Origin of the sequence: Cellulosimicrobium sp. Marseille-Q4280 (assembly GCF_943181405.1) — a bacterium.
Lineage (GTDB): Bacteria > Actinomycetota > Actinomycetes > Actinomycetales > Cellulomonadaceae > Cellulosimicrobium.
The window spans coordinates 57672-173014 of record NZ_CALPBY010000008.1; the positions used below are offsets into that span (position 1 = coordinate 57672).

Below are 115343 nucleotides of genomic sequence, written 5' to 3' on the forward strand. Positions count from 1 at the left end.
GAGGCGGCGTGGGCGTTCGAGCGGAACGGCACCTACTACCTGGCGTACGCCGGGAACAACGCCGGCCCGACCTCGCAGTGCACCCCGGCGAACTACCACGCGTGCATCGCGTACGGCACCGCGTCGTCGCCGCAGGGCCCGTGGACGTACCGCGGGACGATCCTCGCGCCCGTCTCCTCGACGACGAGCCACCCCGGCATCGTCGAGCTCGACGGCGAGTGGTGGATCGCGTACCACACGGCCGACGCCGAGGGCGGGAACCACTTCCGGCGCTCGGTCGCGATCGACCGCGTCGAGTGGGACGACACGCAGACGCCGCCGCGCATGAAGCAGGTCGTGACGACGCCGGCGACGACGCAGGACACGACGCCGCGCGCGAACGTCGCGCAGGAGGCGACGGTCACGGTCTCCAACGAGCCCGTGCCGACGCAGTACTGGAAGAAGGCGCTCAACGACGAGATCGTCCGCCCCAACCCGCTGCCGCCGGACATGTGGGGCACGTGGACGGGCAACAACCCGCCGCAGCAGTGGGTGCAGTACACGTGGGACCAGCCGATGCGTCTGGCCGGCTCGCAGATCGAGTTCTGGAACGACCAGCCCCAGGGCACCGGCGTCGGCGTCGCGGCTCCCGCGTCCTGGCGGATCCAGTACTGGGACGCGTCCGGCGGCGGCTCGTGGGTCGACGTCGCGAACCCGAGCGGGTACGGCACCGCGACGGCCGGCTTCCAGGACACGACGTTCGACCCGGTCACCACGACCCAGGTCCGCGCGGTCTTCGACGCCTCCACCAACGGCAGCACGTACTCGGCCGTCGCGGTCGAGGAGTGGAAGGTCCTCGCGGAGCAGCCCGACGCCGTCGCGCCGCCGGCGATGACCGTCGAGGTCGGCGAGACCGAGCTCCCCGCCGCCGTCCCGGTCAGCTTCCCGGGCGGCGAGACGCTGCAGGTCCCGGCGTTCTGGGACGCGGTCACGCCCGACGACATCGCGGCGCCCGGCACGTTCGCCGTCGAGGGGTCCGTGCTCGGGTACGCGGGCGGTCGCGTGAGCGCCGAGGTCACCGTGATCCCGGCGGAGGCCGCCGAGGGTGACGAGACGGCCCCGGAGGTGGCGCTCACCGCGCTCGGGTCCGCGGGGTCGGACGGCTGGTTCCGGTCCGACGTGCGCGTGCGTGCCGACGGCTCGGACGACTCGGGTGGTCGCGTGGTGCTGTCCACGCAGGTGGACGACGGCGCGCCCGTCGTCACGGAACCGACCCGCGCGACCGAGGTCACGGTCACGGGCGACGGCGAGCACCGCGTCGTCGCGACCGCGACGGACCGCGCGGGCAACGTGTCCGCCCAGGAGTCGCTCGACGTCCGGATCGACCGCGTGGCGCCCGTGAGCACGGGCACGCTCGACGCCGAGACCCGGACCGTGACGGTCACGGCGACGGACGCGACGTCGGGCGTCGTGCGGGTCGAGTACGCGATCGGCACGGGACCATGGACCGCCTACGAGGGGCCGGTGGCCGCGCCCGACACGAGCCAGCACCGCGTGTCGTTCCGCGCGGTCGACGCGGCGGGCAACGTCGAGACGCCGAAGAGCGTGACGGTGCCGGCGGACATCTCGGGGCCGCTCACGGGCAACGTGGCGCCCATCGCGACGGTGACCGCGTCGTACACGGCGGGCTGGAACAGCGTCGGCGCGCTCAACGACGGCGCCGACCCGGCGAACCCGAGCCAGGCGCAGATCTGGGGCACCTGGTCCGGCAACCGCCCGGCGAGCCTGTGGACCCGCTACGACTGGTCCCGCCCGATCCGGCTCACCGGGGCCGAGCTGAAGTTCTGGCGCGACTCCGCCCCGGGCAGCGGCGACGGCGTCAACGCGCCGGACTCGTGGGGCCTCGAGTACTGGGACGAGACCGCGCAGGCCTGGGCGCCGGTCACGAACCCGTCGGCGTACGGGACGAGCACGACGGCGTTCAACACCGTCACGTTCGACCCGGTCACGACGTCGCGCCTGCGTGCGACGTTCCAGGCGAACGGCAACGGCACGACGTACTCGGCGGTCGCGGTCACGGAGTGGCGCGCGTTCGCGGACGACCCGGGTACGGGCGGCCCCGACCCCGAGGTGCCTGTCACCGTCTCGGCCGAGGCGCGCTGCCTCGCGGGGAAGGCGTACGTCGCGGTCCGCGCGACGAACGACCACGACGGCCCCGTCGACGTGGTCCTGGAGACGCCGTACGGGACGCGGTCGTTCGACGACGTCGCGCCGGGCAAGAACGCCTACCAGTCGTTCGCGGTGCGGGCGACGCAGGTCGGCGCGGGATCCGTGACCGTCCGCGCGACGGGCACCGTCGACGGCGAGACGGTGACGACGGAGGAGGTGGCCCAGGTCGCGGCGACCGACTGCGCCTGACCGGCGGCGGGCGGGGCGCGCTCGACGCGCCCCGCCCGCCGGGGTGCGCGCCCGCGCCGCCGGTCCGGTCCGCGACTTTCCGACACCCGGGGACGCCGCGCGGGACAGGGGCTCGCGGCGTCCTACGCTGACCCCACGAGTCCCCGGGAGTCGAGGGCGGACGCAGGAAGAGGGTGAGGGTGGTGGGTCAGCCGACGAGCAGCCGACCGGCCGGTGGTCCGCGGGCGCAGGGCGGAGCTGCACGGCCCGGCGCTGCTCCTGGTGCAGTGCCCGGTTCCGCACCCGGCTCAGCGCCCGGCCCCGCTGTCGGCCCGCCCCGCCGCCCGTCCGACGCCGTCGGGGCCTCCGACCGCCGGCACCGCAGGTCGACCTCTCGGCAGGTCTACCGCCGGCGGCGGCTCGTCGTCCTGGTCGGTCTCCTGCTCCTCGTGGCGCTCCTGGTCGCGCTCCTCGCGTTCGTGTGGCCCGGCTTCGCGCGCTCGGACGCTACCGCTGAGCCGGCTCCGACGGTGACCGTGACGGAGGCGTCCCCGACGCCCACGCTCGAGCCCGTCGAGCGCACGTCGACCACGGCCTTCGCCCAGGCGCTCCCCGCCACGGTGCTCGGCCTCGCGCTGCGCAGCGACGCGGCCACCGACGCGTGGACGCCGGCGGGAGCGCTCGAGGCCTACGAGCTCGTCTACGCCGACGCCGAGGGGGAGGGGGCGACCACCGTGACGGTCGTCGCGGGCCAGTGGGCCACCGACGCGGAGGCGGAGGTCGCGGCGACGGACCTCGAGGGCGACGCGACCCCGACCGTCGAGGGTGACGTCACCGTGGAGGACGCGGTCGTCGGGCACTACGCCGTGGTCCCCGGAGCCGACGGCGCCGCGACCGTCACGTGGCGCAACGGGACCGCCGTCCTCCAGGCCACCGGGCCCGCCGACCTCGTCCAGGACGTGTACGAGGCCTACTCGATGTGACGACCAGGGCGGCGAGCCCTGATCGCCCTGACGTATAGCGCCGCAGGGACAGGAACGATGCACGATCGTGCGACGCCTGGTAAGAACGAGGCGGTGCCGGAGGTGGGAATGCGCGACGACGAGATCCACGACGCGTGGGCGCATGCGCACGATGGCACGCGGCCCAAGGAGTATGTCGGCATCATCTGGATCCACGACGCCCCGGGCGTGCGCATTCGGGTGACCGCGCACGATGCCAAGGAGGCCGGAGCCATGGTGGTCCGAGAGTACGGCGAGGGGCACGTGTACACGATCTGGAACGAGGACGACAGGAACCGACCGCGATAGGCGCTCCCCACGCGGCCTGAAGGCGCGACAACGAGCCTCGCGGCGTGCAGGCCGCTCCGACGTCGAGGCTTCACCATGACCCGACCGTGAGCCGGCGGCTATGCGATGCGATCTGCGAGGCGACGACGCGGGGCTGCGTCTCAGTGCCGAGGGGTGATCGTCTCCGGCGCAACGTGCGCAAGAATGCCCTCACCGACCACGGGAGCTGACCGCACATGACCGAACTGCCTTCGCCGCCCCGCCTCGCCGTCCTCGGGACGGGCGTCATGGGCGAGACCGTCCTGTCCGGAGCGCTCGCGGGCGGGTGGGAGCCCGCCGACGTCGTCGCGACGGTCCGCCGGCCCGAGCGTGGCGCGGAGCTCGCCGCGCAGCACGGCGTGGAGGTCACGCAGGACAACGTCGCCGCGGTGCGTGGCGCCGGTGTCGTGGTCGTCGCGGTGAAGCCGAAGGACGTCGCCGGTCTCCTCGCCCAGGTGCGCGACGACGTCCCGACGGGCGCGGTCGTGGTGAGCGTCGTCGTCGGGCTCCCGACGTCGTTCTACGAGGAGCGGCTGCCCGCGGGGACCGCCGTCGTGCGGGTCATGCCGAACACGCCGTCGGTCGTCGGCGCGGGGGTCAGCGCGGTGAGCGGCGGGAGCGCCGCGACGGACGACGACGTCGCGCTCGTCGAGCGGCTCCTCGCCTCGACCGGTCTCGTGGTGCGCGTCGCGGAGAAGGACCAGGACGCTGTCGGTGCGCTCTCGGGGTCGGGACCCGCCTACGTGTTCTACGTCGTCGACGCGCTCGCCGAGGCGGGCGTGCTGCTCGGCCTGACGCGCGCGACCGCGCTCGAGCTGGCGACCGCGACCGTGCACGGCGCGGCGACCATGCTGCGCGAGACGGGCGAGCACCCCGCGATCCTGCGCGAGCGCGTGTCGTCGCCCGGCGGGACGACCGTCGCGGCGCTGCGGCAGCTCGACGCCGGGGGAGTGCGCGCCGCGTTCCTCGACGCGCTGGAGGCCGCGCGCGACCGCTCGGCCGAGCTCGCGGCGAGCCTCGCCGGGGAGGCCGCGAAGTGACCGACACCGGGCCCTCCCCGCGCACGCGCCCGCCGGCGATGGCCGACGTCGCGCGCCTCGCGGGCGTGTCACACCAGACGGTCTCGCGCGTCCTCAACGAGCACCCCAGCGTGCGGCCCGAGACGCGGGACCGCGTGCTCGACGCGATCGCGACGCTCGGCTACCGGCGCAACAGCGCGGCGCGCGCGCTCGTGACGATGCGCTCGGGCACGGTCGGCGTGGTGACGACGGGATCGGCGCTGTACGGGCCGACGTCGACCCTCATCGCGGTCGAGGAGGCCGCGCGCGAGCAGGGGTACTTCGTGAGCGTCGCGACGATCCGCCGCTACGACGCCGACACGATGCACCGCGTGCTCGAGCACTTCATGGACCAGGGCGTCGAGGGCATCGTCGTCATCGCACCGCAGTCGGACGTCGCGGACGCGGTCGACTCGTTCCGCGCGCCGGTGCCCGTGATCATGATCGCGGCGCGCGACCACCCGGGCGTCGAGGACGAGGCCCCGAGCGGCGAGAGCGGGACCCCCGCGGCACAGGACGCGCGGCGTCGTCCCGGTGCCGCGGGCCTCGTCCTGCCCATCGCGGTCGACCAGCGGCTCGGGGCCCGCCTCGCGACGGAGCACCTGCTGGGCCTCGGCCACGCGACCGTCGTGCACCTGTCCGGACCGCTCGACTGGTTCGACGCGCGCGAGCGCGAGACCGGGTGGCGGCGTGCCCTCGAGGACCGCGGCGCGCCGGTCACCGAGCCGATCCGTGGCGACTGGTCCTCGGACCGCGGGTACGCCGTCGGGCGCGAGCTCGCGGCCGACCTGCGCGCGGGCAGGGGGCCGACGGCGGTCTTCGCCGGCAACGACCAGCTCGCGCTCGGCCTGCTGCGCGCGTTCTGGGAGTCGGGCGTGCGCGTGCCGCGGGACGTGTCGGTCGTGGGGTTCGACGACGTCGCGGGCGCCGGGCACTTCATCCCGCCCCTGACGACGGTGCGCCAGCCGTTCGCGGCGCTGGGGCGCCGCTGCATGGCGCTCATGCTCGACGCGTTCGCGGGCGCGCAGGTGCGCCCCGTCTCCATCCCGCCCGAGCTGGTCGTGCGCGAGAGCACCACGAGCCCTCGCGGCTGAGGAGCCGGTCGCCCCGTTTCGGCGAGGAGGTTGGCCTCTCGCCGTGTGAGCGCTAACATTCACGACAACATGCACGACGACCGAGGCGCGCCGCAGCGACGAGGAGCAGCAGCAATGAGGCAGCAGGACGACGTCAGCGACCTTCGGGCCGCGGTCATCGCGGGGGAGACCGCGCTCGGCATCGAGCTCGGCTCGACGCGGATCAAGGCGTGCCTCGTGGCCGCCGACGGCACGCCGCTCGCGAGCGGGAGCCACGCGTGGGAGAACCAGCTCGAGGGGCGCACGTGGACGTACTCGCTCGACGCCGTCGAGGCGGGGATGCGCGAGTGCTACGCGCAGCTCGTCGCCGACGTCGAGGAGCGGTACGGCGTGCGGCCCACGACGTTCGGGGCGCTCGGGGTCTCGGCGATGATGCACGGCTACCTCGCGTTCGACGCGGACGACGCGCTCCTCGTCCCGTTCCGCACGTGGCGCAACACCTCGACGGGGACCGCGGCCGCGGAGCTCTCCGAGCTGTTCGGGTACAACATCCCGCTGCGCTGGTCTGTCGCGCACTGGTACCAGGCGGTCCTCGACGACGAGCCGCACGTGCCCGACGTCGCGTCCCTCACGACGCTCGCGGGCTACGTGCACCGGCGCCTGACCGGCCGGCACGTGCTCGGCGTCGGCGACGCGTCGGGCATGTTCCCCGTCGACCCGGAGACGCGCGGCTACGACCGCCGCCTGCTCGACCTGTTCGACGCGCGCCTCGCGACCCGCCGCGAGGCGCCGAAGCTCGAGGAGCTGCTCCCCGAGGTGCTCGTCGCCGGCCAGGAGGCCGGGCGCCTCACCGCCGACGGCGCCGCGTGGCTCGACCCGACCGGTGCGCTCCAGCCCGGGGTGCCGTTCTGCCCGCCCGAGGGCGACGCCGGGACCGGCATGGTGGCGACGAACGCCGTCGTGCCGCGCACCGGCAACGTCAGCGCGGGCACGAGCATCTTCGCGATGGTCGTGCTCGAACGACCGCTCGCGAGCGTGCACCACGAGCTCGACCTCGTGACGACCCCGACCGGTGACCTCGTCGCGATGGTCCACTGCAACAACGGCGCGAGCGAGCTCAGCGCGTGGGCAGGGCTCTTCGGCGAGGTGGCGGCGGCGCTCGGGACGCCCGCCGCGGCCGACGACGTGTTCGGCGCGACCCTGCGCGCGGCGCTCGACGGGGACGCCGACGGCGGCGGGCTGCTCGCCTACAACTACCTCTCGGGCGAGCCGATCACGGGGCTCGACGAGGGGCGTCCGCTGTTCGTGCGCACGCCCGACAGTCGCCTCACGCTCGCGAACTTCATGCGGACCCAGGTCTACTCCGCGTTCGGCACGCTCGCGCTCGGCATGCGTGTGCTCGCCGGCGAGGGTGTCGGCATCGACGCGATGTTCGCCCACGGCGGGATCTTCCGGACCGAGGGCGTCGCGCAGCGGCTGCTCGCGGCGGCGATCGACGCACCGGTCACCGTGGGCCGTACCGCCGGGGAAGGCGGAGCGTGGGGCATCGCCGTGCTCGCCGCGTTCCTCCTCGCGCGGGGCGAGGACGCGACGACCGGAGCGGCCGACGTGTCCGCACCGGCCGGCACGGGCCACGCGGGCGGGCTCGAGCTCGGCGCCTACCTGCGCGAGCGCGTGTTCGCGTCCGCCGAGCTGTCGACCGTCGACCCCGACCCTGCGGACGTCGCCGGGTTCGCCACCTACCTCGAGCGCTACGACGCCGGCCTCGCCGCCGAGCGTGCCGCCGTGGCGGCGCTCCAGCCCCGACGACAGGAGAACTCATGAGCACCGCACCCGAGACCGCCACCGCCGGGGCCACCGCCGCACCCGCCGTCGTCCCCGACGCCCTGCGCGCCGCCGTCGACGCGGCGAAGGAGCGCGTCGCCGCGCTGCACGCGGAGCTGCCGCGGTGGGAGCTCGTGGTCTGGACCGCGGGCAACGTCTCCGAACGCGTCCGTGGCGAGGCCGCCGACGGGAGCGACGACCTCCTCGTCATCAAGCCGTCCGGCGTCGCGTACGACGACATCACGCCTGAGGCGATGGTCGTGTGCGACCTCGACGCGACGCTCGTCGAGGGCGACCGGGCACCGTCGTCGGACACGGCGGCCCACGCGTACGTCTACCGCCACATGCCCGAGGTGGGCGGCGTCGTGCACACGCACTCGACGTACGCGACGGCCTGGGCCGCGCGCGGCGAGGCCGTGCCGTGCGTGCTGACGATGATGGCCGACGAGTTCGGCGGCGACATCCCCGTCGGTCCGTTCGCGCTCATCGGCGACGACTCCATCGGCCGCGGCATCGTCGAGACGCTGCAGGGCTCGCGCAGCCCGGCGGTGCTCATGCGCAACCACGGGCCGTTCACGATCGGCAAGGACGCGCGCGCCGCCGTCAAGGCGGCCGTCATGTGCGAGGAGGTCGCGCGCACGGTGCACGTCAGCCGCCAGCTCGGCGAGCCGACGCGCATCGCGCAGTCCGACGTCGACTCGCTCTACGCGCGCTACCAGAACGTCTACGGGCAGCAGCCCTCGCCCGGCCAGCACTGACGACACGCAGCCACTGACGACACGCAGCACCCGGCAGCACCAGCAGCAGGGTGGGGGACCGCACCGGTGCGGACCCCGCCCACGACACGAAAGATGTGGACCGACATGAGCAAGCCCTACGCGGACCGCGAGATCTGGTTCCTCACCGGGAGCCAGGACCTGTACGGCGAGGAGACGCTGCGGCAGGTCGCCGAGCAGTCGCAGGAGGTCGCGCGCGCCCTCGACGCGTCGTCCGACGTGCCCGCGAACGTCGTCTGGAAGCCCGTCCTCAAGGACGCCGTCTCGATCCGTCGCGCGATGCTCGACGCGAACGCCGACGACCGCGTGCTCGGCGTCGTGACCTGGATGCACACGTTCAGCCCGGCCAAGATGTGGATCGGCGGGCTCGACCAGCTCCGCAAGCCGCTCCTGCACCTGCACACGCAGGCGAACGTCGAGCTGCCGTGGGACACGATCGACTTCGACTTCATGAACCTCAACCAGGCCGCGCACGGCGACCGCGAGTACGCGTACATCGCGACGCGCCTCGGGGTCGCGCGCACGACGGTGGTCGGGCACGTGTCGAACCCGGCCGTGAACGCGCGCGTCGGGGCCTGGGTCCGCGGCGCCGCGGGCTGGGCCGCGACGCACGAGCTGCGCCTGGCCCGGTTCGGCGACAACATGCGCAACGTCGCGGTGACCGAGGGTGACAAGACCGAGGCCGAGCTGCGCTTCGGTGTGAGCGTGAACACGTGGGGGGTCAACGACCTCGTCGCGGCGGTGGACGCCGTCTCGGAGGCCGACGTCGACGCGCTGGTCGCCGAGTACGAGACCCTCTACGACGTCGTCCCCGAGCTGCGCAAGGACGGCGACCGTCACGAGTCGCTGCGCTACGCCGCGCGCCAGGAGATCGCGCTCGAGACCTTCCTCGAGTCGGTCGGGGCGAAGGCCTTCACGACGAACTTCGAGGACCTGGGCGACCTGCGTCAGCTCCCCGGCATCGCGGTGCAGCGCCTCATGTCCAAGGGCTACGGCTTCGGCGCCGAGGGCGACTGGAAGACGGCCGTGCTCGTGCGCGCCGCGAAGGTCATGGGCGAGGGGCTGCCCGGCGGCGCGTCGCTCATGGAGGACTACACGTACGACCTCACGCCCGGCAGCGAGCGGATCCTCGGCGCGCACATGCTCGAGATCTGCCCGTCGCTGACCACGTCGAAGCCGCGCGTCGAGATCCACCCGCTGGGCATCGGTGGCAAGGAGGACCCGGTCCGCATGGTGTTCGACGCGGACCCGGGCGTCGGCGTCGTCGTGTCGCTCGCCGACATGCGCGACCGGTTCCGCCTCACGGCCAACGTCGTGGACGTCGTCGCCCCGACGGCGCCGCTGCCGCACCTGCCCGTCGCGCGCGCCGTGTGGGAGCCGCGCCCCGACTTCGCGACGTCGGCCGAGGCGTGGCTGACCGCGGGCGGTGCCCACCACACCGTGATGTCGACGGCCGCCGGCATCGACGCGTTCGAGATCTTCGCCGACATCGCGGGCACCGAGCTGCTCGTCATCGACGAGGGCACGACGCGCCGCGGCTTCCGCGACCAGGTGCGCTGGAACCAGGTCTACTACCGCCTCGCCCAGGGTCTGTGACCCAGGTCGACGCACCGCCCGCGAGCGCGGGCGAGCGGGAGCCGGACCGGGCCGCGCAGGCCCGGTTCGGCTACCTCCTCGTGCACTTCGTCGAGGACCCGTACGGGCACGAGGAGAAGATCCACTACTCGCTGAGCCGCGGCGACGACCCGACGGCGTGGGACCGGCTGGGGGCCGTCGTCGAGTCCCGGCTCGGGACCACCGGGCTGCGCGACCCGCACGTCGTGCGCTCGCCCGGCGGCGACGAGTTCTTCCTCGTCGCGACGGACCTGCGCGTGTTCGGGGGTGACGACGCGGGCTGGGACGCGTGGCAGCGGCACGGCAGCAGGTCCCTCGTCGTCGCGCGCTCGACGGACCTCGTGCAGTGGTCCGAGCCGCGGCTCGTCGAGGTGGCCCCGCCCGAGGCGGGCATGGCGTGGGCGCCCGAGGCGTTCTGGGACGCGCGCAGCGGGCACTACGTCGTGCACTGGTCGTCGACGCTCTACGACCCGGCGGACACGCAGCACGCGGGCGAGTCGTACAGCCGGATCCTCTGCGCGACGACGACGGACTTCGTGACGTTCTCACCGGCGCGCGTGCTGCTCGACACGGGTCGCACGACGATCGACACGACGATGATCGAGCACGACGGCCGCGTGTTCCGCTTCCACAAGGACAACAGCCCGGGCGGTCGCGAGCTCTACATGGACGTGGTGCCGCACGCGCTGTCCGACGACGCGGTCGTGCTCGCGGAGCGCATCGGCGCCGACCGCTTCGGCCAAGTCGAGGGCCCGCTCGTGTTCCGCGCCAACGACGCCGAGCGCTGGTACCTCTTCGTCGACCAGTACGGCGAGGCCGGTCAGGGCTACAGGCCCTTCGTCACCCACGACCTGGCCTCGGGTCGCTGGGCCCCCGTCGACGGCTCGTTCGACCTGCCCGACCGCACCAAGCACGGCGTCGTGCTCCCGCTGTACGGCGACGAGTGGCACCGCCTCGCGGAGGCGTTCCCCGCCTGACCCCGACCCCCGAGGGCCGGGGTTCTTCGTGGCCCATCTTTACAACGATGTAGAAGGGATCGACATGCATCGCACGTCCACCGCACCGACACGAGGGCGCGGGCTCCGCGCACTGCTCGCCGCCGCGTCCGCGCTCGCCGTCGGACTCACAGCGGCGCTCCTCGCGGGGCCGGCCGCTGCCGACGCCGGGCCCGCCGTCGAGCTGCCCACTGGTGGCCTGTCCGTCACGGGCGAGACGTCCCCGATCCACGACCCCGCGCTCGTCGTCGCCGACGACGGCACGTGGTACGTGTACTCGACCGGCCTCGTGAACCGCGAGAAGGGCGGCACCATCCAGGTCTGGTCGTCCGGCGACGACGGCGTCACGTGGGAGTCCGAGGGCACGGTCTGGGACGAGATCCCGGCCTGGATCGACGAGCACTTCGCCGACGGCGCGCTCCCCGACAACCTCTGGGCGCCCGAGGTCTACGAGCACGACGGCACGTACTACCTCTACTACTCGGCGTCGCGCTTCGGCACGAACACGTCCCTCACGGCGCTCGCCACCAACACGACGCTCGACCCCGACGACCCGGACTACGAGTGGGTCGACCAGGGCCTCGTCATCGAGTCGCCTCAGGACATCGCGGGCGCCAAGACGTTCAACGCGATCGACGCGGGGATCGTCGAGGACGCCGACGGCACGCCGTACATGGCGATCGGCTCCCACTGGTACGGGATCTTCCTCGTCGAGATCGCGTGGCCCAGCGGCAAGCCCGTCGCCGGCGCGGTCGCCGACGCCGTGCACCTCGTCGACCGGTTCGCCCCAGGCAACCGCGTCGAGGCGCCGTTCATCACCGAGCACGACGGCTGGTACTACCTGCTCGTGTCGTTCGACGCATGCTGCCAGGGCGCCGACAGCACCTACCACGTGGCCGTCGGGCGCTCGCGCTCCGTCACCGGCCCGTACCTCGACGCCGAGGGCCGCGACATGGTCGGCGGCGGCGGGACGACGCTGCTCGACACGCACGGCGCCGTCGTCGGCCCCGGCGGGCAGTCGGTGTTCGACGACGTGCTCGCGTTCCACTACTACGACGCGTCGAACGCGCAGTTCCCCTACCTCCCCACGCTCGGCCTGCAGCGGCTCGCGTGGGTGGACGGTTGGCCGGTCGTGGACGCCACGGTCGAGGTCCCGGCCGTGCTCTCCGGGCCGCAGGACGCGGACGTCGCCCTGGGCGACGCCGCGACGTTCGCGGTCGACGTGTCCGGCACGCCGACCCCCGTCGTCACGTGGGAGACGTCGCGCGACGGTGGCTCGACCTGGGAGCAGGCCGCGCCGGGGCGCCGCGCGGTGGACGGCTCGGCGTCGCTCGAGCTGCCCGCGGTCGGGGCCGACGACGACGGCCTGCTCGCGCGCGCAATCGTGCAGAACGCGCACGGGAGCGTCGTGAGCCCGACGGCGTCGCTCGCCGTGACGGAGGCCGTGGCCCTCGGCGACGTCGTCGCGCAGCCGCGGTGCCTCGGCGGGTCGGCCTACCTCGCGGTGCGCGCCACCTCGGCCAGCACGGAGCCGGTGACGATCGCGCTGTCCACGCCGTACGGCTCGCGCACGGTGGTGGGCGTCGCCCCTGGGCGCTCCGCCTACCAGGCGTTCGCCGTGCGCTCGTCCGAGGTCGCGGAGGGCAGCGTCACCGTGACGGCGACGGCGGGGGAGCGAGCGGTCTCGCGCACGGTCGAGCACGCGGCACTGACCTGCCCCTGACGCCCCGCGCGTCCGCGTCACCTGATGTGCCGAACCCCGGGTTGCGCCCCCATCAGACCGTCGATGGGGGCGTAACCCGGGGTTCGGCGTCGCGCTCGCCGGTGTGCAGGTGGCGATGCCCGACGGCGCGGGTCAGGCCGTGCGGACCGTCCCGGCCAGCGCGGTCCACGACTCGGGCGCGAGCAGGACCGTCGTCGTGCGGGAGCCGCTCCGACCCGTCGAGCTGCTCGCGACGTCGACCGCGAGGTCCACCGCCGACCAGCACGCGTCGACGACCTTGCGCGCGTGCGCGGGGCCCTCCACGGCGGCCTCGTGGTCGGCGACCATGCGCCAGCCCTCGGTGAGCTCGACGCCCAGGCCGAGGTGCTCGACGTCGACCTCGACCGGCTCGGCCGACCGGTTGGTGAGGAACAGCGCGAGCGCGCCGGTCTCCGGGTCGTGCGTCGCCGCCGCGGTGACCAGGGGTACCTCGCCGTGGCGCTTCGTCGTCGTGGTGGGGGAGGCCACGCGCACGTCGAGCGCCTCACCCTGCGCGAGGCGCGCCGTCGTGGCGAACGGGTGGAACGTCGGCTGGCGCCACGCCTCGCCGCCCGGCTCGGTCATGATCGGCGCGATGACGTTGACGAGCTGCGCGAGCGCCGCGACGGGCACGCGGTCCGCGTGGTTGAGCAGCGTGACGAGCAGGTCGCCCACGACGACGGCGTCGAGCGCCGAGTAGACGTCCTCGATGATGCGCGGCGCGTCGCGCTGGACCGGCAGGTTCGTCTCGCCCGGGAAGCGGGACTCGAGGTACCAGACGTTCCACTCGTCGAAGCTGATGGTGATCTTCTTGTCCGAGCGGCGGCGCGCGCCCACGGCGTCGGCGGACGCGACGACCCGGTCGATGAAGCGGTCCATCGCCGTGCCTGAGCCGAGGAACGACGCGCGGTCGCCGTCGAGCTCCTCGTAGTAGGCGTGCATCGAGACGTGGTCGACGACGTCGTACGTGTACGACAGGACCGTCTGCTCCCACTCGCCGAACGTGTCCATCTGCATCGACGACGACCCGCACACGACGAGCGAGATCGACGGGTCGACGAGCTTCATCGCCTTGCCGGCCTCGGCGGCGAGCTTGCCGTACTCGTGCGCGTCCTTGTGGCCGATCTGCCAGGGGCCGTCCATCTCGTTCCCCAGGCACCACAGGTGCACGCCGTAGGGCTCGGTGCGGCCGTGGGCGATGCGCAGGTCGGCCCAGCGGGTCCCGGCCTCGCCGTTGCAGTACTCGACGAGCGCCGCCGCGGCCTCGACGCCGCGCGTGCCGAGGTTGACGGCCATCATCGGCTCGAAGCCCTCGCGCTCGGCCCACTGCAGGAACTCGTCGGTGCCGACGAGGTTCGGCTCGACCGTCCGCCACGCGAGATCGAGGAACGGCTTGCGGTCCGAGACCGGGCCGACGCCGTCCTCCCAGCGGTAGTTCGAGACGAAGTTCCCGCCGGGGTAGCGCAGCATCGTCACGCCGAGCTCGCGCGTGAGGTCGGCGACGTCGCGGCGGAAGCCGTGCTCGTCGGCGGTGGCGTGGCCGGGCTCGTAGATGCCGGTGTAGACGGCGCGGCCGAGGTGCTCCACGAAGGAGCCGAACAGGCGGCGGTCGATCGGGCCGACCCGGAAGTCGGGGTGCAGCGCCACGCGGGCGCGGGGGTGCGTCATCGGGATCCTCGCTCGTGGTGGTCCGGCGGTGCGTCATGAGAGCCGGGGTGTCCGTCGCGCTGGCCCGGACCGATGGTCGAGCTGGTCCGGCAGGGCGACACTCTCACTTTACAACGATGTAGAGTGTGCGTCGACGACGCTTCCAGCACGTCACCGTGCGAGCACACCCCGCCAGGGGTCACGCGTGGCACAGTTGACCCATCCCGGCCCGTGGGGGCGCGGAATCCCGAAGGAGTGAGCAGCTTGCCGGTGACGATGCACGACGTGGCGGCCCGCGCCGGTGTCTCGGTCAAGACGGTGTCGAACGTCGTCAACGCCTACCCGCACGTGCGGCCCGAGACGCGTCGGCGGGTCGAGGAGGCGATCGAGCACCTCGGCTACCGGATGAACGTCTCGGCGCGCAACCTGCGCACGCGGCGCACCGGGATGATCACGCTCGCGGTGCCCGAGCTGTCGCTGCCGTACTTCGCAGAGCTCGCCGACTCGGTCATCCGGGCCGCGGAGTCCCACGGGTACACGGTGCTCATCGAGCAGACGAACGCGACCCGCGAGCGCGAGGCGCAGGTGCTCTCCGGGCGCTACCAGGACATGACCGACGGCGTGATCTTCTCGCCGCTCGCCCTCGGACCGTCCGACCTGCCGCTGTTCGACGTCACGTTCCCCCTCGTGGTGCTCGGAGAGCGCGTCTTCGGCGCACCGGCGGACCACGTGACGATGAACAACGTCGCCGCCGCGCGCGCCGCGACCACGCACCTCGTCGCGCTCGGCCGGCGCCGCATCGCCGTCGTCGGTGCGCACGCGGGCGAGGCGGTCGGCTCGGCGGCCCTGCGTCTCGAGGGCTACCAGCAGGCGCTCGCGGTCGCGGGCATCGCGTTCGACCCCCGACTCGTCGGCGAGGCCGGCCTCTGGCACCGCGCGACCGGCGCCGAGACGATGGGCCGGCTCCTCGACTCGGGCGTCGAGATCGACGCCGTCTTCGCGCTCAACGACGCCATGGCCCTCGGCGCGCTGCACGCGCTCCACGCACGTCGCGTCGACGTCCCGGGCGACGTCGCGCTCATCGGCTTCGACGACGTCGACGACGTGCGCTACTCGGTGCCCACCATCTCGTCGGTCTCCCCGGGGCGGGAGCAGATCGCGGCCCGCGCCGTCGAGCTCCTCGTCGCCCGCATCGACGCACGGGGCGCGGGCGAGCCGGCGCCGTTCCGCCGCGTCGTGCCCGACTCCTCGATCGTCGGCCGCGAGTCGACCGGCGACGTGCCCACCGGCGGCGGCGAGAAGGTCGTCGCCGTCCAGGAGGGTCGCGTCGAGACCGTCGAACCCGTCCGCGAGCAGATCGCCGGCTGACGGTCGTCGCCGATCGGCGGACCGAGGTCACCCTGGGTGGAGGGGCAGAGGGGGGGGCGCCGCGTCTACCATCCGCGGCCCTCGTCCCTCGGGCCGCTCCCGCCAGGCCCACCACGACGCGGCGCCCCCTCCGCCCCTCCCGGCGTCGCCTCGCCCTGGCCTTCGATCGCCACGGCGACACGACAGGCCGACGGCTGAGGGAGCCGGCGTCGTCCGGCGACCACGTCGGCCCGGACGGCTGAGCGGTGGGGGCGGGGTCGGATGCGAAGGGCGTCAAGGCCGCGCTCCGAGAACCCACCGCCGAGAATCTGTGGTGACGGCGCGGCCAGCCCGAGCACCGACGCCGCGCCCACCGCGGACCCAGCCAGCCCGAGCACCGACGCCGCGCCCACCGCGGACCCAGCCAGCCCGAGCACCGAGGCCGCCCGCACCACGAACCCAACCCAGCCCGTGACGACCGGCCCGACGACTACCGCGCGGCGGTGTCGAGCCGGTCGAGGCGCCCGTCGGCGAGCAGACCCGTCGCGAGCACGGGGACGCTGAGGCCCAGCAGCGGGCCGAGCACGGGCAGGTAGATCAGCACCACCGCGACGACGGCGCACGTGACGAGCATCGCGACGGCCACGAGCGGCCCGATCGCGGGGGACAGGACGAGGAAGCGCCACGTGGGGGCCCACGGTTCGTCGTAGCGGCGGGTCACGGCGGGAAGGTAGGCCGTCACGACGAGGACCCAGAGCGCGACGACGACGCCGCCCGTGCGCAGCGCCGCGGCGGCGGGGCCGTCCATGACGCGCAGCACCTGGGCGTCGAGCAGGAGGACCAGCGCCGCGGCGACGACCGGGAGGCCGAGCAGCACCGTCCGGCGCCACGCGCCCGTCCAGGCACCCCAGAAGTCGCGCCACAGGTGGTCGGACGGGTCGCCGTCGACCAGGCGTGCGAGGAGCAGCCCGCCCGCGTGCAGGGCCGGCGCGAACCCGGCGACGACGAGCCCTGCCACGGTCCCGGCGAGCATCAGGAGGTTGATCGCGACGAGCTGCGTGACGAACCGCAGCACGGTCATGACGCGCCCGGCCCAGCCGGGTACCTCGTCGCCGGACGGGCGACGCTCGTCGAGCGGCCGCCGGCTTCTCGTGTCGTCGGGGTCCGCGGTGCGGGGCCGGGCCGAGTCGGTCATGCGTCGATGGTCCCAGGGCCGGGGGCGTCGGTGCGCGTTCCCGCGACCACGCGCCCGTCGGACCCGATCGCGACGACCGACGGTGCCGGACGCCCGCGCACGGCGTCCCACGACGGGAAGACGACCGCGGAGATCGGGGTGCCGGTCGCCGTCGTCCAGGTGAAGCGGCCCTGGCCGAGCGCGCGTGCCGAGCCGGGGGCGACGTCGAGGCGACCGGACCGGGCGTCCTGCACGTCGTCCGGGCGGTCCGCCAGGTGGAGGAGCTCCCACGTGCCGTCCAGGACGTCGACGCTCGCGGGCCAGCGCGCGGCGTCGTCGTTCTCGCGGTCGGGACCGGCCCAGGGCTGCGGTGCGACGAGCGGCCAGCCGTCGTGCGTCCACACGAGGCGGCGCACCTCGACGCGGTGCTGCGTCGGGTCCTCGGCCTCGCGCACGTGGTGCACGAGGAGCTGGCGGCCCGGTTCGGTGAGGACCGACGCGTGTCCCGGGGCGAGGAGGCCGGGGCCGCCGGGGAAGCGGTGACCGGCGAGCACCGCGGTGCCGACCTCGTCGGGCGGGGACTCGAGGTCGCGCAGGTCGTGGCCCGTGCGGTCGAGGTAGGGGCCGGTGACGGAGTCGGCCACCGCGACGCGCAGGTGGTACGTGGAGAAGAGCGAACCGTAGCTCACGAGCATCGCCCAGCCGCCGCCGGGACGCGGGAGGACGAACGCGCCCTCGATCGCCCCGTCGACCGAGCGGGGTCGGCGCGCGAGGAGCGTGCCCGGGGCGTCGTGCAGCGTGCCGGGCGCGGGCTCGTCGGCGACGAAGCCCGTCTCGGGGTCGAGCCGGAGCGCGTGGATCCCGGCGAAGAACGACCCGTACACGAGCCACTGGCTCCCCTCCGCCTCCGTCACGACGTTCGCGTCGATCGCGTTCGGGTGCTCGAGCCCCTCGGGTGCGGGGACGTGCTCGCTCGCGACGACGACGCCCCAGTCGGCCCACGGGCCGCGGGGGTGCGGCGCCGTCGCGAGACCGATGGCGGACCGGCGGGAGCCGAAGCTCGACGCCGAGTAGTACATGCGCCACTCGTCGTCGGCGCGCACGACCTCGGGCGCCCACAGGCCGGTCGCCCCGGACCACGCCGCCGCCGGCCCCGGGACGCCGGGCAGCGCCCAGCCGTGGAACTCCCACGTGACGAGGTCGGTCGAGCGGCGGACCTGGACGCCTCCCCGCACGGGCCCCTCGGCGGACGCGTCGGTCGAGAACAGCCAGTAGGTGCCGTCGTCGTCGACGACGGCCGTCGGGTCGTGCGCGTGGCGCGCGCCCCACGCGGACGTGTCGGGCGCGTCCGGCGCGTCCGGCGCGGCCGGCACGGTGGCCCGGGGGGTGTCGGGTGCGCCGAGGGAAGGCGCACCCGACACCGGGCCCGACGTGGTCGGGGCGGGCACGCTCAGCCCTTCGACCCGGTGAGGGCGACGGACTCGATGATCTGACGCTGGAAGACCAGGAAGACCACGAGGATCGGCAGGAGCGCGACGAACGACGCACCCATGATCAGCGGGTAGTCGCGCTGCGTGGCGAACTCGACGTTGAGGTTGGCGATGACCACCTGGATGGTCTGCTTCTCCGGGGAGTTCAGGTACAGGATCGGCGCGAGGTAGTCGTTCCAGACCGTCATGAACCAGAGGATGAACTGGGCGGCGATCGCCGGCCGGATCATCGGCATGATCATGACGCGGAAGACCTGGAAGTACGACGCGCCGTCGAGCTTCGCCGCCTCGACGAGGGAGTCGGGGACGGACTGCAGGTACTGGCGCAGGAAGAAGATCATCACGATGTTGCCGAAGAGCAGCGGCACGATGAGCGGCAGCAGGGTGTCGACCCAGTGCAGCCGCGAGAACATGACGAACTGCGGGATCATGACGGTCGGGAACGGGATCATGATGCCGGTGAGCAGCGCGATGAAGATCGCGTTCTTGCCCGGCAGCCGCATCTTCGCGAGCGCGAACGCCGCGAGCGCCGACGTGAACGACCCGACGACCGTGGCCGTGACGGACACGATGATGCTGTTCTTGAAGCCCGAGAGGATCGGCGCGTCCGACCACATCCGGACGTACGTGTCCCACTGCGGCTCCGACGGCCACCACACGGGCGGCAGCGCGAAGACCTCGGCCTTGGTCTTGATCGACGTGGTGAACATCCACAGCAGCGGCGCGATCATCACGACGGCGAAGATGCCCAGCACGACGAGCAGGACGATGTTGGTGACGCGGTAGCGCGTGGTGCCACCGGCGAGGGGGGTGCTCATGGTCGTGTCTCCTGCCCTCAGTCGATGCTGAAGCTGTTGCGCCGGTTGAGGCGGAACTGGATGAGCGTGATGACGAGGATGATCAGCCCGAGGACCACGGCCATCGCCGTCGCGTAGCCCATCTGCTGGTACTTGAAGGCCTTGCGCACGATGTACCAGACCACCGTCGCGGAGCTGAACTCCGGGCCGCCGTTCGGGGTCATGATGTTGACCTCGGTGAAGAGCTGGGCGCCGCCGATGACGTTCGTGACGACGATGAAGAACGTGACGGGGCGGACCATCGGCAGCGTGATGGAGCGGAACTTCTGGAAACCGTTCGCGCCGTCGAGCGCCGCGGCCTCGTAGAGCGACGCGGGCACCGACTGGATCGCCGCCAGGTACAGCAGCATCGAGTACCCGAGGCCCTTCCAGACGGCCATGATGATGATCGCCGGCTTCACGGTCGCGGTGTTCTGGAGCCAGTCCGGCCCGTCGATCCCGAACCACGACAGGACCTGGTTGATCAGGCCGAAGTCGCCGTTGTAGGCGAACTGCCACACGATCGCGATCGCGGCGAGCGACGAGATCACGGGCACGTAGTAGACGGTGCGGAAGAACGTGCGCCCGGGGAGCCTGCGGTTCAGCGCGATGGCGAGCGCCAGCGCGAGGACGATCCCGATCGGGATGCCGATCATGTAGAAGAACGTGTTGAACAGGCTCTTGTGGAAGTACTCGTCGGTGAGGAGCGTCGAGTAGTTCTCGAGCCCGACGAAGCGCATCGGCCCGAGACCGTTCCAGCTCGTGAAGGACGCGTAGATCGCGAACCCGAGCGGGTACAGCGTGAAGGCCAGGAAGCCGAGCACGGGCGCGGCGATGAACGCCAGGGCCCAGCGGTGCTCCGTGCGGTGCAGGTGCCGGCGCTGCTTCGCGCTGCGCAGAGCCGGGGACGGCGGGATCACGCCGGGCGGGCTCGTGGCGTCGTCGGTGACGTCCGCGATCTGCGTCATCGGGGGTTCCTCTCGGTGCTGGTGCGGGTGCCGTCGAGCACGGTCGTCGGGGAGTCTGCCCGACGACCGTGCCGGACGGGTCAGCTCCCGGCCGCGGCCTGCTCGGCGTTGGCGTTCGACTCGTCGAGCAGCGTCTGCATCTTCGGCTGCGTCTCGGCGAGGTAGTCGGCGGCCGTCGTCTTGCCGTCGAGGACGGGCTGGATGTTGACCCACAGCTCGTCGTACCACTCCGCGCCGTACGTGAAGGCGGCGGGCATCGCGCGACCGTAGTCCTCCACGATGTCGAGGAACTCCTGGCGGTTCGCCGGCTCGGCGTCGGGCGCGGCGGCCCACTCCTGCGCCATGTCCTTCAGGTTGGGCACCTGGATGTTCGCGTCGACGAGCGTCTGCTGCGCGTCGGGGTCGGTCGACAGGTAGGTCGCGAGCTTCACGGCGTTCTCGGCGTCCGACGTCGTCGCGGACACGCCGATGCCGAGCGACCCGATCCACGTGGCGCTCTCCTCGCCGCCCAGCGACGGCCAGGGGATGAGGTCGTAGTCGAACTCGAGGTCGTTGTAGACGCTGACGTCCCACGGCCCGACGGGGAAGAAGCCGATCTCGCCGGCCATCCAGCGCTGGTACGTGTCGAGCGTCGCGGCGTCGGACGCGGACGGCGTGACGCCCTCGACGTTGGTGAGGTCGGCGAACGCCTGGAGCGCCTCGGCGAACTCCGGCGTGTCGACCGTGACCTCGGTGCGGTCCTCGTTCGTCCAGTCGCCGCCGTTGCTCCACACCATCGACTGCAGGTTCCACTGCACGTTGAGGCCGGTGCCCCACTGGTCGACCGCGCCGTCGCCGTCGGTGTCCGTCGTCAGCTGCTTGCTGATCGCGACGAACTCGTCCCACGTCAGGGGGACGTCCTTGTCGGGCAGCGGGATGCCCGCGGCCTCGAGCATCGTCTTGTTGTACCCGAAGGCGAACGGGCCGACGTCCTTGGGCAGGCCGTAGAGGCGGCCGTCGGGCGTGCCCTGGAGCGTGCCGTCGAAGCGGTAGGAGTCGACGCCGTACTCCCAGATGTTGTCGAGGTCGACGCCCTGCTCCTCGACCTGGTCGGTGATGTCCATGAGCACGCCGGAGCCCACGTAGGACTGGAGGGTCGCCTGCTCGACGTAGAAGACGTCGGGCACGTTGTTGCCCGACACGGCCGCCTGCAGCTTCGTCGCGTACTGGTCGGCGTCGGTGACGATCATCTTCACCTCGACGCCGGTCTCCTCGGTGAACTTCGCGATCGCGGCCTCGTACGCCGCCTTCTCGTCCGGGCCGCCGCGGAACATGAACGTGAGCCCGTCGTCCCCGCCGGAGCCGCTGCTGCACGCCGCCGTGCTCGCGACGATGATCCCGGCCATGACGCCGGCCATGAGTCGTGACTTCCTCATCACGGTTCCTCTCGGTCCTGTGGTCGCAGGGGGCGACTGTCGGTGAGGCGGAACGTTCCGCCACGGACGTCGTCGTCGACCTCTCGTTTACATCGATGAAAAATCTCGATGGGGAGCACGGTTGCACACTGCCCGCCGCACGGTCAAGCGCGGGTCGTCACGGATTTGCAACGATGTAGAACCCGCTCGCCGCTCGGCGCGCACGGGCTTGACAAACCCCGGTCCCGACCTGCACCATCTCGATCTACATCGTTGTAGAAGTCGCCTCGGTCATCGTCGAGAGGTGACCGTCCGCCCGAGAGGGGCCCGCACGCATGCACCGCACCGCGTCCTTGACGCCCCCCATGGGGTGGAACTCCTGGGACAGCTTCGGCACCACCGTGACCGAGGCCGAGGTCCTGGACAACGCACGCTTCCTCGCCGAGCACATGGCGGGCGCCGGCTGGTCGACCGTCGTCGTCGACATCCAGTGGTACGAACCGACGGCGCGCGCGGGCGGCTACAACACCGCCGCACCGGTCCTGCTCGACGAGCTCGGCGTCCAGCGCCCGGTCCCCGCGCGGTTCCCCTCGGCCGCCGACGGCGCCGGCTTCGCGCCGCTCGCCCGCCAGGTCCACGACCTCGGTCTGCGGTTCGGGGTCCACCTCATGCGCGGCATCCCGCGGCGCGCGGTCGAGGCCGACCTCCCCGTCCCGGGCACCCCGTACCGCACCGGCGAGATCGCCGACCGCTCGAGCACGTGCTCGTGGAACGGCGACAACTACGGCCTCGACCTCGCCCATCCGGGTGCGCGGGCCTGGCTCGACGCCCAGGTGGGCCGCGTCGTCGGGTGGGGCGTGGACTTCCTCAAGGTCGACGACATGCTCGCGCCGTACCACGCGGGCGCCGTCGAGGCCCTCGCCGCCGCCGTCGCGCGCGCCGAGGACCGGCACGACCGTGAGGTCGTCCTGTCGCTCTCGCCCGGGACCTCGCTGTCCCTCGCGCACCTCGACCACCTCCGCCGGCACGCCGACATGTGGCGCGTGAGCGACGACCTCTGGGACCGCTGGGACGACGTCGAGGCGCAGCTCGCGCGCCTGGCGCGCTGGGCCCCGCACCAGCGGCCCGGCGCGTGGGCCGACGCCGACATGCTCCCGCTCGGGCGGATCGGCGTGCGCGCCGAGCGCGGGGAGCCGCGCGACAGCCTCCTCACCGAGGCCGAGCGGCGCACGATGCTCTCGCTCTGGTGCCTCGCGCGCTCGCCGCTGTTCGTCGGCGGGCACCTGCCCGCGTCCGACGCCGCGACGATCGCCGACCTCACCCGGGCCGACGTGCTCGACGTCCTGAACCGGTCCACGGGCGGGCGCGAGCTGCTGCGCGAGGACGACACGGTCGTGTGGGGCGCCGCCGGCGACCGCACGCTCGACGGCGTCCGCTGGGCCGGGATCTTCTCGACCGCCGGGGCGCCGCGCCGTGTCGTCGTCCCGGCCGCGTCCGCGGGGCTCGCCGTGACCGCCGACGGCGCGTCCCCGGTCCTCGTGGACGTCTGGACCGGCGAGCGCGTCCCGCTCGTGCCCCCGAGCGCCGCGACCGGCGGCGACCACCTCGTCGACGTGGAGGTGCCCGCCCACGGCGTGCGCCTCCTGCGTCTCGACCCCTGACCCAGCACCCGACCACGGCGGGCCGTCACGACGGGCCGTCACGACCGACACCCGCGACCGACCGTCGCGACCGCACCGTCCCGGAGGACCCCATGCACGCCGCCACCGTCACGCTCGACCCGGCCTTCGTCGTCGGGCCCGTCCGCCCCCGGACCTTCGGCTCGTTCGTCGAGCACCTCGGCCGCTGCGTCTACACGGGCATCCACGACCCGGGCCACCCGACCGCCGACGCGGACGGGTTCCGCGGCGACGTCCTCGACCTCACGCGCGAGCTCGGCGTGACGACCGTGCGCTACCCGGGCGGCAACTTCGTGTCGGGCTACCGGTGGGAGGACGGCATCGGTCCGGTCGACGCCCGCCCGACGCGTCTCGACCTCGCGTGGCACTCGAGCGACCCGAACACCGTCGGCGTCGACGAGTTCATGCGGTGGGCCGCGAAGGCCGGCGTCGAGCCGATGATGGCCGTCAACCTCGGTACGCGCGGCGTGCAGGAGGCGCTCGACCTGCTCGAGTACTGCAACGTCCCGGGCGGCTCCTTCTGGTCGGACCGACGCCGCGCGAACGGGGTCGAGGAGCCCTACCGCATCCGCATGTGGTGCCTCGGCAACGAGATGGACGGCCCGTGGCAGATCGGGCACAAGACGCCGCAGGAGTACGGCCGGCTCGCGGCCGAGACCGCACGCGCGATGCGCATGATGGACCCGGGGGTGGAGCTCGTGGTCTGCGGCTCGTCGAGCTCCGACATGCCGACGTTCGGCGAGTGGGAGCGGGTCGTGCTCACGGAGGCGTACGAGCACGTCGACCACGTCTCGGCGCACGCCTACTACTGGGAGGAGGACGGCGACCTCGCGTCGTTCCTCGCCTCGGCCGTGGACATGGACCACTTCGTGGAGTCCGTCGCCGCCACCGCCGACCAGGTGCGCGCCGCAGGCAAGCACACCAAGCGGATCACCATCTCGTTCGACGAGTGGAACGTCTGGTACCAGAAGCGCGCCGAGTCGCGGCCGCCGTCGGGCGACGACTGGCCCGTCGCACCCGTCCTGCTCGAGGACCGCTACAACGTCGCGGACGCGGTCGTCGTGGGCAACCTGCTCGTCTCGCTGCTGCGCAACACCGACCGGGTGCACGCGGCGTCGCTCGCCCAGCTCGTCAACGTCATCGCGCCGATCATGACCGAGCCGGGCGGCCGGTCCTGGCGCCAGACGACGTTCCACCCGTTCGCCCTCACCGCGCGCCACGCGGCCGGCGACGTGCTGCGCGTCGCGGTGCAGTCGCCCGCGGAGGAGACGGCCCGCTTCGGCGACGTCCCCGTGCTCGACGCCGTCGCGACGCACGACCCCGGGACCGGCGACGTCGTGCTGTTCGCGGTGAACCGCTCGACGACCCGCGCGGTCGACCTCGACGTCGACCTGCGCGGCTTCCCGGGCCTGCGCCTCGTCGAGGCGCTCACGCTCTCCAACCCGGACCACACGTGGCAGGCGACCGCCGACGACGCGACGAGCGTCGTCCCGGTCGTGAACACGTCGGCCAAGGTCGCGGACGACCGCGCCCGCGCCGAGCTCCCCGCCGTCTCGTGGTCCGTGCTGCGGCTGGCGCGCGCGTGAGCGGAGCCCGGGTGGCGCGGCGGCGCGCGCGACCGGCCGTCGTCGTGCCGGCGGTCGTCGTCGCCGTCGTGCTCGTGGTCGGCGCCGTGCTCGCCGTCGTGCGCCCGTGGGAGCCCGTGACGGGGACGGCGATCCCGGCGACGGGTGACGTGCGGGTGCACGACCCGGCGCTGGTCGCCGGCGCGGACGGCGAGCCCTGGTTCGTCTACTCGACGGGCGACGTGCGCGTGGGCTTCGGCTCCCCGCAGGTCCGCCGGTCCGACGACGCGGGGCGGACCTGGCAGGACGCGGGGACCGCGTGGGACGCGAGCGGCGACCCGCAGTGGGTGCGGGACGAGATCGACGGCGTCGAGAACTACTGGGCGCCGGAGGTCGTCGAGCACGACGGGACCTGGTACCTCTACTACTCGGCGTCGACGTTCGGGTCGAACAACTCGGCGATCGGCGTCGCGACCGGGTCGACGATCGACCCGGCGGACCCGGGCTACGGGTGGACGGACCAGGGCGTCGTCGTGCGGTCGCGGCCGGGCGAGGACGACTTCAACGCGATCGACCCGACGGTCGTCGAGGACGCGGACGGCGAGCCGTGGCTGTTCTTCGGCTCGTTCTGGGGCGGCATCCAGGCCGTGCCGATCGAGTGGCCGAGCGGCAAGCCCGCCGAGGGCGCGGAGCCGGTGACGGTCGCGTCGCGGTCGGGCGTGCCGGACAACGCGATCGAGGCGCCGGCGCTGCTCGAGCGGGACGGCTGGTACTACCTCTTCGTGTCGTGGGACTCGTGCTGCCGCGGGACGGACTCGACGTACCGGATCGCCGTCGGGCGCTCGCGCGACGTCTCCGGACCGTTCCTCGACGCCGAGGGGCAGGACATGGCCCTCGGAGGCGGGACCGAGCTCCTCGCGTCGGACGGCTGGGCGATCGGCCCGGGTGGGCAGTCGCTGTCTGCCGGAGGAGGGGCGGACGTGCTCGCGTTCCACTACTACGACGAGCGCGAGGGCGGTGACTTCCGGCTCGCCCTGCACGAGCTCGGCTGGACCGACGACGGCTGGCCCCGGGCGGCGCCGATCGGGTGAATTCGGGGCGCGTGACGGCACGTCAGGCGTGCCGCGGCACGGTCGTGATCCAACCGTGACCGGAATGACTTTCCCCGGAGAGCGTGTGAGCGCTAACATCTCAGCCCAGGGGGGTGTTAGCGTTCACATTCGAGTCTGGCGAGCAGGGTGCTGGTTCGTCGGCGGGTCGCGTGGGCCGGAGAGTCGTCGGGTGGCCCGAAAGGGTTACCGAACGGTGATCCGACAGGCGGCCTCAGGGGCTTGCGGTGGGCTGGTGACACCGCTAGACATGGACACATCTGAACACGTACGAACAAGAGTCAACAGCCCGATGAAGGGCTGGCACGACAGAACGGGACCTCGGCACGGCGCCGGGGGCCGCATCTCAAGGAGGAGAGCATGTTCAGCACGACGAAGGCGCGCACGCGCCTGACCGGAGTCCTCGCCGGCGCGGCGGTCCTCGCCCTCGCGGCGTGCAGCAGCGGCAGCGACACGGGCGACGACGGCACCGCGGACAGCGGGGGCGGCAGCGGCGACACGATCTCCGTCGGCTTCTCGCAGGTCGGCGCCGAGTCCGGCTGGCGCGCGGCGAACACCAAGTCCATCCAGGACACCCTCACCGCGGAGAACGGGTTCGACCTGAAGTTCTCCGACGCGCAGCAGAAGCAGGAGAACCAGATCCAGGCGATCCGGTCCTACATCGCGCAGGGCGTCGACGTCATCGCGTTCTCCCCGGTCGTCGAGTCCGGCTGGGACTCGGTGCTCGAGGAGGCCAAGCAGGCCGGCATCCCCGTGGTCCTCACCGACCGCGCCGTGGACTCCGAGGACGAGACGCTCTACGAGTCGTTCATCGGGTCGGACTTCGTCCTCGAGGGCGAGATGGCCGGCGAGTGGGTCTCCGAGAACCTCGCCACCGAGCCGATCAACGTCGTCGAGCTCCAGGGCACGACGGGTGCCGCACCGGCGATCGACCGCAAGACCGGCTTCGAGGACGCCACGGCCGACAACCCCAACGTGACGATCATCGACTCCCAGACCGGCAACTTCACGCGTGCCGAGGGCAAGACGGTCATGGAGGGCTTCCTCCAGGCGCACGACGACATCGACCTCGTCTACGCGCACAACGACGACATGGGTCTCGGCGCCATCGAGGCCATCGAGGCCGCCGGCCTCGTGCCGGGCGAGGACATCAAGATCGTGACGATCGACGCGGTCAAGGACGGCATGCAGGCCCTCGCCGACGGCAAGATCAACTTCATCGTCGAGTGCAACCCGCTGCTCGGCCCGGACCTCGCCGACATCATCAAGAAGGTCGTCGCCGGCGAGGAGGTCGAGAAGCGCATCGTGGTCGAGGACCAGTCCTTCACGCAGGAGCAGGCGATCGAGGCCCTGCCGACCCGCGAGTACTGATCCCGGCGGAGCGCGCGAGCCCTGCGGGGTTCCCGCCCCGGGGAGAGCGCGGTAGCGTTCCCCCACCCCGAGGACCGGCTGCGCGCCGGGAGCCCACCGAGGCCCCGGCGCGCGGCCGCCCAACCAGGCCCGGCCGGTCGACGTCGACCGGCCGCCGTCGACCGCACGGAAGGTCAGCGATGACAACCCCCAGCCCGGACGGTCCGCCCGTCGTCGAGATGACCGGGATCTCCATCGAGTTCCCCGGCGTCAAGGCGCTCGACGGCGTGGACCTCACCCTGCGCCCCGGCGAGGTGCACGCCCTCATGGGCGAGAACGGCGCCGGCAAGTCCACGCTCATCAAGGCGCTCACCGGTGTCTACTCGATCGACTCCGGACGCATCGTCGTCGACGGTGTCGAGCACACGTTCTCCGGGCCGGGCGAGGCCCAGTCGGCGGGCGTCTCGCCGGTGTACCAGGAGGTCAACCTCTGCGAGAACCTCTCCGTCGCCGAGAACATCATGCTCGGCCACGAGGCTCGCCGGTTCGGGGCCATCGACTGGCGCGCGACGCGGCGCCGCGCGGGTGACATGCTGGCGCGGCTCAACCTCGGCATCGACCCCGCGTCGTCGCTCTCCGCGCACTCGCTCGCCGTGCAGCAGCTCGTCGCCATCTGCCGTGCCCTCGTCGTGGACGTGAAGGTGCTCATCCTCGACGAGCCGACGTCGAGCCTCGACGCGGACGAGGTCGCCCAGCTCTTCGCCGTCGTCCGGCGCCTGCGGGACGAGGGCGTGGCGATCCTCTTCGTCTCGCACTTCCTCGAGCAGGTCTACGAGATCTCCGACCGCATGACGGTGCTGCGCAACGGAAAGCTCGTCGGCGAGTACCGCACCGCAGAGCTCCCGCGGCTCGAGCTCGTGTCGAAGATGATCGGCACGTCCCTCGAGGTGCTGTCCGCGCTCGAGGAGACCCCCAAGCGCTCGGTCGCCGACAACGCCGACGTCACGCCCTTCGTCCAGGCCGTGGGTCTCGGCCGCAAGGGGTCCGTCCAGCCGTTCGACCTCGACGTCTACCCGGGCGAGGTCGTCGGGCTCGCGGGCCTGCTGGGCTCGGGGCGCACCGAGCTCGCGCGGCTCCTCGCCGGGGCCGACCACGCGGACACCGGGCAGACGGTCGTCGAGGGCTCGCCGGTGCGCCTTCGGACGCCGCGCGCCGCGATGCAGCGGAAGATCGCGTTCTCGTCGGAGCACCGCAAGGCCGAGGGCATCGTCGGCGACCTGACGATCCGCGAGAACATCATCCTCGGCATCCAGGCCGAGCGCGGCTGGCTGCGACGGGTCCCCACGCGCCAGGCCGACGAGCTCGTGACGAAGTACATGGACGCGCTGTCCATCCGGCCCGCCAACCCGGACGCGCTGATCAAGAACCTGTCCGGCGGCAACCAGCAGAAGGTCCTGCTGGCGCGGTGGCTCGCGACGGCGCCGAGGCTGCTCATCCTCGACGAGCCCACGCGCGGCATCGACGTCGGCGCGAAGGCGGAGATCCAGAAGCTCGTGGCGCAGCTCGCGAGCGAGGGCATGTCGGTCGTGTTCATCTCGGCCGAGCTCGAGGAGGTGCTGCGGCTCAGCCACCGCATCGCCGTCCTGCGCGACCGCAGGAAGGTCGCGGAGATCACCAACGACGACGACGTCACGGTCGAGGACGTCGTCGAGCTCATCGCGAGCGGAGGATCCGACTCATGACCGCCACGACGCCCACCGTGCGCCGCGTCACCCAGCACCGCCTGTTCTGGCCGCTGGTCGCCCTGGCCGTGCTGCTCGTGGCCAACGCGATCAACCGGCCGAGCTTCCTGTCGGTCAGCGTCCGCGACGGTCACCTGGAGGGCTCCCTCGTCCTGCTGCTGAAGAACGGAGCGCCGCTCCTGCTCGTCGCCCTCGGGATGACGCTCGTCATCGCCACGCGCGGCATCGACCTGTCGGTCGGCGCGGTCGTCGCGATCTCGGGAGCGGTCGCGCTGACCTTCATCGCCTCGTCGCCCGACCCGGGCAGCGTCACGACCGTGCTCGTCGCCATGGGGCTCGCCCTGGCGCTGTCGTTCGTCCTCGGGCTCTGGAACGGGTTCCTCGTCGCGGTCGTCGGCATCCAGCCCATCATCGCGACGCTCGTCCTCATGATGGCGGGCCGTGGCATCGCGATGCTCATCACGGGCGGGCAGATCACCACCGTGACGAGCGCGCCGTTCAAGACGCTCGGCTCGGGCTTCTGGCTCGGCCTGCCGGTTGCCGTGCTCGTCGCCGGAGCGGTCTTCGCGGCCGTAGCGGTCCTCACCCGACGGACCGCGCTCGGGATGCTCATCGAGTCCGTCGGCATCAACCCGGCCGCGAGCCGCCTCGCGGGCGTGCGCTCGCGCAGCATCATCTGGACGGTCTACGCGGTGTGCTCGCTCTTCGCGGGGCTCGCCGGGCTCATGATCTCGTCCGGCACGATGGCCGCCGACGCGAACAACGCCGGCCTGTTCATCGAGCTCGACGCGATCCTCGCCGTCGTCATCGGGGGCACGTCGCTGGCGGGCGGCAAGTTCTCGCTGTCGGGGACGCTCGTCGGCGTCCTCATCATCCAGACGCTGACCTTCACCGTGACGCTGCTCGGCATCTCCCCGTCCGTGACGCCGCTGTTCAAGGCCGTCGTGGTCATCGCCGTGTGCCTCGCGCAGTCCCCGGTGGTCCGCGACAAGCTCGCGGCACGCCGTCGGCGTGCCGCGCCGAACGCGGCCGTGGCCGCGGAGGTGGGTGCCTGATGGCCGCCGTCCAGACTCCTGCTCCGACCTCGTCGTCCGGCCCTCGGGGTACCGGACCAGCCACCACCGGAGGCCGCCCGACCATGGCAGCGCGACTCGGTCGGTTCCGCCTGGACCGGCGCTACCTGCCGGTCCTCGGAACGCTCGTCGTCCTCGTCCTCATGCTCGTCGTGGGCGGCAGCCGCTACGAGAACTTCCTCTCGGCGCGCGTGATCTCGAACCTGTTCATCAACAACTCGTTCCTCATCGTGCTCGCCGTCGGCATGACCTTCGTGATCCTCACGGGTGGCATCGACCTGTCCGTCGGCGCGGTCGTCGCGCTCTCGGGCATCACGACGGCGTCGCTCCTGCAGAGCGGCTGGCCCGTCGCGGTCGTCATCGCGATCTCGGTGCTGATCGGCACCGTCCTCGGCCTCGTGGTCGGGCTCATGGTGCACGTGTTCGAGATCCAACCATTCATCGCCACGCTGGCCGCGATGTTCCTCGCGCGCGGCCTGTGCTACGTCATCAGCCTCCAGTCCATCCCCATCACGGACGAGTCGTTCGTCGCGCTCGCGAGCTGGAGCCGCGAGTTCGGCGACGGCTGGCGGATCACGACGGCCGTCGTCATCGCGCTGCTCGTCGTGGCGATCGCCTTCTACGTCCTGCACTACACGCAGTTCGGCCGCACGGTCTACGCGATCGGCGGCGGCGAGCAGTCGGCGATGCTCATGGGTCTTCCCGTCGCGCGCACGAAGGTGCTCGTGTACGTGGTGAGCGGCACGTGCGCCGGCATCGGCGGCCTGCTGTTCGCGATGTTCTCCCGGTCGGGCTACTCGCTGACCGGTGTGGGCATGGAGCTCGACGCGATCGCCGCCGTGGTCATCGGCGGCACGCTCCTCACGGGCGGTACCGGCTTCGTGCTCGGCTCCGTCCTCGGCGTGCTCGTGCTCGGTCTGATCCAGACGATCATCACCTTCGAGGGCACGCTGTCCTCCTGGTGGACGAAGATCGTCATCGGCGTGCTGCTCCTGGTCTTCGTGATCCTGCAGCGCGTGCTCGTCGTCAGACGGCGGTGAGCGCGGGCGCCGGGTCCGTCCCGCCGCGTGCCGGCCTGTGCCGGTGCGTGGCGCGGCGGCCCGGCGCCGCGCCCGTCTGACCCTCCGGTCGTCCGGAGGCACCGCAGAGCTGGACGGGGCCGGCACCCCGGGTCGCGTGGGCACGCCCGTGCCCGACGCGTCGACCCCGACGAGGACCCTTGTCAGATGTGAACGCTCACACTACGGTGGGCCGCGAGCCTGTTAACGCTCACACGGATGGCACGGACCACGTCTCTCAACGAGGAGAGGAAGGCCATGGATCACCCCGAGGACCCCCTGAGCACCCGGACGCGGAGGTGGCGCCGGACGGTCGCCGTCGCGCTCGCGGGCGGACTGGTCGGCACCGTCGCGCTCGCGTCGTCGCTGCCGGCGTCCGCCGCGGAGCCCGACCTGCCCGACGGTGCGTGGGTCGACACGTTCGACGGCACCGCGCTCGGCGCGGACTGGACCGTCGTCAACCCGGTGCCCGAGGCGCTCACCGTCGCCGACGGCGCGCTGACCCTCCGTTCGCAGCCGGGCGACACGTGGCAGACGAACAACACCGCCAAGAACGTCGTCGTGCTCGACGTGCCCGACGGCGATTTCACGGTCGTCACCCACGTCGAGGCTCCGGTCGACCGCGTCTACCAGGGCGCGGGCCTCATCGCGTGGCAGGACATGGACAACTACGTCCGCTCGGGGCTGACCTTCGTCGGCGACCTGTCGCCGTCGGGCCGCGCCATCGAGAACGACGTCGAGTCGGGCGGCGTGTTCGCCGCCGACTCGTTCACCGACCGGCCCGGCTCCACGGGCGAGACGCTGCGCATGCAGCGGGCGGGCGACACGATCACCACGTCGTACTGGGACGGGACGGCCTGGCAGCCGACCGGGTCCGTCGACGTCGACTTCCCGACCACGCAGGTCGGGCTCTACGCGCTCGCCGCGCAGGACGGCACGTCGCACACCGCGGTCTTCGACTACGTGGCGCTGACGGCGGCGGAGGGCGAGGACCAGGTGCCCGACGGCGCGTTCACGCTCGCCGGACCGGGCGACGCCCGGTACCTCGTCGCGACCGACGACGGGCTCGCGCTCGACGACGAGCGTCCCGCGACGACCGTCGCGCTCGAGGCGACCGCCGTCGACGGCGCACCCGGCACGTCGCCGGTGACGCTCGCGGTCGGTGACCGTCCCGTCGTCGTCACCGGAGACCCGGAGCCCCGCCTCGCCCTCGGAGGCGCGGGCACGGACGGCACGGCGCTGCGGATCACCGACGCGGGCGGCGGGAAGGTCTGGCTGCGCAGCGCCGCCGACCCCGAGCAGCACGCCGGCGTGCGTGCGGAGGACGGCGCGCTCGTCCTCGGCCCGCGCGACGCGGCGACGCCGCTGACGCTCACGCCGACGTCGAGCGCCGAGCACGAGCTCACGGTCGACCTCGCGGGCGAGCGGACCGAGATGAGCGACGAGCTCTACGGCATCTTCTACGAGGACATCAACTACGCCGCGGACGGCGGGCTCTACGCGGAGCTCGTGCGCAACCGGTCGTTCGAGTTCAACAACCAGGACAACGGGTCGTTCACGGGCCTCACCGCCTGGGCCGCCGCGAACCGCGGCGGCGCCACGGCCACGACCCAGGTCGTGAACGACGCCGGCCGGCTCAACGCCACGAACCGGAACTACCTCAACCTGACCACGACGGCGGCGGGTGCCGGCGTGCGCAACGCGGGCTACAACACGGGCCTGTTCGTCGAGGAGGGGGAGTCGTACGACTTCTCCGTCTGGGCACGGTCGGCCACGGCACAGACCGTCACGGTCCGCGTCGAGGACGAGGCCGGGACGACCGCCTACGCGACCGGTCAGGTCGCTGTCGACGGCTCGAACACGTGGAAGAAGTACGACGTCACGCTCGCCGCGACCGGCACGACGAACGCCGGCCGGCTCGCGCTGCTCTCCGGCGCGGCCGGGACGCTCGCCGTCGACCAGGTGTCGCTCTTCCCGCAGGACACGTGGGTCGGCCCGGTGAACGGTCAGTCCGTGCTCCGCAGGGACCTCGCCGAGAAGATCGAGGCGCTCGACCCGCAGTTCCTGCGCTTCCCGGGCGGGTGCGTGACGAACGTCGGCACGTTCCGCACGTACGAGGAGTCCGGCTTCACGGACCGCCGTCGCACGTACCAGTGGAAGGAGACCATCGGTCCGGTCGAGGAGCGCGCGACCAACTGGAACTTCTGGGGCTACAACCAGTCGTACGGCATCGGGTACCTCGAGTACTTCCTCTTCGCCGAGGACCTCGGCGCGACCCCGCTGCCCGTGGTGTCCGTCGGGGCCAACGGCTGCGGCAGCACCATCCCGGAGATGACCGACCCCGCGCAGATCCAGCGCTGGGTGCAGGACACGGTCGACCTGATCGAGTTCGCCAACGGCGACGTCACGACCGAGTGGGGCGCGGTGCGCGCCGAGCTCGGCCACCCGGAGCCGTTCGACCTCAAGTACATCGGGCTCGGCAACGAGGAGAACACGAAGACGTTCGAGGCGAACTTCCCGGCCTTCCGGGATGCCATCGCGGCGGAGTACCCGGACATCGAGATCATCTCCAACTCCGGCCCCGACGACACCGGCGCGCGCTTCGACGAGCTCTGGGAGTTCAACCGCGAGCAGGGCGTCGACATGGTCGACGAGCACTACTACAACGACCCGTCGTGGTTCCTCGAGAACGACGAGCGCTACGACTCCTACGACCGCGAGGGCCCGCAGGTCTTCCTCGGGGAGTACGCGTCGCGCGGCAACACGTTCGCCAACGCGCTGTCCGAGGCGGCGTTCATGACGGGCCTCGAGCGCAACTCCGACGTCGTGCGGCTCGCGTCGTACGCGCCGCTGCTCGCCAACGAGTCGTACGTGCAGTGGTCGCCCGACGCGATCTGGTTCGACAACGACGAGTCGTGGGGCTCGGTCAACTACTACGTGCAGCAGATGTTCTCCGCGAACGTCGGCGACCAGGTGGTCCCGAGCACGCACACCGGCCCGCCCGCCGAGGGTGCGACGGTGGACGGCGGGGTCTTCCTGTCGACGTGGAGCACCGCCGCGCAGTACGACAACGTGCGCGTGACGGACAACGCGAGCGGCGACGTCCTGTTCTCCGACGACTTCGAGTCCGGGGCCGACCAGTGGGAGCCGCAGTCGGGCACGTGGGCCGCGCAGGACGGCGCGTACGTGCAGTCGGCGACGAACGTCACCGACGCGCGCTCGATCATCGAGGGCGCGTACGCGAAGGACTGGTCGAGCTACACGCTCGAGCTCGACGCGCGCAAGACGTCCGGGTCGGAGGGCTTCCTCGTCGGCTTCGCCGCCGGCGGCCCGAACGACTACTACTGGTGGAACCTCGGCGGCTGGAACAACACGCGCCAGGCCCTCCAGCGGGCCGACGGCGGGAGCGCCAACGAGGTGAAGGCGGTCGAGAACCACAGCATCGAGTCCGGCCAGCCGTACCACGTGAAGATCGTGGTCGAGGGCTCGACGATCGAGCTGTACCTCGACGGCGAGCTCCAGATGTCGTACGAGCAGCCGACCAGGAAGTCGCTCTACCAGGTCGTCACGCGGGACGACGACACGGGCGACGTGGTGGTCAAGGTCGTCAACCCGACCGAGACCGCGGCGCGGACCCAGGTGCACGTGGACGGGCTGGAGGACGCGACCGGCATCGCCTCGGAAGCGACCGTCACCGAGATGGTGGGTGCGCCGTCGGACACCAACACCAAGGCCGACCCCGAGCTCCTGGTGCCGGTCGAGCGGACGATCACCGGCGTGGGCGAGGACTTCTCGTACGAGTTCCCCGCGCACTCGATCACGTTCGTCCGGCTCCACGCGAGCGAGGCCGCGCCGGAGCTCGACCTCGACGTGACCGCGCAGGCGCGCTGCCTCGCCGGCAAGACCTACGTCGCGGTGCGGGCCACGAACGGGGAGGACGTCGCCGTGGACGTCACGCTCGCCACGCCGTTCGGCACCAAGGCGTTCGCGGACGTCGCGCCGGGCAAGAACGCGTACCAGTCGTTCGCGACGCGCGCGGTCTCCGTCCCCGCGGGTTCCGCGACCGTCACGGGCACGGCCGTGGTCGACGGCGAGGAGGTCACCTCGACCGTCGACGTCGCCTACGACGCGCTCGGCTGCGGCTGAACACCGTGAGGTAGAGCCCGGGTACCGACGGCCGCCCCGCCTCCGCGGGCGGGGCGGCCTCGGTGCTCGGGCTGCCGCGCCGTCACCTCGGGCGTTCGGCCGGCGGTCTCCGCGCGCGGCTCTACGCCCTTCGCATCCGACGCCGCCCCGCCCGCTCGACCGTCAGGTCGCCACGGCGGTGGCGGCCTAGGGCTCGACCTGGCAGCCCGCTTCCCTCGTGGCCGGTCCGACAGGCCACGAGGGTCACCACCCCGACCGCACGACGTCGCCGGGCACCGCAGCCCGCGCGTGACCCGAGGAGCAACGATGCATCCGAGAACGACCGACGGCGTGCGCCGTCGACCCGGTGGGCCGGCGCGGCTCGCCGCCGTCGCCGCCGCCACCGCGCTGGCCCTGACCACCTGGGCGCCCACCGCCGTCGCGGTCGAGCCCGCGCTGTCCGACCCCGTCCTCGACCTCGCGTTCGAGGGCGACGTCACCGACTCCGGCCCGCTCGCGCACCCCGTGTCGCTGCGCGGCCACGCCGGGTCCGCGCCCACCGGCTACGCGTACGTGGACGGCGTCGTCCCCGGGACCCAGGCCCTGCGCCTGACCGGGAACACGTACCTCGACCTCGGCACGTCCACGGAGCTGCAGCCCGAGGACCTCACGCTCTCCTTCTGGATCGAGCCGAGCGGGAGGCTCGCCGGCGAGCACCTCGTCACGTGGAACAAGCGCGCCTACAACTCCGACGGCTGGTACCTGTCGTCGGAGTCCGACACGGTTCCGCTCGCGCTGTCGATCGGCCCCGCGTCCGGCCAGCCGTACAAGGTGCGCGTCGCGAGCTCCGACCGCGCGTCGTTCTTCCCCGCGGACGAGTGGACGCACGTCGTCGTCACGTACGACCGCACGACGAAGGACGTCGCGTTCTACCGCAACGGCGAGAAGGTGCCGTCCACGGTGGCCACCGCGGTCGGCGGCGACGCGACCGGCGTGCTCGGCTCCGACCCGGCGCTGCCCAAGACCATCGGCTTCAACGGCCCGCAGTACAACGGCGGCTACCTCCGGGCGGCGCTCGACCAGTACCGGCTGTACGACGGCGTCGCGAACCTCGCGGACGTCGTCGGGCTCTACGAGGAGTCGGGGCAGGTGATCGACCGCGACGCCGTCGCGCGCGACGACGCCGACGGCCTGACGCTGCCCGAGCGCGCCACCGTCGCGCTCGTGCTGCCCGACACCGCGTCGCGCGGCTCGACGGTGACGTGGCGGTCCTCCGACCCCGACGTCATCGGGACCGACGGCGCGGTGAACCGGCCCGCGCTCGGCGAGGACGACGCGCACGTGACCCTCACCGCGAGCGTCCGCTACCTCGACGGCGAGCCGGTCACGCGGGAGTTCGAGGTGCTCGTGCCCGCGGTCGTCGACGAGACGCCGCTCGAGGACACGGCGTTGCCCTCGGTGCTGCTCTCCGACGACTTCCTGCAGAACGCGGCGTCGAAGGAGCACGAGTACCTGCTCAGCCTCGACGCGGAGACGTTCCTCTACGAGTTCTACAAGGTCGGGGGGCTGACCCCGACGACCGCGGCGGGGTACGGCGGCTGGGAGCGCAGCAACGCGGTGAACTTCCGCGGGCACGCGTTCGGCCACTACCTGTCGGCCCTCTCGATGTCGTGGTCGTCGACTCCCGACCAGGCCACGAAGGACGCGCTCTTCACGGAGATCGAGCAGGCCGTGGGAGGGCTCTCGCGCGTCCAGGACGCCTACGCGGCGTCGCACCCGGGCTCGGCGGGCTACGTGTCCGCGTTCCGCGAGTCGATCCTCGACGAGGTGCAGGGCACGGGGTCGTCCGACGAGAACGTCATCGTGCCCTGGTACAACCTGCACAAGGTGCTCGCCGGGCTGCTCGACGTCGCCGAGTACGTCGACGGGCCCGTCGGCGACGAGGCGCTCGCGGTCGCGACCGACTTCGGGGTCTACGTGCAGGGTCGCGTGTCGAGGCTCCCGAGCACCGACGTCATGCTGCGCACCGAGTACGGCGGCATGAACGAGGCGCTGTACGAGCTCTTCGAGATCACGGGCGACGAGCGGATCAAGGACGCGGCGGAGGCGTTCGACGAGGTGTCGTTGTTCCGCCAGCTCGCCGCGGGCCAGGACGTCCTGCCGGGCAAGCACGCCAACACGCAGATCCCCAAGCTCCTCGGGGCGCTCAAGCGCTACCGCGTCTTCACGCAGAACCCCGAGTACTACGCGCTCCTCACGCAGGCGGAGAAGGACGAGCTGCCGATGTACCTCGCGGCGGCGGAGAACTTCTTCGACATCGTCGTGCGCGACCACACCTACGTGACCGGGGCGAACAGCCAGGCGGAGCACTTCCACGAGCCCGGCTCGCTGCACGAGCACGCCGACGAGCAGGGCGACGCGCGCAACGCCGAGACGGCCGAGACGTGCAACGAGTACAACATGCTCAAGCTGTCGCGCGAGCTCTTCAAGCTCAGCAAGGACGTGCGGTACGCGGACTACTACGAGAACGCGTTCATCAACACGATCCTGTCGTCGCAGAACCCCGAGACCGGCACGACGACGTACTTCAACCCCATGGGCTCGGGCTACCACAAGGTGTTCAACCTGCCGTTCACGGAGTTCTGGTGCTGCACCGGGACCGGCATGGAGAACTTCTCCAAGCTCGGTGACTCGATCTACTTCACGGGCCAGGGCTCCGTGTGGGTGAACATGTTCTTCTCGTCGACGTTCGACCACGCGGCGCAGAACCTGCGCGTGGAGCAGGAGGCGAACCTGCCGAACGACGACACCGTGACGTTCCACGTCGCGGCGCTCGACGGCGGTGCGGTCGCCGAGGACGCGACGCTGCGCCTGCGCGTGCCGTCGTGGGCCGCGGGCGACGTGTCGCTCGAGGTGAACGGCGCCGTCGTCGAACCGGACGTGTCGCGCGGGTACGTCGTGCTGCCTGTCGCCGCCGGCGACGTGGTCCGGTACACGATGCCGATGGAGGTCTCCGTCGTCGACACCCCGGACAACCCGTACTTCGTCGCGTTCCGCTACGGGCCCGTGGTGCTGTCCGCCGACCTCGGCGCGGTCCCCGAGCCCGCGTGGCAGGGCACCGGCATCCTCGTGCGCTCGTCGACGCGCGACGAGGACGCCCAGACGACGATCACCGCGGCCGGGATGGGCGCGGACGAGTGGAAGGAGCGCATCACCGAGAACCTCGTGCGCGTCGAGGACGCGGCCGACGGACGGGTCCAGCTCCGCCTGCGCAGCACCGCCGACGCCGACGGGCTCGTCTTCACGCCCCACCACACCAACTGGGACGTGACGTACGGCCTGTACCTGAACCTCGACGAGCCCGACTCGGCGGCGTCGCAGGAGCGCATCCTGCGCGCCAAGGAGGAGCTGCGGGACGCCGACCGCACGGTCGACGAGCTGACGAGCTTCGACAACAACAACTTCGAGAACGCGAAGAACCTGAAGCAGAGCGGGTCCTCGGTCGGCGCGTTCAGCGGTCGGCAGTTCCGGCACGCGAACGGCACCGGGTGGTTCAGCTACGACCTCATGATCGACCCGGCCTCCGCGACCAACCATCTGGGCGTCACCCTCTACTCGGGCGACCAGGGGCGGACGTTCGACGTCTACGTGAACGACGAGAAGCTGAAGACCATCACCACGGTCGCGAACGCTCCGGGCAAGGACGAGCAGGGCTTCTACGTCGACACGACCCAGCTCCCGGCGAAGTACCTGGAGCTCGGGGAGGCCACGCGCTGGAAGGTCGACAGCGCGGGAGAGCTGGTCCTCGACGAGGACGGGGAACGCATCCCCGTCGTGACCGTGCGGTTCCAGGCGACCGGCGGGTGGGCCGGCGGCGTCTTCGGTGTGGGTGTCGACCGGGCGGCGTCGTACGACGCGACGCCGGGCCTGTCGGCGCTCGAGTTCGACACCGGGACGCTCGCGCCCGCGTTCGACCCGGCGACGACGGCCTACACGCTGACGGTTCCGGAGGGCACGGCGAGCGTCGTGCTCGACGCCGACCCGCACGTGCCGAGCGGGCTCGTCCGCGTCGACGGCGTGCTGGTCGACGACACGCGAGGGCGGCTCGTGACGCTGCCCGAGGACGGCTCGGGACGCACGCTCGAGGTCGTCGGCGTCGCGCAGGACCACACGACGTCGACGACCTACACGGTCGAGATCGTGCCCGGCGAGGTGACGCCGGAGCCCGAGGTCGAGCTGGTCGTCGAGGCGACAGCACGGTGCCTCGCCGGGAAGGCGTACGTCGCGGTGCGGGCGACGAACGCGGGCGACGTGCCGGCGGACGTCACGCTGGTGACGCCGTTCGGGACGAAGGCGTTCGCCGGCGTCGCGCCCGGCAAGGCGGCCTACCAGTCGTTCGCGGTGCGGGCGTCGTCGGTGGCGGGGGGCACGGCGACGGTCACGGGCACCGCGGTCCTCGACACCTCCGACGGTCCGCAGCCCGTCACCACGGAGCACGACGCCGCGTTCGACGCGGCCACGTGCTGACCGCGAGGTAGAACCGCAGGTCGCGAGACAGAACCCGCCGGGTTCTCTCTCGCGACCGGAGGTTCTACCTCGCGACGTCTGTCGTTCTCGATATCGATGACGACACCGATACCACCCGCAGCACGACCTCAAGGAGGAGGACGGGATGACAGCACGTACGCACGACCGGCGCGGCAGAGCAGGCGCGGTGGCGGTCGCGGGCGCGCTCGCGCTCGGATCGGTCACGTCAGGAGCAGCGAGCGCCGCGGACGACCCGGGAACGACGATCACAGGACTGACCACGACCGACAACGGCGACGGGACCTACGGCGTCCCGCTGCTGAGCAGCGACGTCCCCGACATCAGCGTGACGCGCGTCCCGGCTGCGGAGAACGACGAGGGCCGTGACGTCTACTACATGATCAGCACGACGATGCACCTCGCCCCGGGCGCCCCGATCATGAAGTCGTACGACCTCGTGAGCTGGGAGATCGTCGGCTACGTGTACGACCGTCTCGGGGTCGGCGACGTCTCGTCGCTGCGCAACGGGCAGAACGGGTACGGGAACGGTCAGTGGGCGTCGTCGCTGCGCTATCACGACGGCACGTTCTACGTGGTGTTCAACACCAACGACCTGGGCGGGTCGTTCCTCTTCCGCACGGACGACGTCGAGGACGGCGCCTGGGAGCGCACGCCGCTCGGCCGTGGGCTCCACGACCCGTCGCTGTTCTTCGACGAGGCGGACGGCGGGACGCCCTACATCTTCTACGGTTCGGGTGCGACGAGCGCGGTCCGGCTGGACGACGACCTCACCACGATCGTGGCGGACTACCCGGACATCTTCCGCGCGAGCGACTACGCCGGGCAGCCGTTCATCGGCGGGCTCTTCGAGGGTGCGCAGGTGCACTACGTCGACGGTGAGTACTACGTCGCGATCATCACGTGGCCGAGCGGCCAGAACCGTCAGGAGGTGCTGTTCCGCTCGCCGCACCTGCTCGGCCGCTACCAGACCGAGGACGGGTCCAACCCCTACGAGGCGCGCAGCGCGCTGAACTCGGACGGGTTCGCGCAGGGCGGCCTCGTCGAGGTGCCCGACGGCGAGGGCGGGTACGAGTGGTGGGGCATGTTCTTCCGCGACACGTACCCGCTCGGACGGATCCCGGCGCTCATCCCCGCGACGTGGCAGGACGGCTGGCCGACGTTCGGCGACGACGGCGTGGTCCGGGTGGGCGACGTGTTCACCAAGCCGATCGTGCTCGACGAGGCGACCGAGCGGCGCGAGCGGCTCAAGAGCATCGTCGCTTCGGACGACTTCGCGAACGACGCGGAGCACCGCGCCTTCAGCGACACCGTCTGGGAGATCCCGGAGGCGCCGGTCTACGACGAGTCGCTGCTCGGGGTCGAGCTCGTGACGAACCCCGGGTTCGAGGACGCGACGACCGCACCCTGGGGCGCCCAGTACGGGGCGAGCGTCTCCCGCATGACGGCGGACGCGGCGTCGGGCACCGCGGCCCTGGAGGTGAGCGACCGCACGCTCAACGGCTCCGGGCCGAACCAGCAGCTCGGCGGGAAGATCCAGGCGGGCGTGACGTACGAGGTGTCGGCGCGCGTGAAGTACGCCGACGGCCCGGACCAGGTGCGGTTCAACCTCGTCGGCGACTGGGGCGGCGGCGTCAAGACCCTCGCGTGGGCGAACGCGACGCCGGGGGAGTGGGCGACGGTCAGCGGCACCTACACGGTCCCGAGCGGCACCGACGTGTCCGCCTTCAAGCTCGCGGTCGAGACGCCGTGGGCGAACCCGCAGCCGCCGTCGTCGAGGGTCGAGTACCTGCTCGACGACGTGTCGGTCGTGGGTCTGACCCCGGAGGTCGAGCACCCCACGCTCGCGGAGGTGTCGTACGACGGGTCCGACCTCGACCTCGCCTGGCAGTGGAACCACGCCCCCGACAACCGCTACTGGTCCCTCACCGAGCGGGAGGGCTGGCTGCGCCTGACCAACGGCCACGTCGTCACGGGCGAGGCCGAGTACACGAAGGCGCCCGGGCGCGACCTCACGTACCTGGAGGAGGCCCGCAACACGCTCGGCCAGCGCACGTTCGGGCCCACCTCCTCGGCGGAGACCCGCCTCGACGTCTCGGGCATGCGGGACGGCGACGTGGCGGGCCTCGCGGTCTACGGTCGCAGCTTCGCGTACGCGGGGATCCAGCAGGTGGACGGCGAGCGCACCCTCGGGCTCGTCACCCGCCTGCAGCCGTTCACCGAGACCATCGACCGTGACGCGGTGGAGTCGTTCGTCGCGGGGTCGCAGGTGCCGCTCGGCGACCGCACCGACGTCCACGTCAAGGCCGACGCCGACTTCGCGTCGCCGAACGGCCAGCTCTGGGTGCAGTACTCGTACAGCCTCGACGGGCAGACGTGGCAGCCGCTCGGCGCACGTCAGGGACCGCTCGTCATGGACTGGAGCCTGTCGCACTTCATGGGCTACCGGTTCGGGCTCTTCTCCTACGCCAAGGAGCAGACGGGCGGCCACGTGGACGTCGACCACTTCCTCCTGAGCGACGTGCTCGACGCCGACGGAGGCGCGGACCGGACCGCGCTCGACGCCGTCGTCGCCGAGGCCGAGGCGCTCGACCCGGCGGCGTTCACGCCCGAGTCGTGGGCCGCCGTCGAGAAGGGGCTCGCCTGGGCGCGCGCGACGACTGCGCCCTCGACCCAGAACCAGGCCGACGCACCGGCGCGGGCCCTCGCGCTGGCGGTCGCGTCGCTCGCCGAGGCCGAGGCTCCCGCGGTGGCGTTCACGGCCGAGGCGAGCGTTCGCGCGATGGCCGGCAGGGACTACGTGGCCGTCCGCGTGACGAACGACGAGGACGTCCCCGTCGACGTCGTCGTGTCGACGCCCTACGGCAGCCGCACCTTCGCCGGCGTCGCGCCCGGGTCGAACGCCTACCAGGCGTTCGCGACCCGCCTCGCGGACGCGCCCGCCGGGGAGGCGACCGCCGCCGTCACGCGCCCGACCGACGGCGCGTCGGCCTCCCGCACGGTCGCCTACGGCTGACCGACGGCGCCCGGCCGGTCGTGCAGACCCGGCCGGCCGGGCGTCGTCCGCTCGAGGAGGGGGGTACGACGACGGCACGGGTCGCCGTCGCGCACGACCCGTCCCGCGCACCGCGGGGACGGGAACAGCAGGACATCGATCGAGGAGGATCCATGGACACGCACCACCGCAGACGACGCCGCGTGCGCGGCGCACTCGCCGGGGCGGCACTCGTGACGCTGCTCTCGGCGTCGTTCGCCGCGCTGCCCTCGCAGGCCGCGGACGAGGAGCTGGTCGTGAACGGCGGCTTCGAGGACGGCACCACCGGATGGTTCGTCAACGACGGGAACGCGACCGACGAGGCCGTGCTGTCGACGACGGACGGCGCGTTCTCGGGCGCCGCCGCCGCGCTCACGACCGAGCGCGCGACGACGGGCTCGGGCCCGATGCAGGACCTCAGCGGGAAGGTCCAGGCCGGTCAGACCTACGAGCTGACCGCCAGGATCCGGTACGACGCCGCGGACGCGCCGCCGACCAAGCAGTTCTTCGCCACCATGCACTACGGCGGCGGGACGTACACGAACCTCGTGAGCGTCACCGCGACCAAGGGCCAGTGGGCGACGTTCGACGGCACGTTCACGATCCCGGCGAGCCAGGGAGTCGGCACCGCGCGGCTGTTCTTCGAGACGCCGTGGACGTCCGACCCGGCCGCCGATCCGGCCACCCACCTCATGGACTTCGTCCTCGACGACGTGTCGGTCGTCGGGGCGCCGCCGCCCAAGCCGCCGTCGAGGACGATCGAGGTCGTCGGCAAGCTCCCCGGCGAGCACAACCCGCTGATCTCCCACAAGTTCGGGGCCGACGGGTTCGGGTTCGTCGAGGACGGGCGCGTGTACATGTACCTGACGAACGACACGCAGGGGTACGCCCCCGACCCGGTGACCGGTGTCTCCCCGCAGATCAACTACGGGAACATCAACCAGATCACCGTCATCTCGTCCGAGGACCTCGTGAACTGGACGGACCACGGGGAGATCCAGGTCGCGGGGCCGAACGGCGTCGCGCCGTTCACGAACAACTCGTGGGCGCCCGGCATGGCGAAGAAGGTCGTCGACGGGGTCGAGAAGTACTTCCTCTACTACGCCAACGGCGGCGGCTCCTCGAACGTCATCACGGGTGAGTCCCCGGTGGGGCCCTGGACGAGCGAGCGCGACAGCACCCTCATCGACGGCCGGACCCCGGGCGCCGAGGCGGTGGCGTGGAAGTTCGACCCGGCCCCGCTCGTCACCGACGACGGCGACGCGTACCTCTACTTCGGTGGCGGTCCCGCGTCGACGTCGATGCCGGCGGCGGAGCGCTTCAACAACCCGAAGAACATCCGGGTCATCGAGCTGGGCGACGACATGGTCTCGACGCAGGGCACGGCGGCCGTCGTGGACGCGCCCGTCGCGTTCGAGGCGGCGCAGGTGTTCGAGCGCGAGGGCACGTACTACCTGTCGTACTCCTCCCACTTCGGCGGCAACGACTTCGGCGGCAACCAGACACCGCTGCCGGGCTACCCGGGGGGCGGCCAGATCGGCTACATGATGTCCGACGACCCGATGTCGTTCCCCAAGGAGACGTACGCGGGCGTCCTGTTCCCCAACCAGTCGCAGTTCTTCGGCGCGGGCACCGGCGGGAACAACCACCAGTCCGTGTTCGAGCTCGACGGGAAGTACTACTTCACGTACCACGCGCCGACGCTCAACAAGCGCATCAACGGGAGCACGACGCAGGGGTACCGCAGCCCGCACATCCAGGAGCTGGGGTTCAACGCCGACGGCACGATCCAGCAGGTGGTCGGGACGTACGCGGGCCCGGAGCAGGTCAAGGACCTCGACCCGTTCCAGGTCCTCGAGGCCGAGACGTTCGCGTGGCAGCAGGGCCTCGCGACCGCGAAGGTCGACGGCGGGTCCGCGCAGTTCGGCGAGGACGCCCCGAACCTCGTCGTGCGCGACGTGGACGACGGCGACTGGTCGGCGCTCTCGGCGGTCGACTTCGGCGACGGTGCCGCGAGCGTCACCGCGCGCGTGAAGCCGCTCGTCGAGGGTGGTCAGGTCGAGGTGCGCCTCGACGACCGTACCGGTCCCGTCGTGGGGACGATCGCCCTCGACGCGCAGGTGGGCGAGTGGTCCGAGGTCACGGCCGAGCTCGCCGGCGTCAGCGGGGTGCACGACGTGTACCTCACCTTCGCCGGCCCGGAGGGCCAGGACCTGGCGGAGGTCGACACGTGGGAGTTCTCCCCGGCAGAGGTCGCGCCGGAGCTCGCGCTCGACGTGTCCGCGCAGGCGCGTTGCCTCGCCGGCAAGACCTACGTCGCGGTGCGGGCCACGAACGGGGAGGACGTCGCCGTGGACGTCACGCTCGCCACGCCGTTCGGCACGAAGACGGTCGCGGACGTCGCGCCGGGCAAGAACGCGTACCAGTCGTTCGCGACGCGCGCGGTCTCCGCCCCGGCCGGCACGGCGACCGTCACGGGCACGGCGATGCTCGACGGCGACGAGGTCACGTCGAGCGTCGACGTCGCGTACGACCCGGCCACCTGCGGCGGCTGACAGCCGCGAGGTAGTACCGCAGTCCACTGAAGGAGTACCGGGGTCCGCCGAAGTAGTACCGGGGTGCGGACCCCGGTACTACTTCGGGGACCGGGGGCAGGGCAGACCGCGGTACTACCTCGGCCGGCCCGGGTACTACCTCGGCGGGTCGGGATCCTTCTCGACGGGCTGCGGAGGCTCCCGCGGTCGGGTGGGGGCGGTTCGAACGTGATCGTCTGAGCGCTCGCCCTATTCATGTTCGCGCTCACATGTTAGCGTTCACACGCGCTCGTCCGACGACGGACGGGCCGCCCGGCGGTGCCGCCGGGGCACGACGACGAGGAGTCATCGATGACCTCACGCCACGTACGAGACAGCTCTCGAACGACATCGAGAGGGACCGCCGGCACGTCCGACACGCCGCCGGCCGGCCACCGCTCCGCGACCGCCCCGCACCCGCGCACGTCCGGCACGCGTCCGTCCGACACGCGTGCCGGACGGCGTGCGCTCGCCGCGCTCGTCGGGCTCGCCCTGGTGGGCCCGCTCGCGCCTGCCGCGGCGGCCGCAGCCCCCGCCGCTCCTGGGCCCACGGCCCTCGAGCCGACGTCGGCGACGGCGCTCGCCGCGCCGGCCACCGAGGGCCTCCAGCTGTGGCTCCCGCTCGACGAGACCGAGGGCACCGTCGCGCACGACGCGTCCGGCAACGGCCTCGACGCGACCCTCGCGGGGCAGGGCGGTGGCTGGAGCGAGGGCCAGGGCCTGGTGTTCGGCGGCTCGAACCACGTCGACCTGCCCGACGACCTGCTCGCCGGGATGGACGCCGTGACCGTCAGCGCCGACGTCTGGATCGACACGTCCCTCAGCGGCAACTACTTCTTCTACACCCTGGGCAACACCGCCGTCGGGACGCCGCAGTCCGGGAACGGCTACCTCTTCTCGACGGGCAACGCGAACTACCGTGCGACGATCTCCGATCTCGCGTGGGGTCGTGAGCAGAACACCGCGAAGGCCCCGGCCGGCGCGCTCGCGCGCGGTGTCTGGAAGACGGTCACCTACACGCTCGGTGGCGGCACCGCGCGCCTCTACGAGGACGGCACACAGGTCGGGCAGAACACCGCGGTGACGATCACCCCGGGTGCGATCGGCGGCGGCGTGACCACCGCGAACTTCCTGGGGAAGTCCGCGTACGCCGCGGACAACCTCTTCAAGGGCCGCATGAAGGACTTCCGGCTCTACGACCGCGCGCTCACCGCGCAGGAGGTCGCCGACATCTCGGCCGACGCCGCGCAGGACGCGGTCACCGCCGACGCCGCGGCCCTCGACCTCGGCGACACGAGCGCCGTCGTCACCGACCTCGACCTCCCGGCGCAGGGCGTCGGCGGCACGGCGGTCACGTGGGCCACGTCCGACGACGGCGTCGTCGGAGCGGACGGCACCGTGACCCGCCCGGCCGCGGGCGAGGAGCCCGCGACCGCCACGCTCACCGCGACCGTCGCGCTGCGCGGGGCGACCGAGTCCCGCACGTTCGACGTCACGGTCCTCCCCGGCGACGGCGACCAGGCGAAGGCGGACGCCGCGGCGGCCGCGCTCGAGGTCCCGAACCTCGACGACGTGCGTGGCAACCTCACCCTTCCCACCACCGGGCTGCACGGTGCGAGCGTGAGCTGGGCGTCGTCGTCGGGCGCGATCACGCCCACCGGCGAGGTCACCCGGCCCGCGCACGGCGAGGACGCGGAGACGGTCACGCTCACCGCGACCGCCACGGTCGGCGCGGCCACCGCGACGCGCGAGCTCGGCGCGACCGTCCCGCCGCTGCCGGAGCAGGAGGACCTCGAGGGCTACCTGTTCTCCTACTTCGTCGGCGAGGGCACGGCCACCGGCGAGCAGGTCTACTTCGGCCTGAGCCAGGGCAACGACGCGCTGAACTACCAGAACCTCAACGACAACCAGCCGGTCCTGACCTCCGAGCTGGGGGAGAAGGGCCTGCGCGACCCGTTCATCATCCGCTCGCCCGAGGGCGACAAGTTCTACCAGATCGCCACCGACCTGCGGATCTACGACGGCAACGGGTGGGACGCCGCGCAGCGGCAGGGCTCGAAGTCGATCATGGTGTGGGAGTCCACGGACCTCGTGACCTGGACCGACCAGCGCCTCGTGCAGGTCTCGCCGGACACCGCGGGCAACACGTGGGCGCCCGAGGCGTACTACGACGAGAGCCTCGGCGCGTACGTGGTGTTCTGGGCGTCGAAGCTCTACGCCGAGGACGACCCGGGCCACACGGGGAACAGCTACAACCGCATGATGTACGCCACGACGCGCGACTTCGTGACGTTCTCCGAGGCGAAGGTCTGGGTCGACCCGGGCTACTCCGTCATCGACTCGACGGTCGCGCAGGACGACGACGGCACGTTCTACCGCTTCACGAAGGACGAGCGGAACAACACCTCGACGACGCCGTGCTCGAAGTTCATCCTCGCGGAGAAGTCCGACGAGCTGCTGTCGACCGACTGGGACTACGTCACCGACTGCATCGGCAAGGCGAGCTCGGCCGGCCCGGGCATCAACCAGGGCGAGGGCCCGACGATCTTCCGGTCGAACACCGAGGACAAGTGGTACCTCTTCATCGACGAGTTCGGCGGCCGCGGCTACGTGCCGTTCGAGTCGACGTCGCTCGACGCCACCGAGTGGACCATGTCGACCGACTACGAGATGCCGTCGCGCCCGCGCCACGGCACGGTGCTCCCCGTGACGCAGGCCGAGTACGACCGCCTGCTGCGCACGTACCAGCCCGACGCGTTCGTCGAGTCCGTCGAGGACGTCGCGGTGACGGTCCAGACGGGCACGGCGCCCGTGCTGCCGGCGCAGGTCACCGCACGCTTCGCCGACGGGACCTCGGGTCCGGCGGACGTCACGTGGGACGCGGTCGACCCGGCGTCGTACGCCCAGGAGGGCGAGTTCGTCGTCGAGGGCAGCCTGGGCGGCGGGGTGAGCGTGCGGGCCCGCGCGGTCGTCACCGTGACCGACGACGTCGTGCCGGTCGAGGGCCTGAGCGTCACCCCGGCGTCGGTCCAGGTGGGCGTCGCGGGGACGCGGCAGCTCACCGCGACCGTCACACCGGCCAACGCGAGCGCCCGCGCGATCACCTGGGCGTCCGACGACGAGTCCGTCGCCACGGTCTCGGCCGAGGGCGTCGTGACCGGCGTCGGCGAGGGCCACGCGATGGTCACCGCGACCACCGCGGACGGGTCGCGCACCGCCTACGTCGCGGTCGAGGTGACCTCCGACGTGCCGGGTCTCGTGGTGCGGTACGCGCTCGACGAGACGAGCGGCACGACGGCGGCCAACTCGGCGCCGGACGCGACGATCGGCGCGGCGACGCTCACGGGCGGCGCAGCCTTCAGCGGGACCGGCGAGGGCGTGACCCTGGACGGGACGAACGACTACGTCGACCTGCCCGACAACCTGCTCGCCGGCCTCACGGACGTGACGGTGAGCCTCGACGTGAAAATCGCCACGGACCAGGCCACGCCGTACTTCATCTACGGCCTCGGCAACACGAGCGGGACGGCCGGCAACGGCTACCTGTTCACGACCGGCAACGCCTACCGGACGTCGATCGCGACGGGCAACTGGACCACGGAGCAGACGGTGAGCAAGAACGCCGACCTGCAGCGCGGCGTCTGGAAGCACCTGACGTACACGCTCGAGGGCACGACCGCCGTGCTCTACGAGGACGGCGTCGAGGTCGGGCGCCAGACCGGCGTGACGATCGACCCGAAGGACATCGGCAACGGGTCCACGCTCGCGAACTACATCGGCCGCTCGGTCTACCCGGGCGACCGCTACCTCAAGGGCTCGGTGCGCGACTTCCGGGTCTACGACCGCGCGCTGACCGCCGACGAGGTGTTCCAGCTCGGCGCCGACCACACGGCCGTCACGGGCGCCGAGCTCGACGAGCTGAAGGTCCCGGCGATCGTCGACGGCGCGAGCTCCACGGTCACGCTCCCGGTCGAGCCGGGGACGGACCTCACGGCGCTCTCGCCCGTGCTCGCCGTCTCGCCCCGGGCCACGGTCTCGCCGTCGAACGGGTCCGCGCAGGACTTCTCGGAGCCCGTCGAGTACACGGTGACCGGGCCGGACGGGTCGTCGCGAACGTGGACGGTCCAGGCGAAGGAGATGAACAGCCCGGTGCTGCCGGGGCGGTACGCCGACCCGAACATCGCGCAGTTCGGCGACACGTTCTACCTCTACGCGACGACGGACGGCACGCCCGGCTGGGGCGGCAAGGACTTCTACGTCTGGAAGTCCTCCGACCTCGTCGAGTGGGAGCGCTCGGAGGAGCCGTTCCTCACGCTCGACGGCGCGAACGGCAACGTCCCGTGGGCGACGGGCAACGCGTGGGCGCCGACGATCATCGAGCGGGACGGGAAGTACTACTTCTACTTCTCGGGCCACAACCCGACGTACGACCGCAAGACGATCGGCGTCGCGGTGGCCGACAGCCCCGAGGGACCGTTCACCGCGGAGCCCACGGCGATGATCACCAACGGCGAGGCCGTCACTTCCGGCCAGGCCATCGACCCGGCCGCGTTCCACGACCCGCAGACCGGCAAGTACTGGCTCCTGTGGGGCAACGGCGGCCCGTCGAACGGCCCGGTCATGGCCGAGCTGTCCGACGACATGACGTCGATCGAGCAGGACACGCTGCGGCGCATCCCGGGGCTGACGGACTTCCGCGAGGGCCTGTTCGTCAACTTCCGCGACGGGATCTACCACCTCACGTACTCGATCGACGACACCGGGTCGCCGAACTACCGCGTCGGGTACGCGACCGCGACGAGCTTGGACGGCCCGTGGACCTACCGCGGCGTCATCCTCGAGAAGGACGCGTCGCAGGGGATCCTCGGGACCGGGCACAGCTCGATCCTCAACGTCGAGGGCACGGACGACTGGTACATCGCGTACCACCGCTTCGCGATCCCCGGCGGCAACGGCACCAACCGCGAGACGACGATCGACCGTCTCACGTTCGGCGAGGACGGCCTCATCCAGAAGGTCACGCCCACGCTCGAGAGCGTGGACCCGGTCGACGTCGCACCGCAGCCCGAGGTCGAGCTGACCGTCGAGGCCACCCCCCGGTGCCTCGCGGGCAAGGCCTACCTCGCGGTCCGCGCGACGAACGCGGGCGACGTTCCCGCCGACGTCACGCTCGCGACGCCGTTCGGCCAGAAGGTGGTCGCCGACGTCGCGCCCGGCAAGGCGGCGTACCAGTCGTTCGCGGTGCGGGCGACGTCCGTGGCCGCGGGGACGGCGACGGTCACGGGCACCGCGGTCCTCGACGGCGAACCCGTCACCACGGAGCACGAGGTCGCGTACGACGCCGCTACGTGCGGCTGACATCCGCGAGGTAGAACCGCAGGTCGCGAGGTAGATCCCCCGGGGTTCTACCTCGCGACCGCGGGTACTACCTCGGCAGGTGCTTCACGTTTCATCTCGACGAGGAGAAGGACGACCATGACAGGACTCAGGACGCGCGGCCCGCGTCGCCGGGCGGCGGGCATCGCCGTCGGGCTCGTCGGCGCGCTCACCGCGACGCTGCTCGGGACGGCCGGGGCCACGGCGGCCCCCGTCGCCGCCCCGGTCGGCACCGCCGCGGCCAGCGGGGCCGGCAGCGCTGACGACGCCGGGCTCGTCGCCTGGTACCCGCTCGACGCGGCCAGCACCACCGGCGGCACGACGGCGAACCTCGCCGCGGGCTCGACGTTCGGCCCGGCCACGGTGCACGGCGCGACGGCGACCCCCGACGGTCTCGCGCTCGACGGCACGGACGACTACGTCGACCTGCCCGACCACCTGCTCGCCGGCCTCACCGACGCGACGGTGAGCCTCGACGTGCTGGTGGACGCCACGCAGGCGACGCCGTACTTCATCTACGGGCTCGGGAACTCGAGCGGGACGGCCGGCAACGGCTACCTCTTCACGACCGGCAACGCGTACCGGACGTCGATCGCGACGGGCAGCTGGACCACCGAGCAGACCGTCACCAAGGGGTCCAACCTGACGCGCGGCGTCTGGAAGACCTTGACGTACACGCTCACCGGCACGACCGCGACGCTCTACGAGGACGGCGTCCAGGTCAAGCAGGCGACGAACGTCACGACCGACCCCGGCCAGATCGGCGGCGGGCAGACGACGGCGAACTACGTCGGTCGCTCGCTGTACTCCGGCGACCGGTACCTCAAGGGGCAGGTCCGCGACTTCCGGATCTACGACCGGGCCGTCACGGCGGCCGAGGCGGCCGAGCTCGCGCTCGAGACGTCGGCCGCCGCGGCCGACGCCGACCTCGCAGCGCTCGACCTCGGCGACACGAGCGCCGTCACCGCCGACCTCGCGCTCCCGACGGCTGCCGCCCAGGGCTCGCTCGTCACGTGGTCGTCGTCCGACCCCGCGGTCGTCTCGGCGACCGGCAAGGTCACACGTCCCGCAGCCGGCGAGGACGACGCGACGGTCACCCTGACCGCCGCCGTGACGCGCGGCGCCGTCGCGCGGACCGCGACGTTCGAGGTCACGGTCCTCGCGCAGCTCCTGCCCGCCGAGGCGGCGCAGTGGGACGCCGAGCACGTGACGGTCCCGCACCTCGACGACGTGCGCGGCAACCTCACGCTCCCCGTGACCGGCGCGAACGGCTCGTCGCTCACGTGGGTCACCTCCGACCCCGCCACGATCTCGCCCACGGGCGACGTGACGCGCCCCGCGCACGGCGAGGAGGCCGCCGTCGTGCAGCTCACCGTCACGGCGTCGAAGGACGGCGCGACGGCCACGCACACCTACGACGCGACGGTCCGGCCGCTGCCGGCCGCCGCGGACTACGAGGGCTACTTCTTCCCGTACTTCGAGGGCGAGAGCACGCCCGACGGCGAGTCGGTCTACTTCAGCGTGAGCGACGGCAACGACCCGCTCGACTGGGTCGAGCTCAACGACGCCGAGCCCGTCCTCACGTCGGAGCTCGGCGAGAAGGGTCTGCGCGACCCGTTCATCATCCGCTCGCCCGAGGGCGACCGGTTCTTCCTGCTCGCCACCGACCTGCGCATCTACGGCGGGAACAACTTCGGCAACGCCCAGGAGCGCGGCTCGCGCGCCCTCATGATCTGGGAGTCGACGGACCTCGTGAGCTGGTCCGAGCAGCGCTCGGTGACGGTCTCGAGCGAGTACGCGGGCAACACGTGGGCGCCCGAGGCGTTCTACGACGCGCAGCGCGGCGAGTACATCGTCTACTGGGCCTCGGCGCTGTACCCGACGACCGACACGTCCAACCGGCGCATCGCCGACTCGTACCAGCGCATGATGTACGCCACGACGCGCGACTTCGTGACGTTCAGCGAGCCGCAGGTGTGGATCGACGAGAAGCGCGGCAACGGCCTCGGCATGATCGACTCCTCGATCGTCGAGCACGAGGGCACGTACTACCGGTTCACCAAGGACGAGGCGTACATGATCCCGCGCCTCGAGAAGTCGACGGACCTGCGCTCGACCGACTGGGACCTCGTCGCCGAGAGGATCGGGTACGGCCAGCCGAACCCCTGGGGCGGCACGCTCACGGCGGGCGAGGGCCCGACGGTGTTCAAGTCGAACACCGAGGAGAAGTGGTACCTCTTCGTCGACCAGCCGAGCTACCACGGCGGCCAGGGCTACCTGCCGCTCGAGTCCACCGACCTCGACTCGGGCGTGTGGACGTCCGTCGACGCGGACCTGCCGAGCAGCCCGCGCCACGGGACCGTCCTGCCGATCACGGCCGCCGAGCAGGCCGCGCTCCTCGCCGCGTACGGCGACGAGCCGCCCGCGCCCGAGCTCGACCTCGCGGTCGACGTCTCGCCGCGGTGCCTCGCGGGGAAGGCGTACGTCGCCGTGCGCGCGACGAACGGCGAGGACGTGCCCGCCGACGTGACCCTCACGACGCCGTACGGAACGAAGGCGTTCCGCGACGTCGCGGCCGGCAAGGCGGCGTACCAGTCGTTCGCGGTCCGCGCGACGAGCGTCCCGGACGGGACCGTCACCGTCACCGGTGTCGCGACCCTCGACGGCAAGGAGGTGACGACCACGCTGGAGGCGCCGGTCGAAGCACTCGACTGCGCCTGATCCTCGCGAGGTCGAGCCGTCGCGCCGAGGGAGAGGGAGTGCCCCTCTCCCTCGGCGCGCGGCCTGCACCTCGCACCCACGACCCTGCACGAGCGTCGGAACGCGGGACTTCCCTCCTTGCCGCCGACGACGCTTCCACCACTCGACGACGAGTGAGAAGGAGCGAAGCAGACATGCCTGTGCACGACTCGACCTATTCGCGCCGGTCCGTCCTGCGGTTCGGCGCGCTGGCCGCCGGCGCGACCGCCGGTGCGGTCGCCCTCGCCGGGGGCGCCGCCGCCGCACCACCGGCCGTCCCCGCCACGTTCGTCCCGACGAGGCCACCCGTGAGCCGCGGCTTCCTGCGGTCCCTCGACCGGTCGATCACGCTCGACGGCTGGGCCGCCGAGCCGTTCTCGATGTCCGACGTGACGCTCGCGCCGAGCGTCGCGACCCGGTCCCAGGACCAGATGCTGCACCTCGCCCGCGTGTACCCGGTCGACCGCGTCCTCGCGGTCTTCCGGCGCAACGCGGGGCTCGACACGAAGGGCGCGAGCGCGCCCGGCGGCTGGGAGGGCTTCGGCCACGCCAACGAGCAGGCGTGGGGACCCGACGACTACCCGGGCCGCGCGAACACCCAGACCGCCAACCTCCTGCGCGGCCACTACGGCGGGCACTTCCTGTCCATGGTGTCGCTCGCGTTCGCGAGCACGGGGGAGACCGTGTTCCAGGACAAGGTGGACCAGATCGTCGCCGGCCTCGGCGAGGTCCAGACGGCGCTCGCGGCCATGGGGCGGTTCAGCCACCCGGGCTTCCTCGCCGCCTACGGCGAGTGGCAGTTCAGCCAGCTCGAGAAGTACGCGCCGTACGGCGAGATCTGGGCGCCGTACTACACGTGCCACAAGATCATGGCGGGGCTCCTGGAGGCCTACCGCCTCGCGGGATCCGACCAGGCGCTCGAGATCGCGACCTCGATGGCGGACTGGGTGCACAGCCGGCTCTCCGTGCTGCCGCAGGCCCAGCTCGACCGGATGTGGGGCATCTACATCGCGGGCGAGTACGGCGGCATGAACGAGGTGCTCGCCGACATCGCGTCGATCACGGGCGACGACACGTACGTCGCCACGGCCCGCCTGTTCGACCTCAACACGCTCGTCGACGCGAGCGCGGCGGGCACCGACACGCTCAACGGCAAGCACGCGAACCAGCACATCCCGCAGTTCCCCGGCTACCTCAAGGTCCACGACCTCACGGGGGAGCAGCGGTACCTCGACGCCGTCGAGGGGTTCTGGGGCATGGTCGTCCCCGGGCGCACCTATGCGCACGGCGGCCACGGCGAGGGGGAGCTCTTCGGTCCGCCGAACACGGTCGCGGGCGACATCGGCGCGCGCAACGCCGAGACGTGCGGCACGTACAACATGCTCAAGCTGAGCCGCCTGCTGTTCTTCCACACGCTCGACCCGAAGTACATGGAGTACTACGAGCGGGGCCTGCTCAACCAGGTCGTCGGCTCGAAGAAGAACACGCAGTCGGACACGAACCCGGACGTCACGTACATGTACGGCGTCAACCCCGGCACGCGCCGCGAGTACGGGAACACGGGGACGTGCTGCGGCGGGACCGGGCTCGAGAACCACGTGAAGTACCGGGACTCGATCTACTTCCGGACCGTCGACGGCAGCGCGCTGTACGTCAACCTCTACCTCGCCTCGACGCTGACCTGGGAGGAGAAGGGCTTCGAGGTCGTCCAGGAGACGCAGTACCCGAAGGTCGGGTCGAGCAGGCTCACGGTGAACGGGTCGGGGCAGCTCGACCTCCGTCTGCGCGTGCCCGGCTGGGTGCGCAAGGGCTTCACGGTCCGGGTCAACGGCGCGGTGCAGGACATCGACGCCGTCCCCGGGACCTCCGTGAGCGTCGCGCGCTCGTGGTCGCCCGGCGACGTCGTCGAGATCGACATGCCGCTGAGCATCCGCGCGGTGCCGACGATCGACAACCCCGCGATCCAGAGCATCGAGAACGGGCCGACCGTGCTCCTCGCGCGCAGCGCCTCGCGGGAGTACCTCAAGCTGTCGCTCTACGCCCACATGGGTCTGGACGGCACGCTCGAGGGCGCGTTCACGGACCTCGGCGACGGGTACTTCCGGCTCGGGAGCACCACGTTCGAGCCCGCGTGGTCGGGTGACGACACCCAGTACCACATGTACGTCGAGCGGTCCGAGCCGCGCGTCGTCTTCGCGGGCCTGGACAGCGGCGTGACGAACGCCCGCCGCCAGAACGGCACGTCGTTCCTCGACGTCGTGTGGGGCGACGGCGGCTTCGCGGACCGTGCGGCCTTCCTCGCGAAGGTGCAGCGCACGGTCGAGCAGTTCACCGCGGACGGCCTCCTGAGCCGCCGCGACGGGCAGAGGGTCCTGGTCACGGCGGGGAAGGCGAGGCTGGCATGAGCGCGCGAGGAAGCATCACGTCGCAGGGGAGCGGCGGCACCGTGCTCGTCCCGCTGGACGGTCAGGACGGGAGCGGCCACCCTGCGCGGGTCCGACGCCGCGTGGTCGCCACCGTCGCGGCGCTGGCCCTCGCGGTCACCGGCGCAGGCGTCGGCGCGTGGGCGGCGACCGGGGAGAGCGCCGACGGCCTCGTCGCCGCGGCAGAGGCCGAGCCGTCGAACGTCGCGCTCCTCGGGACCCCCGAGGCGAGCTACACGGCGTCGTGGAACAAGGTCGAGGCCGTGAACGACGGCTCCGGCGTGAGCACCGGCGGGGCGCACGACGCGACGTGGGCGACGTGGAGCGGGGACCGCCCCGCGACGCAGTGGCTCGAGTACTCGTGGCCGGCGCCGGTCACCGTGGACCGCTCGGTCATCCGGTTCTGGTCCGACGGCACCGACGCCAACGGCGACAACGTGCGCGTCCCGGCGTCCTGGACGATCCAGTACTGGGACGAGGACGCGGGTGCGTTCGTCGACCTCCCGAACCCCAGCGGGTTCCCGACGGCGCGCCTGGAGACCAACGCGACGACGTTCGACGCGGTGACGACGACGCGCGTCCGGGCGACGTTCCAGGCGCTGCGCGGCACGACCGCGACGAGCTACTCCGCCGTCGGAGTCTCGGAGTGGGAGCTGTGGGGCACGGGCGGCGTCGAGGAGCCGGACCCCGTCGACCCGAACGGACCGATCGACCACTCGCCGGTGCACATCCCGACCGACGTCGGCGTGCTGCCCGATCTCCCTGCGGAGATCGACGCGGTCTTCACCGACGGTCGCGTGGAGACGGTCGAGGTCGACTGGGAGGACGTCACGGCCGAGGACGTGGCCGCGCCCGGCGCGTTCGACGTGACGGGCACGTCGCCCGAGCTCGTCGAGCCCGTGAGCGGGACCGTGCACGTGCGCGACGGCGACCCGGGCGAGATCGCGGCGGTCGACTACGTGAGCGTCGTGACGCTCGCGGGGACGGCGCCGGTCCTCCCGGCGACGGTGACCGCCGAGTACGAGGACGCGTCGAAGGACAGCCGCGTGCCGGTGACGTGGGAGGCCGTCGACCCGGCGGACTACGCCGAGCCGGGCGGCCTGTTCTTCGTGGCCGGGGACGTCGACGGGACGGACCTCGTGGCCGAGGCCACGGTGTTCGTGGTCGCGCCCGACACGGGCGAGGACGTCACCCCTCCGACGGTGAACGTCTCGGCCCAGCCGGGCCCCGCGACGTCGGGCTGGTACGTGGGCACCCCGACGGTCACGGTCGTCGCGACGGACAACCGCGACACGGCACCCGTCGTGGAGGTCGCGGTGGACGGCGGCGAGTGGGCCGCCTACGACGGCCCGTTCACGCTCGACGACGGTCAGCACACCGTCGCCGCCCGGGCCACGGACGCGGCGGGCAACGTGGGCGAGGGCTCGCGCGACCTGCGCGTGGACACCGTCGCGCCGGTCACGACCGCGACGGTGCGCGACCTCGGCACGAGCGTCGAGATCACGCTCACGGCGGTCGACGCGGGTTCGGGCGTGGACAAGATCCAGTGGGAGGGCCCGGGCACGTTCTGGGGCACCTACTCGGAGCCGTTCACGCGCGCGCTCACCGAGGAGGAGCAGGTCATCGAGTACGCGGCGACCGACGCGGCGGGCAACGAGGAGGCGCGCGGGCAGGTCGTCCTGCCGGCGCTGGGCGCGGAACCGTCGCTCGACCTCGTCGTCGAGGCGTCGCCGCGGTGCCTCGCGGGCACGGCCTACGTGGCCGTGCGGGCCACCAACGGCGAGGACGTGCCCGTCGACGTGACCCTGTCGAGCCCGTACGGCCAGAAGGCGTTCGCCGACGTCGCGGCGGGACGGGCGGCCTACCAGTCGTTCGCGGTGCGGGCGGCGTCCGCCCCCGCAGGCATCGTCACGGTGACGGGCAGCGCGACGGTCGACGGCGAGGAGGTGACCTCGACCTCGACGGCCGCGTTCGACGCGCTCGACTGCGGCTGACGCGATCCGCCACAGACCCCCGGGCGGCGTGCCGGCGCCGCCCGGGTCCCTGCCCGGCCCGTGCCCCCTCGGGGGTGCGGGCCGGGTCTCGTCGTGCGCCCTGCCCGACGGCTGCCCGACCGCTGCCGAACCGCTACCCGACGGCTGCACGGCGGCGCTCGACGAGCGCGAGAGTGTCGTCGTAGAGCCGCCGCGCGACCTCCTCGTCCCGGCTCGCGACGGAGGACGCCACGACCCGCCCGCCGCTGACGTACACGCCGGTCGGGACGTCCCGGCTGCCGTCGGCGAGCGCGGCGAGGTGCCGGGAGGACGCGGCGGGCGTCGTGACGCGCGGGAGCACGGCGAGCAGCGGGCCGAGGCCGCGCCACACCGTCCGGAACCACGTCGGCTGGTGCCGGACCAGGCCGGTGCCGGGCATGAGCCCGGGGTCGTACGCGACGACGGTGGTGCGCGGCGAGCGACGTGCGATCTCGTACGCCGTGAGGACGTTCGCGAGCTTCGACGTGGGATACCGCTGCAGGGACGCCGTGATGCCGGGCGCCGGGGGCCGCACCAGGTCGTCCAGCACCATGGGGAGCGGCTCGGGCATCCCGGTGCGCTGCGCCGGGTCGTGCGTCCCGGACGAGGTGATGACGAGACGGTCGACGAGGGCTGCGGCACGCAGGCGTTCCCACAGCTGGACGTGCCCTACGTGGTTGACCGCGATCGTGATCTCGAGCCCGTCGGGCGTGGCCGTCGGCGCGGAGACCTGGGTGCCGGCGTTGAGGAGCACCGCCCCGAGCCGGCCGCCGGTGCGCGCGAGGATCTCGTCCGCCGCGCGATCGACGGAGGCGGGCGAGGCGAGGTCGAGGACGACCCCGGTGGCGCCGGTGGCGTCGGCAGCGCGTGCGACCCCCGTCGGTCGGGTCCCGGTGAGGACGACGTGGTGCCCCGCCCGCACGAGCCGGCCGGCCGTACGGAGGCCGACGCCGCTCGTGCCGCCGGTGAGCACGACGGGTGCGGGTTCCGAGAACGTGGCATCGAGTGTCATGTGGCACACAGTGCCATATGGCTCGCTGTGCCACAATGCCTCCATGAGCGAGACCGACGACGTGGCGCCCGACTCGCTGCGCGCCCGCAAGCTCGCTCGCAGCCGCGAGGAGGTGGCCGACGCCGCCTGGCGGCTGTTCCTCGAACGCGGGTACGACACCGTGACGGTCGCCGACATCGCCGACGCCGCGGGCGTCGCGCGGCGGACGGTGCACCGGTACGTCGCGGTGAAGTCGGACCTCGTCTTCGGGCACGAAGGGGCGATCCTCGCCGTCGTCGACGACGTCGTCTCGGCGGCCTCGCCCGACGAGCCTCCGCGCGACGTCCTGGTCCGCGCGCTGCGCGCCCTCGCCGAGCGGTGGCCGACGAGCCGCACCGAGGCCGCGGCCCGGGCGCAGGTGATCGCCGGGTCGGCCGAGCTCGTGGAGCGCGATCTCGCGAAACGTGCCCGGATGCGGGAGCTCGTCGCGGACACGCTCCGACGCGCGCTGCCCGACGTCGGGCATCTCGAGGCGGCCTTCTGGTCCGAGGTCGGGATCGCCACCTTCTACCTCGCCCACGACGAGTGGGTGGCCGGGCGGGCGAGCCTGCCGGGTGCGCTCGCGATCGTTCTCGAGCTCCTGGGGGTCCCCGCGGGTGAATGAAGCGCGCGCGGCCTGGACGGGTGTTCAGGTTTGCGGCGCGAGATGGCAGGATGGGCGCGACTGGACGTTCGTCCAGTCGGGTTCGGGGGGACCCAGGTCGCCCTCCCGGGCCGGACGAAGAGGTTCACCGCGTTGACGACGACCCGACGGCGGATCGCCGCCGTGCTGCTCGGTGCCGCCCTGGCGGTCACCGGCGCGACAGGCGCTGCCGCATCGACCGCCCTTCCTCCCGACGGGACGAGCGACGGCGTGCGCGTCACCGTGGAGATCCGGGACCGGTTGTCCCCGCACGTCGTCGTGGTGGGGGAGGGACCGTTCGTCGCCGGCGAGCAGCTGGTCGTGCGGGGCGGGGACCTGCCGTCGAACGCCGTCCTCGAGGTCTGGCTCCACAGCGACCCCCGGCTCCTGGACGGCGTCACCACCGACGCCGACGGCGACTTCGAGCTCACGACCACGCTGCCCGCCGACACCGCACCCGGCGAGCACCGGATCCGTGCCGTCGCGCCGGCGCTCGGCGTCGAGGTGGCCTCTGAGCCGTTCGAGGTGGTCGCGGCGCCGGGCGCGGGCGGCCCGGCGGACCCGGACGACCCGGCCGACGGGACCCCGGGCGGGGGCGGCGCGTCCGCCTCGCCGCGCCCCGGCGGGCTCGCGACGACCGGAGCAGGCCTCGCCGGTGCAGCCGTCGTCGCGGCCCTCGCCGTCGCGACCGGCGTCGCGCTCCGTCGCCGCGCCGTGCGCAGCGCCTAGCGAGGCGCGCAGGCGTCGCCGTGCTCGGTCCCGCACGCGTCGAGGAACGGCGTGGGCCCGACCGTCACGGACGCGCGGCGAACCGCTCGAGCAGCTCCGCGTGGCCGGACACGATGAGCAGGTCGTTGGCGCTGATCCGCGTCTCGGGCGTGGCGTAGAGGAACTCCTCGCCGGGCGACTTCACGCCGATCACGGTGACGCCGTAGCGTTCGCGCACCTTGGACTGGACCAGCGTGAATCCCTGCACCTCCTTCGGGGGGCGCATCTTGACGATCGTGAAGCCGTCCTCGACCTCGATGTAGTCGAGGAGCTTGCCGGAGACGAGGTGCGCGACGCGCGCACCGGCGTCCGCCTCGGGGAAGACGACGTGGTGCGCGCCGATGCGCTGGAGGATGCGACCGTGCTCGGCCGAGATCGCCTTGGCCCAGATCTGCGGCGTCCCCATGTCGACGAGGTTTCCGGTGATGAGGACGCTCGCCTCGAGCGACGTCCCGACACCCACCACCGCCACCGGGAAGTCCCGCGCGCCGAGCTGATCGAGCGCGACGGGGTTCGACGCGTCGGCCTCGACGAGCGGGATCTGGCCGCTCCACTGCGCCACGAGGTCGGCGTCGCGCTCCACGGCGAGCACGTCCTGGCCGAGCCGGTCGAGGGTCACCGCGATCGCGGTGCCGAACCGGCCGAGGCCCACGACGAGCACGCCGGCGTCCTTGCGCGGCGCCCTCGCCTCGTCGCGGCGTGCTCGCTCGGAGCGACCGCGCTCCACGATGCGCCGGGCGACGGGGTCGGCCGGGAGCCGTTCGTCGCCGGTCGCGGGGAAGAGGGGGTCGGTCACGGGGTGGGGCCTTCCTGGGGTCGGTGTCGTCGTCGAAGGGTAGGCGTCCAGCGGGCCGGTCGCTCTACCCGATGGGTCGATCACCCGATGATCGGGCGCTCCTCGGGGTAGCGCACGATGCGGCGCCGGTCCCGCAGCGCGAGCGCGGCGGCGAAGGTGATCGTCCCGGTGCGGCCGATGAACATCAGCGCGACGAGCACGTACTTCCCGGCGTCGGGGAGGGTCGGGGTGATCCCGGTGGTGAGGCCGACGGTCGCGAACGCCGAGATCGTCTCGAAGAGGATGACGTCGAGCGTCTCACCCGTGATCTCCAGCAGGAGCAGGCTCGAGACGAGGACCGCCGTCGCGCCGACGAAGGACACGGCGACCGCGAGGCGGAGCGTCTCGCGCGGGATGCGTCGTCCGAAGGCCTCCATGTCGCGGTCGCCCCGGGCCTCCGAGACGATGGCGATGAGCATGACGGCGAGCGTCGTGACCTTGATGCCGCCCGCGGTCGACGCGGACCCGCCGCCGACGAACATCAGCGCGTCGGTGATCAGCCAGCTCGACTCGCGCATCTCCGCGGTGTCGACGGTCGAGAACCCGCCCGACCGGGGCATGACGCCCGCGAAGAGGGACGCGAGCAGCTTCTCCCCGACGGAGAGCGGCCCGAGCGTCCCCTCGTTGCCCCACTCGAAGGCCGCGAACAGCACCGTGCCGACAACCACCAGAGCCGCGCTCATCGTCAGCGTGAGCTTGGTGTGCAGGCTCCACTTCGCGGCGCGGCGACGGTTGCGCAGGACGTTGAGGATCACGGGGAAGCCGAGCGAGCCGATGAACACGCCGAGGATGATCGGCAGGCACAGCATCCAGTCCCCGACGTAGGGCATGAGGCCTTGCTCGGTCGGGATGAACCCCGCGTTGTTGAACGCCGAGATGCCGTAGAAGATCCCGTGCCACGCCGCCTCGCCGAACGTCTCCTCGAGCACGATGAACCGTGGCAGGAGCAGGAGGGCGATGAGCAGCTCGAGCGATGTCGAGGTGATGATGACGACCCGCACGAGCGAGCCGACCTCGCCGAGCCGCGTCGTCTTCGTCTCCGACGCGGTGAGGAGCTTCTGCGTCAGGCCGATGCGGCGCGAGACGGCCATGCCGAGGATCGACGCGAGGGTCATGACCCCGAGGCCGCCGACCTTGATCCCGACGAGGATGACCACCTGGCCGTAGAACGACCAGTACGTCCCGGTCGGCACGACCACCAGACCCGTGACGCACACCGCGGACGTCGCGGTGAAGAGCGCGTCGACGAACGACGCGGAGCGGCCCGACGCCGTCGCCCACGGCGCGAGCAGGAGCGCCGTGAACAGCGCGATGACCGCCGCGAAGACCGTCACGGCGAGCCGGGCGGGGGACTGGCGGGCGAGACGGTCGACGATCTCGCGCCCCTTGAAGAGGCGACCGGTCAGCCCTGACGGCATCGGTCCCCCCACGCAGGCTTCGGTCGCACCACGAGCGCAACTCTGCCACGCGACCCGGGGTGCGTCATGTCGCCCCACCGGGCGATACCGTGAGCCATGCCCAGCACCGAGCCGACGCCGCGAGCCGCGGAGGCGCTCGCCGACGCCGGACCCCGCCGTGCGCACGTCGTCTGGGGGCCCGAGCTGCTCGGGTACGACTTCGGCCCCGGCCACCCCATGGCGCCGACCCGCCTCGACCTGACGATGCGCCTCGTGCGCGACCTCGGTCTCCTCGACGGGGCGGAGGTCGACGTGGTCGGTCCGGCACCCGCCGACGACGCCGTGCTCGCGCTCGTCCACGACGCCGCGTACGTCGCCGCGGTCCGGGCGGCGTCGGACCACGGCACCACCGACCCGCACCGCGGGCTCGGCACGGAGGACGACCCGGTCTTCCCGGGGATGCACGAGGCGGCGGCGCGGATCGTCGGCGGCTCCTGCGCCGCTGCCGACGCGATCGCGTCGGGGGCCGCCGTGCACGCCGTCAACGTCGCGGGCGGAATGCACCACGCGAAGCCCGGCGCGGCGTCGGGGTTCTGCGTGTACAACGACGCCGCGGTCGCGATCCGGCGCCTGCTCGCCGACGGCGTCGAGCGCGTCGCGTACGTCGACCTCGACGCGCACCACGGGGACGGCGTCGAGGAGGTGTTCTGGGACGACCCGCGCGTCCTCACCGTGTCGGTGCACCAGAGCGGCGCGACGCTGTTCCCGGGGACCGGCCACGCGACCGACGTCGGTGGTCCGGGAGCCGAGGGCACCGCGGTCAACGTCGCGCTCCCGCGCCGGACCGACGGCACCCGGTGGCTGCGTGCGGTGGACGCCGTCGTGCCACCGGTGCTCCGCGCGTTCCACCCCGACGTGCTCGTCACGCAGCACGGGTGCGACGCGCACGGTGACGACCCGCTGTCCGACCTCGACGTGTCCGTCGCCGCGCAGCGCACGGCGGCGGCCCGGATGCACCAGCTCGCGCACGAGCTGACGGACGGGCGGTGGCTCGCGCTCGGCGGCGGCGGGTACGCGATCGCGCGCGTCGTTCCCCTCGTGTGGTCGGCGGTCGTGGGGGAGGTGGTCCACGCCCCCGTGTCGGCCGACCGCGAGCTGCCGGAGCCGTGGCGCGAGCTCGTCGCCGACATCGCGGGCTACGACGCACCGCCGTCGTTCGGGCCCGACGTCGAGTGGCGTCCTTGGAGCGCCGGCTTCGACCCGGACGACGCGGTCGACCGCGCGGTCCTCGCGACGCGTCGGGCCGCCTTCCCGCACCTGGGCCTCGACCCCCACTTCGACTGAGCGCGCGGGGGACCTGGACGCGACGCGCCCCCGCGGACCGCTCGACCGGGCAGGGCACCGCCGCGTTCGAGGCCACCGGCGCGAGCAGGTAGGCTAAGGGGCGGATTTCTCTCGTGTTGGTCGGCTCGTGGTCCACGAAACCTGATCAACCGTGGACCACACGGCAGTCGCTCGACCGGTTCGGACCGTTCCGTCGCCGGCCGCCGACCAGCCGATCAGCTGCCGAACAGCACCGACAAGCATTGCGAGGACCGTATGGGCTCCGTCATCAAGAAGCGCCGCAAGCGTATGGCCAAGAAGAAGCACCGCAAGCTGCTTCGCAAGACGCGCCACCAGCGTCGTAACAAGAAGTGACGTCGCGCGCGTCCTGACGCGCACCGACCGCCGAGCCCGGCACCCCGACGAGGGGTGACCGGGCTCGCTGCGTACCACCGGCTGTCCGGGTGGTGCCGTCGGCGCACACCCCCACGCCGGCCCCGGTGGTGACCCCGGACGCGCGACGACCAGGTCAGAGCCGCGCGATGCGCCGGTCGACCGCGCGGCGGACCGACCGCAGCACGAGCGCGCCCGCCCACACGGCGCCCGCCCAGCTCGCGGTGCGGACGCCGCTGCGGGCGACGCGCCGTCGTCGGCCGCGGAACTCGCGGATGGGCCAGCCGACGTCCTGCGCGTGCCGGCGCAGCCGCGCGTCGGGGTTGATGGGGCACGGGTGCCCGACCTCGTTCATCATCGCGACGTCGTTGAGCGAGTCGCCGTAGGCGTAGGAGGCCTCGAGGTCGATGCCCTCGCGCTCGGCGAGGGCGCGCACGGCGTCGGCTTTCGCGCGCCCGTGCATGAGGTCGCCGACGAGCCGGCCGGTGTAGAAGCCGTCCTCGTGCTCCGCGATGGTCCCGAGGGCCCCGGTGGTGCCGAGCCGGCGCGCGATGAGCTCGCCGATCTCGACGGGGGTCGCGGACACGAGCCACACCTGGTTGCCCGCGGCGAGGTGCTCGTCGAGGAGTCGTCGCGTGCCGGGGTAGATGCGCAGCGAGAGGACGGTGTCGTAGACCTCCTCGCCGATCGCGGTGATCTCGGCGACGGAGCGCCCGGCGATGAGGTCGAGCGCGCGGGACCGGATGCGGTCGATCTGCTTGCGGCTCTCGCCGAGGAGGAGGTAGCGCGCCTGGTGCGCGGCGAACCGGACGAGGTCCGTGGTGGAGAAGAACTCGCGGCGGTAGAGCGCCTGCGCGAGGTGGAAGGACGACGCGCCGCGGATGATCGTGTTGTCGACGTCGAAGAACGCCGCCGTGCGGCGGGCGGGCGGCTGCCCGGGGGACGTCGGCATGCCGTCCACTCTATCGGCGCCCGTGGGACGTGCCTCTACCCTGGGACCGTGAGTGCCGCTCAGCCGCCCGTGCCGTCCGTGCCGTCCGTGCCCGTCCTGCTGTACGGCCGCGCCGGGTGCCACCTGTGCGACGACGCGCGGACCGTCGTCGCGCAGGTGTGCGGCGACGCGGGCGTGGCGTGGGCGGAGGTGGACCTCGACGACCCGGCGACGGCCCCGGCCGTCCGCGAGCAGTACGGCGAGTACGTCCCTGTCGTCACGGTCGCCGGGGTGCAGCAGGGGTTCTGGCGCGTCGACGCGCGTCGCCTGGCGCGCGCGGTGGGACGGATTTCGGGCGGGCGCCCGGACCTGGGATGATCGGCACCGGGTACGCACGAGCGACCGTCGACGAGGACGGTCCCGGGACGACGGTGGTGGCAGGTGGCTGAGCAGTTTGTCGGTGAGGTGACGGTCCCGGGGATCCCGAGCGCCACGGTGGCGCGGCTCCCCTCCTACCTGCGTGCGCTGCGCGACCTCGTCGCACGCGGGGTGACGACGACGTCGTCGGTCGAGCTCGCGGAGCTGTCGGGCGTGGGTCCGGCGCAGCTGCGCAAGGACCTGTCGTTCCTCGGCTCGTTCGGCACGCGCGGCGTGGGCTACGACGTCGACTCGCTCGCGCAGTACATCACCGAGGCGCTGGGGCTCGTCGACGAGCACCGGATCGCCATCGTCGGGATCGGCAACCTCGGGCACGCGCTCGCGAACTACTCGGGCTACGAGCAGCGTGGTTTCCACGTCGCGGCCCTGCTGGACGCCTCGCCCGAGGTGGTGGGCACGCGTGCGGCGGGGATCGTCGTCGAGCACGTGGACGCCCTCGAGGACGTGGTGGCCCGGGAGCACGTGACGATTGTCGTCCTCGCCACGCCGGCCGCGCACGCGCAGGCCGTGACGGACCGCGTCGTCGCCGCGGGCGTCAAGGAGATCCTCAACTTCGCGCCGCGCGCGCTGCAGGTGCCGGCGGACGTCGACGTGCGCGGGGTGGACGTGGGCAGCGAGCTGCAGATCCTCGCGTTCCACTCCCAGGCGCGCGCGCTCGCAGCGGCCGACCGCCGACGGCGTCCCCGGACCTGGCTCCGCCATGACGAGAGGCCGCGTGCGGGGAGCACGCGGCTCTCGCGCCGCCCCGGGGCGGCCGAACCGCTGCCGGCCGGGCGGGGGCGGGCCGGCAGCGGCGGTCGGTCGGGTCAGGCCTGCTTGATGGCCGAGACGTCGAGCGTGATCTTGATCTTGTCGCCGACGAGCACTCCGCCGGTCTCGAGCGCGGCGTTCCAGGTGAGGTCGAACTCCTTGCGGGAGATCTCCGTCTTCGCCTCGAAGCCGGCGCGCGCGTTGCCGAACGGGTCGGTCGCGGTGCCCGCGAACTCGGCCTCGAGCTCGACCGGCTTGGTCACGCCGTTGATGGTGAGGTCACCGGTGATGACGTAGTCGTCGCCGTCGCCCTGGATGCTGCGCGACGCGAAGGTCCACGTCGGCTTGCTCTCCGCGTCCCAGAAGTCGGCGCTGCGAAGGTGGTTGTCGCGGTTCGCGTCGCCGGTGCTCACCGACGCGGCGTCGAGCTCGGCGGAGACCGCCGAGGAGTCGAGGTCGTCGCCGACCGCGATCGTCCCGCCGGTGATCGCGAGGGTGCCGCGCACCTTCGAGATGCCGGCGTGGCGGACGGTGAACGCGGCCTGCGAGTGCGAGGCGTCGATGGCGTAGGTGCCGGCGGTGAGGCCGGTGGGCAGCGGCGTGGCCATGGTGGCTCCTTCAGATCGGTGTCGTGCGGTGGCTCGCGGTGGTCCCGCGAGAAGTCCATTGGTTGAAGATTCAACCACAGTCGCACGTATCAACGCGACCCCCTGCACGGTCTATTCCCGGTGGATGGAAGAATCGTCCCGACGCCCCACCGACCCAACCCGAGGACCGGATGCACAACCCGAGGACCGCATGAGCAGCCAGAACGTCTCCAGCGCCGCCGCGACCCGGCTCGAGCCGCGCTGGCTCGACGCCGAGCAGCAGAGGCAGTGGCGCGCCTACCTCGACGGCACGGTGCGCTTCATCGAGGCGCTGAGCCGCGACCACGAGGAGCGGTCCACGGTCTCGCTCAACGAGTACGAGCTCCTCGTCCGGCTCTCGGAGAGCCCCGAGCACACGCTGCGCATGTCCGCGCTCGCCGACGGCCTCGCGCGCTCCAGGAGCCGCGTGACCCACACCGTCGCCCGCATGGAGGCGCGCGGTCTCGTGCGCCGGTCGGCGAGCGTCGGCGACCGGCGGGGGGTGAACTGCGCGATGACGCCCGAGGGCTACGACGCGCTCGTGGCCGCCGCGCCCGCGCACGTCGCCGCCGTGCGCCGGTACATGGTGGACGTGCTGACGCCCGAGCAGTTCCGCGCGCTCGGAGAGGCGATGGCGTCGGTCGCCGAGGCCTGCAAGGCGGACGACGACGACTGAGGCCCGGCTGAGACGCACAGGGCCGGGCGTCGCCGATACTGGACCCATGGTCTCCACAACCGTCCACCTGCTGCGTCACGGCGAGGTCCACAACCCCGACGGCGTCCTGTACGGCCGCATCGCCGGCTACCACCTGTCCGAGCGTGGGCACGAGATGGCCCGGCGCGTCGCCACGCACCTCGCGGGCGAGCCCGGGCCCGACGGCGCGTCCCGGCCGCGCGCCGACGTCACCGTCGTCGTCGCGTCCCCGCTCCAGCGGGCCCAGGAGACGGCGACGCCCGCGGCGGAGGCGTTCGGCGTCGAGCTCGGGACGGACGACCGGCTCATCGAGGCCGCGAACCACTTCGAGGGCATGACGTTCGGCGTCGGCGACGGCTCGCTGCGCCACCCCCAGCACTGGCGGTACCTCTGGAACCCCCTGCGGCCGTCGTGGGGCGAGCCGTACGTCGAGCAGGTCGCGCGCATGCGCGCCGCGGTCGCGGACGCGCGCGACAAGGCCGCCGGCCACGAGGCCCTCCTCGTGAGCCACCAGCTGCCGGTCTGGCTCACGCGCCTCAGCTTCGAGAACCGCCGGCTGTGGCACGACCCGCGCAAGCGCCAGTGCGCGCTCGCGTCGCTCACGTCGCTCACGTTCGAGGACGACCGCCTCGTGGGGATCCACTACTCCGAGCCCGTCGCGGACCTCCTCCCGGGGGCCTCCCAGGTCGCCGGGGCGTGACGTCCGTCATGTCGCAGCCCGTGGACGCCCGTTCTGCCCGGTTCGCCGGGCGATCTCTCAGCGCCCGCTCAGGTTGGGGCGCGAGTGTTCGACCCGTGATGCCGTCGTGACCGCCCGTGCTCGCGCCCGCGCGCGCGCCCTCGCAGCGGCCGGGGTCGCCCTCGTCGCTTCCGTCACCCTGTCCGGGTGCGCCCAGGAGTCCGGCGCGACGACCGACGTCGTGGGCCAGGGCTACGTCTCCGGCGACGGGTCCGTCCGGACCTGGGACACCGACGACCGTGGCGAGCCGGTCTCCCTCACAGGCACGGACTACGAGGGCGGGACGGTCGACACGAGCACGTGGCTGGGCGACGTCGTGGTCCTCAACACCTGGTACGCGGCGTGCGCGCCGTGCCGCGCCGAGGCCCCGGACCTCGTGGAGCTCGCGAACGAGCACGAGGCCGACGGCGTCCGCGTCGTCGGGATCAACACGACGGACGAGGCGGGGGCCGCCCAGGCGTTCCAGCGCACGTTCGAGGTGCCGTACCCCTCGATCGACGACCGCAGCGGCGAGGTCGTCGCCGCGCTCTCGGGCACGGTGCCGCTGCAGGCCGTGCCGTCCACCGTCGTGCTCGACCGCGAGGGGCGGGTCGCCGCGCGCGTCATCGGCCTCGTCGAGGGCACGACCCTCGGCGCGCTCGTCGACGACGTGCTCGCCGAGGACCCTGTCGCGTCCACGGGCGAGGCGGCCGGCTGACCGTGTCCCCGCTCTCGTCGCTCGCGCCGGCCGTGCCTCTCGGCACGGCGCTCGCCGCCGACGTCGGCGACACGTTCGCGACCACCGTCTTCAGCGGGTCGATGCTCCTCGCGATCCCGGTCGCGGTCCTTGCCGGGCTGGTCTCGTTCGCCTCCCCGTGCGTGCTCCCGCTCGTTCCCGGCTACGTCGGCTACGTCAGCGGTATGGCCGCCGCGAACGCCGGGTCCGGTCGCACGGCCCGGACGTCGCGCGCCGGCGGCGGCACGACGACGGCCCGCCCGCAGGTCGCCGTCGCCGCCCCCAGCCGTGGCCGCGTCCTGGCCGGCGTCGGCCTGTTCGTCGCCGGGTTCACGCTCGTGTTCGTCGCGCTGATGTTCGCGGCGGGAGCGGTCGGCGTGCACCTCGTCCGCTGGGAGGACGTCATCACCCGCGTGCTCGGCGTCGTCGTGATCCTCATGGGCTTCGCGTTCCTGGGCGCCGTCCCCTTCCTGCAGCGCGAGCGCCGCCTGCACCTCAGCCCGCAGGCAGGGCTGTGGGGTGCGCCGCTCCTCGGCATCGTGTTCGGCCTGGGCTGGACGCCGTGCCTCGGCCCGACGCTCGTCGCCGTCCAGGCGCTGTCGCTCAGCGAGGCGTCGGCGGGCCGCGGCGCGGTCCTCGGGGTCGCGTACTGCGTCGGGCTCGGCGTGCCGTTCCTGCTCATCGCGCTCGGCCTGCAGAGCTCGCAGCGGATGCTGGGCTTCCTGCGCCGCCACCGCCTCGCGGTCATGCGCGTCGGCGGTGCGCTCCTCGTGCTCATCGGCCTCGCGCTCGTCACGGGCCTGTGGGGCACGCTGACCGGGGCGCTGCAGGGCTGGATCGGCGGATTCGTGACGGTGGTGTGATGAGCGACGAGAAGACCGAGCCGAGGTCGGCACCGAGGTATCGCCCGGAGGGCATCGACGACGCGTTCGCCGAGGGTGGCCCGGAGGCAGCCTCGACGCGGCCCGCCGACGGGCAGGACGCAGCGGGGACGGACGGGTCAGCAGGGTCGGCAGGCCCGAGCGTGCCGAGGCTCGGGCTCGTCGGGACGCTGCGCTGGACGTGGCGCCAACTCACGAGCATGCGCGTCGCGCTCATGCTCCTCATGCTGCTCGCGGTCGCGGCGGTGCCCGGGTCGGTGCTGCCGCAGCGCCCGCAGGACCCCGCCGCGGTGCTGCGCTACCTCCAGGACAACCCGACGACGGGGGAGTGGCTCGACCGCCTCGGGTTCTTCGACGTCTACGCGTCCGTCTGGTTCTCCGCGATCTACATCCTGCTGTTCGTCTCGCTCGTGGGCTGCATCCTCCCGCGCACGAAGGCGCACCTGCAGGCGCTGCGCAGCCGCCCGCCGCGCACGCCGCGCCGGTTCGACCGGTTCCCCGCGCAGGGGGACGTCACGACCGACGCGTCGCCCGACGAGGTCGTGGCCGCGGCGCAGACGCACCTGCGCGGCCGCGTGCGGTGGCTGCCGACGTTCCGCGTCGAGACGGGCACGGAGGAGGCGGCCCCCGCCGTCGGGAAGCGGGCGGCGCGGCCGGCCGCGCGGACCGTGGCCGCGGAGCGCGGCTACGTGCGCGAGACGGGCAACCTCGTCTTCCACCTGTCGCTCCTCGGGCTGCTCGTCGCCGTCGCCCTCGGCCAACTCCTGCACTACCGGGGGCAGGCGATCGTCACGGAGGACCGCGGCTTCGCGAACGCCGTCGTGGACTACGACACGTTCGAGAACGGCGCGTGGTTCCGGCCGTCGTCGCTCGTGCCGTTCTCGATGACGCTCGACCGGTTCGAGGCCGAGTTCGCCGCGGACGCCGTCGCGTTCGCGCAGTCGCGCGACTTCACGGCGTTCGTGACGGTGCGCGACCCGGACGGCGCGAGCCACGAGGAGACCATCAAGGTCAACCACCCGCTCACCGCGGGCGGGGCGAAGATCTACCTCCAGGGCAACGGGTACGCGCCCGAGGTGACCGTGCGCGACGCCGACGGCGAGGTCGCGTTCGCCGGCCGCGTGCCCTTCCTGCCCGAGGACACGATGTACACGTCGCGCGGCGTGATCAAGGTGCCGGACGTCTCGCCCGGGCTCGACCAGGTCGGGCTCGTCGGCTCGTTCCTGCCGACGGCGGAGCTCAGCGCGGACGGCACGACGGCGAGCTCGGTCTACCCGCAGCCGATCAACCCGCTCCTCGTGCTCGAGGTGTACCGCGGCGACCTGGGCCTCGACGAGGGTCTGCCGCAGAACGTGTACCGCCTCGACACCGAGGACCTCGAGCCGTCCGTCGACGAGGACGGCGAGCGCGTCAAGGTGCTGGTCGCCCCGGGCGAGACGGTCGAGCTTCCCGACGGCCTGGGCACGATCACGTTCGAGTCGCTGCCGCGCTACGTCGCGCTCGACCTGCGTCACGACCCGTCGCTCACGTGGGTGCTCGTCTTCGCGCTCGGCGCGCTGGGCGGCCTCGCGGTCTCGCTGTTCACGCCGCGCCGCCGCGTGTGGGTGCGCGCGTGGCGCGAGCCGGAGCCCGAGGCGGCGGACGACGCGACCGGGACGGTCCCGGGCGTGCCCCGCGGGCGGACCGTCGTCCGGGTCGCCGGGCTCGCGCGCGGCGACGACGCCGGGCTCCAGGGCGAGGTGGACTCGCTTCTCGCCGCGCTCCCGGGCGTGGCACCATCGGGTGAGGGCGACCTCACCTCCGGTCCGGCGCGCTCGCGCGGGACCTCGTCCTCCGACGCCCGGGGGACCGGATCGACCGCGCGCGGCACGGGCCGCGCACGAAAGGCTGACCGATGACCGTGGCCGAGCTGAGCCAGGACCTCGTGTGGGCGGCGGCGACCGCGCTGACCGTCGCGCTCGTGGCGTTCGCGATCGACCTGTCGCGCCTCGCGGGACGCCGCGACGACGAGCGCACCGACGAGCGGGCGGCCGAACAGGTCCGGCGCCGCGACGCCGCGACGGCGCCGGAGCGCGCCGAGGCTCTCGCCGCGACCGGTGGGGCCGCGGCCGCCTCGCCGTACGGGCCGGGCGACGACGGCGACGACGTGCCGCGCGCCGAGGCCACTGCGGGTGGCGGCGCGGTCGACGGGCCGGCGCCGGTCTCGCGCAAGGCCGCGAACATCGGCATCTCGCTGACGTGGCTCGGCACGGCGCTCCTGCTGGCGGCCATCGTCACGCGCGGCATCGCGGCCGGTCGCACGCCGTGGGCCAACATGTACGAGTTCACGCTCGTGGGCAGCTTCGTGGCGCTCGCCGTGTTCCTCGTCGTCTCGCTCAAGCGGGACGTGCGGTTCCTCGGCTCGTTCGTCACCGGGCTCGCGGTGCTCTTCCTCGTCCTCGCGCAGAACGCGTTCTTCGTCGTCGCCACGGGCGTGCAGCCGGCGCTCCAGTCGTACTGGCTCGTCATCCACGTGGGCGTCGCGATCATCGCGACGGGCATCTTCACCGTCGCGTTCGTCACGTCGGTCCTGCAGCTCCTGCGCGACTCGCGCGACGAGGGGAGCGCGATCCTCGGCCGCCGCGGCTGGCGCTGGCTCGACTCGACGCCCACGCCGACGCAGCTCGAGGCGCTGAGCTTCCGCCTCAACGCCGTCGCGTTCGTCCTGTGGACCTTCACGATCATCGGCGGCGCGATCTGGGCCGAGCACGCCTGGGGCCGCTACTGGGGCTGGGACCCCAAGGAGGTCTGGAGCTTCGTCGTCTGGGTCGTCTACGCGGCCTACCTGCACGCCCGGACGACGCGCGGCTGGTCCGGCCGTCGTGCCGCCTACTTCGTGGTCGTGGGCTACGCGTGCGTCCTGTTCAACTTCACCGGCGTGAACCTGCTGTTCAGCGGGAAGCACTCGTACTCGGGCCTCAACCCGGGCGACTGACGCCCTCCCTCGCGCCGAGAGATGAGCGTCCGCCCCCGGATCGGCCGATCCAGGGGCGGACGCTCACGTCTCGGCGGGAGTGCGCGTGGTCTCAGCGGCTGCCCGGTCCGTCGCGCTCGGGTCCGGTACCGCTCTGGCCGGTGTCCTCGTCCCGCTCCGGGTCCGCGGCGTCGTCGTGCAGGCCGTGGTCCGGGCCGCTCGAGCCCGGGTCGGTTCTCGGTGTCGGTTCGGTTCCCGGTGTCGGGCCCGTGCCGTAGGCCGGGGCGTCGTCGGCTGCGGGGCGGTCCGGGCGGTCGGTGGTGCCGGAGGTCCCGGGCGCCGACGTGTCGTTGCCCTGACGACGCTGCTGCTGCTCGAGGCGCCAGAGGAACTCCGGGTCGTCGTCCGGCGCGAGCGGCACGTTGCGCCGGCGTCGCGCGGGCGGCGTCGACCCGCTCCCGGGGCGCCCGCTCCCGCCGTAGCGGGGGGCGGAGCGCTGCGACCGCTTGACGAGGATCCAGGCGATCGGCCCCACGAACGGCAGCAGGACGATGAGCACGACCCACAGCCCCTTGGGGATCCCGCCCCGGTCCTCCTCGTCGCTCGAGGCGAGGTCGACGAGCGCGTAGACCGCGAGACCGACGGCGATGAGGGGCAGCAGCACGCGAAGCATGCCTCCAGCCTACGGGCCGTACCCTGGAGGAGTGCCCGTCCTCGTCTACTCCGTCCTGCGCCTCCTGCTCTTCGCAGCGGCTCTCGGCGCGCTCTGGCTCGCCGGGATGCGCGGCTGGCTGCTCGTGCTCGTCGCGGCCGTCGTCGCGCTCATGCTGTCCTACCTGACGCTGAACCGGCCCCGCGAGGCGGCGTCGCGCTATCTCGCCGAGCGGGCCGAGCGTCGTGCGCGCACGGGGGAGCGGTTCTCGCGCGAGATCGAGGACGACGCCGCGGTGGAGGACGCCGCGGTCGACGCCGCGGACGGACCCGAGGCGCACCCGACCCGCTGACGGGTCCTTCGTCGCAGGTCGGGCCTGTCGCTACAGCGCGAGACCGACCCCGAGCAGGATCCCGTACGCGAGCTCGAACAGGCCCGTCCCCGCGAGGACCGGCACGAGCAGCGGGCCGCGCGCGCCGGCGATCACGGGCAGCGTGAGCAGGACCGCCGGCAGGAGCAGCACGAGGGTCAGCAGCGTCCACGCCGAGGCGAACGAGCACACGACCGCGAGCAGCAGCGGCACCCAGATCATGAGCACGAACACGCGCCGCGCGCGCCAGTCCCCGAGGCGGACGGCCAGCGTGCGCTTGCCCGCGACGACGTCGGTGGGGATGTCGCGCAGGTTGTTCACCATGAGGAGCGCGCACGCGAGCAGGCCCACGGCGACCGCCCCGACGAGGGACGGCCACGTCACGACGTCCGCCTGGGTGTACGTCGTGCCGAGCGTGGCCACGAGGCCGAAGAAGACGAACACGCCGACCTCGCCGAGCCCGCGGTACCCGTAGGGGTTGCGTCCGCCGGTGTAGTACCAGGCGGCGAGGATCGCGAGGGCGCCCACCGCGAGGAGCCACCAGTGCCCCGAGACCGTGCAGAGCAGGAGGCCGAGCACGGCGGCGAGCCCGAACGCGCCGAACGCCGCGGCGCGCACCTCGCTCGCTCGCGCCGCCCCGGTCGCGGTGAGGCGCATCGGTCCGACCCGCTCGACGTCCGTCCCGCGGATCCCGTCCGAGTAGTCGTTCGCGTAGTTGACGCCGACCTGGAGGGCGAGCGCGACGCCGAGCGCGAGCAGGGCGGGCCAGAACGCGAACCCGTCGACCTGTGCCGCGGCGCCCGAGCCGACGATCACGGGGGTCGCGGCGGCGGGGAGGGTGCGCAGGCGTGCGCCCGCGACCCACTCGGCGGGACTGGCCATGGTGCTCCGATCGGTCGTGCGGCTCGTGCTCAGGCGCCGTCGTGCCCGACGGCGAGCCGCGCCACCGCGGCCCGGTCCACCTTGCCGGGGCCTCGTCGAGGCAGGTCCGTCACGACGAGGACGCGGCGCGGTGCAGCGGCCCGTCCCAGCCTATCCGCGACGCGGCGCCGGATCGCGCCGGACAGCTCGGACGATGCCTGGCCCTGCAGCGTCACGACGGCGACGACCGCCTGCCCCCACTCGGGGTCGGGAACGCCGACGACGCACACCTCGCCGACGCCCTCGACGCCCGCGACCACGTCCTCCACGGCGGCCGGGGCGACGTTGACGCCGCCCGTGACGACGACGTCGTCGGCGCGTCCGAGGACCGTCAGGCGGGGCGGGTCGTCGTCGGTGATCCGGCCGAGGTCGCTCGTGCCGAACCACCGCGACCCGTCGGCGTCGGTGCGGAACGCCGCCGCCGTCGCCGCGTCGTCGCCGAGGTAGCCCTCCGCGAGGACCGGTCCCGAGAGCTCGACGACGCCAGACCCCCGCGCGAGGCGCACGCGCACGCCCGGGAGCGGGACGCCGTCGTAGACGCAGCCGCCGCACGTCTCGGTCATGCCGTAGGTCGTCACGACGCGGGCCCCGGCGGCGCGGGCGCGGTGGAGCAGCGCGGTCGGGGTCGTGGCACCGCCGAGCAGGACGGCGTCGAGCGAGCACAGGGCGTCGAGCCCGCGCGCGCCGCCGTCGGCGCCGGACTCGGCCGCCACGACCAGGCGGTGGAGCTGCGTGGGGACCAGGGAGGCGTAGCGCCGCCCGTCGTGCTGTGCGCGACGGACGAGCGCGGCGAAGCCGTCGGCCGTGAACGGCTCGCCGGCGGGCGCTGCGGTCAGCCCGTGGCCCGCGTGCGCGCGGGCGACGACCTGGACCCCCGCGACGTGCGTGGCGGGCAGGGTGAGCAGCCAGTGGCCCGGACCGCCGAGGCGCGAGTGCGTCGCCTCGCCCGAGGCGCGCAGCGCGCTCGCCGACAGCGCGACCTCCCGCGCAGAGCCCGTCGATCCCGAGGTGCGCAGCACGAGCGCCGCGTCGCCGGGGTCGGCGTCCGCGAGCACCGGGACGGGCGCGACGGGCGGGCCGTCGCCGTCGAGCGCCGCTCCCACGGCCCGGACGAGCTCGGCCAGGTCTGCGGGGACGACGGCGCGGGTCACCCGATCAGCGTAGGTCGGGACGTAGGGTGTCCGGGAACCAGCCAGGGGACGCGCGGGAGCGACGGTCACGGGCGACGGACGAGGGGGTCCGGCGAGCGACGGGAGGGGCGACGGTGAGGATGCTCGCTGGAGGACCACACGGGCGACGCGGGCCACGAGCACCGCGCGGCCGCCGCGCCGTCGGTGGCGTGCTCGCGCTCGCGACGGCCGTGACGCTCGCGGCGTGCGGGGGCGGCGAGCCCGCGGCGCCGGTCACGGAGACCGTCGAGGCGGACAGCTCGGTCGCGAAGGGCGGCCCGCCCGACCCCGTGGTGCCCGTCGTGTGGCCGCTCACGGGCGTCGCCGTCGAGGAGGTCGCGGCGCGTCCGGCCCTCGCCGTGAAGATCGAGAACGCGCCTCAGGCGCGCCCCCAGACCGGCCTCGAGTCCGCCGACGTCGTCTGGGAGGAGGTCGTCGAGGGCGGGATCACGCGGTTCGTCGCGGTCTACCACTCGCAGGCTCCCGAGCTCGTCGGACCGGTGCGCTCGGTACGTCCCATGGACCCTGCGATCGTCGCGCCGCTGCACGGCGTCCTCGCCTACACGGGCGGGCAGGAGCCGTTCGTGGATGCGGTGGGAGCGGCGGGCGTCCAGTCCGTCGTCATGGACCACGGCGACGACGGCTTCGAGACGACCCGGGCCCGCCGGGCCCCGCACAACGTCTACGGGCGGCTCGCGGACTTCTGGGAGCAGGCCGACGACGAGCGCACGTCGCCGCCGCCGGCGCAGCTCGTCCACGCGCGCGAGCCCGGTCGGGGCACGGCGACGGTCTCGGGCACCCCGGCCGCACGGCTGGACGTCGACCTGACGTTCGCGAGCCGGGCGGTGTGGGACTGGGCGGGCGACCAGGGCGCGTACGTGCGGAGCGAGGGCGACGAGCCCGCCGTCTCGGCCGACGACGCACGCCTCGCCGCGACGAACGTCGTGCTGGTCTCCGCGACGATGGTGAACACGCCGTTCACGGATCCCGCGGGGGCGCCGGTCCCGGAGACCCAGCTCGTCGGGTCGGGGGACGCCGTCGTCGCGAGCGGCGGCAAGCACGTCGCGGCGACCTGGTCGAAGGAGGCCGTCGACGCGCCGCTCGTCCTCACCGGCGCCGACGGCGCGCCCGTCCGGCTCGAGCCCGGCACGACCTGGATCGAGCTCGTGCCGACCGGCAGCGGGAGCTGGACGATCGGCTGACCCGTCCTCCTTCGGGCGGACGACCGCTCCCCCCGCGGGAGGAGCGGGCGCCGACCAGGAGCCTCCGCCGGGCCGACGCGCCCGGGCGACCCGGGACGGCACCGTGGAGACATGGCAACCGTCGTCCCGAACCCCGTCCCCCCGTCGTCGGCCCGCACCTCCGGTGAAGGCCCCTCCGTGCCCCCGGCCCCGCCGTCGTTCGCCCCGCGTCCGCAGCGCGACGAGCCCGGCGCCGCGCGCTCGGCCGTCCCCGTCGTCGTCTCCGTCGGCCTGCTCTTCGGGCTCGCCGTCGCCGCCGCGTTCGTCGGCCGCGGCATCATCGAGATGCTCACGGGCATGCTCGGCCAGTGACCGCGCGGCCGTGACCCCCGCGCGGGGCGTGGCCGCCCGTCGCGTCAGAAGGCGTAGCCGAACCGGCCCCAGTCCGGGTCCCGGCGCTCGAGGAACGCGTCGCGGCCCTCGACGGCCTCGTCCGTCATGTAGGCGAGGCGCGTGGCCTCGCCCGCGAACACCTGCTGGCCCATGAGCCCGTCGTCCGCGAGGTTGAACGCGAACTTCAGCATGCGGACCGCCTGCGGCGACTTCGTCGCGATCGTCCGCGCGTACTCCAGGGCGAGCGCCTCGAGGTCCGCGTGGTCGGCGACCTCGTTCACCGCGCCCCACTCGTAGGCGTCCTGCGCCGAGTACTCACGCGCGAGGAAGAAGATCTCCCGCGCCCGCTTCTGCCCGACCTGCCGCGCGAGGTAGGCCGACCCGTACCCGCCGTCGAACGAGCCGACGTTCGCGTCGGTCTGCTTGAACCGCGCGTGCTCGCGGCTCGCGATCGACAGGTCCGCGACGACGTGGAGCGAGTGGCCGCCGCCCGCCGCCCAGCCGTTGACGACCGCGACGACGACCTTGGGCATCGTGCGGATCAGGCGCTGCACCTCGAGGATGTGCAGCCGGCCGGCGCGGGCGGGGTCGACGTGGTCCGCGGTCTCGCCCAACTGCGCGCCGTCGCCGGCAGGGTTCTCGACGGCGGTCGTGTACTGGTAGCCGGACCGGCCGCGGATGCGCTGGTCGCCGCCCGAGCAGAACGCCCAGCCACCGTCCTTGGGCGACGGGCCGTTCCCCGTGAGCAGGACGGTCCCGACGTCGGACGTCATGCGCGCGTGGTCGAGGACGCGGTAGAGCTCGTCGACGGTGTGCGGGCGGAACGCGTTGCGCACCTCGGGGCGGTCGAACGCGACGCGCACGACGGGCAGGTCGCGCAGCACCTCGCCGGGCGCGCCGTCGGCACCGGCAGAGCCCCGCTCGACCCCGCGGTGGTAGGTGATGTCCGTCAGTCCTTCGAATCCGGCGACCTCGCGCCAGGCGAGCTGGTCGAAGGTCTCGGACACCTGGCGGGGCGGAGGGGTCCCTCCGGCGGTCGCCGCGTCGGGGCCGACGGCGGGTGCGGTGTCGTCAGGACTGCTCGGGCTGCTCGGGCTGCTCACGAGCGCCACGGTAGCCGGTCGACCGCCGGCTCGGGTGCCGGCTGAGGTGCCGACCGAGGTGCCGGCTCGGGTGCCGGCCCGCGTGGCGCGTGACGGCGCGGGGCGAGTCCCAGCGCGAGCCCGGCGCCGACGGCGAGCACCCCCGCGACGGCGTGCCAGGTCGCGCTCTCGACGCCGAGCGCGACGGAGGCTGCGAGGGCTGCGACCGGCATGAGCCCGGCGAAGAGGCCCGCGCGCGCAGCCCCCAGTCTCGCGAGCCCCGAGTACCACAGGAGGAAGGCGACGGCCGTGACGACGACGGCCAGGTAGGCGAGCGCGGCGGTCTCCGTCGCGGTCGGCACCGCGAGGAACGGCCCGGGGAGCAGCAGGCCGCCCAGCGCGAGCTGCGGGACGGCGAGCCCGCACGCCCAGGCGGAGACCCGCAGCGGGCCGAGGGTCGACAGCAGCGGCAGCGCGAGGAGCGAGAAGCAGACCTCGCACGCGAGCGCGCCGAGGGCGAGCCCGAGCCCGACGAGGTCGACCGCACCGGGACCTTCGACGAGCACGACCCCGCCGGTCACGGCGAGGGCCGCGAGCCCGGTGCGGGCATCGACACGCCGCTCGCGGAGCGCCGCTGCGACGGCGAGGACCACGGGTGTCGCCCCGACGACGGCGCCGATGAGCGACGGGTCGGCACGGTCGGCGCCGCGCACGACGAGGACGCTGAAGGCGACGAGCCCGGTCGCGGAGAGCGCCACGAGCCGTCCCGTCTGCCGCGCGGTCGGCCGGACCCACGGGACCCGGCGCCAGGCGAGGACGCCGACGAGGACGAGGGCGCCCACCGCGTAGCGCACCGCCTGCCCGCCGAGCAGCGGGTAGTCGGCGAGGGCGGCCGACGCCACGAACGACGCGCCGACGACGAGCATGCCCGCCGCGCAGAGGATCGAGGCCCGCGCGACGGACAGGCCGTCGCCGGCGACGCCGGACGGCGGGAGGACGCGGGACGCCGGCGGGGCCGGGCGGGCGGTGGACGTGGTCACCCTGCGACGGTAGAAAAGGTCTGGTCCATGCGGACAGGGCCAGATCGATTCTGGTTCACTGGTCCAGATGACGGATCTCGCTCAGCACCGGCTGGAACCCGACGCGCTGCTCCTCCTGCTGGGGCCGCGACCCGACGGTGCCGTCGGACGGTGGATCGAGGACGGGCTGAGGACCGCGATCGTCGACGGGCGGCTGAGCGCCGGTGCCGTGCTGCCCTCGAGCCGGGACACCGCGACGGCGCTCGGCGTCGCGCGCGGGACGGTCACCACGGCGCTCGACCTGCTCGTGGGCGACGGGCTGCTCGTCAGCAGACCTCGTGCCGGGGTCGCGGTGGCGGCTCTCCGCGGCCCGTCCGCGGCGTCGGCGAGCATGGCGAGCGACCCCGTCCCCGCGCCTCGCCCTGCCCGTGCGCCGAGCGTCGGGACGCCCGACCCGGCGCTCTTCCCGCGCACGGCCTGGTCGCGCGCGGTGCGGTCCGCGACGGCAGGCCTCCCGGACTCGGACCTCGGCTACCCGGACCCACAGGGGCTCCCCGCGCTGCGGGAGGCGCTCGCGGACCACCTCCGGCAGGCGCGGGGCGCGCAGGCCCGGGCGCGCGACGTCGTCGTGGTGAGCGGCGTGGCCCAGGGCCTCACGCTGCTCGCCGGCCTGCTCGCGGCGCGGGGCGCCGGGACGTCGGCGCCTCCGCGCGTCGCGGTCGAGGACCCCTCGTCACCCGGAGCCGTCGACCTGCTCCTCGCGGCGGGGCTCGGCGTCGACCCCGTCCCGGTCGACGACGACGGCCTCCGCACCGACCTGCTCCCCGACGCGAGCGCGGTGCTCGTCACGCCGGCGCACCAGTTCCCGCTCGGCGTCGTGCTGGCGCCGGACCGGCGGCGGGAGGTCCTCGCCTGGGCGGGGGCGGGCGACCGGTACGTGCTCGAGGACGACTACGACGCCGAGCTCCGGTACGACCGGCGCCCTGTCGCCGCCCTCCAGGCGATGGACCCCGACCGGGTCGTGCTCCTCGGCTCGGTGTCGAAGATGCTCTCGCCGGCGCTGCGCCTCGGCTGGGTCCTGGCGCCGCCGCAGCTCGTCGGGCCCCTCGTCGAGGCGAAGACGCGGGCCGACCTCGGCTGCTCGGTCCCCGAGCAGGCGGCGCTCGCGGACCTCCTGCGCGGCGGCGCCTACGGTCGCCACCTGCGCCGCGTGCGCACGATCTACCGCCGCCGTCGCGCGGTCCTGCTCGACGCGCTCGCCGCCCAGGCTCCGGGCCTCCGGGTGCGTGGTGTCGACGCCGGGCTGCACGTGGTGGTGGAGCTCGGGTCGCGCGGGGCCGAGGAGGAGGCCGTCCGCGTCCTCGCGGGGGCGGGTGTCCCGGCGCTGGCGCTGAGCGCGACGGGCGCGAGGCCCGGCGAGCGGTTCGGGGTCGTCGTCGGCACCGCCAGGGTGCGGGACGGCCAGGTGGGCGCCGTGGTGCGAGCCGTCCGGGCGAAGTAGTGGTACGTTAGTACCACTTAGCGCACGACGGCGGGATCTGCCACCCGGTGCGCCGACCCACGGAGAGTCCTCATGGCGCTCGCATGGATCGTCCTCATCCTGTCCGGAATGCTCGAGGCCGGCTGGGCCCTGAGCCTCAAGGCGTCGGAGGGCTTCAGCAAGCTCTGGCCGAGCGTCTCGTTCGTCGTGCTGCTCGTGCTCAGCATGGTCGGGTTGAGCTACGCCCTCAAGACCCTGCCCGTGGGCGTCGCCTACGGCGTGTGGGTGGGGATCGGGGCCGCGCTGACAGCGGTCCTCGCCATCGTCCTGTTCGACGAGCCCGTCACGGTCCTCAAGGTCATCTCCCTCGTGCTGATCGTCGCCGGGGTGGTCGGGCTCAACCTGTCCGGTGGGGGCCACTGATGCCCGAGACGTCGAGGGAGCTCGCGCCCCCCGAGGGCACGCCCACCGGACCTCGTCGACAGGCGCGTGGCACCGCGCGCCGCGACGCGATCGTCCGGGCGGCCGCCGACCTCATCCTGCGCGAGGGGCCCGCCGCCGTGACGCACCGTGCGGTCGCCGCTCGCGCCCAGGTCCCGCTGGCGGCGACGACCTACTACTTCACCGGTCTCGACGACCTCATCGGCGCCGCGGGGCGGATGATCGTCGACGGGTGGGCCGAGCACGCGCGCGACGCCGCGGCGCGGGCCATCCGGCGGGCCTCGTCCGGGCGGAGGGCGGCCACCACCGGCGCCGAGGCCCTCGTCGACTCCGTCCTGCTGCCCGGCGGCGAGGCAGAGGTGCGCGGGTTCTACGAGCACCTCGTCGGCGCGGGAAGGTACCCGGCCCTCGCGCACGCGTACGCCGAGGGACGGCACCAGCTCGACACCGCCGTCGCCCACGTCCTCACGGTGCTCGGCGTGGAGCGGGTGAGCCCCGGGCTCCTCGTCGCCGTCGTCGACGGCGCCGCGGTGAGCGCGCTGAGCGAGGGCCGCGACGTGCGTGGCCTCGCCGTGCGGCTCGTCGCCGACCTGCTGGGCGACGACGGGCAGAGCAGCTAGACCTCGTCCCGGTACGCAGGCCCGGCGACCGGGACCGGCCGACTGGGACCGGCCGACCGGGACCGGGCCGCGCTCGACGGGGGCCGTGGCGGGTGGTGGCATAGCCTGGGGGCGTGCCCGACCCCCGCTCCGCCGTCGTCTACCGCACCCGCCTGACCACGCGCTTCCGCGGCCTCGACGCACGCGACGGCGTGCTCCTGCGGGGCGACGCCGGGTGGGGCGAGTTCTCCCCGTTCTGGGACTACGACGACGCCGAGTCCGCCGCATGGCTGCGCGCCGCGCACGAGGCCGCCGACGACGGCTGGCCCGCTCCGGTGCGCGACGTCGTCCCGGTCAACGTCACGGTGCCGGCCGTCGGGCCCGAGCGCGCGCGGGAGATCGTCGCCGCGTCCGGCGGGTGCCGCACCGCCAAGGTGAAGGTCGCCCAGCGCGGGCCGGACGGTGCCCTCGAACCGCTCGCGGACGAGGTCGCGCGGCTCGAGGCCGTGCGCGACGCGCTCGGCCCCGGCGGCCGGGTGCGCGTCGACGCGAACGGCGCGTGGGACGTCGACGACGCGCTGCGCCGCCTGCCGCACCTCGACCGCGCCGCGGGCGGTCTCGAGTACGTCGAGCAGCCGTGCGCGGACGTCGCCGGTCTCGCCGCCGTCCGTCGCGGGCAGCCGGGCGACAGGGCGGTGCCCGTCGCCGCCGACGAGTCGGTCCGTCGCGCCGAGGACCCGCTCGCGGTGGTCCGCGCCGACGCGGCCGACGTGGTCGTGCTCAAGGTGCAGCCGCTCGGCGGTGTGCGGGCGTGCCTCGAGCTCGCCGCGCAGGTCGGGGTGCCCGTGGTGGTGTCGTCCGCGCTCGAGTCGTCGGTCGGGATCGCGGCGGGAGTGGCGCTCGCGGCCGCACTGCCCGAGCTGCCGTACGCGTGCGGTCTCGCGACGGTCCAGCTCCTCGCCGACGACGTCACCGACTCCCCGCTCCTGCCGGTCGACGGCGTGCTGCCCGTCGCTCGCCCCGAGCCCGCGCCCGGCCGGCTCGCCGCGTGCGCGCCCGACGGCGACACCGACCGTCGCTGGCGCGACCGGCTCGACCGGGTCTCCGCGCTCGTGGGCGCCTCCGCCTCGGCGGCGCGGCGATGAGCGGCGCGGTGACGGGCGGCGCGGTGACGGGCGGCGCTCCGGGCGAGACGGCCGGGGCGCAGCAGCCGCCCGCGGTGCGCGCCGCGTGCGCGCTCGTGGCCCGGCTCGTCCGCGAGGGCGTGCGCGACGTCGTGCTCGCGCCCGGCTCGCGCTCCGCGCCGCTCGCGTACGCGGTCGCGGCGGCGGCGGACGCCGGCCTCCTGACGCTCCACGTGCGCGTCGACGAGCGGTCGGCCGCGTTCCTCGCGCTGGGCCTCGCGCGCGGGAGCGCGCCGGTCGAGGCCGCGGGCGGGGTCGCGATGCCACGGCCGGTCGCCGTCGTCACGACGTCCGGAACGGCGGTGGCGAACCTCCACCCCGCGGTGCTCGAGGCGCACCACGCGGGCGTGCCCCTCGTGCTCCTCACCGCCGACCGACCGCACGAGCTGCGCGGCACGGGCGCCAACCAGACCACCGACCAGGTGGGGATCTTCGGGTCGGCGGTGCGCCTCGTCGTCGACCAGCCCGCGCCCGACGGGCGGGACGGCGAGCTGCGCGACCTCCTCGCCGTGGCGACGCGTGCCCTCGCCGCGGCGACCGGCGCACGCACCGGCGCTCCCGGTCCCGTGCACCTCGACCTCGCGTACCGCGAGCCGCTCGTCCCCGTCAGCGCCCTCGGCGCGGCGGACGTCGACCCCGCGACGGCCGGTGTCCGCCGGACAGGGGTCGTCCCGGCGCTGGTGTCCGGTCCGCGGCAGGGGTGGCCCACCGGGAGGACCGTGGTCGTCGCGGGCGACGGCGCCGGAGCGGTCGCCCGCGAGCTCGCCGAAGCGCGCGGCTGGCCGCTGCTCGCCGAGCCGTCGTCGGGTGCCGTCGGAGGACCGAACGCCGTGCCGGCGGCGTCGCTCGTGCTCGGCGTGGCCGAGCTCGCGGACGACGTCGAGGAGGTCGTCGTGCTCGGCCGCCCCACCCTCACGCGTCCGGTCCAGCGGCTGCTCGGCCGCGAGGACGTGTCCGTCGCGGTCGTCGCGCCTGCAGGTGCACCGTGGCCCGACGCCGCACGCAACGCGTGGTCGGTGCTCCCTGCCGTCCCGCCGGAGTGGCTCGTGCCGGCGCCCGAGGTACCGGCGGCCGCCGACGCCGAGGAGGCCGACCGGCGCTGGCCGGCCCGGTGGCGCGCCGCGGCCCGGGCGGCCGCGCGCGTCGTCGACGCCGCGACCACCGGAGACCGCCCGACCGGCCCGGCCGTCGCGCGCGCCGTCGCGGAGGCGTGCGGAGCCGACGACGTGCTGGTCGTCGGGTCGTCCAACCCGGTGCGCGACCTGGACGTCGTGCTCGGCGTCGCGCTCGCCGAGGACGCCGCTGACGACCGCGCCCACGATGCGGTGTCCCGCACCGGACGCGGCGCGCCGCGCGTCGTCGCGAACCGCGGCCTCGCGGGGATCGACGGCACCGTCTCGACCGCGCTCGGCGTCGCGCTCGCCGAGGCCCGGCGCGGACGGCGGACGCGGGCGCTGCTCGGCGACCTGACCTTCCTGCACGACGTGGGCGGGCTCCTGCGCGGGCCGCACGAGCCGCACGTCGACCTGCAGCTCGTGGTCGTCAACGACGACGGCGGGTCGATCTTCGCGGGGCTCGAGCCCGGCGCGCTGGGGGAGTCGTCGACGGCCGCCGGTGCGACGTTCGAGCGCGTCTTCTCGACGCCGCACGGCGCGAACCTCGCGCACCTGTGCTCCGGGTACGGCGTGGACCACCAGCTCGTGCCCGACGTCGCGTCGCTGCGGCACGCGCTCGCCGCGCCGAGCCACGGGGTGCAGGTGCTCGAGATCCAGGTTCCGCGGACCGACCGGCGGGCGGACGCCGCAGCGCTCGCCGCGGCGGTAGACACCGCCGTCGTGGAGGCGCTCGCGGGCTGACGCGTGCGTGCGCCCCCTCGGTGCGGGCACCGCGTAGGTGGCGTCGGCCGTCGGGTCGTCCGGGAAGGCGCCGCGCAGGATTCGCAGCCGATTCCCAGGAACGCTCAAGGGTCGTTCAAGGCCAGGGGTGTGAAGTAGTGGGCAGAACCGAGGAGGCCCACCATGTCGAACGACACCCCCACCGCGCCGATGCAGCCCGTCGAGCACCCGCAGACGCAGCCGACCGCTCCGCTCGCGGTGCCGCAGCACGTCCAGCAGGTCCAGTTCGCCCAGCCGGCCGCGCCGCAGCAGCCGGCCGCGCCGCAGCAGGCGGCCACGAACCCGTACGCCCGTCCGGCGCAGGCTGCCGCGGGTACGCCGGCCGGACCCGGCGCCGGCGCGGCGTCGGGCGGGTACGGCGCCGTGCCGCCGCCTCCGGCACCGCCCGTGCAGGGCGGGCCCACCGGTCCGCGCTCCGAGCGCCGTCGCACCTGGGTGCCCGTCGTGAGCGCCGCTGCCGCAGCCGCGATCGTCGCGAGCCTCGGCACCGCCGGGCTCGTCCTTGCGGTCGACGACGACACCTCGCCGAACAGCTCGCTCGCGCAGGTCGGGCAGCAGCAGGACGAGTCGACCACGGCCCCCGTCTCGAGCTCGTCCTCGCAGAACCCCGACTGGGAGGCCGTGACGCAGGCCGTCGCGCCGTCGGTCGTGGCGATCCAGGTCCAGACGCAGTCCGGCGGCGGTGAGGGCTCGGGCGTCATCATCGACGACCAGGGCCACGTCGTGACGAACAACCACGTGGTCGCGGGCGCCGTCGACGACACCGTCCAGGTGACCCTCAGCGACGGCCGCCTGTTCGAGGCGACGATCGTCGGGCTCGACCCGGCGACGGACCTCGCCGTCGTGCAGATCAAGGACGCCCCGGACGACCTGCAGCCCGCGACGCTCGGCGACTCGGACGACGTGAGCGTCGGCGAGTCGGTCCTCGCGGTGGGCAACCCGCTGGGTCTCGCGAACACCGCGACGACGGGCATCGTGTCCGCCGTGGACCGGCCCGTCTCCGCCTCGGGCTCCGAGGGCGGCACGTCGGTGGTGACCAACGCCATCCAGATCGACGCCGCGATCAACCCCGGCAACTCGGGCGGGCCGCTGTTCGACGCGCAGGGCAGGGTCATCGGCATCACGTCCTCGATCGCGTCGCTGTCGAGCGGCGGGAGCCAGTCCGGCTCGATCGGTCTGGGCTTCGCGATCCCCGTGAACCTCGCGAAGACGATCGGCGGTCAGCTCGTCGAGAACGGCACCGCGGAGCACGCGTTCCTCGGGGTCTCCCTCTCGGACGCGACCGCGACGGCCGACGGCGTGACGCGCCGCGGCGCGCAGGTCGCCGAGGTCACCGAGGGATCGCCCGCCGCCGAGGCCGGCATCGAGAGCGGTGACGTGATCGTCGCGATCGACGGCGACCCAGTCGGCGGTGCGGAGTCGCTCACCGCGTTCGTCCGCGAGCGTGCGGCCGGCGCGAACGCGGCGCTCACCGTCGTCCGCGACGGCGAGACCCTCGAGGTCGACGTGACCCTCGCGACGCGCCCCGCCGACCAGGAGACCACCGGCGAGGGCTCGGAGGGCTCGGACGGTTCCGGCCAGGGCCAGCTCCCGGAGGGCCAGCTGCCCGAGGGCCAGGACGGCCAGGGCCAGGTGCCCGAGGGCCAGGGCGACCAGCAGGGCGAGCAGGGTCAGGAGACCGACCCCAGCGACCCGGGCAACGTCCCGAACCCGTTCGACTGGTTCTTCGGCGGACAGGGCTGACCCACCGCCGCTGTCTTCCGCTGCGCCGTCCTCCCATCCGGCGCGACGGGACCGGCGGAGCGCTGCGGACGTCCCCCCGCGCGCACCGCCCGGCCGGCACGGACCTGGTCCGTGCCGGCCTTCGGCGTCCCCGGGGTCAGGTCGGTCCAGCGGTGACGTCAGGGCCGTCCCAGCCCGCGTCGTCGGACGACAAGCCACCGAGCGTCGCCGTGTCGGTCGCGGGCCCTCCGGACGTGAGGGGCTTGGTGAAGAACCCCGCGGTCCGCGCGTAGCCGTGGGCCGTCGAGAACTCCTCGCAGACGGCCGTCGCGATCGCCGCCCGGGCGGCGCCGGCCTCGACCGCCCAGTCCTCCGCGGACGACAGCAGGGCGCGGCCCACGCCGCGACGCCGGTGCGCGGAGGCGACGGCCACCTCCTCGACGCGGCACACGTCGCCGTCGGCGGCGAAGCTCAGGTGTCGGTTCGCCAGGACGTAGCCGACGACGCCCTCGCCCGGCAGCTCGGCCACCGCGAACCAGGTGTCGAGCGCACCGAGCAGCGGGCCGAACGACCGGTCGAACGCCCGTCGCTCGGGTGCGTCGGGCCGGAGCTCCGCGACGAGGGGCCAGACGGCGTCGCGGTCGGTGACCGTCGCACGCCGGACGAGGACGCCGGCGCGGCCACGATCGGGACCGGTGACGGACGAGCCGGGAGGAAGGGAGGATTCGGACACCTGCGCGAACCTAGCAGCGGCCCGAACTCCCTGGACAGAGGCGTCCGGTGCGCGGTCGGGTGCTCGCGGTGGTGACGTTCCCCACACCCGCCGGCTCGACGGCGACGGCCGGCGCCCACCACCGGCTCAGGAGCCGAGCGCGTACCGCAGGGGCTCGAGCTTTGCCTCGGACTCCGCGAGCTCGGCCGCCGGGTCCGACGCGGCGACGATGCCGCAGCCCGCGAAGAGCCGCACGTCGCGCGGGTCCGATGCGGAGAGCTCGGCCGAGCGCAGCGCGATGCCCCACTCGCCGTCGCCGTCCGCACCGAGCCAGCCCACGGGACCGGCGTAGCGGGAGCGGTCCATGCCCTCGATCTCGCGGATGAGGTCGCGCGCGGCCTCGGTCGGGGTGCCGCACACAGCGGCCGACGGGTGCAGCGCCGCCGCGAGCGCGAGGCTCGTCGGCGCCGCAGCCGGGCGCGACGCGCCGCCGCGCGCGAGGACGCCCGTGACGTCGGACGCGAGGTGCATGACGTTCGGCAGATGGAGCACGAACGGCGTGTCGGGGACGTTCATCGACGAGCAGAACGGCGCGAGCGCCTGCGCGACGGAGGTCACGGCGTACTCGTGCTCCTCGAGGTCCTTGGACGACCGCGCGAGCTGTGCCGCGCGCAGGAGCGCCTCGTCGTCGGACAGCCCGGCCCGCCGGATCGTGCCCGCGAGCACGCGCGACGTGACGAGGCCCTTCTCGCTGCGCACGAGCAGCTCGGGCGTCGCGCCGACCATGCCGTCGACCGAGAAGGTCCAGCACGCCTCGTACGCCGTGGCGAGGCGTGCGAGCAGCCAGCGCGGGTCGACCGGCGCGCTCGTGCGGGCCACGACGTCGCGCGCGAGCACGACCTTCTCGAGCGCCCCGGCGCGGATGCGCTCGACACCCTCCGCGACGACGGCGGCCCAGTCGTCCGCGCGCAGGGCGCCGTCGTGCCACGTGACCTCACCGGGCGGCGTGACGGGCGTGCGCGGCGTGCGGGCCAGCGCGGCGGCGGGGGAGGAGGACAGCGAGCCCGCGGTGTCGACCGTCGTGAGCCACGTCGTCCCGTCGCGGCGACCGACGACGACGCGCGGGACCACGAGCACCCCGCCTGCCCGCAGCGGCTCGTGCGCGTCGTCGCCGGGCGCGGAGTCGTCGAACGCGAACGTGCCGAACGCCACCGGCCCGGTGCCCGGCAGGCCGACCTCGTCGCGCACGACGGCGCGCGCGAGGGTCTCGTGCCATGCCGCCTCGGCGTCGGCGAACCGGCCCGGTCCCCACGTCTCGAGGCGCAGCGCCTCGCCCCAGCCCACGATCCCGTCGCCGCGGCGCACCCAGCTGAGGGGCCGCGCGTCGGGCAGGAGGTCGACGAGCGCGGCGGGACCACCGGGGAGGTCGTCGATCCGGCTGGTCCGGACGACGAGCGGGTGGGGCTGGACGGCCGGGGCCGCCGACGGTTCTGCAGTCATCGCCACCCAGGGTAAGCGCGCCCGCCTGGTGCGGCGCAGCGCGGCGGTCGTGGAAGCATGGGCCCATGCCCCGCGCCAGCCTGGACAAGAAGCCCGCCGAGGTCGCGTCGATGTTCGACGGCATCGCCCGCCGCTACGACCTGACCAACGACATCCTGTCGCTCGGCCAGGACCGGGCCTGGCGCCGGGCCACCGTGCGCGCGCTGGGTGCGCTGCCCGGCGAGAAGGTGCTCGACCTCGCTGCCGGGACGGGCACCTCGTCCGAGCCCTTCGCGGACGACGGCGTGCGCGTCGTGCCGTGCGACTTCTCGTTCGGGATGCTCCAGGTCGGCAAGGAGCGTCGGCCCGACCTGCCGTTCGTCGCGGGGGACGCGACGCACCTGCCCTTCGCCGACGGGACGTTCGACGCCGTGACGATCTCGTTCGGGCTGCGCAACGTCGTCGACACCGAGGGTGCGCTGCGCGAGATGCTGCGCGTCGTGCGGCCTGGCGGCCGTGTCGTGATCTGCGAGTTCTCGACGCCGACGTGGGAGCCGTTCCGCGTGCTCTACCAGGAGTACCTCGTGCAGGCGCTGCCGCGGATCGCCGCCGCGGTGACGCGCGAGGGCGGCTCGTACGAGTACCTCGCGGAGTCCATCGCGGCGTGGCCGGACCAGCGAGGTCTCGGCCGCCTGCTGCTGCGTGCCGGCTGGGAGAGCGTGGCCTACCGGAACCTGTCGGGCGGCGTCGTCGCGCTGCACCGCGGCACGCGCCCCGCCGCATAGGGACCGCGACGGCGACCCTTGCGGCCGACACCGTGGCTGCCCTCAGAGGGTGCCTCGCCACGTCACCGCCAGGCGCGCGGAGCATCCTCGACGCTCGATCCGGGCGCCGACTCGGTGCGGACGCTCATCGGACCGCCTTCGACATGTCGGGTGCCGGTCCCCAGGTGCGGGAGTCGGGGTCCCAGGTGTGGCTGTCGGGGACGTCGCCCGCGTAGACCGGGTCGAGAAATCGGACGATCATCGACATCTGGTCGTCGAGGATCACCTCAGATCGTGCGACAAGATCGTTCTTCGTACGCCAGGCCGCCCATTTGCCCTGTCCGACGAGGCCGTACCCCGCGACGCTCGGGGCCAGGGGCCGGAGCTCTTCTTCTCGATGTGCAGCGACCGCCAGCGCCGCGTGCCGGAGATCCCCCGCCGCAAAGGCATGGGCTCGTGCCAGATTGACGACGTCGACGTAGTCGCGCCAGCGTGTGCTGGTCGTCCCACGTTGGAGGATGGTCACGGTCTTCTCGGCGATCACGGTCGGCATCGGATGGCCCATGATCGTCACGTCGCCGCCGAGGAGGCCGGGGACCACGACGCGCTGGGGTGCCGGCCAGACAGGGTCACCGGTGGACACGTCGAGCTGGACGCGAAGGGGCGAACGTCCGAGACGTGCGGTGCACAGGGCACGGAGTCCTTCGTACTCGTCGTCCTCGCGGATGACCTCGACCCGAGGGTCGGCCTCGTCGAAGACCAACCCGTCAGCAGCGTCTACCGCAGCGATCGCCTGAACCACCTCGACCAGGCGAGCGGGGGAGAGCTCGATCGCCGTGGCCTGGAGGTCGATGTCCCGGGTCACACGTCGTTGGTCGAACGCTGCGAGCAGCACGCCACCCTTGAGGACGAACGCGTCGGCGTACTCGGTACGCGTGAGCCGGTCGAGTGTTCTCTCCAGCGCGTAGAGGACCAGGAGCTCTCCGAGGTTCCGACCGCGACGGCGGGACTCTGCGCGCAGAGCGCGTAGCACCTCCTGGTCGGTTGTCATGCGAGGATGCTCAAGGCGTTCCTGAGGGCCGTCTCGGTACGGGGAAGCTGCTGCGCCACCTCAAGGAGGCGTGCCGGCGTGTGGCCGCGCCCGCGCAACCACTGCTTCGTCGCAGCGACCGCCTCGTCGCGCCGGTGGGGGAGCCGGAACAGGTCGGCGATCGTCCGCTCCGGGGAGTAGACCCAGATCGCGAGGACAGGCTCGTCGGGCAGAGGGTGCGACTCTCGCCCCACGGCATAGGTCGCGGCATCGAACCGGTGGAACGTCACGCTCGTATGGAGGACCGGGGGCCGCGCACCTCGCGCGACGGCGAGGTCGTACGTCCTGGGGATCTCGTCGGTGAGGCCGTGCCATGCCAGCGCGCTGGTGAGGCACAACGTCGCCTTGGGTGCGCGTGCCGCGATCTCCACGAGGTCCGTGTCGACGACCGGCAGGTCGAGGGATCGGTACAGGCCGTGCCCGATGCGCTCGTACTTCGTCGGGTCGGTGAGAACTTGATGGGCCTTGCCGCTGCTCAGGCGACGACCGGCGACCTCGGCCCAGCGAACCACGGGACGTCCTTCGACCGGCCCGTCACGACTGCTCGAACTGCTCACCTGGACGCCTCCTGTCCCTACTGGATGAATCAAACGTACACAGGTAACGGTACCTGTGCACAGATGCTTCATCAACGGCAGGCGGTTCCACGTCCTTGACGTCGACACGGACAAGGTCCTCTTGAGCTCTCGAGCGTTCCATGGTGGCTGAAGCCTCGAGCGGACGGAGGTCTGCGCCCCTGTCGGTCGGTTGCCATCGCCGCTGCTCCGGTGCGAAGCCTTGCCACCGCGCTGGGGCTGCGAGACGTGTGGTCCTCGGGGAGGCGTCGGACGTCCGACTTGTTCGGCACGATGATCGTCGACGCGACGAGATCGTCCTGAAGTGGTTGCTTCGAGGCGGGTACTCCTGGGTGCCCGGTCAGACCGGCGCGAGGGGCTCGTGCGGCTCGTCCGGGAGGTGGACGACGACGTCGTCCCCCGCCGTGATCGTCCCGCCCTGCGCGACCACGGCCATGACGCCGGCCTTGCGCACGACCCCGCCCGCGCCGTCGGGCACGACGACGTGCTTGAGCAGGCCGGCCTGGAAGTCGTTGATCTGCTGGCACGGGTTGCGCAGCCCGGTGACCTCGAGCACGACGTCCGGCCCGATGGCGAGCCGTGTGCCGCGGGGCAGCGCGAGGAGGTCGATCCCGCGCGTCGTGACGTTCTCCCCGAGGTCTCCCGGAGCGACGTCGAACCCCGCGCCGGCGAGCTGGTCGAACAGCTCGGCGTGGATGAGGTGCACCTGGCGCAGGTTCGGCTGCGTCGGGTCCGCCCGGACCCTGCTGCGGTGCTGGACCGTCACGCCCGCGTGCGTGTCGCCGACGACCCCGTGACCTGCGACGACACGGACCGAGGCGCTGACCTGCTTGCTGAACGCGTGGTCCGGGCTCGAGGCCACGGCCGCGACGTGCGGTGAGGTGGAGGGCACGCGGTCATCCTGCCGCACCGTGGGACCGAGGGCCCAGGAGATGCCGACGAGGGTCCCCGATGTGGCGAGGAAGGGTCACCTTGCTACACATCGCGCGGAACCAGTGACTAGAGTGACGGTGTCCATTGTGACCGACTTCACAAGGGCTGTGGGTGCATCGTGCCTGACGACGGGTGACGGTGAGGTGCGCGAGCACCGGTGGTCCGACGAGCGGCGAAGAGGTGAGGACGTGGGCGCAGGACGCGACGACGCCGACGTCATCGTCGTGGGCGCGGGTCCCGCCGGCTCGACGGCGGCCCACTACTGCGCCGCCGCGGGCCTGAACGTCCTGCTGCTGGAGAAGTCCGCGTTCCCGCGCGACAAGATCTGCGGCGACGGCCTCACCCCGCGCGCCGTGGCCGAGCTGGTGCGCATGGGCGTCCCGACGCGCGCCGAGGACGGCTGGATCCGCAACGAGGGCCTGCGCGTCGTCGCGAGCGGCCGGTCGTGGGAGCTGGCGTGGCCCGACCTCGCGTCCTACCCGAGCTACGGCATGGCCCGCGCACGGCACTCGTTCGACCGCACGCTCGCCGAGCACGCGCAGCGCACCGGCGCCAAGCTCCTGGAGCGCACGGCGGTGACCGGTCCGCTGCTCGACGAGCGCACCGGCCGCGTCGTCGGTGTCACGGCCCGTCCTGTGGACGACAAGGGCCGCCGCGCGGGCGACGAGGTCACGTACCGCGCGCCCGTCGTCATCGCCGCCGACGGCGTCTCGTCGCGGTTCGCGCTCGCGCTCGGCCTGAGCCGTCGCGAGGACCGGCCCATCGGCGTCGCCGTCCGCACGTACTTCCGCACGCCCCGTCATGACGACGCGTGGATGGAGTCCCACCTCGAGCTCTGGGAGGGCGCGCCGAACGAGTCCGCGCTGCTGCCCGGCTACGGGTGGATCTTCGCGCTCGGCGACGGCACCGCGAACATCGGTCTCGGGTCGGTGAGCTCGTCGCCGGCGAAGCAGTCCGCGGCGAACGTCGACTACAAGGACCTGTTCGCCACGTGGATGCGCAACGCGCCCGCCGAGTGGGAGCTCACCGAGGAGAACCAGATCGGCCCGGTGCGCGGCGCGGCGCTCCCCATGGGCTTCAACCGCACGCCGCTGTACACGCGCGGCGTGCTGCTCGTCGGCGACTCGGGCGGCATGGTGAGCCCGTTCAACGGCGAGGGCATCGCCTACGCGATGCAGGCCGCGCGCACGGCGGCGGACGTTGTGGCGCAGTCCCGGGCACGGGCCACGGACGCGGGGCGCGAGCGCGCGCTCCAGACGTACCCGAAGGTCATGCGCCGCGAGCTCGGCGGCTACTACACGCTCGGCCGGTATTTCGTGAAGCTCATCGAGCACCCCGAAATCATGCGGATCTGCACCCGTTACGGGCTGCCGCGCCCGGTCGTCATGCGGTTCGTCCTCAAGCTGCTGTCCGACTGCTACGAGCCCCGCGGCGGCGACTGGGTCGACCGCGTCATCGCGGGGCTGACGAGGGTGGTGCCATCGTCATGAGACCACGAGGTGGGCCGCCAGACGATCCGGCAGAGGCGCCGGCGCTCGCACCACCACCTGACCTCCACCCCGGACGGCGTCGTCCGGGGACCACGAGCCACCACGCGAGGAGTCGACGATGACCAACCCGTACGTGCCGCTCCTCGTCCTCATGGGCGTGGCCGCAGTGCTCGCCCTCGGCGGCGTCGGCGCGAGCGCCGTGATCGGTCCGAAGCGTTACAACCGCGCCAAGGTGGACGCGTACGAGTGCGGCATCGAGCCCACGCCCCACGCCGTCGGCGGCGGGCGCTTCCCGATCAAGTACTACCTCGTCGCGATGACCTTCATCGTCTTCGACATCGAGGTCGTCTTCCTCTACCCGTGGGCCGTCGACTTCGCGACGCTCGCGACGTTCGGCCTCGTCGCGATGCTGGCGTTCCTCGCGCTCATCACCGTCCCGTTCGTCTACGAGTGGCGTCGCGGGGGCCTCGAGTGGGACTGACACCGATCATCTGCACCTGTCCGCGGCACGAGCCGCACGCGCGACCGACGATGGGCTAGGAGAACAACCATGGGGATCGAGGAAGCTCCTTCAGGCTTCTTGCTCACGACCATCGAGGACCTCGCCGGGTACTTCCGCAAGGCCTCGCTGTGGCCCGTGACGTTCGGGCTCGCGTGCTGCGCGATCGAGATGATGGCCGCGGGCGCGTCGCGCTTCGACCTGTCGCGCTTCGGCATGGAGGTCTTCCGAGCGTCGCCGCGCCAGGCGGACCTCATGATCGTCGCCGGCCGAGTGAGCCAGAAGATGGCGCCCGTCGTGCGCCAGGTCTACGACCAGATGAGCGAGCCCAAGTGGGTTCTGTCGATGGGCGTGTGCGCGTCGAGCGGCGGGATGTTCAACAACTACGCGATCGTGCAGGGCGTCGACCACGTCGTCCCGGTCGACATCTATCTCCCGGGGTGCCCGCCGCGGCCCGAGATGCTCATCAACGCGATCCTCGCGCTGCACGAGCAGATCGGCGACGAGCCCCTGGGCGCGAACCGCAAGGAGGCGGCGCGCGCCGCGGAGGCGGCCGCGCTCGAGGCGACGCCGACCTTCCAGATGAAGGGTCTGCTCCGGTGAGCGCCGGGCCCGCAGACGGCGCCAAGCCCGTCCCGCAGCCCGAGGAGGTCCAGGGGCCGCGATCGGGCGAGCTCGTCACCGGTGCCGAGGCGCCGCGCACGCTCGACGTGGTCGAGGTGCGGTCGGGCATGTTCGGCGCGCAGGGCTCCGGCGACACGTCCGGCTACGGCGGTCTCGTGCAGCCCGTCGCGATGCCGGGCGCGACCCCGCGGCCGTACGGCGGCTGGTTCGACGACGCCGTGGACGTCCTCGCGCAGGTCCTCGCCGAGGGCGGCACGTCGATCAACGACGCAGTCGAGTACGTGAGCGTCGACCCGCCGGGACGGCACGGCGAGCTGACGCTCCACGTGCACCGCGACCACCTCGTGGAGGTGTGCCGTGCGCTGCGCGACGACCAGGACCTGCGGTTCGAGCTGAGCCTCGGCGTGAGCGGCGTGCACTTCCCGCACGACGTCGGCCGCGAGCTCCACGCGGTCTACCACCTGACGTCGATCACGCACGGCCGACGCCTCCGCCTCGAGGTCGCCGTGCCCGACGCCGACCCGCACGTCCCGTCGACCACGTCGGTGTACCCGACGAACGACTGGCACGAGCGCGAGACGTGGGACTTCTTCGGCATCGTCTTCGACGGGCACCCGGCGCTCGCGCGCATCGAGATGCCCGACGACTGGCCCGGCCACCCCCAGCGCAAGGACTACCCGCTCGGCGGGATCCCGGTCGAGTACAAGGGCGCGACCGTCCCCCCGCCGGACACGAGGAGGTCGTACTCGTGAGCACGCACACCACCGGGGCGTCGCAGTCCGCCCCGCACTCCACGCGCCCGCCCGTGGGCGACTTCGAGCAGGGCGTCCCGAGCTTCGAGGCGTCGGGCGGCGACTGGGCGGAGATCGCGGAGAGCGCGGTCGCCGCGGCGGCGCTCGGCGAGGAGCGCATCGTCGTCAACATGGGCCCGCAGCACCCGTCGACGCACGGCGTGCTGCGCCTGATGCTCGAGATCGACGGCGAGACCGTCACCGAGGCGCGCTGCGGCATCGGCTACCTGCACACGGGCATCGAGAAGAACATGGAGTACCGGACGTGGACGCAGGGCGTCACGTTCTGCACGCGCATGGACTACCTCGCGCCGTTCTTCCAGGAGACGGCGTACTGCCTCGCGGTCGAGAAGCTCCTCGGCATCACGGACGACGTGCCCGAGCGGGCCAGCGTGATCCGCGTGCTCGTCATGGAGCTCAACCGCATCGCGTCGCACCTCGTGTGCCTCGGGACCGGCGGCAACGAGATGGGCGCCACGACGGTCATGACCGTCGGCTTCACGGCGCGCGAGGAGATCCTCAAGATCTTCGAGGCGATCACGGGCCTGCGCATGAACCACGCGTACGTGCGCCCCGGCGGCGTCGCCCAGGACGTGCCGACCGACATCGTGGACCAGGTCCGCGAGGCGGAGCCCCTGATCCGGCGCTACCTCGGCCAGCTCGGCGACCTCATGCTCGCGAACCCGATCTTCAAGGGCCGACTCGTCGGCGTCGGGCACCTCAACCTCGCCGGCTGCATGGCCCTCGGCATCACGGGCCCGGTCCTGCGGTCGACGGGCCTGCCGTACGACGTGCGCAAGACAGACCCCTACTGCGGCTACGAGACGTACGACTTCGACGTCCCGACGTCGCAGGGCGCGGACTGCTACGACCGCGTCGTGCTGCGGATCGAGGAGTGCTACCAGTCGCTGCGCATCGTCGAGCAGTGCCTCGAGCGCCTGGAGGCGACGGCGGGTCAGCCCGTGATGGTCGGCGACCGCAAGATCGCGTGGCCGGCGCAGCTCGCGATCGGGTCCGACGGCCAGGGCAACTCGCTCGAGCACATCAAGGAGATCATGGGCACCTCGATGGAGGCCCTGATCCACCACTTCAAGCTGGTCACGGAGGGCTTCCGGGTCCCGGTGGGCCAGGCGTGGCAGACCGTGGAGCACCCGCGCGGAGAGCTCGGCGTGCACCTCGTGTCCGACGGCGGGACGCGCCCCTACCGCGCGCACTTCCGCGACCCGTCGTTCAACAACCTCCAGGCCGTGGCCGCGATGTGCGAGGGCGGCCAGGTCGCCGACGTCGTCGTCGCCGTCGCGTCCCTGGACCCGGTGCTGGGAGGGGTGGACCGATGACGATCGACGCTGGACCCGCCACGAACGGGTCGCCCGGGGGCGGTCGCCGCTCGCGCCCGGGCTACGACTCCGAGACGCACGCGCGCCTCGCGTCCGACGCCGCGCAGATCGTGGCGCGCTACCCGCAGGCACGATCGGCGCTTCTGCCGATGCTGCACCTCGTGCAGGCCGAGGACGGCTACGTCTCGCGCGACGGGATCCTGTTCTGCGCCGAGCAGCTCGACCTCACGGCCGCCGAGGTCTCCGCCGTCGCGACGTTCTACACCCAGTACAAGCGCCACCCCAACGGCACCTACACGGTGGGCGTCTGCACCAACACGCTGTGCGCGATCATGGGCGGCGACGCGATCTTCGACGAGCTCTCCGAGCACCTCGGCGTCGGCCACGACGAGACGACCGACGACGGTGCGATCACCCTCGAGCGCGTCGAGTGCAACGCCGCCTGCGACTACGCGCCGGTCATGATGGTCAACTGGGAGTTCTTCGACAACCAGACCCCGCAGACCGCGACGGACGTCGTCGACCGCCTCCGCGCGGGCGAGCAGGTCGCGCCGACCCGCGGCGCGGCGAGCGTCTGCTCCTTCAAGCAGATGAGCCGCGTCCTCGCGGGCTTCTCCGACGGCCGCGCCGACGAAGGCGTCGGCGCCGGCGGGCCCACGCTCGTGGGCCTGCGCCTCGCCCGCGAGAACGGCTGGACCGCTCCCGAGCCCGACGACAGCGGTACTACCTCGGCAGGAGAGCCGAGCCCCGACGCCGCCTCCCCCGCCGGGGGCACGACCCCCGAGCCGGGCGAGGAGCAGTCCAGCGCCGAGCGCGAACCGACGACCGACGCCGACGTCGACCCGGGCGGAAAGCCCGGCACGCCCGAGGCGAAGCCCGACGCGTCGAAGGGAACGGACGCATGAGCCAGGAGCAGAGCGGCGCACGGCGACCGAGGACCGACCCGCTGACCCCGGTCCTGTCGGACACGTGGGACGCGGACCGGTCGTGGACGCTGGCGTCGTACACCGACCGCGGCGGCTACGACGGCCTGCGGGCGGCGCTGGCGCAGGAACCCGCCGCGATCGTCGAGACCGTCAAGGCCTCCGGTCTGCGGGGACGCGGGGGAGCGGGGTTCCCGACGGGGATGAAGTGGGGCTTCCTGCCCGCGCCCGACGGCGGTCCGCGCTACCTCGTCGTCAACGCCGACGAGTCGGAGCCGGGGACGTGCAAGGACATCCCGCTCATGATGGCGAGCCCGCAGGCGCTCGTGGAGGGCGTGGCGATCACGTCGTACGCGATCGGCTGCGACCACGCGTTCATCTACGTGCGCGGCGAGGTGCTGCACGTGTACCGGCGTCTGCTGCGCGCGGTCGAGGAGGCGTACGAGGCCGGGTTCCTCGGCAAGGACGTCCTCGGGTCGGGCTTCGACCTCGACGTCACGGTCCACGCGGGTGCGGGCGCGTACATCTGCGGCGAGGAGACGGCGCTGCTCGACTCGCTCGAGGGCCTGCGCGGGCAGCCGCGGCTCAAGCCGCCGTTCCCGGCGGTCGCGGGCCTGTACGCGCGCCCGACCGTCGTGAACAACGTGGAGTCGATCGCGAGCGTGCCGTCGATCGTGGCGCGCGGTGCGGACTGGTTCACGTCGATGGGCACGGAGCGCTCGGCGGGGTACGGGCTGTTCTCGCTGTCGGGCCACGTGACGCGGCCGGGCCAGTACGAGGCGCCGCTGGGCATCACGCTGCGCGAGCTGCTCGACATGGCCGGCGGGATCCGCGGCGGCAAGGCGCTGAAGTTCTGGACGCCGGGCGGGTCCTCGACGCCGCTCTTCACGGACGCGCACCTCGACACCCCGCTCGACTACGAGTCGGTCGCGAAGGCCGGCTCCATGCTCGGGACGCGCGCGCTGCAGCTCTTCGACGAGACGACGTGCGTCGTGCGGGCGGTGAGCCGGTGGACGGACTTCTACGCGCACGAGTCGTGCGGCAAGTGCACGCCCTGCCGCGAGGGGACGTACTGGATGAAGCAGGTCCTGGCCCGCATCGAGGCGGGCCAGGGCACACCGGGTGACCTCGACCTGCTGCTCGACACGTGCGACAACATCCTCGGCCGGGCGTTCTGCGCCCTGGGCGACGGCGCGACGTCGCCCGTGACGAGCAGCATCGAGCTCTTCCGCGACGAGTACGAGGCGCACATCACGGGCCACGCGTGCCCGTTCGACCCGTCCGCCGCGGCGCTCTTCGACTACACGCCCCGACCGGCCGCCGCGCGCGCCCTGACGGCAGGAGTGCACTGATGACGACGACCACCCCGGCGACCTCCGGCGCCGGAAAGGCCCAGCCGGCGGTGCCGTCACAGCCGGCGCGGCCCGCGCTGCCGGCGCCGCCCGCGGACCAGGTGTCGTTCACGATCGACGACATCGAGATGGCCGTGCCGAAGGGCACGCTCGTCATCCGCGCGGCGGAGCAGATCGGCATCCAGATCCCGCGGTTCTGCGACCACCCGCTCCTGGCCCCGGCCGGCGCATGCCGCCAGTGCCTCGTCGAGGTCGCGACGCCGGACCGCGAGGGCAACCTGCGGCCCATGCCGAAGCCGCAGGCGTCGTGCACGCTCGAGGTCACGCCGGGCATGGTCGTGAAGACGCAGCGCACGAGCCCCGTCGCCGACAAGGCGCAGCACGGGATCATGGAGATGCTGCTCATCAACCACCCGCTCGACTGCCCGGTGTGCGACAAGGGCGGCGAGTGCCCCCTGCAGAACCAGGCGATGAGCAACGGGCGCGCGACGAGCCGGTTCGTGGACGTCAAGCGCACGTTCCCCAAGCCGATCTCGGTGTCGACGACGATCCTGCTCGACCGCGAGCGCTGCGTCCTGTGCCAGCGGTGCACGCGCTTCTCGAAGGAGATCGCGGGCGACGCGTTCATCGACCTGCAGAAGCGCGGGGCCGCGCAGCAGATCGGCCGGTTCGACGAGGCGGTCCTGGACTTCGCGCCGCCCGCGGGCGAGGCGCCGGGGGACCGCCCCGTCGGGCTCGCGCTCGAGGACGAGTCGGGCCAGCCGTTCGCGTCGTACTTCTCGGGCAACACCGTGCAGATCTGCCCGGTCGGCGCGCTCACGGGTTCCGCGTACCGGTTCCGCTCGCGCCCGTTCGACCTGGTCTCGGCCCCGTCGGTCGGCGAGCACGACGCGTGCGGCAGCGCGATCCGCGTGGACCACCGCCGCGGCGTCGTGCTGCGACGCCTCGCGGGCGACGACCCGCTGGTCAACGAGGAGTGGATCACCGACAAGGACCGCTTCGCGTTCACGTGGCAGTCCGCGCCCGACCGTCTGACGCACCCGCTCGTGCGCGACCGCGAGGTCGCGCCCGACGGCACCGTGACGCGTGGTGACCTGCGGCCGGCGTCGTGGGCCGAGGCGCTCGAGCTCGCGGCACAGGCGCTCGTGGCGGCGCGCGACGCGGGCGGCGTCGGGGTCCTGCCCGGTGGCCGCCTCACGGTCGAGGACGCGTACGCGTACGCGAAGCTCGCCCGCGTGCTGCTCCGGACGAACGACGTCGACCACCGCGCCCGCGCGCACAGCGCCGAGGAGGCCGACTTCCTCGCGCACGCGGTCGCCGGTCACGGGATCGGCGTGACCTTCACCGAGCTGGAGAAGGCCCCCGCGGTCCTCCTCGTCGGCCTCGAGGCCGAGGAGGAGGCCGGCGTCACGTTCCTGCGGCTGCGCAAGGGCGCGGTCCAGCACGGCGTGCGCGTGTTCTCGCTCGCGCCCTACGCGTCGCGGGGCCTCGAGCGCATGCACGGGACGCTGCTCCCGGCCGCGCCGGGCACGGAGGCCGAGTGGCTCGACGGCCTCGCCGCGGGTGACCGGGTCCGCACGCTCGACGAGGCGGCCGGTACGGAGGACGCGCTCGCCGAGGCGAGCGACGCGCTGCGCACGCCCGGGGCCGTGATCCTCGTGGGGGAGCGTCTCGCCGCGACCCCCGGCGGCTACAGCGCCGTCCTGCGGGCCGCCGCCGCCACGGGGGCCCGGCTCGCCTGGGTGCCGCGCCGTGCGGGCGAGCGCGGCGGTGTCGAGGTCGGCACGCTGCCGAACCTCCTGCCCGGCGCACGGCCTGTCGCCGACGCGGGCGCCCGGGCGGACGTCGCGTCCCTCTGGGGCGTCGACGCCGCGGACCTGCCCGCAGCGCCCGGCCGCGACGTCACGGAGATGCTCGACGCGCTGTCGGTCGGACAGCTCTCGGGCGTGCTCGTCGGCGGGCTCGAGCTCGCCGACCTGCCCGACCCCGCGCACGCGCGCCGTGCGCTCGAGGCGGCCGACGTCGTCGTGAGCCTCGAGGTGCGCCGCTCGGCCGTCACGGAGCTGGCCGACGTGGTCCTGCCGGTCGCGCCGCCCGTCGAGCGGTCCGGGTCGTTCTGGAGCTGGGAAGGCCGGCTGCGGCCGTTCCCCGCGGCGCTCGCGTCGACCGCGATGACGGACCACCGCGTGCTCGACGCCCTCGCCGACGCCGCGGGCGTCCACCTCGGTCTTGCGACGGCGGACGCGGCGCGGGCCGAGCTCGGCCGGCTCGCCGCCTGGGACGGCGAGCGCGTCGCCGCCCCGGACGTCCCCGCGGCCGAGCCGCCCGCCGTCGCGCCCAGCACCGCGGTGCTCGCGAGCTGGCGGCTGCTGCTCGACGACGGGCGCGGCCAGGACGGGGAGCGCTACCTCGCCGGGACCGCGAAGCGGCCCGTCGCCCGGATGTCCGCGACGACCGCCGCGGCCGTCGACGTGTTCGACGGCGAGCTCGTCCGGGTCGGCACCGACCGCGGGGCGATCACGCTGCCGGTCGTCGTGACGGACATGGTCGACCACGTCGTGTGGGTCCCGCTGCGGTCCGCGGGGTCGCAGGTGCACGCGACGCTCGGCGCCGTGCCGGGCGACGTCGTGACGCTCGCGCCCGCCGACGTGCCAGGGCAGTCCACCTCCGCAGCGACCCCTGGCACGACACGTCGTACCGAGGGAGGGGAGCGGGCATGAGGTTCGAGACACCCGGCATCGCGGCCGACTTCTCGCAGGACAACGGCTGGACGTACCTGGTCAAGGCGGTGCTCATCATCGTCTTCCTGCTGACGAGCGTGCTGCTCGCGATCTGGTTCGAGCGCAAGGTCGTCGCGCGCATGCAGGTGCGGCCCGGCCCGAACGTGCACGGGCCGTTCGGCCTGCTGCAGTCGCTCGCGGACGCGATGAAGCTCCTGCTCAAGGAGGACATCACCGTCAAGGCCGCGGACAAGTTCGTCTACCTGCTCGCGCCGATGATCTCGGTGTTCTGCTCGCTGCTCGTGTTCGCCGTCATCCCGTTCGGGCCCGAGGTGCGCGTGCCGTTCACGGACTTCGTGACGCCCGCGCAGCTCACCGACTTCCCCGTCGCGGTGCTGTACATCCTCGCGTGCGCCGCGCTCGGCGTGTACGGGATCGTGCTCGGTGGCTGGTCGTCGGGCTCGACGTACCCGCTGCTCGGCTCGGTGCGCTCGACGGCGCAGGTCATCAGCTACGAGCTCGCGATGGGCCTGTCGCTCGTGTCGGTGTTCATCATGGCGGGGTCGATGTCGACGTCGCAGATCGTCGACTCCCAGACCCCGCTGTGGTGGTTCCTCCCGCTCCTGCCGGCGTTCGTCATCTACGTCATCTCGATGATCGGCGAGACGAACCGGCTCCCGTTCGACCTCCCCGAGGCCGAGGGCGAGCTCGTGTCGGGCTACATGACCGAGTACTCGTCGATGAAGTTCGCGTGGTTCTTCCTCGCGGAGTACATCAACATGATCAACGTCTCGGCGATCGCGACGACGCTGTTCTTCGGCGGGTGGCGCGCGCCGTGGCCGCTGTCGGCGATCAACGACGGCATGTTCAACGAGGGCTGGTGGCCGATCCTCTGGTTCCTCGTGAAGATGTGGGCCTTCATGTTCGTGTTCGTGTGGGTGCGCGGCACGCTCCTGCGCCTGCGCTACGACCAGTTCATGACGTTCGGCTGGAAGGTGCTCATCCCCGTCGCGCTCGGCTGGGTCGTCCTCCTGTCCGTCGTCCAGGGCGTGCGCCAGTTCGGCGAGGTCGACACGCGCGTCGTGCTCGGCGTCGGGGTGGGCCTCGCGCTCGTGGTCGTGGCGATCACGTGGTTCTGGCCCGAGAAGAAGGCACCACCGGGACCGGCCGGGACGAGCCGGCCCGCGACGTCGGGCGCCCGCGGACCCGCCGAGCCGTTCGACGCCTTCGCGGGTGGCTTCCCCGTCCCGCCGCTCCCGGGCCAGTCCCTCCCGCCGTCCCCGCGTCGTCGGGCACTCGTGCCCGACGACGCCCGCTCGCCCGCCGGCACGGCGTCCGGGACCGGCACGCCCCACGACAAGGAGGTCGACCGTGGCTGACGACCAGCAGCAGTCCGCAGCGCCGGGGGAGTACCAGCCCCTGCGGCCGCAGGCCTCCGGCCTGCGCGAGGCGCTCGCGCCCGTCGCGGGCTTCGGCGTGACGTTCTCGTCGATGTTCCGGCCGACGGTCACCGAGCAGTACCCGCGGAAGAAGCACGCGCCGAAGCCGCGCTACCACGGGCGGCACCAGCTCAACCGCTACGCCGACGGCCTGGAGAAGTGCATCGGCTGCGAGCTGTGCGCGTGGGCGTGCCCTGCCGACGCGATCTACGTCGAGGGTGCCGACAACGCGGACCTGCCCGAGGGCGAGCACATGTCGCCCGGCGAGCGGTACGGGCGCGTCTACCAGATCAACTACCTGCGCTGCATCTTCTGCGGGCTCTGCATCGAGGCGTGCCCCACGCGCGCCCTGACGATGACGAACGAGTACGAGCTCGCCGGCCCCACGCGCGAGGGGATGATCTGGGAGAAGGAGGACCTCCTCGCGCCGCTGGAGCAGGGGATGCTCGCCGCACCGCACCCGATGGTCCCGGGCACGAGCGACACGGAGTACTACCGCGGGGAGGTGAGCGGCCCGGTGGCCGAGCAGGTGGCGTGGGTGCGCGAGCACCGTCCGGACGACCCGACGCTCCCGCCCGAGCCGCCCGGCCCGACGCCTGAGGTGCGCCGCGTCGAGCACGCCGACCGTCACCGGAAGGCGGCCCGATGACCGCGAGCGCGGGCGAGGCGGCCCTCTTCTGGGTCCTCGCCCCCCTCATGGTCCTGGCAGCCCTCTCGCTGCTGTTCGCGCGCAAGGCGGTCCACGCGGCGATCGCGGTCATGTTCGTCATGGTCGACCTGGCGATCCTCTACATCGCCCAGGAGGCGTCGTTCCTCGGGGTCGTGCAGGTCGTCGTCTACACGGGCGCCGTGATGATGCTGTTCCTCTTCGTCCTCATGCTCGTGGGCGTCGACGCCTCCGACTCGCTCGTCGAGACGATCAGGGGGCAGCGCTGGATCGGCGTGCTCCTGGGGCTCGGGCTGGGCGTCGTGCTCGTGGGCGTCGTCACGCAGGCGACGTTCCCGCCCGCCGTCGGGCTCGCGGCGGCCAACGAGGCGACGAACCCCGTGGCCCTGGCCCGCGTCCTGTTCGCCGACTACGTCTTCGCGATGGAGGTCGTCGGCATCCTGCTGGTCACGGCCGCCGTCTCGGCCCTCGTGCTCACGCACCGCCGCCGGCTCGTGGCGAAGGTGGGCCAGCGCGAGCAGGCCGACGCCAAGGTCGCCGCGCTCCCCGCGGGCGGTCGCCTCACGCCGCTCGCCGCGCCGGGCGTCTACGCGCAGAACAACGCGATGGACACGCCCGCGCTCGACGCCGCCGGGCGCCCGATCGAGGAGTCGGTCTCGCGCATCCTGCGCATCCGCGGCCAGGAGCGCTCGGCGGGGACGATCCTCGCCGCCGAGCGCGAGGTGCTCGTGGAGCACGAGCCGCAGCGGGCGCTCCCCGCGCTGCGCGCGGGCGACGCGAACGAGCGGAGCGTCCAGGCGGAGCCCGCGGACGCACCACCCGCCGGCGACGTGTCGGGACCCGACGACCCGGGCCGGACCCGCACCCTCGGAGATGAGGCCTGATGGAGATCACGAACTACCTCGTGCTCGCGACGATCCTGTTCACGATCGGCGCCACGACGGTGCTCCTGCGGCGCAACGCGATCATCGTGTTCATGGGCATCGAGCTCATGCTCAACGCGACGAACCTCGCGCTCGTGACCTTCGCACGCATCCACGGCGACGTCACGGGCCAGGTGCTCGCGTTCTTCGTCATGGTCGTCGCGGCGGCCGAGGTCGTCGTGGGCCTCGCGATCATCGTGTCCATCTTCCGCACGCGTCGGTCCGCCTCGGTCGACGACGTCAACCTGCTGAAGAGCTGAGAGGTCGGCACCAGTGACGATGCTCCTGCCCCTCGAGACCACGATCGTGCCCGCGAGCACGGTCGTCCCCGGCCCGTTCCTCGCCGCGCCGCTGCTCGTCGTGCTGCCGCTGCTCGGCGCGGCGGTCCTCCTCCTCGCCGGGCGCCGCAGCGACAGGTGGGGCGCGTGGTTCGGCGTGGCCATGTCCGGCGCGGCGTTCCTCGTCGGCGCGTGGGTCTTCCTGTCGATGCTGTCACTGCCCGCGGACGAGCGGGTCGTGGACTACCGGCTCTTCGACTGGATCGCCGCCGGGGGTCTCGACGTCGCGGCCGGCCTGCGCATCGACCCGCTGTCGATGACGTTCGTGCTGCTCGTGACGTTCGTCGGCACGCTCATCCACGTCTACGCGGTCGCGTACATGGAGCACGACGTCGACCGGCGCCGGTTCTTCGCGTACCTCAACCTGTTCGTCGCGGCGATGCTGGTGCTCGTCCTCGCCGACTCCTACCTGCTGCTGTTCGTCGGGTGGGAGGGCGTGGGCCTCGCGTCGTACCTGCTCATCGGGTTCTGGAACCACCGCCGCGACTACGCGGTGGCCGCCAAGAAGGCGTTCGTCATGAACCGCGTGGGCGACATCGGCCTCATCGTCGCGCTCATGCTCATGTTCGCGACGTTCGGTGCGGTCGACTTCACGACGGTGTTCGAGCAGGTGCCGGAGGCGTCGACGGCGCTCCTCACCGCGACCGGACTCGCGCTCCTGCTCGCCGCGTGCGGCAAGTCGGCGCAGTTCCCGCTGCAGGCGTGGCTCGGCGACGCGATGGCCGGCCCGACGCCGGTCTCGGCCCTCATCCACGCCGCCACGATGGTCACCGCGGGCGTCTACCTCGTGGTCCGGTCCGCGCCGGTCTTCGAGGGCGCGCCGACCGCGCAGCTCGTCGTGGTGATCGTCGGCGCCGTGACGCTGATCTTCGGCGCGGTCGTCGGCTGCGCGAAGGACGACATCAAGAAGGCGCTCGCCGCCTCGACGATGTCGCAGATCGGCTACATGATCCTCGCGGCCGGCCTCGGCCCGATCGGCTACGCGTTCGCGATCTTCCACCTCGTGACCCACGGCTTCTTCAAGGCGGGCATGTTCCTCGGCGCCGGCTCGGTCATGCACGGCATGGGCGACCAGGTCGACATGCGACGGTTCGGCGGTCTCTCGCGGTTCATGAAGGTCACGTGGATCACGTTCATGATGGGCTGGCTCGCCATCCTCGGCATCCCACCGTTCTCGGGCTTCTGGAGCAAGGACAAGATCATCGAGGCCGCGTTCGTGCCCGTCGACGGCGCCCCGTGGCGGGCCTGGGTCTTCGGCGGCGCGGCCCTGATCGGCGCGGGGATCACCGCGTTCTACATGTCGCGCCTGTTCTTCATGACCTTCCTGGGACGTCGGCGCTGGAACGACGGTCGCGGCGACGTCGACGGCCTCGGGTCGCAGGACGGTCCGGTGCAGCACCCGCACGAGTCCCCGCGGCTCATGACGTGGCCGATGATCGTCCTCGCCGTGGGGTCGGTCGGGCTCGGGTGGTTCCTCGCCGCCGGCTCGCGGTTCGTCGACTGGCTCGAGCCGGTGACGGGGCACGCCGAGCACCACGAGCCGGTTCTGCCGGTGTGGTCGCTCATCGCGCTCACGCTGCTCCTCGTCCTCGCCGGCCTCGCGCTCGCGTGGCGCCAGTACGTGGTCTCCCTCGTCCCGGTCCGCGCCCCGCGCGGCACGGCGCTCACGCGGGCGGCCCGTCGCGACCTCTACCAGGACGACGTCAACGAGACCGTGTTCATGCGCCCCGGCCAGTACCTGACCCGGTCGCTCGTGTACGCGGACAAGGAGATGGTCGACGGCGGGTGGCTCGGCCTCGCGGGCCTCGTCGGCAAGGTCGGCGAGTGGCTGCGCGGCTGGCAGAACGGGTACGTGCGCTCGTACGGCGCGACCATGCTCGGCGGCCTCGTCGTCATCGCCGCCGTCGTCCTCGCCCTCACCACCGGCACCGCGAGCTGAGGAGACTCACATGAACGGCTTCCCCTGGCTCACCCTCCTCGTCGCGTGGCCCGTCGTCGGCGCGGCCGCGGTGTGGCTCACCGCCGCGGCACGCACGCGCGGCGTCGGCCCCGGCGCCCTGCGGGCCGTCCGCGGCATCGCCCTCGGCGCCGCGCTCGTCGAGGTCGCGCTGCTCGTCGGCGCCTTCACCGCGTTCGACACCGCGGCCTCCGGCACGGTCCAGCTCGCCGAGACCTACGCCTGGATCCCGCAGATCGGCGCGAGCTACGCCGTCGGCGCCGACGGGGTCGCGCTCGCGCTCGTCGCGCTCGCCGTCGTGCTCGTCCCCCTCGTCGTGGGGGCCGCGTGGAAGGAGCAGGAGGGTGACGTACGCCGCCTGCGCCACTACCTCGCGCTCGTGCTCCTGCTCGAGGCGTTCATGGTCGCGGTGTTCGTCGCGCGCGACGTGTTCCTCTTCTACGTCCTCTTCGAGGCGATGCTCATCCCCGTCTACTTCATGATCGGCGGGTTCGGCGTCGGTGCGCGGCGACGGTACGCCGCGGTGAAGTTCCTGCTCTTCTCGCTCGCGGGCGGCCTGATCATGCTCGCGGCGGTCATCGCGCTCTACCTGCACGGTCCGGGCGGGCCGCAGGGCTTCCTCACGGCGAACCTCGTCGAGCACCTCGCCGCGAACCCGATGCCGGTCACCACGGAGCGCCTGCTGTTCCTCGGCTTCTTCCTCGCGTTCGCGATCAAGGCGCCGCTGTTCCCGGTGCACACGTGGCTGCCCGACGCCGCGCAGCACGCGCCGGCGGGCACGTCGACGCTGCTCGTGGGCGTGCTCGACAAGGTCGGCACGTTCGGGATGCTCACCCTGTGCCTCCCGCTCTTCCCGAGCGCGAGCGCGTGGGCGGCGCCGGTCGTCATCGTCCTCGCCGTCGTGTCGATCCTCTACGGCGCGCTCATGGCGATCGGGCAGAGCGACCTGATGCGGCTCATCGCCTACACGTCGGTGTCCCACTTCGGGTTCATCGTGCTCGGCATCTTCGCGTTCACGACGACGAGCGTCGCGGGGTCGTCGCTGTACATGGTCAACCACGGCATCTCGACGGGCGCCCTGTTCCTGCTCGCCGGGTTCCTCGTCGCGCGGCACCCGGAGCGCTCGCAGCGGCTCACGGACTACGGCGGGCTGCAGAAGGTCGTGCCCGTCCTCGCGGGCACGTTCCTCGTCGCGGGCCTCTCGGCGCTCTCGCTGCCCGGTCTGTCGACGTTCGTCAGCGAGATCATGGTGCTCCTCGGGACGTTCACCCGGAGCCCGTGGGCGGCGCTCGTCGCGGTGCTCGGCGTCGTCCTCGCCGCGCTCTACGTGCTGCTCACGTACCAGAAGGTGTTCACGGGCCGGACGCGAGAGGGCCTCGAGCAGCTCCCGGACCTGGGAGGCCGCGAGAAGTGGGTCGTCGCGCCCCTGATCGCGCTGCTCCTCGTGCTCGGGTTCTACCCGGCGCCCGCGCTCGACCTCGTGGACGAGCCGGCCGAGGTCACGCTGTCCGACCTCGCGCCCGCCGGGGTCGAGGACCCGCCGCGCACCGACCCGTTCGCCCCCGACCCGACACCTGCCGCAGCCGCCGACGTCGCCGGGGTCGTCGACACCTCCGTCTCTGACACCGTGCCCACCACCGCAGAAGGGAGCGAGTCGTGAGCGACTCCTTCGTGGCCCCCACGGTCGACTGGCTCTACCTCGTCCCGATCCTCGTGGTGCTCGGCGCCGGCGTGGTCGGCGTCCTCGTCGAGGCGTTCGTCCCGGCGCGCGTGCGCCGCACGACGCAGGTCGTGCTCGCGCTGCTCGCGACGGCGGCGGCGTTCGCCGCGATCGTCGTGCTGTGGCGCGACCCCGCGGTGCAGGGCGACCCCACGACCGGCACCTACGGCGTGCGCGTGCTCGGCGGGTCCATGGTGGTCGACCCCTTCGGCCTCGCGGTCCAGGGCACCGTGGTGCTGCTCGCCCTCCTGGCGATCCTCGTCATCGCCGACCGGACGTCGACCGGGCAGGACGCGTTCGCTCCCACCGCCGCGGCCGTGCCCGGCTCGCCGTACGAGGACCTGGCGCGTCGCCAGGGCCTCGAGCAGACCGAGGTCTACCCGCTCGTCCTGTTCGCCGTCGGCGGCATGATGATCTTCCCCGCGACGGGCAACCTCCTCGTGATGTTCGTCGCGCTCGAGGTGCTCTCGCTGCCGCTGTACGTCCTCTCCGCGATGGCACGCCGACGCCGGCTGCTGTCGCAGGAGGCGTCGTTCAAGTACTTCCTCCTCGGCTCGTTCGCGTCGGCACTGTTCGTCTTCGGCGTCGCCCTGATCTACGGCTACGCGGGGTCGGTCGACCTCGCGCAGATCCAGCGGGCCCTCGCCACGGGCGAGAGCCCGGTCGCGGACATGCCCGGCCTCGTGCTCACCGGGATGCTGCTGATCCTCGCGGGTCTGCTCTTCAAGGTGGGCGCGGCGCCGTTCCACGCGTGGACGCCCGACGTCTACCAGGGCGCCCCCACCCCGATCACCGGCTTCATGGCGGCGTGCACCAAGGCGGCCGCGTTCGGCGCTCTCCTGCGCGTGCTCTACTCCGTCGCGATCGGCCTGGAGTACGGCGCGCCCGACCTGCGCCAGGACCTCTTCGTCGCGCTGTGGGTCGTCGCCCTGCTGACGATGGTGATCGGCACCGCCGTCGGCGCCGTGCAGACCGATGTCAAGCGACTCCTCGCGTACTCGTCGATCGCGCACGCGGGCTTCATCCTCGTCGGCGTCGTCGGTTTCTCCCAGCTCTCGCTGCGCGCCACCGTGTTCTACCTCCTCGTCTACGGTCTCGCGACGGTCGGCGCGTTCGCCGTCGTCACGCTCGTGCGGGAGAAGGCACCGTCGTCGGCCACGCTGCCGACCGCGGCCCCCGCCGTCGTCGGGGCACGCACGGGCGCAGCGGCGGGCGAGCTCACCGCGAGCGGCGACGACGCGGCGTCGGGCAGCGGCGACGGGCCCGCGGGCGTCCCCGACAACCCGTCCCGCGCCTCGGTGCCCGACGCCGGCGCCGTCCTCGGCGAGGCCACGCACCTCGCGCAGTGGGCGGGCCTGGGGCGGCGCAGCCCGTGGCTCGCGGGCGCGTTCGCGCTGTTCCTCCTCTCGATGGCCGGCATCCCGCTCACCGCGGGGTTCATCGCCAAGTTCACGGCGTTCGGCGCGGCGGTCGCCGGACCCGACGGGCAGGGCGGCGGATCGACGTGGGTGCTCGCCGTCGTCGGTGTGCTCGCGTCCGCGGTCGCCGTGTTCTTCTACGTCCGGATCATCGTCCTCATGTTCTTCACGCCCCCGGCCGACGAGGCCGCGGAGGCCGACGGCGGCGTCGGCGTGACCGTCGTCCGGTCGAACGGACCGACCACCGTCGCGATCGCCGTGTGCGCGCTCGGCGTGCTCGTCCTGGGCGTGTTCCCCTCCCCGGTTCTCGATCTGGCGGCAGAGGCGGTTAAGTTCGTCCCGTGACCTCCGCTCCTCCCGGGCCGCCCGCACGGACGACCCCCGTGACGACCACCGCCATCCCGATCTCCGACCCCGAGCTCGCCGCAGTGCTCACGCAGCGGCTCGCGGGTGTGGAGACCCGGCTGCGGGACGCCGTCGCGCACGCCGACCCGCTCGCCGACACGGCGTCGCGCCACCTCGTCAACGCCGGGGGGAAGCGGCTGCGACCGTTGCTCACGCTGCTCGCGGCGGAGCTCGGCGACGGGGACCGGTCCGAGGTGGTGGAGGCCGCCGTCGTCGTCGAGCTCACGCACCTCGCGTCGCTGTACCACGACGACGTCATGGACTCCGCCGCCGTGCGGCGCGGGGCGCCGGCGGCGCACGCCGTCTTCGGCAACTCCGTGGCGATCATGGTCGGTGACCTGCTCTTCGCGCGCGCGGCCTCGACGGTCGCTGCGCTCGGACCGGAGGCGGTGCTCATCCAGGCGCGCACCTTCGAGCGCCTGTGCCTCGGCCAGCTCCACGAGACCGTCGGCCCCGGCGAGGGCGAGGACCCCGTCGCGCACTACCTCCAGGTGCTCGCAGACAAGACCGCGTCGCTCCTGTCCACGTCGGCCCGCCTCGGCTCGATGTTCGCGGGGTGCGACGCGCGCACCGTCGACACCGTCGCGGCCTACGGGGAGCGCCTCGGGGTCGCGTTCCAGCTGGCCGACGACGTGCTCGACCTCGCGTCGACGGGCGACGAGTCGGGCAAGACGCCCGGCACGGATCTCCGCGAGAAGGTCCCGACGATGCCCGTCCTGCTGCTGCGCGCGCGCGTCGCGGACGGCTCTGCCGACGCGGCGGACGTCGCGCTCGTCGAGCTCCTCGACTCCGACCTGTCCGACGACGCCGCGCTCGCCGACGCCGTGGCCGCCCTGCGCCGCCACGAGGTCGTCGCGGAGACGCGTGCGCTGGCCGTGCGGTGGGCCCGTGACGCGGCGGGAGAGCTCGACGGTCTCCCCGACGGGCCTGTGGTCGACGCGCTGCGGACCTTCGCCGAGGCGCTCGCCGACCGCGCTGCCTGACCGACGGAGGAGTCGCCCACGCCCTCGTCGCCGTTCCGTCGGCGGGTGAGATCCCGGCGGTCCTCCTGGACCGGTGAGGCGGTCGGCGGTCCACGACGGTCGTTGCCGTAGGCATCGATGACCTGCGAACATGTCCCCGTCGTGCCCGTCGGTGTTCCCTGAGACCTCCGCCGCGACCGGTGCCCGATCACCGGACGGGGGACTTCTCCCCATGACGCAGTGACGAAACCGACACACGGGGACGCTATCCTCGTGTGCGCGATCGGTGCGGGGCCCGGCGACACGGAGCGACGGGGGACAGGACGGAAGCCGGTCGCCACCGACCCGATCTCGGAGGACCAGTGGGCTTTCTGGCGCGCCTGAACGACAACCGACGCACCGTGGCGTCGGTGACGACGGTGTCGGTGTTCTCGACGGCACTGGTGGGACTCGCGTGGTTCTACGAGGGCGAGGCGACGGCCGACGTGGAGCTGAACGACTCGGGTGTGTGGGTGACGAAGACGTCGTCGGGGCAGCTGGGTCGGTTCAACTACGAGTCGCAGGCGATCGACGGTGTGCTCGTGGCGGGGTCGGCGTCGTTCGACGTGCAGCAGGACGAGGGTCGGGTGCTGCTGGACGACGAGGGGACGAGCACGGCGTCGCCGGTCGAGGTGGCGCACCTGACGCTGGACGGGCAGGTGCGGCTGCCGGCGGGGGCGCAGGTGGCGTCGGGGGGTGCGACGACGGCGGTGCTCGACGGTGAGGAGGGCCTGCTGTGGGTGCTGCCGTTCGACGGTGCGACGGCGTTCGACCCGGAGGAGACGGAGCCGGTCGCCGAGGTCGAGGGTGACGGCGCGCTGACGGTCTCGGGCGACGGCACGGTGTTCGTCGCGGTCCCGTCGACCGGGACGCTGTGGACCGTGGGCACGACGTCGAAGGGGACGGCCGAGGAGCCGGAGGAGCTCGACCTCCCGGTGAGCACGGGCGCCGACGTGGCCGTGACAGCGGTCGGTGACGAACCGGTCGTCCTCGACCGGTCGGGCGGACAGCTCGTCCTTCCCGACGGGAAGACGGTCGGCGTCGAGGGCGCGGACGGTGCCCAGCTGCAGCAGCCGTCGAAGAGCTCGGACTCCGTGGTCGTCGCGACCTCGACCGGTCTGGTCACCCAGCCGCTCGGCGGCGGGGACGCCCAGGTGCGCCGGGCCGACGGCGTGCCGTCCGCCCCGGTGCAGCTCGACGGCTGCACCTACGGCGCCTGGGGCTCGACCGGGCAGGTGATCCGCGACTGCGCCGGGCCGGACAACGACGTGGACAAGCGGCTCGAGGGCGTGGACCCGCAGGCGCGCCTGGAGTACCGGGTGAACCGGCACGTCGTGGTGCTCAACGACCTGGCGGCCGGGACGCTGTGGATGGCGGCGGACGAGTACGAGAAGGTCGACGACTGGGACGTGCAGCTCCCGGAGGAGGCCGAGGGCGAGGAGTCCGACGCCGAGCTGACCAACCCGGAGCAGGTGGACCAGTTCATCGCGGACCGGTCGCAGCCGAACAAGCCGCCGCAGCCGAAGGACGACGTGTTCGGGGCCCGCCCCGGGCGCACGACGATCCTGCCGGTGCTCGCGAACGACGTCGACCCGGACGGCGACGTCATGACGGCCTCGCTGGTCGGGGAGTCGCCGGGCAACGCGACGGTGCAGCAGATCCTCGGCGGTGCGGCGCTGCAGGCGGTCGTGCCCGAGGACGCCGAGGGCACGCAGGGGTTCCGGTACTCGGTGTCCGACGGACGGGGTGGCGTCGCCGAGGCCGGGGTCTCGCTGAAGATCTCGCCGTGGAGCGAGAACGAGATCCCCGAGTCGACGGGCGACCCCGTGCTCAAGGTCGCGCAGGGCGGGACCGCCACGATCAAGGTGCTGCCGTTCTTCCGCGACCCGGACGGCGACGACCTGTACCTCGCGTCGGCCGCTGCGACGTCGGCGGGGGACGACGTGCGCTCGCGCCCGGACGGGACCGTGGAGTTCCGTGACGCCGGGGGATCGACCGGCCGCAAGATCGTCACGTTGACGGTGGCCGACGGCCTGGGCGGCCTGGCCGAGGGCAGGCTGCTCGTCGACGTCCTCCCGGGGACGCAGCCGCCGATCGCGGTGAACGACCACGTCGTGGTGCCCGCCGGGCAGCCGGTCACGGTCGAGCCGCTGCGCAACGACTCCGACCCGAACGGCGACGAGCTGCGGCTCGCGTCGGTCTCGGAGTCCGCGCCGGCCGAGATCACGCCGAACTACGACGCCGGGACGTTCACGTTCTTCTCGAACGAGCCGCGCTCCTACGACCTCACGTACCAGGTGACCGACGGCCCGGACGCCACGACCGGCCTCGTCCGGGTCGACGTGCTGCCGCCCGACGCCGCGAGCGGCCCGCCGATCGTCGTCGCGGACACCGCGCTGCTCCCCACGGGCGGCAAGACGCTCGTCGACGTGCTCGCCAACGACACCGACCCGGCGGGCGGCGTGCTCGTGGTGCAGTCGGTGCGCGTCCCTGCCGACGCGGGCGTCTCCGTGGCGGTGCTGGCGCACCAGATGCTCCGGATCACCGAGATCCGGCGGCTCGACGGGCCCGTGACGATCGAGTACACGGTCTCGAACGGCACCGAGACGTCCACGGGCCAGGTGCGCGTCGTGCCGGTGCCCGCCCCGACCCGGCTGCAGCCGCCGAACGCGGCCGCCGACGAGGTGACCGTCCACGCGGGCGACGTCGTGACGATCCCCGTCCTGAAGAACGACACGCACCCGGACGGGCTCGAGCTGTTCCTGCAGCCCGAGCTGGAGCAGGACGTCGACCCGGCGCTGGGCGAGGCGTTCGTCTCCGAGGACACCCTGCGGTTCAAGGCCGGGCCCGAGGCCGGGACCGCCTACGCGATCTACCGGGTGCGCGACGCCAACGGGCAGGAGGACTCCGCCCAGGTG

General features: G+C 73.0%; 85 protein-coding genes and 1 pseudogene (2 of these 86 cut by a window edge). 65 read left to right on the top strand and 21 right to left on the bottom strand.

Annotated elements, in window-relative coordinates; all coding sequences use genetic code 11:
* The 10 genes from NFS20_RS19195 to NFS20_RS19240 form a co-directional block, all read left to right on the top strand.
* Positions 1-2397, top strand: partial view of a family 43 glycosylhydrolase gene (locus NFS20_RS19195; RefSeq protein WP_251153411.1) — the 3' portion only. It extends 780 nt beyond the left edge of the window; the window shows 2397 of its 3177 coding nt (coding positions 781-3177); its start codon lies beyond the left edge, outside the window; its stop codon occupies positions 2395-2397.
* A 428-nt stretch (positions 2398-2825) separates the two neighbouring features.
* Positions 2826-3359: a hypothetical protein gene (locus tag NFS20_RS19200; protein WP_251153412.1), complete on the top strand. Its 534-nt coding sequence runs from the start codon at positions 2826-2828 to the stop codon at positions 3357-3359.
* Between the two features lie 57 nt (positions 3360-3416).
* Positions 3417-3686: a hypothetical protein gene (locus NFS20_RS19205; RefSeq protein ID WP_251153413.1), complete on the top strand. Its 270-nt coding sequence runs from the start codon at positions 3417-3419 to the stop codon at positions 3684-3686.
* Between the two features lie 215 nt (positions 3687-3901).
* On the top strand, positions 3902-4744 hold the full coding sequence (gene proC / locus NFS20_RS19210) for a pyrroline-5-carboxylate reductase (RefSeq protein ID WP_251153414.1): 843 nt from the start codon (positions 3902-3904) through the stop codon (positions 4742-4744).
* Entirely contained in the window at positions 4741-5856 is a 1116-nt protein-coding gene (locus tag NFS20_RS19215; RefSeq protein WP_502800843.1) for a LacI family DNA-binding transcriptional regulator, read from the top strand. The genes proC and NFS20_RS19215 overlap by 4 nt, the downstream gene beginning before the upstream one ends.
* 114 nt (positions 5857-5970) lie before the next feature.
* Entirely contained in the window at positions 5971-7659 is a 1689-nt protein-coding gene (locus tag NFS20_RS19220; RefSeq protein ID WP_251153415.1) for a xylulokinase, read from the top strand.
* On the top strand, positions 7656-8417 hold the full coding sequence (locus tag NFS20_RS19225; protein ID WP_251153416.1) for an L-ribulose-5-phosphate 4-epimerase: 762 nt from the start codon (positions 7656-7658) through the stop codon (positions 8415-8417). Before NFS20_RS19220 ends, NFS20_RS19225 begins: the two co-directional genes overlap by 4 nt.
* 105 nt (positions 8418-8522) lie before the next feature.
* Complete coding sequence (gene araA / locus NFS20_RS19230; RefSeq protein ID WP_251153417.1) at positions 8523-10031, top strand: L-arabinose isomerase; 1509 nt, start codon at positions 8523-8525, stop codon at positions 10029-10031.
* Positions 10028-11026: a glycoside hydrolase family 43 protein gene (locus NFS20_RS19235; RefSeq protein ID WP_251153418.1), complete on the top strand. Its 999-nt coding sequence runs from the start codon at positions 10028-10030 to the stop codon at positions 11024-11026. Before araA ends, NFS20_RS19235 begins: the two co-directional genes overlap by 4 nt.
* Before the next feature lie 64 nt (positions 11027-11090).
* Positions 11091-12767 carry a glycoside hydrolase family 43 protein gene (locus NFS20_RS19240; RefSeq protein ID WP_251153419.1) on the top strand — a complete coding sequence of 559 codons (1677 nt, stop codon included), beginning with the start codon at positions 11091-11093 and terminating at the stop codon, positions 12765-12767.
* 132 nt (positions 12768-12899) lie between these two features.
* Here the strand turns inward: NFS20_RS19240 and arfA (NFS20_RS19245) are convergent, their stop codons facing one another.
* Positions 12900-14453 carry an arabinosylfuranosidase ArfA gene (gene arfA, locus NFS20_RS19245; protein ID WP_251153420.1) on the bottom strand — a complete coding sequence of 518 codons (1554 nt, stop codon included), beginning with the start codon at positions 14451-14453 and terminating at the stop codon, positions 12900-12902.
* 243 nt (positions 14454-14696) lie between these two features.
* Between arfA (NFS20_RS19245) and NFS20_RS19250 the strand changes: the two genes are divergently transcribed.
* The gene (locus tag NFS20_RS19250) at positions 14697-15800 is read left to right on the top strand and encodes a LacI family DNA-binding transcriptional regulator (RefSeq protein ID WP_251153591.1); all 1104 of its coding nucleotides are present in this window, start codon (positions 14697-14699) and stop codon (positions 15798-15800) included.
* 469 nt (positions 15801-16269) lie between these two features.
* On the opposite strand, the gene NFS20_RS19255 is transcribed toward NFS20_RS19250, so the two are convergent.
* The 5 genes from NFS20_RS19255 to NFS20_RS19275 form a co-directional block, all read right to left on the bottom strand.
* On the bottom strand, positions 16270-16974 hold the full coding sequence (locus tag NFS20_RS19255) for a YesL family protein (protein ID WP_251153421.1): 705 nt from the start codon (positions 16972-16974) through the stop codon (positions 16270-16272).
* A complete protein-coding gene (locus tag NFS20_RS19260; RefSeq protein ID WP_251153422.1) occupies positions 16971-18401 on the bottom strand; it encodes an arabinan endo-1,5-alpha-L-arabinosidase in 1431 nt (476 codons plus the stop codon). The genes NFS20_RS19255 and NFS20_RS19260 overlap by 4 nt, the downstream gene beginning before the upstream one ends.
* Positions 18402-18403: 2 nt before the next feature.
* Complete coding sequence (locus NFS20_RS19265) at positions 18404-19261, bottom strand: carbohydrate ABC transporter permease (protein ID WP_251153423.1); 858 nt, start codon at positions 19259-19261, stop codon at positions 18404-18406.
* 17 nt (positions 19262-19278) lie between these two features.
* Entirely contained in the window at positions 19279-20247 is a 969-nt protein-coding gene (locus NFS20_RS19270; RefSeq protein ID WP_251153424.1) for a carbohydrate ABC transporter permease, read from the bottom strand.
* Between the two features lie 80 nt (positions 20248-20327).
* The gene (locus NFS20_RS19275; RefSeq protein ID WP_251153425.1) at positions 20328-21662 is read right to left on the bottom strand and encodes an ABC transporter substrate-binding protein; all 1335 of its coding nucleotides are present in this window, start codon (positions 21660-21662) and stop codon (positions 20328-20330) included.
* Positions 21663-22006: 344 nt separating this feature from the next.
* Between NFS20_RS19275 and NFS20_RS19280 the strand changes: the two genes are divergently transcribed.
* From NFS20_RS19280 to NFS20_RS19350, 15 genes are all read left to right on the top strand, one after another.
* Entirely contained in the window at positions 22007-23302 is a 1296-nt protein-coding gene (locus NFS20_RS19280) for a glycoside hydrolase family 27 protein (RefSeq protein ID WP_251153426.1), read from the top strand.
* Positions 23303-23394: 92 nt separating this feature from the next.
* Complete coding sequence (gene arfA / locus NFS20_RS19285) at positions 23395-24906, top strand: arabinosylfuranosidase ArfA (protein ID WP_251153427.1); 1512 nt, start codon at positions 23395-23397, stop codon at positions 24904-24906.
* Entirely contained in the window at positions 24903-25976 is a 1074-nt protein-coding gene (locus NFS20_RS19290; RefSeq protein WP_251153428.1) for an arabinan endo-1,5-alpha-L-arabinosidase, read from the top strand. The genes arfA (NFS20_RS19285) and NFS20_RS19290 overlap by 4 nt, the downstream gene beginning before the upstream one ends.
* A gap of 378 nt (positions 25977-26354) precedes the next feature.
* Positions 26355-27365 carry an ABC transporter substrate-binding protein gene (locus NFS20_RS19295; RefSeq protein ID WP_251153429.1) on the top strand — a complete coding sequence of 337 codons (1011 nt, stop codon included), beginning with the start codon at positions 26355-26357 and terminating at the stop codon, positions 27363-27365.
* Positions 27366-27544: 179 nt separating this feature from the next.
* A complete protein-coding gene (locus NFS20_RS19300; protein ID WP_251153430.1) occupies positions 27545-29086 on the top strand; it encodes a sugar ABC transporter ATP-binding protein in 1542 nt (513 codons plus the stop codon).
* Entirely contained in the window at positions 29083-30141 is a 1059-nt protein-coding gene (locus tag NFS20_RS19305; RefSeq protein ID WP_251153431.1) for an ABC transporter permease, read from the top strand. The genes NFS20_RS19300 and NFS20_RS19305 overlap by 4 nt, the downstream gene beginning before the upstream one ends.
* An 83-nt stretch (positions 30142-30224) precedes the next feature.
* Complete coding sequence (gene yjfF / locus NFS20_RS19310; protein WP_251153432.1) at positions 30225-31199, top strand: galactofuranose ABC transporter, permease protein YjfF; 975 nt, start codon at positions 30225-30227, stop codon at positions 31197-31199.
* Between the two features lie 276 nt (positions 31200-31475).
* Complete coding sequence (locus NFS20_RS19315) at positions 31476-35363, top strand: alpha-L-arabinofuranosidase family protein (protein WP_251153433.1); 3888 nt, start codon at positions 31476-31478, stop codon at positions 35361-35363.
* 306 nt (positions 35364-35669) lie between these two features.
* Complete coding sequence (locus tag NFS20_RS19320; RefSeq protein WP_251153434.1) at positions 35670-39869, top strand: beta-L-arabinofuranosidase domain-containing protein; 4200 nt, start codon at positions 35670-35672, stop codon at positions 39867-39869.
* A 145-nt stretch (positions 39870-40014) separates the two neighbouring features.
* A complete protein-coding gene (locus NFS20_RS19325; protein ID WP_251153435.1) occupies positions 40015-42903 on the top strand; it encodes a beta-xylosidase family glycoside hydrolase in 2889 nt (962 codons plus the stop codon).
* Positions 42904-43055: 152 nt separating this feature from the next.
* Positions 43056-45476, top strand: a complete 2421-nt coding sequence (locus tag NFS20_RS19330) for a family 43 glycosylhydrolase (RefSeq protein WP_251153436.1) — start codon at positions 43056-43058, stop codon at positions 45474-45476.
* 330 nt (positions 45477-45806) lie between these two features.
* A complete protein-coding gene (locus NFS20_RS19335) occupies positions 45807-50852 on the top strand; it encodes a family 43 glycosylhydrolase (protein ID WP_251153437.1) in 5046 nt (1681 codons plus the stop codon).
* Between the two features lie 117 nt (positions 50853-50969).
* Positions 50970-53591, top strand: coding sequence for an immunoglobulin-like domain-containing protein (locus NFS20_RS19340; RefSeq protein ID WP_251153438.1), 2622 nt, complete (start codon positions 50970-50972; stop codon positions 53589-53591).
* A 173-nt stretch (positions 53592-53764) separates the two neighbouring features.
* Positions 53765-56014 carry a glycoside hydrolase family 127 protein gene (locus NFS20_RS19345; RefSeq protein WP_251153439.1) on the top strand — a complete coding sequence of 750 codons (2250 nt, stop codon included), beginning with the start codon at positions 53765-53767 and terminating at the stop codon, positions 56012-56014.
* Positions 56011-58026 (top strand): OmpL47-type beta-barrel domain-containing protein, encoded by a 2016-nt coding sequence (locus tag NFS20_RS19350; protein WP_251153440.1) that lies wholly within the window; start codon positions 56011-56013, stop codon positions 58024-58026. The genes NFS20_RS19345 and NFS20_RS19350 overlap by 4 nt, the downstream gene beginning before the upstream one ends.
* A gap of 133 nt (positions 58027-58159) precedes the next feature.
* Here NFS20_RS19350 and NFS20_RS19355 read toward each other — a convergent pair whose 3' ends face one another.
* Complete coding sequence (locus NFS20_RS19355; RefSeq protein WP_251153441.1) at positions 58160-59056, bottom strand: SDR family NAD(P)-dependent oxidoreductase; 897 nt, start codon at positions 59054-59056, stop codon at positions 58160-58162.
* 43 nt (positions 59057-59099) lie between these two features.
* Between NFS20_RS19355 and NFS20_RS19360 the strand changes: the two genes are divergently transcribed.
* Both NFS20_RS19360 and NFS20_RS19365 read left to right on the top strand, forming a co-directional pair.
* Complete coding sequence (locus NFS20_RS19360; RefSeq protein WP_251153442.1) at positions 59100-59699, top strand: TetR/AcrR family transcriptional regulator; 600 nt, start codon at positions 59100-59102, stop codon at positions 59697-59699.
* A gap of 132 nt (positions 59700-59831) precedes the next feature.
* Complete coding sequence (locus tag NFS20_RS19365; protein WP_251153443.1) at positions 59832-60446, top strand: hypothetical protein; 615 nt, start codon at positions 59832-59834, stop codon at positions 60444-60446.
* A gap of 64 nt (positions 60447-60510) precedes the next feature.
* Here the strand turns inward: NFS20_RS19365 and NFS20_RS19370 are convergent, their stop codons facing one another.
* Both NFS20_RS19370 and NFS20_RS19375 read right to left on the bottom strand, forming a co-directional pair.
* Complete coding sequence (locus NFS20_RS19370; protein WP_251153592.1) at positions 60511-61212, bottom strand: potassium channel family protein; 702 nt, start codon at positions 61210-61212, stop codon at positions 60511-60513.
* Between the two features lie 149 nt (positions 61213-61361).
* The gene (locus tag NFS20_RS19375) at positions 61362-62738 is read right to left on the bottom strand and encodes a TrkH family potassium uptake protein (RefSeq protein ID WP_251153444.1); all 1377 of its coding nucleotides are present in this window, start codon (positions 62736-62738) and stop codon (positions 61362-61364) included.
* Positions 62739-62834: 96 nt separating this feature from the next.
* Here NFS20_RS19375 and NFS20_RS19380 point away from each other — a divergent pair, with 96 nt between their 5' ends.
* Positions 62835-64061 carry an acetoin utilization protein AcuC gene (locus NFS20_RS19380; RefSeq protein WP_251153445.1) on the top strand — a complete coding sequence of 409 codons (1227 nt, stop codon included), beginning with the start codon at positions 62835-62837 and terminating at the stop codon, positions 64059-64061.
* 255 nt (positions 64062-64316) lie between these two features.
* Complete coding sequence (locus tag NFS20_RS19385; protein ID WP_003792170.1) at positions 64317-64415, top strand: 30S ribosomal protein bS22; 99 nt, start codon at positions 64317-64319, stop codon at positions 64413-64415.
* A gap of 154 nt (positions 64416-64569) precedes the next feature.
* On the opposite strand, the gene NFS20_RS19390 is transcribed toward NFS20_RS19385, so the two are convergent.
* On the bottom strand, positions 64570-65385 hold the full coding sequence (locus NFS20_RS19390; protein ID WP_251153446.1) for an HAD family hydrolase: 816 nt from the start codon (positions 65383-65385) through the stop codon (positions 64570-64572).
* Between the two features lie 48 nt (positions 65386-65433).
* Here NFS20_RS19390 and NFS20_RS19395 point away from each other — a divergent pair, with 48 nt between their 5' ends.
* A complete protein-coding gene (locus NFS20_RS19395; RefSeq protein WP_251153447.1) occupies positions 65434-65742 on the top strand; it encodes a glutaredoxin family protein in 309 nt (102 codons plus the stop codon).
* A gap of 87 nt (positions 65743-65829) precedes the next feature.
* Positions 65830-66462: pseudogene (locus NFS20_RS19400) on the top strand (redox-sensing transcriptional repressor Rex); the annotation flags it as partial.
* Between the two features lie 146 nt (positions 66463-66608).
* On the opposite strand, the gene NFS20_RS19405 reads toward NFS20_RS19400, so the two are convergent.
* Positions 66609-67160: a YceI family protein gene (locus NFS20_RS19405; RefSeq protein ID WP_251153448.1), complete on the bottom strand. Its 552-nt coding sequence runs from the start codon at positions 67158-67160 to the stop codon at positions 66609-66611.
* A 190-nt stretch (positions 67161-67350) separates the two neighbouring features.
* On the opposite strand from NFS20_RS19405, the gene NFS20_RS19410 reads away from it, so the two are divergent.
* From NFS20_RS19410 to ccsB, 6 genes are all read left to right on the top strand, one after another.
* Positions 67351-67854 (top strand): MarR family winged helix-turn-helix transcriptional regulator, encoded by a 504-nt coding sequence (locus NFS20_RS19410; protein WP_251153449.1) that lies wholly within the window; start codon positions 67351-67353, stop codon positions 67852-67854.
* A 46-nt stretch (positions 67855-67900) separates the two neighbouring features.
* Entirely contained in the window at positions 67901-68572 is a 672-nt protein-coding gene (locus NFS20_RS19415) for a histidine phosphatase family protein (protein ID WP_251153450.1), read from the top strand.
* Positions 68573-68678: 106 nt separating this feature from the next.
* Positions 68679-69308 carry a TlpA family protein disulfide reductase gene (locus tag NFS20_RS19420; RefSeq protein WP_251153451.1) on the top strand — a complete coding sequence of 210 codons (630 nt, stop codon included), beginning with the start codon at positions 68679-68681 and terminating at the stop codon, positions 69306-69308.
* A gap of 101 nt (positions 69309-69409) precedes the next feature.
* The gene (locus tag NFS20_RS19425) at positions 69410-70189 is read left to right on the top strand and encodes a cytochrome c biogenesis CcdA family protein (RefSeq protein ID WP_251153593.1); all 780 of its coding nucleotides are present in this window, start codon (positions 69410-69412) and stop codon (positions 70187-70189) included.
* Positions 70189-72105 (top strand): cytochrome c biogenesis protein ResB, encoded by a 1917-nt coding sequence (gene resB / locus NFS20_RS19430; protein ID WP_251153452.1) that lies wholly within the window; start codon positions 70189-70191, stop codon positions 72103-72105. The genes NFS20_RS19425 and resB overlap by 1 nt, the downstream gene beginning before the upstream one ends.
* Entirely contained in the window at positions 72102-73181 is a 1080-nt protein-coding gene (ccsB, locus tag NFS20_RS19435; protein WP_251153453.1) for a c-type cytochrome biogenesis protein CcsB, read from the top strand. Before resB ends, ccsB begins: the two co-directional genes overlap by 4 nt.
* 91 nt (positions 73182-73272) lie before the next feature.
* Here the strand turns inward: ccsB and NFS20_RS19440 are convergent, their stop codons facing one another.
* Positions 73273-73833 carry a PLD nuclease N-terminal domain-containing protein gene (locus NFS20_RS19440; RefSeq protein ID WP_251153454.1) on the bottom strand — a complete coding sequence of 187 codons (561 nt, stop codon included), beginning with the start codon at positions 73831-73833 and terminating at the stop codon, positions 73273-73275.
* 31 nt (positions 73834-73864) lie between these two features.
* Here NFS20_RS19440 and NFS20_RS19445 point away from each other — a divergent pair, with 31 nt between their 5' ends.
* On the top strand, positions 73865-74164 hold the full coding sequence (locus NFS20_RS19445) for a DUF4229 domain-containing protein (RefSeq protein WP_251153455.1): 300 nt from the start codon (positions 73865-73867) through the stop codon (positions 74162-74164).
* A 30-nt stretch (positions 74165-74194) separates the two neighbouring features.
* Here the strand turns inward: NFS20_RS19445 and NFS20_RS19450 are convergent, their stop codons facing one another.
* Together NFS20_RS19450 and NFS20_RS19455 are read right to left on the bottom strand one after the other, a co-directional pair.
* On the bottom strand, positions 74195-75064 hold the full coding sequence (locus NFS20_RS19450; RefSeq protein ID WP_251153456.1) for a 1,4-dihydroxy-2-naphthoate polyprenyltransferase: 870 nt from the start codon (positions 75062-75064) through the stop codon (positions 74195-74197).
* Positions 75065-75093: 29 nt separating this feature from the next.
* Positions 75094-76254 (bottom strand): AMP-binding protein, encoded by a 1161-nt coding sequence (locus NFS20_RS19455; RefSeq protein WP_251153457.1) that lies wholly within the window; start codon positions 76252-76254, stop codon positions 75094-75096.
* Positions 76255-76442: 188 nt separating this feature from the next.
* Between NFS20_RS19455 and NFS20_RS19460 the strand changes: the two genes are divergently transcribed.
* A complete protein-coding gene (locus tag NFS20_RS19460; protein WP_251153458.1) occupies positions 76443-77474 on the top strand; it encodes a DUF3048 domain-containing protein in 1032 nt (343 codons plus the stop codon).
* 111 nt (positions 77475-77585) lie between these two features.
* Positions 77586-77825 (top strand): hypothetical protein, encoded by a 240-nt coding sequence (locus NFS20_RS19465; protein WP_251153459.1) that lies wholly within the window; start codon positions 77586-77588, stop codon positions 77823-77825.
* 44 nt (positions 77826-77869) lie between these two features.
* On the opposite strand, the gene NFS20_RS19470 is transcribed toward NFS20_RS19465, so the two are convergent.
* Together NFS20_RS19470 and NFS20_RS19475 are read right to left on the bottom strand one after the other, a co-directional pair.
* Positions 77870-78853 (bottom strand): 1,4-dihydroxy-2-naphthoyl-CoA synthase, encoded by a 984-nt coding sequence (locus NFS20_RS19470; RefSeq protein ID WP_251153594.1) that lies wholly within the window; start codon positions 78851-78853, stop codon positions 77870-77872.
* Between the two features lie 92 nt (positions 78854-78945).
* A complete protein-coding gene (locus NFS20_RS19475; RefSeq protein WP_251153460.1) occupies positions 78946-79968 on the bottom strand; it encodes a DMT family transporter in 1023 nt (340 codons plus the stop codon).
* A 67-nt stretch (positions 79969-80035) separates the two neighbouring features.
* Here NFS20_RS19475 and pdxR point away from each other — a divergent pair, with 67 nt between their 5' ends.
* From pdxR to NFS20_RS19505, 6 genes are all read left to right on the top strand, one after another.
* Positions 80036-81448 (top strand): MocR-like pyridoxine biosynthesis transcription factor PdxR, encoded by a 1413-nt coding sequence (pdxR, locus tag NFS20_RS19480; protein WP_251153461.1) that lies wholly within the window; start codon positions 80036-80038, stop codon positions 81446-81448.
* A 72-nt stretch (positions 81449-81520) separates the two neighbouring features.
* Positions 81521-81850, top strand: coding sequence for a DMT family transporter (locus NFS20_RS19485; protein WP_251153462.1), 330 nt, complete (start codon positions 81521-81523; stop codon positions 81848-81850).
* Positions 81850-82488: a TetR/AcrR family transcriptional regulator gene (locus tag NFS20_RS19490; protein WP_251153463.1), complete on the top strand. Its 639-nt coding sequence runs from the start codon at positions 81850-81852 to the stop codon at positions 82486-82488. The genes NFS20_RS19485 and NFS20_RS19490 overlap by 1 nt, the downstream gene beginning before the upstream one ends.
* Before the next feature lie 113 nt (positions 82489-82601).
* Entirely contained in the window at positions 82602-83612 is a 1011-nt protein-coding gene (locus tag NFS20_RS19495; protein WP_251153464.1) for an o-succinylbenzoate synthase, read from the top strand.
* Positions 83609-85507 (top strand): 2-succinyl-5-enolpyruvyl-6-hydroxy-3-cyclohexene-1-carboxylic-acid synthase, encoded by a 1899-nt coding sequence (gene menD, locus NFS20_RS19500; RefSeq protein WP_251153465.1) that lies wholly within the window; start codon positions 83609-83611, stop codon positions 85505-85507. Before NFS20_RS19495 ends, menD begins: the two co-directional genes overlap by 4 nt.
* A gap of 162 nt (positions 85508-85669) precedes the next feature.
* Positions 85670-87289, top strand: coding sequence for a S1C family serine protease (locus tag NFS20_RS19505; RefSeq protein ID WP_251153466.1), 1620 nt, complete (start codon positions 85670-85672; stop codon positions 87287-87289).
* Positions 87290-87425: 136 nt separating this feature from the next.
* Here NFS20_RS19505 and NFS20_RS19510 read toward each other — a convergent pair whose 3' ends face one another.
* A complete protein-coding gene (locus tag NFS20_RS19510; RefSeq protein WP_251153467.1) occupies positions 87426-88001 on the bottom strand; it encodes a GNAT family N-acetyltransferase in 576 nt (191 codons plus the stop codon).
* 126 nt (positions 88002-88127) lie between these two features.
* Positions 88128-89480 (bottom strand): isochorismate synthase, encoded by a 1353-nt coding sequence (locus tag NFS20_RS19515; RefSeq protein WP_251153468.1) that lies wholly within the window; start codon positions 89478-89480, stop codon positions 88128-88130.
* Positions 89481-89545: 65 nt separating this feature from the next.
* Here NFS20_RS19515 and NFS20_RS19520 point away from each other — a divergent pair, with 65 nt between their 5' ends.
* Positions 89546-90244: a demethylmenaquinone methyltransferase gene (locus NFS20_RS19520; protein ID WP_251153469.1), complete on the top strand. Its 699-nt coding sequence runs from the start codon at positions 89546-89548 to the stop codon at positions 90242-90244.
* A 124-nt stretch (positions 90245-90368) separates the two neighbouring features.
* Here the strand turns inward: NFS20_RS19520 and NFS20_RS19525 are convergent, their stop codons facing one another.
* The 3 genes from NFS20_RS19525 to NFS20_RS19535 all read right to left on the bottom strand — a co-directional run bounded on the left by NFS20_RS19525 (position 90369) and on the right by NFS20_RS19535 (position 92780).
* Positions 90369-91274, bottom strand: coding sequence for a nucleotidyl transferase AbiEii/AbiGii toxin family protein (locus NFS20_RS19525; protein WP_251153470.1), 906 nt, complete (start codon positions 91272-91274; stop codon positions 90369-90371).
* Entirely contained in the window at positions 91271-91825 is a 555-nt protein-coding gene (locus NFS20_RS19530; RefSeq protein ID WP_251153471.1) for a type IV toxin-antitoxin system AbiEi family antitoxin domain-containing protein, read from the bottom strand. Before NFS20_RS19530 ends, NFS20_RS19525 begins: the two co-directional genes overlap by 4 nt.
* A gap of 403 nt (positions 91826-92228) precedes the next feature.
* Positions 92229-92780 (bottom strand): MOSC domain-containing protein, encoded by a 552-nt coding sequence (locus tag NFS20_RS19535; RefSeq protein WP_251153472.1) that lies wholly within the window; start codon positions 92778-92780, stop codon positions 92229-92231.
* 229 nt (positions 92781-93009) lie between these two features.
* Here NFS20_RS19535 and NFS20_RS19540 point away from each other — a divergent pair, with 229 nt between their 5' ends.
* The 17 genes from NFS20_RS19540 to NFS20_RS19620 all read left to right on the top strand — a co-directional run.
* The gene (locus NFS20_RS19540) at positions 93010-94311 is read left to right on the top strand and encodes a geranylgeranyl reductase family protein (RefSeq protein ID WP_251153473.1); all 1302 of its coding nucleotides are present in this window, start codon (positions 93010-93012) and stop codon (positions 94309-94311) included.
* 118 nt (positions 94312-94429) lie between these two features.
* Positions 94430-94792: an NADH-quinone oxidoreductase subunit A gene (locus tag NFS20_RS19545; RefSeq protein ID WP_251153474.1), complete on the top strand. Its 363-nt coding sequence runs from the start codon at positions 94430-94432 to the stop codon at positions 94790-94792.
* Positions 94793-94861: 69 nt separating this feature from the next.
* Entirely contained in the window at positions 94862-95413 is a 552-nt protein-coding gene (locus NFS20_RS19550; protein ID WP_251153475.1) for a NuoB/complex I 20 kDa subunit family protein, read from the top strand.
* Positions 95410-96186, top strand: a complete 777-nt coding sequence (locus tag NFS20_RS19555) for an NADH-quinone oxidoreductase subunit C (RefSeq protein WP_251153476.1) — start codon at positions 95410-95412, stop codon at positions 96184-96186. Before NFS20_RS19550 ends, NFS20_RS19555 begins: the two co-directional genes overlap by 4 nt.
* Before the next feature lie 53 nt (positions 96187-96239).
* Positions 96240-97562: an NADH-quinone oxidoreductase subunit D gene (locus tag NFS20_RS19560; protein WP_251153595.1), complete on the top strand. Its 1323-nt coding sequence runs from the start codon at positions 96240-96242 to the stop codon at positions 97560-97562.
* Positions 97559-98467 (top strand): NADH-quinone oxidoreductase subunit NuoE, encoded by a 909-nt coding sequence (gene nuoE / locus NFS20_RS19565; RefSeq protein ID WP_251153477.1) that lies wholly within the window; start codon positions 97559-97561, stop codon positions 98465-98467. Before NFS20_RS19560 ends, nuoE begins: the two co-directional genes overlap by 4 nt.
* Positions 98464-99837, top strand: coding sequence for an NADH-quinone oxidoreductase subunit NuoF (gene nuoF / locus NFS20_RS19570; protein WP_251153478.1), 1374 nt, complete (start codon positions 98464-98466; stop codon positions 99835-99837). Before nuoE ends, nuoF begins: the two co-directional genes overlap by 4 nt.
* Positions 99837-102557, top strand: a complete 2721-nt coding sequence (locus NFS20_RS19575; RefSeq protein WP_251153479.1) for an NADH-quinone oxidoreductase subunit G — start codon at positions 99837-99839, stop codon at positions 102555-102557. The genes nuoF and NFS20_RS19575 overlap by 1 nt, the downstream gene beginning before the upstream one ends.
* On the top strand, positions 102554-103936 hold the full coding sequence (gene nuoH / locus NFS20_RS19580; RefSeq protein WP_251153480.1) for an NADH-quinone oxidoreductase subunit NuoH: 1383 nt from the start codon (positions 102554-102556) through the stop codon (positions 103934-103936). The genes NFS20_RS19575 and nuoH overlap by 4 nt, the downstream gene beginning before the upstream one ends.
* Positions 103929-104645, top strand: coding sequence for an NADH-quinone oxidoreductase subunit NuoI (nuoI, locus tag NFS20_RS19585; protein WP_353050489.1), 717 nt, complete (start codon positions 103929-103931; stop codon positions 104643-104645). The genes nuoH and nuoI overlap by 8 nt, the downstream gene beginning before the upstream one ends.
* The gene (locus NFS20_RS19590; RefSeq protein ID WP_251153481.1) at positions 104642-105547 is read left to right on the top strand and encodes an NADH-quinone oxidoreductase subunit J; all 906 of its coding nucleotides are present in this window, start codon (positions 104642-104644) and stop codon (positions 105545-105547) included. Before nuoI ends, NFS20_RS19590 begins: the two co-directional genes overlap by 4 nt.
* Positions 105547-105846 (top strand): NADH-quinone oxidoreductase subunit NuoK, encoded by a 300-nt coding sequence (nuoK, locus tag NFS20_RS19595; protein ID WP_251153482.1) that lies wholly within the window; start codon positions 105547-105549, stop codon positions 105844-105846. Before NFS20_RS19590 ends, nuoK begins: the two co-directional genes overlap by 1 nt.
* Positions 105847-105865: 19 nt before the next feature.
* Entirely contained in the window at positions 105866-107863 is a 1998-nt protein-coding gene (gene nuoL, locus NFS20_RS19600) for an NADH-quinone oxidoreductase subunit L (RefSeq protein ID WP_251153597.1), read from the top strand.
* A gap of 10 nt (positions 107864-107873) precedes the next feature.
* A complete protein-coding gene (locus NFS20_RS19605) occupies positions 107874-109541 on the top strand; it encodes an NADH-quinone oxidoreductase subunit M (protein ID WP_251153483.1) in 1668 nt (555 codons plus the stop codon).
* Positions 109538-111364, top strand: a complete 1827-nt coding sequence (nuoN, locus tag NFS20_RS19610) for an NADH-quinone oxidoreductase subunit NuoN (protein WP_251153484.1) — start codon at positions 109538-109540, stop codon at positions 111362-111364. Before NFS20_RS19605 ends, nuoN begins: the two co-directional genes overlap by 4 nt.
* 38 nt (positions 111365-111402) lie before the next feature.
* Complete coding sequence (locus NFS20_RS19615; protein WP_251153485.1) at positions 111403-112407, top strand: polyprenyl synthetase family protein; 1005 nt, start codon at positions 111403-111405, stop codon at positions 112405-112407.
* 389 nt (positions 112408-112796) lie between these two features.
* Positions 112797-115343: the beginning of an Ig-like domain-containing protein gene (locus NFS20_RS19620; RefSeq protein ID WP_285821159.1), read on the top strand. It continues 3387 nt past the right edge of the window; only the first 2547 of its 5934 coding nucleotides appear in the window; its start codon is at positions 112797-112799; the stop codon falls past the right edge of the window.

Coding starts and splice junctions, on each gene's coding strand:
- NFS20_RS19205 (WP_251153413.1), top strand. CDS start 3,417: ATGCACGATCGTGCGACGCCTGGTAAGAACGAGGCGGTGCCGGAGGTG.
- proC (WP_251153414.1), top strand. CDS start 3,902: ATGACCGAACTGCCTTCGCCGCCCCGCCTCGCCGTCCTCGGGACGGGC.
- NFS20_RS19220 (WP_251153415.1), top strand. CDS start 5,971: ATGAGGCAGCAGGACGACGTCAGCGACCTTCGGGCCGCGGTCATCGCG.
- NFS20_RS19225 (WP_251153416.1), top strand. CDS start 7,656: ATGAGCACCGCACCCGAGACCGCCACCGCCGGGGCCACCGCCGCACCC.
- araA (WP_251153417.1), top strand. CDS start 8,523: ATGAGCAAGCCCTACGCGGACCGCGAGATCTGGTTCCTCACCGGGAGC.
- NFS20_RS19240 (WP_251153419.1), top strand. CDS start 11,091: ATGCATCGCACGTCCACCGCACCGACACGAGGGCGCGGGCTCCGCGCA.
- arfA (WP_251153420.1), bottom strand. CDS start 14,453: ATGACGCACCCCCGCGCCCGCGTGGCGCTGCACCCCGACTTCCGGGTC.
- NFS20_RS19255 (WP_251153421.1), bottom strand. CDS start 16,974: ATGACCGACTCGGCCCGGCCCCGCACCGCGGACCCCGACGACACGAGA.
- NFS20_RS19265 (WP_251153423.1), bottom strand. CDS start 19,261: ATGAGCACCCCCCTCGCCGGTGGCACCACGCGCTACCGCGTCACCAAC.
- NFS20_RS19270 (WP_251153424.1), bottom strand. CDS start 20,247: ATGACGCAGATCGCGGACGTCACCGACGACGCCACGAGCCCGCCCGGC.
- NFS20_RS19275 (WP_251153425.1), bottom strand. CDS start 21,662: ATGAGGAAGTCACGACTCATGGCCGGCGTCATGGCCGGGATCATCGTC.
- NFS20_RS19280 (WP_251153426.1), top strand. CDS start 22,007: ATGGGGTGGAACTCCTGGGACAGCTTCGGCACCACCGTGACCGAGGCC.
- arfA (WP_251153427.1), top strand. CDS start 23,395: ATGCACGCCGCCACCGTCACGCTCGACCCGGCCTTCGTCGTCGGGCCC.
- NFS20_RS19295 (WP_251153429.1), top strand. CDS start 26,355: ATGTTCAGCACGACGAAGGCGCGCACGCGCCTGACCGGAGTCCTCGCC.
- NFS20_RS19300 (WP_251153430.1), top strand. CDS start 27,545: ATGACAACCCCCAGCCCGGACGGTCCGCCCGTCGTCGAGATGACCGGG.
- NFS20_RS19305 (WP_251153431.1), top strand. CDS start 29,083: ATGACCGCCACGACGCCCACCGTGCGCCGCGTCACCCAGCACCGCCTG.
- yjfF (WP_251153432.1), top strand. CDS start 30,225: ATGGCAGCGCGACTCGGTCGGTTCCGCCTGGACCGGCGCTACCTGCCG.
- NFS20_RS19315 (WP_251153433.1), top strand. CDS start 31,476: ATGGATCACCCCGAGGACCCCCTGAGCACCCGGACGCGGAGGTGGCGC.
- NFS20_RS19320 (WP_251153434.1), top strand. CDS start 35,670: ATGCATCCGAGAACGACCGACGGCGTGCGCCGTCGACCCGGTGGGCCG.
- NFS20_RS19325 (WP_251153435.1), top strand. CDS start 40,015: ATGACAGCACGTACGCACGACCGGCGCGGCAGAGCAGGCGCGGTGGCG.
- NFS20_RS19330 (WP_251153436.1), top strand. CDS start 43,056: ATGGACACGCACCACCGCAGACGACGCCGCGTGCGCGGCGCACTCGCC.
- NFS20_RS19335 (WP_251153437.1), top strand. CDS start 45,807: ATGACCTCACGCCACGTACGAGACAGCTCTCGAACGACATCGAGAGGG.
- NFS20_RS19340 (WP_251153438.1), top strand. CDS start 50,970: ATGACAGGACTCAGGACGCGCGGCCCGCGTCGCCGGGCGGCGGGCATC.
- NFS20_RS19345 (WP_251153439.1), top strand. CDS start 53,765: ATGCCTGTGCACGACTCGACCTATTCGCGCCGGTCCGTCCTGCGGTTC.
- NFS20_RS19350 (WP_251153440.1), top strand. CDS start 56,011: ATGAGCGCGCGAGGAAGCATCACGTCGCAGGGGAGCGGCGGCACCGTG.
- NFS20_RS19355 (WP_251153441.1), bottom strand. CDS start 59,056: ATGACACTCGATGCCACGTTCTCGGAACCCGCACCCGTCGTGCTCACC.
- NFS20_RS19360 (WP_251153442.1), top strand. CDS start 59,100: ATGAGCGAGACCGACGACGTGGCGCCCGACTCGCTGCGCGCCCGCAAG.
- NFS20_RS19375 (WP_251153444.1), bottom strand. CDS start 62,738: ATGCCGTCAGGGCTGACCGGTCGCCTCTTCAAGGGGCGCGAGATCGTC.
- NFS20_RS19380 (WP_251153445.1), top strand. CDS start 62,835: ATGCCCAGCACCGAGCCGACGCCGCGAGCCGCGGAGGCGCTCGCCGAC.
- NFS20_RS19385 (WP_003792170.1), top strand. CDS start 64,317: ATGGGCTCCGTCATCAAGAAGCGCCGCAAGCGTATGGCCAAGAAGAAG.
- NFS20_RS19390 (WP_251153446.1), bottom strand. CDS start 65,385: ATGCCGACGTCCCCCGGGCAGCCGCCCGCCCGCCGCACGGCGGCGTTC.
- NFS20_RS19405 (WP_251153448.1), bottom strand. CDS start 67,160: ATGGCCACGCCGCTGCCCACCGGCCTCACCGCCGGCACCTACGCCATC.
- NFS20_RS19410 (WP_251153449.1), top strand. CDS start 67,351: ATGAGCAGCCAGAACGTCTCCAGCGCCGCCGCGACCCGGCTCGAGCCG.
- NFS20_RS19415 (WP_251153450.1), top strand. CDS start 67,901: ATGGTCTCCACAACCGTCCACCTGCTGCGTCACGGCGAGGTCCACAAC.
- NFS20_RS19425 (WP_251153593.1), top strand. CDS start 69,410: ATGCTCCTCGCGATCCCGGTCGCGGTCCTTGCCGGGCTGGTCTCGTTC.
- resB (WP_251153452.1), top strand. CDS start 70,189: ATGAGCGACGAGAAGACCGAGCCGAGGTCGGCACCGAGGTATCGCCCG.
- ccsB (WP_251153453.1), top strand. CDS start 72,102: ATGACCGTGGCCGAGCTGAGCCAGGACCTCGTGTGGGCGGCGGCGACC.
- NFS20_RS19440 (WP_251153454.1), bottom strand. CDS start 73,833: ATGCTTCGCGTGCTGCTGCCCCTCATCGCCGTCGGTCTCGCGGTCTAC.
- NFS20_RS19450 (WP_251153456.1), bottom strand. CDS start 75,064: ATGGCCAGTCCCGCCGAGTGGGTCGCGGGCGCACGCCTGCGCACCCTC.
- NFS20_RS19465 (WP_251153459.1), top strand. CDS start 77,586: ATGGCAACCGTCGTCCCGAACCCCGTCCCCCCGTCGTCGGCCCGCACC.
- pdxR (WP_251153461.1), top strand. CDS start 80,036: ATGACGGATCTCGCTCAGCACCGGCTGGAACCCGACGCGCTGCTCCTC.
- NFS20_RS19485 (WP_251153462.1), top strand. CDS start 81,521: ATGGCGCTCGCATGGATCGTCCTCATCCTGTCCGGAATGCTCGAGGCC.
- NFS20_RS19490 (WP_251153463.1), top strand. CDS start 81,850: ATGCCCGAGACGTCGAGGGAGCTCGCGCCCCCCGAGGGCACGCCCACC.
- menD (WP_251153465.1), top strand. CDS start 83,609: ATGAGCGGCGCGGTGACGGGCGGCGCGGTGACGGGCGGCGCTCCGGGC.
- NFS20_RS19505 (WP_251153466.1), top strand. CDS start 85,670: ATGTCGAACGACACCCCCACCGCGCCGATGCAGCCCGTCGAGCACCCG.
- NFS20_RS19515 (WP_251153468.1), bottom strand. CDS start 89,480: ATGACTGCAGAACCGTCGGCGGCCCCGGCCGTCCAGCCCCACCCGCTC.
- NFS20_RS19520 (WP_251153469.1), top strand. CDS start 89,546: ATGCCCCGCGCCAGCCTGGACAAGAAGCCCGCCGAGGTCGCGTCGATG.
- NFS20_RS19525 (WP_251153470.1), bottom strand. CDS start 91,274: ATGACAACCGACCAGGAGGTGCTACGCGCTCTGCGCGCAGAGTCCCGC.
- NFS20_RS19545 (WP_251153474.1), top strand. CDS start 94,430: ATGACCAACCCGTACGTGCCGCTCCTCGTCCTCATGGGCGTGGCCGCA.
- NFS20_RS19550 (WP_251153475.1), top strand. CDS start 94,862: ATGGGGATCGAGGAAGCTCCTTCAGGCTTCTTGCTCACGACCATCGAG.
- nuoE (WP_251153477.1), top strand. CDS start 97,559: ATGACGATCGACGCTGGACCCGCCACGAACGGGTCGCCCGGGGGCGGT.
- nuoF (WP_251153478.1), top strand. CDS start 98,464: ATGAGCCAGGAGCAGAGCGGCGCACGGCGACCGAGGACCGACCCGCTG.
- NFS20_RS19575 (WP_251153479.1), top strand. CDS start 99,837: ATGACGACGACCACCCCGGCGACCTCCGGCGCCGGAAAGGCCCAGCCG.
- nuoH (WP_251153480.1), top strand. CDS start 102,554: ATGAGGTTCGAGACACCCGGCATCGCGGCCGACTTCTCGCAGGACAAC.
- NFS20_RS19590 (WP_251153481.1), top strand. CDS start 104,642: ATGACCGCGAGCGCGGGCGAGGCGGCCCTCTTCTGGGTCCTCGCCCCC.
- nuoK (WP_251153482.1), top strand. CDS start 105,547: ATGGAGATCACGAACTACCTCGTGCTCGCGACGATCCTGTTCACGATC.
- nuoL (WP_251153597.1), top strand. CDS start 105,866: ATGCTCCTGCCCCTCGAGACCACGATCGTGCCCGCGAGCACGGTCGTC.
- NFS20_RS19605 (WP_251153483.1), top strand. CDS start 107,874: ATGAACGGCTTCCCCTGGCTCACCCTCCTCGTCGCGTGGCCCGTCGTC.